The following is a 115,343-nucleotide window of genomic DNA, read 5'->3' as shown; positions in this document are numbered from 1 at the left end:
AGGCTCAGGAACTGCGTGACCACCGGCACCGCCGAATAGAGCAGGATCACGCCGAGCACCGCGTGCTGGCGCTGCTGCACCACGCCGTGCGTGGATGACACGAAGCCGAAGCCGCTCATGATGATGCCTGCCACAAGCGGGCCGAGCGCGAAGGCCAGCTTCTCCGCCGCGCTGAAGATGCCCGAGAATACGCCTTCGTTGGCCGATCCGTGACGGCGACGATGGAGGTCCACGGTGTCCGTCAGCATCGAGAACGAGAGCAGCAGGAAGCCGGTGTTGACCACGCCGATGAACACGCCGCGCGCCAGCACCAGCAGACCTTCGCGCGTAAGATCGCCGATCAGCGGCAGCGATACCACGACCGGGCTTTCCGGCTCGACGAAGAACCACGTCACGGTGACCAGCATCCACAGCACCGAGCCCACGACGTAGACCTTCTCCTTGCCGAAGCGGCGCGAGAGATAGAGGAACGTCGGCTGGCTCAACAGGCTGCCGCAGGCCATCGCGATCACGAAGGTCGGGATGATGTGCACCAGGTTCAGCGCATAGACGTAGTAGAACCCGATGACGGTATAGCTGGACGCCATGCCGATGCCCTGGATGAACGTCGTCGCCAGCAGCACCATGAACGGCTTGTTCGACGCCACCGAGCCAAGCTGGTCAAGCAGCTTGCCGGGCGCCTGCGCGCTCTTGAGCAGCGGAACTCCGCGCAGCCCGATCGCGGGCACCAGCATCGACACGATGCAGACCACGGCGAACGAGTAGGCCATGACGTGCCAGCCGTGCGCGCCGCCGCCGAGTGCGAAGACCAGCGGCTGCGCCACGCCGACGCCGATCACCACGCCGCCGATCGTCGCGGCCATGCGGAAGGTCAGGATGCGCGTGCGCTCGTGCGCGTCGTTCGACAGTTCGGAGGCGACCGCGAGGTACGGCACGGAGAAGATGCTGAACGCGGTCGAGGCAACCAGGAACAGCACGCAGACCGCTCCGGCCGCGACATAAGGGCTGGGATACTCGACGATCGTGAAGAGACTGGCGAAGCCGATGCTCGTCAGGATCGCGCCGACGGTCAGGAACCGGGTTCGTCCCCAGGTCTCCTTCTTGCGATCGGAAAAGACGCCCACCAGCGGGTCGCAGACGATCACCCACAGCTTCGGGATCAGGATGACGAAGCCCGACAGCCAGGGCGGGATGCCCAGGATGGTGGTCATGAAGATCGGCAGCAGGACGGCCGGCGTGTCGCGGAAGATCTGCGCGCCGAGCTGACCGGCGCCGTAGGCGATGGCCGTGCGGGTCGGAACCCGGTTCGAGTCATGTGTCATGACGATGTCGCTAGCGTCCTTGAGGGAGAGAGGAGGACCAAGAACAGGACGCTAGCTTACACGTGGGTATCGATGGAAGGGCGAGATCGCCTTGTCCGCACAGCGAGAACCATGCGGCGGCTTTCGAACCTTACGCGGCCTCCCGCTGCGTGGCCGGGGTGAAGCCCAAGGGCAGGCCCGCATCGGTGACGAAGCCATAGAGCGGCTCGCCCGGCAGTGCGTCGGCTACGATCGAACGGACCTTGAAGAGACTGTCGAGGTCGATGCCGGTGTCGATGCCCATCGCCTCGAGCATGAAGGCCAGATCCTCGGTAACGATATTGCCGCTCGCGCCCGGCGCGAAGGGACAGCCGCCCAGGCCGCCAAGCGAAGCATCGATCGTGTCGAGCCCGCATTCCAGTGCCGCCAGCACGTTGGCAAGGCCGAGGCCGCGGGTGTTGTGAAGGTGGATGCCGGTCAGCGCCTTGTCACCGACAACGCCGCGCACCAGCTTGACGAGATGGCGCACGGCCGAAGGATCGGCATAGCCGGTGGTGTCGGAGAGGCCGACTTCGTCGCAGCCGGCTTCCATCAGCCGCTCCGCCAGCCGCGCGATCTGCGCGTCGGGAACGGTGCCCTCCAGCGTACAGCCGAACACGGTGGACAGGCTGCCCTCGAAGTGCGGGCGGTCGCCCTCGGGCAGTTCGCGGATCATCGCGGCGATGCGGGCGGCTTCCTCGATCACCTGGTCGTGCGTGCGGCGCAGGTTCTTGAGCGAGTGCGTTTCCGAGACCGACAGCGGCAGGGTCAGCTTGTGCGCCCCGGCGGCGATCGCATCGGCCGCGCCGCGCGCATTAGGCACCAGAACCGCCACGGTCAGGCCGGGCAGCGTGCGCGCAAATGCGACGATCTCGGCAGTGTCCGCCAGTTGCGGCAGGAGCTTGGCGGGAACGAAGCTGCCCACCTCGATTTCGCGCATGCCGGTGGCGGCCTCTGCGGCGATCCACGCCTTCTTGGCCTCGGTCGGCATCACTGCCTTGACGTTCTGGAGGCCGTCGCGGGGGCCAACTTCGCTGATCAGAACCGACACGTCGCGCACGCTCTTTCATTGCCTATATTGTTATATCTATATACCATTTGTTCACAGCCTGTCCACCGGCGTTTTCATCGCCCGGGCTGATCACTCGGGAGACGCGAAATGACCAGGACCGCCGTGTGCATCTATGCCGAAGCCGATGGCGGATCGCGCCTCGTCAATCTCGCGATTCCGCTGACCCGCAAGGTCATCGCCGAGGATGGAACCGCGCATTGGGAAGGCATCGCCCCGGCCTCGATCTGGGGTATCGCAAGCGGCGATCCCAATCACGCCACTGACTGGCACCCCTGCGGCATGGCCGGTCTTTCGATCACACTGGAGGGCGAGTGGGAGATCGAGGCGACCGACGGGACGCGGCGCCGCCTTGGCCCCGGCGACGTGCTGGTGATGCTCGACACCACCGGCACCGGCCACCGTTCATGGCCCGGCGGGGAAAGCCGCTGCCTGACGATGGGCGTCGGTTTCGGCGAGGGCGTGGAGGACCAGATGCGCGCACTGCTGGCCGAGACCCTCGCCGCCCGCTGAGACCTGCGAACCGCTCAGTTTTCTACCAAGTCCCGCACCCGCGCGGCCAGTGTCTCGACGACGAAGGGCTTCGTGAGCACCTGCATTCCCGGCTCGAGGTGCCCGTTGCCGATCACCGAGTTCTCGGCGTATCCGGTGATGAACAGCACTTTCAGGTCCGGCCGCACCTGCCGTCCCGCATCGGCCATCTGGCGTCCGTTCATCCCACCCGGCAAGCCGACATCGCTGACCAGCAGGTCGATCCGCACGTCGGACTGCAGGACCCGCAGCCCCGAGGCGCTGTCTGCCGCCTCGATCACCGTGTAGCCGAGGTCCTCAAGAATGTCGGTGATCAGCATGCGCACGCTCGGCTCGTCATCGACAACGAGCACGGTCTCGCCCGAACCGGCGCCCGAAACCTTCACCTCTACGCCCTGCGAAGCATCCTCGCCGGCGTCTCCATAGTGGCGCGGCAGGTAGATGCAAACCGTGGTGCCCTGCCCCACCTCCGAGTAGATCCGCACTTGCCCGCCGGACTGCTTGGCAAAGCCGTAGATCATCGACAGGCCGAGTCCGGTTCCCTGCCCGATCGGCTTGGTGGTGAAGAACGGGTCGAAGGCCTTGACGATGACGTCGGGCGTCATGCCGGTGCCCGTATCGGTGACGCACAGCGACAGATACTGCCCTTCCGGAACGTCATGGGTCCGCGCGCCGGCACGGTCGAGCCACTTGTTCGCAGTCTCGATCGTGATCCGCCCACCTTCCGGCATGGCGTCGCGCGCATTGATGCACAAATTGAGCAGCGCGTTTTCCAGCTGGCTCGCATCCACCAGCGTCGGCCAGAGCCCGGCCGCGCCCACGGTCTCCACCCGGATCGCCGGGCCGACGGTGCGCTGGATGAGATCGGTCATGCCGTTCACCAGCATGTTGACGTTGGTGGGGCGCGGATCGAGCGTCTGCCGCCGCGAGAACGCCAGCAGGCGATGGGTGAGCGCGGCCGCCCGCCGCGTCGCGCCCTGTGCGGCGACGAGGTATTTGTCGACGTCGGCTATGCGCCCTTGCTTGAGCCGCGTGCCGACCATCTCGATGGCGCCGGAGATGCCCGCCAGCAGGTTGTTGAAGTCGTGAGCAAGGCCGCCGGTCAACTGGCCGACCGCCTCCATCTTCTGCGCCTGGCGCAGTTGCTCCTCGGCCTTCATCAGTTCCTCGGTGCGCTCGGCCACGCGCTGTTCCAGCGTCTCGTTGAGGGCCCGCAAGGCGGCAGCGGCGCGGTCGCGCTCCTGCTCGATCGCGCGGCGCTGTTCGATGTCGAGCAGCACGCCGGGGAAGCTCAGGGGTGTGCCATCAGGCCCATGCTCGACGCTGCCATTGGCCTCGATCCAGTAGTAGCGCCCGTCCGCGCGCATGACGCGGTACTGATGCGCATAGGACCCTCCGCGCCGGATCGCTTCCTGCATAGCGGCCGCCAGTCCGGCCTGGTCGTCAGGGTGTACGGTCGCGACGATCTGGTTGAGCGACAGTCCTTCCCGTCCCAGGCTGGGGTCGAGGCCGAAGGATTGCGCGAAAGCCTCGTCCACCGTGAAGCGATCCTGCGGAATGTCCCAGAACCAGGTTCCGATTATCGCGCCCGCAGACAGCGCCAGTTGCACCCGCTTGATGTTCTCGCGCGCCAGCGCCTCGCTGGCGCGCAAGGCATCCTGCGCCCGGCGGCGCGCTTCGATGTCGCGGAACAGCACGGAAACCTGCCTGCGGCTCGCAGGCTCGACGCGGGCCGCGGAAACCTCGATATGTCGCCCCGCGGCGAGGAAGTAGCGCTCGAACCGGATCGGCTCACCGGTCCGCAGCACAATGCCGTAGAGGTCCGCCCAGCCCTCGGCGTCGTCGGGTTCGAGTTCGCGCAGCGTCATGCCCACGACGTTGGAGATGCCCGACTGCCGCTCGTATCCCGAGTTCGCCTCGACATGGACATAGTCGCTGAGCGGGCCGTGCGGACCATCGAAGAATTCGATGATGCAAAACCCGTCCTCGAGCGCTTCGAACAGGGCGCGCAGTCGCTCCTCGCTGCGTTTCAGCGCAGTGATATGCTCGGCATCGAAATCGGCGGGCTGTGTCATGCGGGCGGTTGATCATCCTATTGGCAGCCCGTCCCTTGGCATGGCAGGGCTGCGACAAAAGCGCATCGCACACCTTCACGTTCCCGGCAATTTTGCGATTGCGCCAAAATCTGCCGGGACCGGCGACGCAGTTGCATTTGCGGGATTTGCGATTGACGAAACCCCCGGCCTCACCCCAGACGACAGGAAAAAGCCGCAACGCTAAGGACATCCATGACCAAGCCCGAAGCCCCCAGTCCGGGTTCGCTCACCCCCGATCGCCGCCAGTTCCTGGAAGGACTGGCCGCCCTCGGCGCCGCTGCCACTGCGGGTGCGCCGGCCGTCGAGGCTCGCACTGCGAAGGCCGCTGCGCGCTCCCCGGTCAGCGATGCGCGGCTGCGTGAGGCGATCGATACGGTCGTGGTGATCTATGCGGAGAACCGCAGCTTCAACAACCTCTTCGCAGACTTCCCCGGCCTGCAGCAACCGCTGTCGAAAGTCCCGGCCGACCGCTCCATCCAGCGCGACCGCGACGGCAAGCCGTTCGAGACCCTGCCGAAGATCTGGGAGGGCCTTGTCCCCGACCGGCAGGTGGTCGAGCATACCGAGTACCTGATCGGCCCCGATGACCTTGCGCCCCTGCCCAACGCGCCTTTCGCGCTGAAGACCAAGGAAGGCGATCCGCTGCCTCACGGCGTCGTGACCCGCGACCTTGTCCATGCCTTCTACCAGAACCAGTGGCAGATCAACGGCGGGCGCAACGACGGCTTCGTCGCCTGGGGAGACAGCGGCGCGCTCGTCATGGGCCACTACGCCGACACCCGCGCCCAGCTTCGCCTGTGGCAGGTCGCGCGTGAATTCACCTTGTGCGACAACTTCTTCATGGGTGCATTCGGCGGCTCGTTCCTGAACCACCAGTACCTGATCGCCGCGCAGCCCCCGTTTTACCCCGATGCGGACAAGAGCCCCGCCGCGCGGCGTATCGCAAAGGTCGAGGGCGACGATCCCAAAGGCACCCGCCTCAAGCTGGAGCCGAAGACCGCGCCAAGCGCGATGGACGGCCCCGCCAGCTTCGTGACCAGCACCCTCTCGCCTGACTTCTGGGCGGTGAACACGATGCTGCCGCCTTATACGCCCACGTACCTGCCCGATCCCGACAAGCCCGGTTACGCGGACTGGACGAACGGGCAGACGCTGGTGCCTCAGGATCACCGGACCATCGGCGACATGCTCTCCGCGCGCGACATCGGCTGGGCCTGGTATGCTGGTGGGTGGAATTCAGCGCTCGGCAAGGACGCTTCGTTCCCCGCCCGGCCCAACCTGCAGCCGCATCACCAGCCGTTCAACTATTATTCCCGCTTCGCCCCCGGCACGAAAGACCGCGAGGAGCACCTGCGCGACGCGGGCGAAGGCAGCACCGCACGCACCAACCGCTTCCTCGCCGATGCGGAGGCGGGGCGCCTTCCTCCCGTCAGCTTCTACAAGCCGCAGGGCAACCTCAACATGCACGCGGGCTATTCCGACATCGATGCGGGCGACCGTCATATCGCCGCAGTCATCGACGCCCTGCGCGCCAGCCCGCAGTGGGAGCGTATGATGATCGTCGTCACTTTCGACGAGAACGGCGGCTGGTGGGACCACGTCGCCCCGCCCAAGGGCGACCGCTGGGGACCGGGCACCCGTATCCCGGCCATCGTCATCTCGCCGCGTGCCCGCAAGGACTTTGTGGATCACACGATCTACGACACCGGATCGATCGCCCGCTTCCTCACCCGTCGCTTCGGGCTCGCCAAGCTGCCGGGTCTGGCGATGCGCGAAGAGGCGATGCGCGCGGCAGGCGGCGTCGCTCCGGGAGACCTGACCGGAGCGCTCGATCTCTGATCGGAGCGCCGGTCAGGCCCCGGTTCAGGCCCTGCTTCAGGCCACTCCGGAAGCGACGAACCACGAACGGAACACGCCTTCGCTCTCCGGCCCGTACCGGAACGGACCGCTGCGCGCCGCCGGGCTGGTCGCCTGATAGCCGGTCTCTACCGAGGAGAACCCGGCCGCCTCGAACAGCGAGCGATAGTCCGCGCTGAGCGCACCGCGCCAGTTCGGCTCGTTGTTGTACTGCGCTTCCAGTTCGCCTGACAGTTCGACCCAGGCATCGGAATTGTCGTGCAGCAGCGGCACCTCGAGGTGGACCGCGACGCCGCCCGGACGCAGCAGGCGGCGACTTTCGGCGATGATCGCCATCGTCGCGGCCTGCGAGGTCTCGTGGAACATCACACAGCTGAACACGAGGTCGAAGCTGCCGTCGGCAAAGTCGGTCTTCTCCGCGCTTTGCTGCGAGAAGTGCACGCCTGCGCCCAGGTGCTCGGCGCGGGCATGGGCGTAGCGCAGCATCGATGCGCCGACATCGATGCCGTGGACTTCCGCATCCGGGAAGCAGGTCGCGGCAGGCACGGTGCTGGTGCCGATGCCGCAGCCCATGTCGAGGATGCGCGCCGGATTCAGGTCCGGGAAGCGGGTGAGGACGTGCGCCATCGCGGTCTGCCCGCGCAGGTCGTTGAGCATGCCGCCGTTGCGGCCGAGCATGTAGACCGCACCACCGCGATCCATCATCGCGCCCTGCAGGATCGAGCCGTCGTCATGGGCATTGCCGCCCGGCATCAGGTGGATGTCGCCCCGCCGGATATAGTCGGGCACGGCGAAATCCGGATCGGTGCGCACCGAACCCAGCGGTGCCTCGATCGCGGCGAGGTCTTCGAGGTCGCCCGCCTGCCGCTCGACGCTGGCGGCAACGCTGGACCACAGCTGGCGCTGCGATTCCCGCTTGAGCGAGAGCCAGGTCGAGAAGCTCTCGTGCTGCCCCATGCGTTCGCGCAAGGCGGCGGCGGTGTTGTTGGCACCGGCGCTGGCCTTCTGCTCGGCGGCGGCGATGCGGGCCTGCACCGGCTCGATCCGGGTCATGACGTAGAGCTTGAGATCGCGCACGAACAGCTGCTCGGCCAGTTCGTCATGGCTCGGCACCGCGATCAGCGGGTGGTCGAGCTGGGCACGGCGTTCGGACATCTGTTCGCTCACGGCAGGGTCTCCTCGGCAGGGGCGTTCATTGCGGTCAGTTCCGCCTCGGCGGCTTCGCGCAAGGGGCGGAAGACCTTGTCGAGCGTGGCCTTGCGCAGACCTTCACGCTGCGCGGCGGCCTCCGCATCGGGCTCGAAGGCATCGACAGCGCCCGCGGGCAACGTGCCCGAGACGGCCAGAAGCCGCTCGGCGGCGTCGAGGCGGGCGCGCAGCACGGTCACTTCCGAAGTCAGGCCGACGATCATCGCCAGCAGTTGCTCGTCCATCGGTCGGCTGCCGTCGATGGCGTCGAGCCGGTTGGGCGTGCGGGGCAGGGATTTACGCGTCATGACTCGGGGAAGCTCTTGTTGCGTCAGTTGGACTGTACTCCGACTGGCTGCAACGTCGAGGCGGGCGGCTCAACCGCATCCTCGGCTGTCTCCGGCAGGCGATAACGCAGCATGATGATGCTGGCGATCACGGCGGCGAGCGCGGGCACCAGCGAGACGGTGACCATGATGCCGGTTTTGACGCTCGCGGGCTGCTCCTCCGCCCCGGCGCTGGTGGAGGAGACGAAGCCGGTCCAGCTCATGATCGTGCTGAACAGGAAGATGCCGAAGGCCGACGTGCCCTTCTCCACCATGACGAAAACGCCCGCGAGCATGCCTGCGCGGTTCTCGCCCTGGATGCGGCGGGAATAGTCCATGGTGTCGGTCAGCACGGTGTAGAGGCCGAGGAACACCCCGCCGCTCGCCGTGCCGGACAAGGCGCAGGCGATGTAGATGAGTGGAAAGGGCGAACCCGCCGGGATCAGTGCCCAGACGGTGTAGGCCACCGCGCACAGGCTGCCTGCGCTCACCAGCGCGTTGCGGCGCCCGAAACGGCTGGCCATGCGGACCCACAGCATCTGCGAGATCACCATCATCGCCGTCTGCACCGCGAAGATCGTGCCAAGCGCGGTGTCGGTGACGTGCAGGACGTGGCGGGTGTAGTAGGGGATCGCGGTGATGTGGACGGCAAGGCCGGAGAACAGCACCAGCTTGAAGCCCATCAGGCACAGGAACGGCTTGTTGGACCACAGCGCCGCCCATGTCGCCGCGAACGATCCGGTGGGCTTCTTCTCCGCCTCTACCGGGTGGCGCTCCTTGAGCAGCAGGAACGCGGCGATCCCGCCGAGCGCGATGGCAATGCCCAGCACCAGCGCGACATGGCCGTGCCCCGCGCGGTCGCTCCCCAGCCGCGCCAGCAGGAACGGCGCCGCCGAGGTCGCCGCGAAGCTACCGAGCGACGAGCCATAGACGCTGAAGGTCATCAGCCGCGAACGGGCGTGGAAATCGTCCGTGATCGCGCGCCCGATCGCAAGGTAGGGGATGCGGAACATGGTGTAGGCGGTCGAGTAGAGCAGCAGCGTGAAGCCCACGTAGAGCCACATGTTGTCACCCTGCAGCCCGCCCGGCACATTGAAGAGCAGGATCATCGACAGGCCTGCCAGCAACCCACCGCCTAGCAGGTAGGGCCGGAACTGGCCGAAGCGCGTGCGGGTACGGTCGCCGATGTAGCCCATCAGCGGATCGGTCATCGCATCGTAGATCTTCGCCGCGACGGTCAGCATCCCGGCCAGCGCGATGGCGAGGCCGAGCGAGTCCGTCATGAACCGCAGGTGCAGCAGCCCTACGGCGCTCACCAGCGCGGCGGAAGTGAACGAGCCGATCGCCCATCCGATGTACGCGCTTTTCTTCATTCCGGCACCTCCGTGGATGGTCTTGACCTGCATGATGCCGTCACTGGTCGGTCCACACGCTGGTCATGTCCGAGCTGCCGACCTTGGGGCAGCCTTCCCTGGGCAGCTGGACCGCGACCATGAACGAGCCTTCCGGGCCGGACTTCGAGATGTGCCCCTCCCCCGTGCAATCCTCTGCATAAGCGAGGTCGCCGTGCTTCAGTTCGTACTCGGTTCCGTCGTGCAGACCGATGATCATGGAGCCGAACAGCGGGATCAGCAGGGTCGGGTTGTTGGCGACATGGAAGCCGAAGCCCGCATTGGGCTGCGAACCGCCAAGGGTCACGCGAAAGGCCGTGCGGCGCAGCAGCGTGGCGATTTCCTGCCCGCGCGGCTCCACCACGTCGAGCTGTTCGGCGCGGGTGAGGCCGTCCGGGCCGGAGTAGAGGTGGAACACCCGCTTGATCCACGGCATCGGATCGCCGGTGCCCTTGAATTCCATCGGGAAGCCCTGTCCCGGCAGCGGCTTGACCGCTGCGGGAGCCTCGGCCGCATCGGCGTAATGGGACAAGCCCATCATCGCCATCAACATGCCGCCACCGGCGAGGAAATCGCGCTTGCTGTGCGTCGTCATCGCGGGCGATCTCCTCAGGCGGCTTCGCGGCGAGCGGGGGCGAAAGCGCGCGGCTCGCTGTCGGGACGCTGCCAGATCAGCGGCAGGTTCTCGCTGGGGGCGGGGTGGACGCCCTCGGGCTGGGCGAGGACGTCGACGCCCGGCACCGGGGTCAGACCCTCGCGCGGGCACCAGTAGCTGTCGTCGCCGATCATGCGCATGGCAAGGCCGGTGCGCGCGAGGGTGTCGGAATCGTTGCCCTTGGAATAGTGCGGGATGTCGACGTGGAACAGCACCGCGTCGCCCGGCTCCAGATCCCAGGTGACGAAGCGGAACGGGAAGTCCGGATTGTCCCGCTCGGCCTGGAAGTCGGGGAAGCGGAAGGTGCCGTCACCCGCCGGGCCGAAGCGCGATCCGGTTTCGATGCAGAACTTGTGATAGCCCGCGACGAACTCGATCTGGCCGTTCTCCCTGTTCACCGGCGAAAGCGCGACCCACAGGTTCGGGATCATCGTGCCGGTGAAGGGCCAGAGGTGGTCGGCGTGCCACTGCATGATCGAGGGCGAGAGCGGCGGCTTGCGGAACAGGTGATCGTGGAACATCTGCACGTTGTCCGCGCCGATCACCCGGCCGACGATCTCGCCTGCGGGCGAGTTGAAGACGAAGTCGCGGAACGGGCCGGGCTTGCGCCACAAGTGCGCGACCGAGATCATCGCCCCGTGCGAGGGGCCGGTCTGGCCGTAAGCCTCGGGATCGCTCTCAACCGCGCGCGCCGCGTCCTGCATCTTCGCGATCCATTCGGCGTCGAACATCTGGCGCAGGCAGACCACGCCGTCACGGGCGTAATCGTCGATGTCCTGCTGCGTGACGGGATTGAGAGGTTCCTTGTTCATCGTCTTTCTCTTCTCAATTTGCGGAGGGCCGGGGTGTTGACGGCCGGGGATGGGCCGCAAGCCATGCGCGGGCGCGCAGGATCGCGTTCTGACGCACGTCCTCGTAGAAAAGGCCGAGGTCGTGATAATGCATGCTGTCTCCCGGCAGCGGCTTGAGGCCAAGCGCGGGATCGGGATCGACCACTAGCAGCCCGCGCTCGCACTTCGCGGAGACGGCGTGGGGAACGATGGCCTTGATGGCGCTCTCGTCAGGCGCGCCGGGAACGGCACCCTTCGCGGCATCGCGCAGGGCGGCGGGCTGCGAGCGATCGAAGGTCAGCGGATTGATGCACAGGATCGTCGGATCGGCGCCCTGCGGCAGCACCGTGCGGTTGTAGGCTTCCGCGAAGGACGCCGTTTTCGCAAGGTCGGCGCTCGGCAGGATCGAGCTCCAGTGCACCACGCAGCCGATGCTGTCGGGCTTGTCGCACATCTTCAGCTTCGAGCTCGGTCGATCATACTTCGACGCCGGGAAGGTGATGCCAACGTCATAGGCCGCCACCATGCGCGCGGCGAGCGGCTTGCCGTCGATCTCCTCGTCCAGCAGCCGCTCGAGATGCGCGGCGCCCTGGCTGTGGCCCACGAGGATGAAGGGGTGGCCCTTGTTGTAGTGGTCGAGGTAGTAGCGGAACGCGCGCTTCACGTCGCCATAAGCGAGCGCGAAGGCATCCTCGCGGATCTTGCCGCCTTCCTTCTGCGCGCCGCTGGTCGCCTGGCGATAGCGCGGGGCGAAGACACGGCAGCAGCCGTTGAACACCCCGCCCTGCCGCGCGATCACGCTGCCGTCGGTCCAAGCGTTGGTCGCCTTGTCCGGCACCGGCTGGTTGTAGCGATCCATCGAGCGATCGGTGGTCGGGTGGATGTAGAACACGTCGACCGGCAGGTTCTGCCGCGCCGTCGATCCGGGCGCGACCGCCGCGGCGGCGCCCTCGTTCCTGCCGTCAGCCGCCCAGCTGGATGCGCGGGCGTAGTCGGGGGCGGATGGTACTTGCGCCATGAGAGGCGCGGCTGAGGCAAGGCCGGTAATGGCCGTCAGGATTCGGAATAGAGGCTTCACGTCCGCTCGTTCTCTTGTCTGAAGAGGAGATGGAGCCGGGATTCGGAAGGCCTCGCCGATCCGTCACGACCCCTTCAACCTGATCGGACGAAAGCGGGTTGAAAAGCTTACAAATCTCGGCAGGCGATAGAGTTTCCTTATACTGTCGCGGTCAGGGCGCGATCGCTCCGGTACGACTGGCGCAGTTGCGACGCGAACCGCCGCACCGATGCGCTCTTGTAGCTGCCATGCACGCTGAGCAGGCCCAGGGCGGGCGCCTCTACCCGCGTGTCGGGTACGCGGCAAAGCGTCCCGGCCTCCAGCTCGGCCGCGACGAGGTCGTCCGGCAGCATGCCCAGCAACCCGCCGTCGAGCACGAGCGAGCGGATCAGGCTGATCGAACTGGAGCGAACCGCCGCCTTGGCAGGCGTCATGCCCAGATGCTGGAGCATGGCGAGCAGGCCCTTGGCCTCGTCCTGATCGGGCGCAAGATTGGGCACCGCGACTTGCGCCCAGTCATGCGGGGCGAGCGGCTGACCGGAAGCGATCTCGTCGAAAATGCGGTGATCGGGTCGCGCGAAGACCGAGTAGAACTGGCGGACCAAAAGATCGAAGTCGAACTCCTCGTCCTCCGGATCGACGTTTGCGTTGGCGCAAAAGGCGAGGTCGATCTCGCCCTGCCGCAGCCGCTCATGCAGTTCGGAACTGTAGCCCTCGACGATGCGCAGGGCGACGTCGGGGTCGGTCTCGCGGAACTTCGCGACGATGCGGGAGAACTGCGCATTCACCATCACCGGGTGCACACCCAGCTCGATGATCTGGGCGCGGCTGCTGCGCTCGACTTCGGCCAGCAGGCGGTTCTGCTCGCTGACGATCAGGCGGGCGCGCACGATCAGGCGTTCGCACGCCTCGGTCGGCTTGATGCCGCGCGGGCCGCGAATGAACAGCGAAAGGTTGAGGCTTTCCTCGAGCTGGCGGATGCTCCAGGTCAAGGCGGGCTGCGACATTCCGAACAATTTCGCGGCCTTGCGAAAGCTGCCGGACTCGTAGACCGCGATCATACGCTCGAGTTTGGCGATGTTCATTGCTGCCTCCTTCGTGGCGTGGAGGCGGACGATCGATCAAGCCTATAAAGAAGAGTAATAGATAATTTGGATTATCCGCCCTGCGAGGGGATGGCACGGCATGGGTTCACCCACCTTGCGGCCGCGCCCAGTGTGACCGGTGCCGAAACAGGGCGCCGCTGCCGCGCACCGCCCTTACGGAGCCGTCCCATGTCGCTAGAAATCCTTGGAGTCCTGCTCCACCGCAACGCATCGGAGATCAGCCGCGGCGGCGGTCCCGCGTTCGACGTCGACATGATCGAGAAGATGGCCCGCGCCTTCGACGAGAACGACTTCGACCGCGTCCTGATCCTGCAGAACTCCTTCGCGCCCGATCCTTTCGCGATCGCCAACTATGCGGCGGCAGTGACGGAAAAGCTGGCCTTCATGGTCGCCCACCGCCCCGGATTCATCGCGCCGACCATGGCCGCGCGGATGTTCGCGACGCTCGACAACCTCAGCGGCGGCCGCGCCGGGGTCCACGTCATCACCGGCGCCAACGACACCGAACTGGAGTGCGACGGAGACTTCCACACCAAGGAAGAACGCTACCACCGCAGCGCCGAATACGTCGAAATCATGCGCAAGGTGTGGTCCAGCGGCACCCCGGTGGACCATAACGGCACCTACTACCGGTTCAACAAAGCCTTGTCGGAACTCAAGCCAGTGGGCGGCGGCGCGATCCCGGTGTACTGGGGCGGGTCCTCCCCGCTCGCGCTGGAGAAGGGCGCCGAGGTCGCCGACGTCTATGCCATCGGTGGCCTCAAGCCGCTCGACCAGATGGCGAGCACCGTCGCGCAGATCCGCGATGCCTGGGCGCGTACCGGCCGCCCTGTCCGCATCCAGACTTCGGTGCGCGTGATCGTCGGCGAGACTGAGGACGCCGCGTGGAGGGCCGCCGCCGACGTCGTCGAGGCGCTGCGCGAAACCGCGCTCGAACAGCAGCGCAAGATCGCCGGCAGCGACGAGGCGCTGAGCACCGGCATGCGGCTCGATCCCAAGCTGGCCACCACTAAGGGCGGTTCGGGCCGCGAGGAACTTGAGGCGATCGCGGGCGGCAAGGACCTGCTCGACAAGCGGCTGTGGACCGGGATCACCAAGGCGTCAGTCAGCTTCTCGACGCCGATGCTGCCGCCCGCGCTGGTGGGCACCGCCGAGCAGGTCGCCGATGCGATGATGGACTATTACGCGATGGGCATCACCGGCTTCCTGATGCGCGGCTTCGATCTCTACGGCGACATCGCCCTGCATGGCCGGGACCTGATCCCCACGCTGCGCCGCCTAGCCGCCGAGCACGACGCCCGCGTCGGCCTCTCCGAAACCCAGCCCGTCTGAGGACCGTCATGAAGCGCTTCATCCCCATCCTTGCAGCAGCGTTCCTCTCGGGCGCCTGTTCCGCCGCCGACCGCCCCGCCCCCACACCGTCGCCGGTCTCGCCGCTATCGCCGGGGGCCGAGGCGTTCCGCGTGCTTCACATGTACGGCGGCGACGACGGCGAATCTCACCTCGAGATCAAGGACCTGCCGCGCACCGGCGGCGTCCCCGGCAAGAGCGTCCAGACCCGCCTCTACGCCACCGACGTGGAGATCGGCGACGCGCTGCCCGGAGACTTCATCGATTATCACGGCGTATCGACGCCGCGCTTCCTGATCGTCCTGTCGGGCCAGCTGGAAGTCGGCTTCGGCGACGGATCGAAGCACGTACTGTCCAAAGGCGACATCGTGCTCGCCGACGACGTGACCGGGCGCGGCCACACCTCGCGCACAATCGGCACCGAGCCGGTGCGCATCCTCACGGTGCGGTTGCCCAAAGAAAACAGCTTCCAGCCCAAGCTCAATCCGTGCCCTGAAGGCGTACCTGCCGAGCAGTGCGTCAGCGCCCGCCTCACCGGCCGGCAAACGGGCGCGCCGCCCTCCGACAAGAAGTAACCCACACCAAAGCTAAGGAATCGACGTGGCAGCATATATCGTAGCAACCGTGGTCATCACCGACGCCGAGAAGTTCGGCGCCTACGTCAAGGCCATCGCCGGTCTCAGCGAAAAGCACGGCGGCGAATACCTCGTGCGCGGCAAGGTGAGCGAAGTGCTCGAAGGCGACGTCAATCCCGACGAGCGCGTGGTCGTCTCGCGCTTCGAGACCGAGGAAGCCGCCCTCGCCTATGCCAAGAGCCCGGAATACAAGGCCGGTGCCGAGAAATTCGCCTGCAGCGAATTTTCAAACGGAAACCGCGAAGGCCGTCCGCATCGCGGGCGGCCTTCGCATTTGGTTCATCGGCAGGCGGATAGAATATCGGCGAACCATCCGACCCACACAGTGATCAGCTATATGGATCATGCGCGGGTAGTGATTTTATGAGGTACACGAGAGATGAAAGCGCTTCGCGGCCTGGCCGCAACTCTTCCGCTTACAGGTCTGGCCATGACCATGAGCCTGTTCGTGGCCGTAGCCCCCGCCTCGGCCCAGACGGCGAATGCACAGGCGGGCAAGCGCCTGTTCATGCGCTGCCAGGCCTGCCACTCGACGGCAGCGGGCCAGCCCAACAAGGTCGGCCCCAACCTTAACGGTTTCATCGGCAAGAAGGCTGCGAGCCGCCCCGGCTTCCGCTATTCGCCTGCTCTGACCAAGAGCAGCGTCAAGTGGGACGACAAGTCGCTCAACGCCTGGCTTGAACGGCCGAGCAAGCTGGTTCCCGGCACCACCATGGCTTTCCCCGGCATCGCCAAGCCGGAAGATCGCGCCGCCCTGATCGCCTGGCTCAAGACCGCGACGAAGTGAGCGAGGCGGTGAGGCCGGCGGCCGACGCCCGCGACGGCGAATTCGCCCGGGGATGGAAGATCGTGCTGGCCGCCACCCTTGGTGTCGGCCTCGGCCTTTCCCCCATGCCGGTCTACACCCTGGGGATGCTGGCCCCCCAGCTTTCAGCCGCCTTCGGGTGGTCGATCGCGGAGGTCATGGGCGTCATGTCCGTCACGACCCTCACCGTCGTGCTTTCCGCGCCGCTGACCGGGGCGCTCACCAACCGGTTCGGCGCGCGAGGCGTCGCGCTGTGCTCTGTGGTATTGTTCGGCCTCGGCGTGCTGTCGCTGGCGTTGTCCTCCGGGTCGATCCTCGGCTTCTACCTCACCTGGGGCTTCATCGCGCTGGGCGGCGCGGGAACGCTGCCGATCACCTGGACCCGCCTCGTCAACGAGCACTTCCAGCGCAACAAGGGCCTTGCCCTCGGCCTTGCCATGATGGGCTCGGGGCTGTTCGGCATCTTCGCCAAGCCCTATGTGCGCTGGCTGATCGAACAGTGGGGCTGGCGCGGCGCCTTCGTCGGGCTCGGCCTGCTGCCGCTGGTGCTGGCCCTGCCCGCCGCCTTCATCTGGTTCCGCGCGCCCAAATCCCGCGTGGATGAACCCGCCGCCGCCCCCGTCCCGATGGGCGGCATGACGACCGCGCAGGCGGTGCGCGACTGGCGCTTCTGGCTGCTGGCCGTGGCGCTGGTGCCGATCTCCTTCGCGCTCGGCGGTGCGGTCCCCAACATGGAAGGCATCCTGCGCGCCGGGAAGCTGGATAGCGGCACGATCGCCTCGCTCACGCCGCTCATCGGCCTGTCCGCGATCATCGGACGGCTCGTCGGCGGCTGGCTGCTCGACCGCTTCTGGGCGCCGATGATCGGCACCATCCTGCTCGCGCTGCCCGGCCTGTCCTACTGGAGCCTCATGGGCGGGACCATCGACCCGCAGGCGGCAGGCATCTCGATCTTCCTGATCGGCTTCGCGCTGGGCATCGAGTACGATTTCATCGCCTTCATCGTCGCCCGCTATTTCGGGATGAAGCACTACGGCACGATCTATGGCTGGCTCTACATCCCCTTCGCGATCGGCGCCGGGTTCGCCGCGCCGGTGTTCGGGCACGATTTCGACGTCAACGGCAGCTATGTCCTGTCACTGAGCTGTTCGGCGATAGCCTTGCTGACCTGCGCCGGTGCGCTACTCCTGCTCGGCCCCTACCGCACGTTCGAGGCGTCAGAACGCCCCTGAAGGAACGAGCCCTGATGGTGCAGCCTGCAGGAAGCCTGCCTGCTGCACCGTCTGGCGAAACGACCGGCTGACCGGCACTTCCAGCCCGTCCCGCAGCACCAGCCGGGGTGCGCCTGCACTGCCTGCCACCCGGACCACCGCGCCCGAGGCTACCCAGAAGCTGCGGTGGACCTGCAGGCCCCTCCCGCCCAGTTCGCTGACCGCCTGCGACAGGCGATAGAGGATCAGCGCATTGCCCGCGCTGGTGTGGACGCGCAGGTAATGCTGCTCGGCCGAGAGCGCGAGCACTTCGCCGCGCAGGGTCACCGGCACTTTCGTCATGAACGGCAGCACGCTCTCGACGCTGCTGGGTGCGTGGCCTGTCTCGATGCTCGGCCGGTAGCCGTAGCAGGGCATCTTCCAGAAGTGGAAGAGCATCAGGTTGATCAGCGGCCACTCGATATAGCCGTAGATGTGCGTCTTGAAGAACAGCACCGCATCCAGCCGGATCTGCGGCATCGGACGCGTCATCGGCAAGTCCGGGAACATGCCGAGATAGGCGTGAACCCATAGCTTGAGCGCCATGTCGGACGGCAGCGAAGCCACCACCACCCCGACCATCAGCGTCGCCCAGAGCGGCATCCCCGCGCCGCGCAGCGGCCTCGCCAGCGCGCGGGTAACGATGTCGTTCGCCCACCAGCCGCACATCGACAGGCCGATCCAGAACGCGATCGCATGTTCCTTGGGCCAGGCGACCGTGCGCCCCGCTTGAGGCCATCCGGCGACGAAGCCGAGGAACACCGGCACCCCGATGAAGTGGACGCAGAGCTGGCGCGGATTGAGGCCGAGCAGCAGCGGCTCGTCCGAAAGCCAGAAACCCCTCGTGAACATGCGGTGACCTGCCATGCCGAATCCCCGTATCGCTGCCTCACTGCAGAAACGGCCGATCCCGTGGATTTGCGGGCCTCGACTCCGTTCGTGCAACACGAATGACGTTCGTGAAGGCCCGTCCGCGCATCAATGGCGTTCAGGAATTTTGATCGCCTGCCGGGAACGCTTGATTGCACGGCGCCCGCCCGGCCGATCACCCTGCCTGCCAGAACACCGTCCCATGACACTGGCCAGGGAGGCCCCCTTTGACACGCGAACTTTCCCGTCGGACCCTGCTCGCCACCGGCATGGTGGCTGCGGCCGCCGCCTACTTGCCCCGCATGGCCTTCGCCGCCGAGAAGACCGACGTGGTGGTCATCGGCGCCGGTCTCGCCGGGCTCAATGCGGCGCTGCTACTCGCCGAAAATGGCTGCCGTGTGACGGTGCTCGAAGCCGGGAGGCGCATCGGCGGCCGCGTCTTCACCTCGACCGAGATCGAAGGCCATCCCGAGCACGGCGCATCACAGATCGGCCGTTCCTACGCCCGCGTCCTCGACCGCTGCGAGGCGCTGGGGGTGAAGCTGGCACAAGGCTCCAACATCTACGACAACTATGCGATCTCCCTCGACGGGCAGTTGATCCGACCGGGACAGTGGGAGAACCACCCGCTGAACAGGACGATCGGCGCGGAGCGCGGCGTCGTGCCTTTCGCGCTCGGCAGCTACTACCTCGCCAAGACCTACCCGTGGAACACGATGGACGGCTGGGCCTCACCCGAGGCTCTGGCGAACTACGACGTTTCCGAGGCCGACTACCTGCGCCGCGTGGGCGCATCGCCCGCCGCGCTCGACCTCGTCGCGCGCGGCTATGGCGACGGCGATCTCGATGCGATTTCCGCGCTGACGCTCATGCAGGAAATGGGCCGCGCCAAGTTCGAGGGGAACGGCGTGCCGACCTCGGCCAAGCAGGACCGGTTCCAGCAGGCCTCGTTCCTGTCCTACCGCATCCTCGGCGGGTCCTCGCGCCTGGCCGACGCCATGGCCGATGCCCTCAAGGGCGCGGTGCTGACCGGCAAGCAGGTCACCGCCATCGACATGACGGACACCGGCGCGACGGTCACGTGCGGCGACGGCTCCAGCTACAAGGCGGACTACGTGGTCTCTGCCCTGCCCTTCACCGCACTGCGCAAGGTCGCGGTCACGCCTGCGCTCACCGGCGGGCAGGCGGACGCAGTCAAGCTCATGCCCTACAGCGGCCAGAACCAGGTCTGGCTGCGCGTCAAGGCGCCTTACTGGGAGCAGGACGGCATCGAGGGCTCGATGTGGACCGACGGCCCGGTCAGCCTGCTGCGCCAGTCGATCGCGCCCGACGGCTCGCGCGACAGCGCCGTCGCCATCACCAGCGGCGTCAAGGGCGACGCGCTCGACCGCATCCCGGCCAAGGAGCGCGGCGAATATGTCCTCTCCGAACTGGCGCGGATGCGGCCCTCGACCAAGGGCAAGCTGGAAGTGCTCGGCGTCTTCTCGTGGAAGCTCGACCCGCTGATCCACGGCTGCCGCCACGGCTATCATCCGGGCCAGATGAAGGCCTTCCGCCCGACAATGGCCCAGCAGCACGCCCGGATGCACTTCGCGGGCGAGCATACGCGCCTGATGGAAGTGGGCATGGAATCGGCGATGGAAACCGGAGAGCGCGCCGCGCTCGAAATCCTCGACCGCATCTGAAGCCGACCGACAGACCGAATTTCCGACCGTCCGCAAGGGCGGCGGAAAGACACACGCGCCGGGCGCCAGAACCCGGCCAGAAAACGACGCAGACGGAACAAGGTTCAGCACCAAGGGGGAAGTACCATGATGAATGCCAGGATCCTGCTAGCCGCAGGAGTATCGCTCGCCGCGCTCGTCCCAGGCGCGGCCCATGCGCAAGTCGAGGACATCGTCGTCACCGCGCGCAAGGAAAAGGAAACGCTGCAGGAGGTGCCGATCTCGGTCGCCGCCTTCGACCAGGACATGATCGCACGCTACGATATCTCCGACCTCGAGGACATCGCCAAGCGCACGCCGAACTTTACCTTCTCCAACAACCTCGGCATGTTCGGCGGTGTCCCGGTGATCCGCGGCATCGGCGCGCCGCGCACCGGCAGCAACGCCTCGGTCGGCCTGTTCATCGACGGCGTCGACACCGGCAACGCGGGCGGCATCAGCCTGCAGTCCTTCGACGTCGAGCGCATCGAAGTCGTTCGCGGCCCGCAGAGCACCCAGTTCGGGCGCGGCGTGCTGGCGGGCGCGATCAACTACGTCTCGCGCCGCCCCAACCTCGACAAGATCGAGGCCGAGTTCGGCGGCGAGATCGCGGAATACGGCCTATACCGCGTGGAAAGCCGCGTCAGCGGCCCGGTCGCGGATGGCCTGGCGTTCTCGCTCGCCGCGCAGCGCCGCAGCTTCGACGGCTTCTATGACGATGCCAATACCGGCGACGACATGGGCAATTCGGACAGCACCGCCGTGATCGGCGGCATCCGCGCCCAGTTCGGTGCCGAGAAGCAGGCCGAACTCTACGTCCGCCTCGCCTACAGCGACGAACACATCGGCCAGCCCGCCTGGCATCAGGTGGCGACCAACACCCAGACCGGCACGCTCGCCAGCCAGCGCTGGTATGTCGGCACGCTGAAGGGCGATCCCGACAAGCTGGGCAGCAACGCCGCCGATTACGGCAACATCGACCTCAAGTATTACCGCGCCGCCGCGCACTTCAACTACGACTTCGGCGGCGCCGCATTCTCGTCGATCTCCGCCTACAACCGCAGCCATCAGCTTCAGGACGTGGACTCCGACTTCACCGCCAATCCCGACCTGATTTCGGGCTCGACTCTGCTCGGCAACTTCCGCAGCGCGCTGGACGTCCATGTCGAGGATTTCAGCCAGGAACTGCGCCTGCAGTCATCGGGCACCGGTCCGTTCAAGTGGCTGATCGGCGGCTACTTCCGCAAAGAAAACTACTCCAGCGACGACTACTCCCCGACCGCCGCGCAAGGCTCGTCCAGTGTGCTGGCCCCGACGCCCAACGTGCTCACGCGCGATACGAAGACCTACGGCGTGTTCGGCTCGCTCAGCTACGAGATCACGCCCGGGCTGACGGTGTCGCAGGAGCTGCGCTATTCGCAGGACAAGATCTTCGAAACCTCTCAGCCGCGCGCGGCGACGACCGCAGGTTCCTTCGGCGCGACGTTCAGGAACTGGCTGCCGCGCACCATCGTCGAATGGCAGGCGACGCCCGACCACATGCTCTACGCCAGCGTCGCCAAGGGCAACAAGCCGGGTGGCTTCAACAACGCGGCGGGCACCGGCTTCAGCGCCGTGCCGGACGAATACATCGCCTATGATGAAGAGCAGATGTGGAGCTACGAAGCGGGCTTCAAGACCGCCTGGTTCGATCGCAAGCTGACCTTCAACGCCTCGGTCTTCCACCTCGAATGGTCGGACATCCAGGTCAACTCGCAAGTCACCGTCAACGGCTATCCGGTGGGCATCACGCTCAACGGCGGCAAGGCGCGCGGCACCGGCGCCGAGATGGACTTCCACTTCCAGCCGAACCCCGGCTGGGAAGTCTACGGCGGCCTCGGCTACGCGCCGATCCGCATCCTCGACTACGTGGATACCCGCGTGCGCAATGCCGGGATCACGACCGACGGCAAGGACCAGCTCGCGGGCAGTCCCGACTGGACCGGCAATGCGGGCGTGATCCACAACATCGAACTGGAGGACGTGGGCACCCTGTTCCTGCAGGGCGACGTCAGCTACCGCAGCACCACGTACGCCACCGAGGCGAACCTGGCGGAGACCGGCTCGAAGACCACGGTGGACGTACAGGTCGGCCTGCGCCGCCCCGGCATCCGCGCCTCGCTCTATGTGAACAACCTGCTGGACGACAAGGCGGTGCAATCCGCCCGCGCATACGTGAACCCGACCAATTACGCGCGCAGCTTCATCGTGCAGCTGCCCAACCGCCGACAGGTCGGCCTGCGGCTATCGCTGAAGTACTGAGAAGGATCACCCGGATCGGCCGAGCGCCGGTCCGGGAAAGCCGGGTCGATCGGCCCTCTAGGAGAGATACCCGCGTCTCGCGAGGAAAGGTCGGCCCGGCCCCTGCTCGTCATTGCGAGCGTAGCGAAGCAATCCAGAGCGATTTGATACTGCCCTGGATTGCTTCGCTACGCTCGCAATGACGAAGTGCTATCGCAAGTCCACGATGACCTTGCCCATCGAGCGGCCCGAAAGCAGGCGCTCCACGGCATCGAACACGCCGGGGAGGCCGAGGAAGCGCTCCTCGTCGAAGCACACCTTCAGCTTGCCCTCGTTGTAAAGCGCGAACACGTCTTCGCGCGCGGGCGGCCAGAACTCGGCCAGCAGTCCGTTCATGAAGCCGCGCACCGAAGCCCCCTTGTAGTAGAGCTTGTGCGCGATGCGCGGGGCGGTGACGATCTCCGGCCTCCCTTCGAGGTCAGAGGCCGCGCCGCCGACGACCACGCGCCCATGCGGCGCCACGTTGTCGAGGAAGGCGTCGAAGATTTCGCCCGAAACCGTGTCGATCGCCACGTCCAGCCGATTGGGATATTCGCGCGCCAGCACTTCCGGCACCGACTCCGAACGATAGTCGATCACCCGCGCCGCGCCGAGGCTGCGCGCGAAGTCCGACTTCACCGGCCCGCCGCAGACCGCGACCACCTCGCAGCCCTTGAGCGCCGCAAGCTGGACGATCAGGTGGCCGAGACCGCCCGCAGCGGCGGAAATCGCGACGACTTCGCCCGGCTTCGCCTGCCCCACATGGAACAGCGCCATCCACGCCGACACGCCGGTGGAGGCGAGCGCCAGCCATTCGGGGCTGTCATCCGCCACTTTCACGAAGTGGCCCTGCGGCGCGATGTTGTACTGGCGATAACCGCCGGGAAAGCGCGTGGTCACTACAGCGTCGCCGGGGGCGAAGTCGGTCACGCCCTCGCCCACTGCCTCGACCACGCCCAGCGCCTCCACGCCGGTCAGAGTCGGCAGGCCGATCTTCACGTAGTCCACCGCGTTGCGGGCAATTTGCGTATCGAAGATACCGTTCACGCCCGCGTACCGATTGCGCACACGCAATTCGCCCGGCGCCGGATCGCGCAAGTCGAGGTCGACGATGCGCGCCGCCTCGCGGAAACTCTCGCCGAACTGCGCGAGCTGGACCGCCTGATAGGTCGCCATCAGGCCCGGCCTTCCGGGAAGCCCAGCACGCCGGGGTTGAACAGGCCCTTGGGGTCAAGGTGCGCCTTGAGATTGTCGAGCAGCGCGGTGAACGCCGGATCGCGGCTCTCGCGGTAGGGGTAGGTGCGGCCGATCTGGAAGTGCCCGGTGCCGTAGCGCGCGCAGATTTCGACCACCCCCTTGCGCAGGAACTTCACCGCCTCGGTCGCCGCAGGATTCTCCGGCCGCTGTGTCAGGCGCGCGACGTGCGAGGCTTCCATCGACTGTTCGTGAATCGGGCGCCAGCCGGTCGGCCAGAAGAACACCGGCTCGATGATCAGCGCGTTGCTGGCCATCGCCGTGAACAGGAAGCCGGTGTGGATCTCGTGCTCGGTGAAGAGCGCGGCGTTCTCGGCGTAGAACTTCTGGATTTCGGTGAAGATCTGCGGCGCGGTGGACAGTGGGCAGACGCCGTGCACCGGAATCCACGCCTCTCCCGTCGGGCCGACCATCGAGTTCAGCGGCGGGAACGGGTTGGCGCGGATGATCTTCGCGATCGAGTTCTCGATCTCCGTGCCCTCGAACTGGCGGGCGATGCGGCGCGCCTCGGCCATGTCGAACGCCACCGCGTCCTTCGAGCGCCCCTCGGCGATGACGTGGAGCGGATAGTCGCCCTTGGGAATGAAATTGCGCCCGCCGAGCGCCACCTTGGCGGCCGAGAGCAGGCCCTTGCCCAGCGACTTCTCCTTGCCGATCACCGCGCCCAGCGTCTTCACGTCCGACAGCAGCGACATGCGCTTCATGCGCACTTCGGTAAGGCCGGGGTCGAAGGCGCACATCTCGCAAGCGATGCCCGCCCGCGTCATCTCGCCCATAGCTTCCAGCAGCTTCTCGCCGCTGGGGAAGGAGAACGAGGCGTAATCCTCATGCGCGGGCGCGGTGATAAGGCGGAAGGTGACTTCGGCCTTGATGCCCAGCGTGCCGCAATCGCCGCAGAAGATACCCGCCAGATCGGGGCCGAAGTGGCGGTAGAACGGGTGCTCGCCGCCTTGGCCGCGCGCACCGGTGCGGATCACCTCGCCGGTGCCGGTGACGACGGTGAGCGCGACGACGCTCTCGCTGCTGGTGCCGTACTGGCTGGCGCCGAACATCGCGTTGAGCTGCGAAAGCCCGCCGCCGATGGTCGAGATCAGGCCCGACATCGGCCCCCAGAACGGCGTGCGCAGCCCTTCCTTCGCCAGCGCCTCGTTCAGCTGAATCCAGCTGACGCCCGCCTGCACCGTCACCGTCATGTCGCCGCGATTGACCTCGATCACGCGGTTCATCCGCAGCGTGTCGATCGATACGGTGCGGTCGTTGGCGGGGATATAGGACGAAGTGTAGCTCATCCCTGCACCGCGCGGCGCGGCCGAGCAGCCCGCATCGCCGATGACCTTGACGACCTCGGCCAGTTCCTCGGTGGTGGCCGGAGCGACGATCAGCGCGACGACGTCGTCCGCGCGCGACCAGACGTCCTCGCTGTGCAGCTTGCGCTTCGCCTCGTCGATAGTGACGTTGTCGGCCCCGACGATGGCGGCGAGGCGTTCGGCCAGTGCCGAGGTTGCGGTCGGTTCGGAAAGCGTTGCGCTCAGCGGGTCCATCATCGTGCTCCGGTGACTAATCGTGATTTACTGCTGTCAGGTTGGATTGATCACGCAAAGTGCCGCAGGACGACCCTCCGCTCTGCGATCATCGGCCCGCTGCGATCGCTGCTGCGCCCTCCCCGGACAGCCTGCCGAGGGTCACCGCGGTGCACAGGCCCATCGCCGGGAGGTAGCCCCAGGACGACGGCCCCGAGACGCTTCGCGCCGCGCCGCCGCCCGCGAAAAGGTTGGGCAAAGCCGAGCCGTCCTCGCGCAGAACCCGCGCATTACGGTCGATCTGCAAGCCCCCCTGCGTATGATAGATCGCGCCGACGACCTTGAACGCACCCAGCGCGCCCGAGGGCGGAAGCTCGTCCCCCCACACGCGGCCCTGTGCGTCCGGACGCCCTTCGACCTGCGCCTGACGGGCCTCTTCGAGCGAGGCGGCCAGCGCCTGCGGATCGACGCCGATGCGCTGCGCCAGAGCCTCTACACTCTCCCCGCGCCGGGCGGCGTTGAGTTCGGTCAGCGCCTTGGTGTCAGGCTGGTAGGCGTTGCGGCGCTCGATCTCTTCGTCGAAAATCACCCAGACGTGGCCGCCGGGCTGCGCCATGACGGGGTGGACCATCCCGGCGATGTCCTCCTTCTCGTCCACGAAGCGCAAGCCGTTGATATTGACCAGGATCGCGCCGTCGATGACAAATCCGGGAGGCACGCTGATACCTTGCGGCTCGGTCAGCATGGCGTAACCTTGGAAGGCACCCAAGTCGCCCATAGCGGCACCTAGCGATTCCCCAAAGCGGATACCGTCCCCCCGGCTGCCCTCGTGACCGTTGTTCCGCGCATCAGCCATCTCGGGTATGTACTGGCGCAGCATTGCGTGGTTTCCGGCGAAGCCGCCGCTGGCGATGACGAGCGCCTTGCACCCCACCCGCTCGCGCTCACCGCCGGGCCGTTCGATCTCGACGCCGAGGACGCGGCCCTCGTCGTCGGCGATCACGTCGACCACTTTGGCCGGGTTGAGCACCATCACCCCGGCGTCGGCGACCTTCTGGTGCAGCAGTTCCAGCAGGTCCTGCCCGGCATGGCCCGGCCAGCCGTGGACGCGCATCCGGGTGTTGCCGTAGGCCGGACGGAAGCCGGTATCGAGTTCGAGCGGAACGCCGTGGCTCCCGACCAGCCAGTCCAGCGTCGGGCCGGAGCCATAGGCCAATGCATGCGCGATCTCGGGGTCGGTCTGGCCTTTCGTCTTGGCGAGAATGTCGGCGAAGAAAGTGTCGCCGTCATCCTGCTCGCCCGCTGCGGCCTGCTGCTTCGTGCCGGCCGCGCAGAACACGCCCATCGACATGCCGGTGGTGCCCATCGGCCGCGCATCGGCTTCGACGAGGAGCACTTCAGCGCCCGCATCGCTGGCCGCCAGCGCAGCGGTGACCCCGCAGGCGCCGCCGCCCATCACGAGGACGTCGACGGTGAATTCGAACTCCCTGTCGCTCACGATAGCCGTCACGATGCTGCGCCAACCTCTACCGCCACGTCTTCCGAGGCGATGTCGTCCGGGCGGCCGACCGCCTCGTTCTCCTGCTGCACGATGCGCAGGATGCGGGCGATGTATTCCTGGTTCCACAGCGCACGCTCGGTGGCGGCGGCGCGGTCGGGCACGAAGGCGTCGATCTCGCCTTGCGAGAGCACGCCCTTCTCCAGCAGCAGCCGTTCGAGCGTGTCGGTGCGCTGGCGGCTTACCGCCAGTTCCTGAGCGATGGACATAGTGATGGCGAGGACACGCTCGACTTTGGCGTCGAGGAAATAGGGGCGCTTGCCGGCAGGCTTGGCGCCCGCGCCGCGCAGGGCATCGGCGATGGACATCAGACGGTTGCTCCGATCACGTGCCAGGCCGCCTTGCGGCCGTAATCTTCCTTGTCGTCGTCGGCGGCGTCGGGGAACAGGTCGCGGTCGACCACTGCCGTCACCCCGCCGTGGATCAACTGGTCACGCGCGAACCCGGCCGCGATCATCTCGGCGTCGAGGTCCATTTCGTGCATCCGGCTCCAGAACGGCTCGTTGTTGTAGTAGGCGTCCCAGTCGCGCATGGCCTGCTCGAACAGGGGCATCTCGGGCGCGTACTGCGGCTGCTCGACGTGCAGGACGATGCCGCCCGGCTTCAGCAGGCGGCGCGTCTCGGCCATGATCCGGCGCAGCGATCCGGTGGACAGTTCGTGCAGGAACATCGTCGTCTGGATCCAGTCGAAGCTGGCGTCGGGGAAGATCGAAAGGTCCTCGCCACTCGCCTGCACGAAGCGCACGTTGTCGACGCCGAGCGACTTGGCGCGGCCCAGACCATAACGCAGCACCGGCGCGCCGAGGTCCACGATGGTCATCTCCGCCTCGGGGAAAGCCTGCGCCAGCGGCAGGCTGGAATGGCCCACGGTGCCGCCGATCTCCAGAATCTGCCTGGGCTGGAAGTCCGGCAGGTTGCGCTTCACCCAGCGCGCGACGGCATGGCCGCCGCCGTCCGAATACTTGCCGAGCAACCCGCTGGTGGTGACGAACCCGGCGTGATCGTAGTTCGCGCCATTGGTCACGTCGCCGGGGAAGTATTCGGTGTGATAACTGCCCGGCATGCAGTGATGATCCACCGCCGAGACATAACGCGGCTGCTGCAAGGCCGGATCGAGCTTGAGCCGATCGTCGCCCTCGGTCAGTTCGCGGGCCTTCTCGGCCAGTTGCTCGGACTGGCGCAGCGCGGTCCAGCGACCGGCCTGCTGGCGCTGCTCCATCGTCATGCGGCGCATCGCCGACCAGGTCTGGAACGCGGGGTCCGCCAGCAGTGCCTTGCGCGCTTCGTGGCGGTTGGCGATCGGGCGGCCTTCGGCGGCTTCGAACGCAGGCACGACCCGCTTCTCGTAAGCCTGCTTGACGCCGGGCACGACATTGGCCGCCAGGTGGCGATTCATCTGCGCGAGGAAGTTGATCCGCTCGATCTCGTCATGACTGGTCTGCGGAAACAGCGCGTGACGGCCGATGACACGGTAGTCGGGCGGGCCATCGTAATCGGCAGCCGGGTCATTTCTGGACATGGTCAACCCTCGCGTTATATGTCATGCTTCTATATCAAATAACAGGTAGCTTGGCTCACCTCAAGGAGGAGATTACCCGTGACTCGCATCATCGTGCTGCTGAACCTCAAGGCCGGAAAGAGCGTCGCCGATTATGAACGCTGGGCGGAGACTACCGATCTGCCGACCGTGAACGGCCTGAAGTCCGTCTCCAATTTCGAGGTGCTGCGCACGGCGGGCCTGCTGGGCGGCGGCACCGCGCCCTACCAGTACGTCGAGATCATCGACGTGTCCGACATGGACCTGTTCGGCGAGGAAACCTCGACCGAGGCCATGGGCAAGGTCGCCGCCGAGTTCCAGGACTGGGCCGACCCGATCTTCATCATGACCGAGAAGCTGGGCTCATGAGCGGTCGCTTCGACGGCAAGGTCGCGGTCGTAACCGGCTCCGGCCGTGCGGGCGGGCTGGGCGAAGGCATCGCCCGCCGCCTCGCAGCCGAGGGCGCGACCGTGGTGATCTCCGACATCGGCGCCCCGGCCGACGCGGCTACGCCCGGTTCGATGACCGGCTCCAGCGCCGAGATGGACGCCATCGCCGCATCGCTGCCGAAGGCTTCGACCTTCCCCTGCGACGTGCGCAATCCCGAACAGGTCCGCGCGCTGGCCCGCCATGCGGTGGACACCCACGGCTCGCTCGACATCTGGGTGAACAACGCAGGGATCGGCTATATCATGAAGCCGATGATGGAGGTCTCTGCCGACGAATGGCGCGCGGTGATCGACGTCAACCTGACCGGTGCATGGTACGGCCTGCAGGCAGCGGCGGAGATCATGATCGCGCAAGGAAAAGGCGGCCGCGTCGTCAACATCGCCAGCCAGGCGGCGAAGTCCGGGTTCATGCATGCGCAGGCTTACACCGCCTCGAAGCACGGCCTCGTCGGGCTGGTGCGCTCGGCCTCGATCGAGCTAGGCGCGCACGGCATCACCGTCAACAACGTGTGCCCGAACCACGTCACCACCGGGCTCGGCAAGTGGCAGAACGAGCATTTCGCTGAGGTGCAGGGCATCTCGGTGGAGAAATACCTCGCCAACATGGCCGCGCGCATCCCGATGGGCCGTCCCGGCATGCCTGAGGACACCGCCGCCGCCGTGGCGTTCCTGTGCTCAGACGAGGCGATCTACATCACCGGCGAGAGCATGAACGTCTCGGGCGGTGAGGAGCCGCATTGATGATATGAGGCCCTCTTCGCCCGGCGGAGAGGGCTTCCCCCTTGCTCATCTTCCGTTCGTCATTGCGAGCGTAGCGAAGCAATCCAGGGCAGTTCAGCGCCGCCTTGGATTGCTTCGCTACGCTCGCAAAGACGACAGTAGTGGTCAGTCGAGAACTTCGGATAGTGTGGCAATCACATCCCCAGCCGCATCCAGCCGCCCGACCAGCGCGTGCAGCTGTGGCACCAGCGCCGCATCCAGCCCGCCGAACGCGAAGCACTTGCCCGCCTTCTCCAGCTGCTGCTCCAGCGTCAAAGGCCACTCCGGCGCGCCGAGCTGCCGGGCGACATCGACGCGGAAAGACCGCCCGTCCACCAGCCGCACATGCGCAAAAGCCGGTACGAAAGCCGCAAGATCGGGGTTGTCGTCCGCAACGACGGTGATTTTCTCCGCAATCGCCGTCAAAACCGGATCGCCCAGCCGCGCGGGCGTAAAGGCATCGAGGCCCACGCCACCCTCGGTCAGAACCACCGCGCCGAGCCACGCGAAGCACAGCCGCGCATAGGCCACCGTCATGTCCGCCTGCGGACGGCGGCCGACCAATCGATGAATCAAAGGCGGCGCATGGTATTCCAGCGCTTCCAGATTGTCCGCCGTCACACCATGCCCGACCATCAGCGTTTTGAGGGCGACGATCGCCCCTTGCGCTGCGCGGCCGGTGGGGAACGGTTTCCAGCTGACTTCCTCGACGCGCCAGACTTTGCCCAGCTTGTCGAGTTCGGGCTCCAGCACCGGGTCGTGCTCGAACAGCGCCATGTAGCCGAACGGCCCCCCGATCGCGCCTGCGGGCGAGGGTATTCCGGCGCGCGCAAGGTCGAACGCCTCGACCGCCGAGCGCGCCGCGCCCGCCACCTGCAGCGCCAGCGTGGGCTTGCCCTCGATGTGCGACTGCATCGTCCCGCTCGCCAGTGCGAGGGCGTGGCCGAAGGCACGATAGGCGACTTCCGGCTCTACCCGGCGCAGGCGCGAAAGCGCGGCGACGCAGCCGAAGACGCCTGCCGTCGCCGGGCGGAAGAACTTAAGCGGCCCCTTCACCGCCACGCCCAGCGTCGCCACCACGTCGATCCCGGCGACCACGGCGGCGAGAAAATCCTCGCCCGAGGCCGGAGCACGCCCGGCCTCGGCCAGCAGCGCCGCGCAGACGGTCGCCATCGGGTGGGCGACCGCCGGCTCATGCACGCAGTCGTATTCCTGCGAGTGGATCTGGTAGGCGTTGACGTAAGCCGCGTAAGGCGCGGGCAGGCGCAGATCCGGTGCGCCCAGCACCATGCCCTCGCCCGCAGCCCCGCCGGTCCAGATCTGCGCGGCCTTGCGGATTTCTTCGGCGTAGATGGCGGAATACCCCGCCACGCCGACCGCAAGGCTGTCGAACAGGAAAGCACGGGCCGCCGCCTGCGCCGAGGGAGGCAGCGCCGCCCACTCGACGGACAGCGCGTGATCGGCGAGGCGGGCGGCGGGGTCAGCCATGGTCGCTGGAGTCATCAGGCGACATGGATCATCACCTTGCCGAAGTGATCGCCCGAGTGGAGGTAGGCGTAGGCATCGGCGGCCTCGTCGAAGCCGAACACCTTGTTGACCACCGGCTCCATGCCGTTGATCGCGATCGCGTTGACCAGTCGCTGCAGCATCGCGCGGCCGCCCGCAGCGATGCCGTGAATGGCGAGGTTCTTGCCGATGATCGTGCCGAAGTTGGGCAGCGGATCGCTGACGGTGCCGCCCAGCGCGCCGATGATGGCGATGCGGCCGTTCGGCGCCGCCGCCGCGATCGACTGCCGCAGGGTGGCGAGGCCGCCGGTCTCGACGACAATGTCGGCGCCGTTGCCGAGCGCGGCGAAGATCGTCTTCTCCCACTCCGCATCGCTGCGGTAGTTCACCGTCACGTCGGCGCCGAGCGCGCGGGCCTGTTCCAGCTTCTCGTCGCTGGACGAAGTGATGGCGACGCGCGCGCCGCACATGCGGGCGATCTGCAGCGCCATGATCGAAACGCCGCCGGTGCCGAGCGCGAGCACGCTGTCGCCCGCCTTGACCTTGCCGACCTCGACGATCGCGTTCCACGCGGTCAGCGCCGCGCCGGACAGCGCCGCGACCTGGCGGTCGGTCAGCGAATCCGGCACCTTCACCAGCGCGTGCGCCGGGACCAGCACGTACTCGGCCAGCCAGCCGTCATGGGTCACACCAAGGTCGTGGCCGAAGTAAGCGGGCGAGAACGGACCGTCGGTCCAGCTGACGAAATGCGGCGCGGTGACGCGCTGGCCGACGTCGATACCCGACACACCCTCGCCAAGAACCGCCACTTCGCCGACACCGTCCGACACCGGCACGCGGTCTTCGGGACGCGGGGCGCCGTACTTGCTGGAGACGATGAGCAGGTCGCGATGGTTGAGCGACACCGCGCGCACCTTGACGAGAACCTGACCGGGGCCAGGCTGCGGCACGTCCCTGGTTACTGCGGTCAGCGAGGCGATGCCCTGCTGCGAACCGATCGTATAGGCCTTCACGATACCCCCAAGCGTTGAATGATGCTTTTTGTATCGTAACTATAACAATATCGGTGCGCAAGCGCGCTATGACCGAATTGGGTCGCTCAATTGACCGCGTAGCGGGTTCCGTGAAGATCGAGCCGGATCGTGAACTTGTCCGAGCGGTAATGCGCGAAAGTCAGCAGGAAGGGCCGCTCGTTCGCATCGTAGCTGGTGCGGCTGATCCGCAGCAGCGCGGCGAGCGGGGCGATCTCCAGCGCCTGTGCCAGCTTGGGATCGGCCTGAAGCGCGCCGATGGTCTGGTCCGCATGGACCGCCTTGTAGCCGGCATCAGCCAGCAGCTGCAGGATCGGCCCCTTGCCAAGATTGCCCGGCGTGATCAGCCCGGCCAGATCGCCCGGCACATAACTGACGACATAGCCGATCGGCGTCCCGTCCAGATAGCGGATACGCACGGCGCGGATCACGTCCTCCCCCGCATCGACCTGCAGCGCGGCGGCGACGGTGGGGTTGGGTTTCTCGCGGTTGACCTCGATCACATTGACGGTGGTGCCGCTACCCAGCGCCATCAGCGAGTCCATCGCCTGGTCGATGTCCGCCTCGATCGGCTTGGCGGGGGACTTGAAGATGACCGTGGTGCCCAGCCGCCGCTTGCGCTCGACATAGCGCTGCTCGGCCAGTTCGTTCAGCACCCTGCGCGCGGTGATGCGCGACACGCCGAAGAGTTCGGCCAGTTCGTGCTCGGTGGGCATAGCGCTGCCGAAAGGGCGCTGACCGCTCAGGATCTCGTCACGCAGTTGCAGGTAGATCTGATAATAGAGCGGCACTGCAGCGTCGCGATCGACCACCCCGATACTCCCGAACATTCAAGACTGCACCCGCGCGGGACTGCGCGAGCCTGATCGTCAAACCTCGCGTAGTTAAGTCAATTGCCCGCGCAACGGCAAATTCGGCAGGCGAAAAAGTCGGGCAAGAAAAAGGGGCACCGAAGCGCCCCTTGCTGATCACCTAGTTTGGAAATCCGCCAAGGGCGGATTTCGCGGCACCGGCCGCGAGGAAAATGCCCCGCAGGGCATTTTCCCAAAGGACTCTCCTCAGAACTTGAACCAGACGCTGCCGGTGAAGCGGCGCGGATCGCCCGGGAACAGCGAGAGGAAGTTCGCGGTGATCGTCTCCTGCTTGGTCAGGTTGGTCACGCCGAACGACGCGCCGAAACTGCCGTCGGTCTTCTCGTACGAGACCTTGAGGTCCACGAAGTCCTCGCGCGGGGCCGCCGCCGTGTTCAGCACGGCGATATAGTACGAGGAATTGTGCCGGTACGAGCCGATCAGCTTGATGTCGCCGTCCAGCGCGTCGACCGGGATCGTGTACGTCGCGCCGCCGGTGAACTGGAAGGTCGGCGTACGCACCGGCCGGGTATCGGTGGAAATCTGCAGCGCCTGCGACACGCCCGGCAGGATCACGACCGACGAATACTCGCCATGCGACAGCGAACCGTTGGCGAAGAATTCGAAATTGCGCACCGGCGCGAAGACGGTCTCGAACTCCAGGCCGTAGTCGACCAGCGTACCGGCATTGCGCGCGAGGCTGACGATCACCGTCTCACCCGGCGGGACGATGCCCGAGGTGATCTGCAGGTTCTTGGTGCGGGCGTAGTAGCCGTTGAGGTTGATGCGTACCTTGCGGTCGAACAGTTCCGACTTCACGCCGCCTTCGTAGGACCACGTGACTTCCGGCTCGAACGCCAGCACGCGGGTCGCGACGGCGGCGTTGCCGTTCCAGCCGCCCGACTTGAAGCCGTTCGTCGCCGAAGCATAGAGCATGACCGAGGGCGAGAGCTTGTAGTTGATCGCGAAGCGCGGGGTCACGCGGTTCTGCGTCAGCTTGAGCGGAATGCCTGCCGCGCGCACGTCGGCGCTGTTGAAGCCGAAGCCGGGAAAACGCTCGGAATCGAAGTACTCGATGCTCTTCTTCTCGTAGGTGTAGCGCGCACCCACGGTCACGGTCAGGTCGGGCACGACCTCGTAGTCGCCCTGGAGGTAACCAGCGACGGTCTCCACCTGCTGGCGGAAATGGCGATCCTGCAGGAGATTGAACGCGGTAGCCGTCGCCGAACCCTGGAAGTCGGCCGAAGCGAGATGGTTCACTTCGCGCAGGTAGAACACGCCGGCAACGTACTTCAACTTGTCGTCGAATGCTTCGCCGGTCCACTTCAGTTCGGTCGAAACCTGATGGTTCCTGATCTTGTCGGCCAGGATGTAGGCGGCGTAGACGTTGGTGGTCGTGCCGTTGTAATTGTTGATGTAGCCCTGCTCCTGCTCGCGATAGCCCGCGATCAGTTCGAGGTTGCCGGCATCGGTGTTCCAATTGACGTCAGCGGTCGTCGCGTAGCTGTCGGTCAGCGAGCAGTTGCCGGTCACCGTGGTCAGCAGGATGTTGACCGGGTCGCCCTTGCAGTTGCCTTCGGGCAAGGCATTGCGGGTGTTGTAGAAATCCGGCGTGGTCGTCGTCTTGTAGCGATCCGACGCGCCCGGCGCGGCGTAGACGCCAAGGTAGGTGCCGGTGTTGCGGGTGTACTCGCCCGACAGATCGATGGTCAGGTCGTCGGTCGGCAGGAAGCGCACGTCGCCGCGGAAGCCGTAGTTGCGCTCGCCGTTGAGGCGGTCGCCGGTGGTGACGTTCTTGAGGTAGCCCTTGTCGTAGACGTAGTAGGCGGACCACTTCGTCAGCACGCGCTCGCTCACCGGCAGGTCCACGGTGGTCTTGGCGGTGACGCGGTCATAGGAGCCGTAGGTCGCCTCGAACTTGGCGCCCATCCGGTCCGACGGCTTCTTCATGATCACCGAGACGGCGCCGCCGGTGGTGTTGCGGCCGAACAGCGTGCCCTGCGGTCCGCGGAGCACTTCCACGCGGTCGACGTCGAAGAACTGGTAGTTGTTGGCGTTCTGGCGCGCGACGTAGACGTTGTCGACATACGTGCCGACCGGCGGATCGAAAGTCGCGACCGACTGGCTGTTGCCGAGGCCGCGCAGGTAGTAGGCGTTGGCGGTGCCCAGCCCTGCGTTGTGCGTGGCGATCATGCCCGGCACCATCTGCGCGGTCTTGATTGCGTCGTTCAGGTTGAGGTTACGGATCATCTCTTCGCTGAAGGCGGTGACGGCGACCGGGACGTCCTGCAGACGCTCGGGACGGCGCTGCGCGGTGACAATGATGTCGCTGCCGAGATTTCCACTTGCCTGCGGCGCATCAGTGGCCTGCGCGTCCTGTGCATGGGCCGTGGTGGCGGTGATGGCCAGCAGTGCGGCGGCGCCCAGAGCGCGCGCACGAATACACCTCGTCGAATCAAGCATGACGACTCCTCATTTTCTGTCCTGAAACCTTGGAACGCGGGCGCATCCTGCCGCCGCCGCTGCGATCTTTATTTGTTATGCATTGATGACATAATAGATTGCGCTTTGTGTCAACCCGCCAAATCGATCTCGTGTCGATTTACCTCTGCGCTGGGGCACGGAAGTCACAGGAGCCGATAATATCGTTATTTTTCTGACAGTTTTGGATAAGCGCCCATGGCGAGGAGCAGTACGGCGCCGACAACCAGACAGGCCGAGCCCGACCTCAGGGCAATCGTGTAATCGCCAATCCTGTCGAAGACATATCCAAAGACGACCGGCCCCAGACCGCCCGCGAAAGCGATGACGGCATAGAAGCATCCATAGATCGCCCCGTAGTGACGCTGCCCGAAGAAGCGGCTGATCAGGTAGGCGAGCAGGTCGAATTCGAACCCCGCACCGAACCCGAGCGAGATCACGGCCAGCGTCGCGATGAGCGGCGACAGCGCCAAACTCGTCAGCAGCCAGCAGCCGATTGCCGGGAACGCGAGGATGACGAGGGCGATCAGCGGCGCCCAGAAACGGTCGAGCAGCCAGCCGCCGATCAGTCTCCCGGCGATGACCGAAAGCCCGAAGGCGGCGGTGATCTCGCCGATTTGCGGGAGCGTGAAAGCGCGGGTCTTGAGGATGTTCTCAAGGTTGGGCGTCGGCGCGGTGAGGGCGAAGGCGATGAACAGGAAGGCCCCCGCCATGATCCACAGCCGCCGGTCGCGCGCCGTCTCGGCCAGCGTCAGGCCGGACTGGACGACCTCCTCCGCGACTTCGACCGGCTTGTCCGAAGCCGCCGCGCCCCGCGCCATCTCGCGGAACAGCAACGCCACCACGGGCACGCCGACGACGATGGGCAAGCAGCCGACCACCACCACGGCCGTGCGCCAGCCATGCGTCTCGATCAGGTGGGCGCAGAGCGGCTTGATGATGAATCCGGTGATGCCGGTGCCGCAACTCGCAAGGCCCAGCGCCATGCCGCGCCACTTGTCGAACCATTGCGTCACCACCCGCGTCCACGTCGCGGACAGGGTGCCGACGCCGAGCACCGCCATGATTACCCATTGCGCATAGTACAAAGTCAGCGACCCGTTGCTGAGTGCGAGGCTCATGAAAGAGAGCCCGAACAGCGGCAGCGAGACGAGCGCCACGGGCCGCGCGCCGAACCGGTCGATGGCGATCCCGGCGAGCGGGCTGGCGACCATGACGACGCCCGACTGCACCGTGATGCTGGCCATCAGCGCCGCGAAACTCCAGCCGAATTCGGCGGAAAGCTGCGGGGCGAGCATGCCGATCGTGTAGAACGGGATCGGGCTCAGCCCCAGCGCCACCCCGACCATCGCGGCGACCACCACCGCCCACCCTCGCGGGTCGTCGGGTCGGGGGGCAGGCCGCGAAAAGTCACTCTGGCGCATCTTCACTCGGTTCGATCTCCGGGCTGGACAACCCGATTTTTATCGATCACGAATAGATATATGTCTATATCAAAATGAGGGTCGCAGCGTCATGTCCTCCCGGCAACCTATCGCCGCCGCCCCATCCTTGAGGATCGCCCGGCGCTACGTCGACGTCCGGGGACGGCGCGTTCATCTGCGCGAGGCGGGGCAAGGCAAGCCTGTCGTCCTGCTGCACGATTCGCCGCGATCCTCGCGCCTGCATCTGGGTACGATGCGGCTGCTGGCGCCGCATTTCCGAGTCTTCGCGCTCGACACGCCGGGCTATGGCAATTCCGACCCGCTCGGCGTCGAAACCCCCACGATCGACGATTTCGCGGCGGCGCTGGGCGATGCGCTGAAGGTCCTTGGCCTTGCCGATGCGCCGATCTACGCGACCCATACCAGCGCCAAGATCGCGCTGGAATATGCGGCCTCTTCGGGGCGTCCGCCCGCATTGATCCTCGACGGACTGTCGTTCCCGGAAACGCTGGCCCCGGCTGCCTTCGTCGATGCCTACATGCGCCCCTTCACCATCGACGCGCATGGCGCCTACATCGCCGCGGAGTGGACCCGCACGCGCGACATGCTACGCTGGTTCCCGTGGTTCGCCACGACCGCCGCCAGCCGCATGGCGATGGAAACGCCCTCGCCCGAATGGATCGAGCAATACACCATCGACCTGTTCAGCGCGGGGCCGAATTACTTCGGCGCCTATGCCGCCGCGATGCGCTACGACTGCGGCCCGGCCCTCCGGGCGATCACGGTGCCGACCTTGGTTGCCGCGCGCCGCGACGACGTGCTCTACGGCTACCTCGACCGCATTCCGGTGGCGGAGAACCCGGCCCTCAGCATCGAACGCCTCGAAAGCGACCGGACGGCATGGGGAGAATGGCTGCTGGCCCGCCTTACCGATGCGTCGGCATCGGATGTGCCTGTCACCGCGCCTTCCTCCACCGGCTATGTCGCGTACGAAGAGGGGCAGATTCATGTCCGGCACCGTGGACCGGAGGGTGGCCGTCCTGTGCTCATCCTTGAAGCATCCTCCACGCTGTCCGCGATGCAGTGGCAGGACGCGCTTTGCGCCACGCACGATACCGTAGTCCCCGACCTGCCCGGTTTCGGCGAATCTGAGGCGCTGGATGATCCCTCGGCCGCCGGCTACCTCGCGACGCTGACGACGCTTGCCGCCCAACTCGGCGGCAAGGTGGACGTGCTGGCGGTCGGCCCCGCCTCCTACCTCGCGCTCGCCTTTGCCGAGGCGCGGCCGGACATGGTCGGGCAGCTGATCCTCGACGGTGCGCCCGAAAGGCCCGCCGATCCCGCAGCCCTGTGCCCGCCGCTGGCCTTCGACATGGCCGGAGGACACCTCCACCGCGCCTGGCACATGCTGCGCGACGGGCAAGTGCAGTGGCCCTGGCATTCAGGCACGATCGCAGCGCAACGCAAGACCGAGCCCACGCTCGACGGCGAGGCGCTGCATCGCGCGTTGCTGGGCGTGATCAAGCAGCCCGCGCACTACGGCGACGCCATGAACGCCGCGCTGTCGATTGCCGACACCCCGCCCGTCACCCGATGCCCGATGCTGGTGTTCACGCGCGAGCACGACCCGTTCTACGCCGCCGCACCGCGCCTCGGCCATGCGACGACCGACCGCCCCGATACCATCACCGAAGCCGCCGTAGTGGTCGCCCAGTTCCTCACCTCGGCGATCGCCGAAACGGAGAGCGCGGCGTGACGCCCGGCGCGCCGCAGGACGTCTGGCCGGCACGAAGATACGCCTGGTACGTGATCGCACTGCTGACGCTGGCCTATGCGCTGGCGATCCTCGACCGCGTCTCCATCGCCCTGCTGATAGAGCCGCTGGAGCGCAGCCTCCACCTCAGCGACACGCAGTTCGGTCTGCTGCAGGGCATGGCCTTCAGCATGGTCTACAGCCTGCTCGGTCTGCCGCTGGGCATGCTCTGCGACCGTTCACGCCGCGTGCCGGTGCTGGTCGGGGGCCTCGCGGTGTGGAGCCTCGCGACGATCTGCTGCTCCTTCGCCTCCAACTTCGAGCAACTGTTCCTTGCCCGCATGATGGTGGGCGTGGGAGAGGCGGCGCTGGTGCCGGTCGCGACCTCGCTCATCGCCGACTACTTCGCGCCGACCGAGCGCCCGCGCGCTTACGGCGTGTTCGTGGTGGGCAGCTCGATCGGGACGGCAGCGGCGATGGCGCTGAGCGGGTTGTTCATCCGCTGGGCCGACGCGCTCATCGCGGGGCTGCCTTCGCTGTTCGGGTCACATATGCCCTGGCAGATCGTCTTCATCCTTTGTGGACTGCCCGGTCTCGTCCTCGCCCTCATCATCCTGGCGAGCGTGCGCGAACCTTCGCGCAAGGGCCTCGATACGCAAGTCACCAGCATCAGCCTGCGGCCGATCCTGAGCCTGTTTGCGCAGCGCCCGGTAGCCTACGGCTGCTTCCTGATCGGCACGGTCATGAACCTTGTCTGCGTCTATGCCATCGTCGGGTGGTTCCCCGCACTGTTCATCCGCGCGCACGGCTGGGACGCGGCGCATACCGGCTATGCACTGGGCGCCGTGGGCTTTCCGGTAAGCGCCTTTGCAGCCGTGAACAGCGGCTGGGTGATCGCGTGGCTGCTGAAGCGCGGCCACCGCGACGCGCCGGTACTGGCGGCGATGGGCTGCGCGGCCTCGATGGTGCTGTTCGGCACCGCCGCCTGCCTCGTGCCGTCAGGCTGGATGGCGCTGGTGTTCTACGCGCTCAATGCGCTGTTCCTGAACTGGAACATCTCGGGCGTCTATTCGGGCATCTCCGCGATGACGCCCAACCGGCTGCGCGGGCAGGTCATGGCGATCCACACGATCTGCTCGGGCCTGATCGCGCTGACGGCGGGCAACTTCATCGTCGGGTTCCTGTCCGACACCGTCTTTACCGGCCCGGGCGGCATAGCCTGGGCGCTGGGCATCGTCTTCTTCGGCTGCGGCACGGCCGCCGCGCTCACGCTGGCCGTGGGACGCGGCGCGTTCCGCGAGGCCGTGATCGCGAATGAGAGGGAATAGTATGGCTTTCGCAAACACGATCGACGACGCGCTGGAGCGCGACCTTTCCGCGATCCTCGGCCCCGAGGGTCTGCTGAGCGACGAGGCATCGATCGAGCTGCACTCCTCCGACCTGCTCGGCCGCGCCGGGCGTTGCCGTCTGGTGATCCGGCCGGAGAATCAGGCGCAGCTGGTCGAGGCCGTGCGCCGCATCGCACCCACCGGAATGCCGCTGATGCCGCGCGGCGGCGGCCTTACTTATGTCGGCGGCTACGTCGGCAGCGGGGCCGACTGGGTCGCGGTGGACCTGCGGCGGATGAACCGCATCCTCTCCATCGACGAAAAAGACATGGTCGTCACCGTCGAGCCGGGCGTGACATGGCTTCAGCTTTATGAAGCGCTGCAGGAGAAGGGCCTGCGCCTGCCGTTCTTCGGCACGTTCTCCGGCCGGGGCGCGACAGTGGGCGGTGGGCTCTCCAACGGCGCGCTGTTCCTCGGCACCGCGCGCTATGGCACTTCGGCGGACATCGTGCTCGGGCTGGAGGTCGTCACAGCGGACGGCGCGGTCGTCCACACCGGGCAGAAGGCAGTGGCGAATGCGCCCAAGCCCTTCCTGCGCAGTTTCGGCCCGGACACCACGGGGCTGTTCATCCACGACGCGGGCGCGCTGGGCATCAAGTGCAAGGCCAGCCTGCGCATGATCCGCAAGCCCGCGCACACCGACTTCCTCTCGTTCGGCTTCCCCGACCGTGACGCCGCCATCGCCGCGATCTGCGAGATCGGGCGCGCTGAACTGGCCGAGGACGCCTATGTCATGGACCCGGACAAGACGCGGCAAGCACTCGCCGCCCCGTCCGACCTGATCCGCGACGTAAAGACGCTGGGCAAGGTCGTGGCGCAGGAACAGGGCCTGCTGCGCGGCCTCAAAGCGGGCGCCAAGCTGGCGCTGGCAGGGCGCGACTTCATCGAGGAGGGCTGCTTCTCGCTGCACCTCGTCCTTGCCGGTCGCAGCCGCGCGAGCGTGGACGAGGATATGGGCGCCGCTCGCCAGATCGCGGCGAAGCTGGGCGGCAGGGAACTGCCCAACTCCATCCCCAAGGCCGGGCGGGCGGAGATGTTCTCGCCCCTCGACGCGGTGCTGGGGGCGACGGGAGACCGCTGGGTCGCGCTCAACGGCAAGGTGCCGCACAGCCAGGCCAAGGCTCTGGTGGACGATCTGGAGCAGTTGCTGGCAGATAATGCCGATGCGCTGCGCGAGAGCGGCGTGGTCGTCTCACGCCTGATCACGATCATGGGCAACCATGCCTTCAGCTACGAGCCGGTATTCAACTGGCACGACGAATGGCTGCCGATGCACGAGGCGACCCTGAGCGCCAAGGCCCTGCGCGATCTGCCCCGCCCTCCTGCCAACGAAGCGGCGCGGGCGCTGGTCATGCGGCTGCGGCAGGAGATCGTCGCGGTGTTCGCGCGCCATGGTGCAGCCTCGAACCAGATCGGGCGGACATATCCTTATGCCTCGATCCTGCGGCCGGAATCGCGGGCGTTGCTGGAAGGGGTGAAACGCACGCTCGACCCGGACATGCGCATGAACCCCGGCGCGCTGGAACTGGGGTGAAGCAACGATGGCCCGGCCGCACATCGAGTTCATCCAGACCCAGAACGTCGACTGGCGCGAACGGCCGGACGGCGTTCTGGAAAAGCTGCTCAGCTACGATCCGCTGAGCACCGACGCCACGCTGATCGTGCGGCTGCCGCCCGGTTTCGTGTCGGGGCCACGCACGGCCGGGGAGCCTGCCTTCGAGTACTTCGTGCTGGACGGCTCCGTGACGGTGGACGAACTGCCCTGCGCGCGACATGCCTACGGCTTCATCCCGCAAGGCAACGGCCTCGGTGCTGTTTCGTCGCAGGACGGCGCGACGCTTCTGGTCTTCAGGCACGCACTCGATGATCCGAACGCCCATGCAGAATGCGCCGATGCCATCGCCATCGATACCGCGCGGATGCCTTGGGATACCTCGACCTACGATCCGAAACTCGGGCACCTGCGGCTTGCCCGCAAGGTGCTGCGGCTCGGCCCGAACGACAGCGGGCGCACCTTCCTGCTCACCGGCCTGCCGCACGGCGTGCCCGATGAAACCCATCTCCCCACCGAGACGCACCACCACTGCGAGGAAGCCTTCATGCTGCAGGGCGAGATGTGGGCGCCCGAAGGCCGCATGCGGCAGGGGGCCTACTTCTTCCGTCCGCCGAATATCGTCCACGGACCGCATGTCTCGGAAACCGGGTTCCTGCAGATCATGCGCTCGCCGGGCTCGAACCGGGTGGTGAACCAGTGGTCGGACGATCTCAAGCCGCTGCCGATCGGGGCGGCATATGCGCCGGTGGCGCCGGAGGGGACGCCTGCCGAATGGCTGCGTCCGCTGGATAACGCTCCGGTGTATTAAGGCCGATGGGGCTTCGACAAGCTCAGCCTGAGCGGAGTTGAGAGGTTTGATCCCCGCTCAGGCTGAGCTTGTCGAAGCCCCCGGCGGCGTGGCGCGGCGACATCAGCCGCCGCGCCCCACACCCAATCAGCTGCGCTCGAACTCGACCAGTTCGTACCAGGTCTGCATGTAGCCGCCGACGCCACCCTGCACGAAGACCGCATCGTCGTCCGCCGTCACCCACACGTCGTAGTCGGGGTGGCCGCCGTTGGTCGTGGCCATGCCGCCGTCCGGATCGGTGAACTTGTAGTGGAAGCAGTCGAAGGTGCCCGCCTTCACCGTCACCGTCTCCTCGCCCACGTAAGCGAGGTGGATATTGACCTCCGAGACCATCGGCGGCGTCGCGCCGCGGTGGTCGGGTGAGGGCAGGAATGTACGGAACGAACGGGTGTGCGGCCCGCGCGAGCGGTCCATCTTCTTGGTGATGTAGGCATCGCCCGCGATCGGGTGAGTGCCGAAGCCGTCGAACGCGCCTTCGATCTTCACCTTCTGCGACAGGCGGCCGATCGAGGGGCCGTAGCTCTCGCACTCGACATAGCCGTCGCGGATCATGAACAGGCCCGAGCCCATGAACGCGTCGCCGATGGTCAGGCGCACGAAGCAGTCCATCGGCATGTCGTTTTCGTCGAGAGAATACGTGATGTCGCGAAGCACGGTGGGTGCCGGCTCGTCGATCTCGCAGATCGCGCGCATGGAGCGCTTGCCATCGCTATGGACGGTGAACACGAAGTCCTCGCGCCCGCGCTCCTGACCTTCGCGGCCGGGTTTGCGCGAGGTGTAGAGGATCTTGCCGGTGATTCTCCGGTGCTGCTGCATGAGTCTCTCTCCTTGAAGGGGGCCTTTAGACGGGCGTTGCGATGCCGAGGAAGCTGGCGGTCAGGACCAGCACCCAGATGGTGATGACGCTGATCCGCGCGCGGCCGTTGACTTGCGCGATCACGCGGTCGCTTTCGGGCGTCGGGCCGTGGTCACGCATCTGCACGATGGCTCCAAACAGCGGCACCAGTTGGCGACGCACCAGCAGCCCGAGCGCGACGCAGGAGCCGAGCACGAGGCACTTGAGCGCGATGAACAGCGGCAACTCGATCTCCTTGGAAAGCGCCAGCATCGCCGCGGCCCAGAGCGCGAAGACGACGACGTAACGGATCGCAAGATCGAGCTTCTTGTACGTCGCACCGGCCGGGCCGTGCTTGAGATGGACGATCCACGCCAGCGCCAGCCAGGCGAGGCCCACGACCCAGGCCGCGATCACCCATGCGTCGGCGATCTCCACCCAGCCGCGCTGCCAGACCAGCGTGAAGCCGGTGGGGAAGGCCATGATCAGCGCGGTGCGCGGCGCCATGTCGATGTTGTTGAGGATTTTGAGCGCCATCATCCGCTCGGCTACGGAGCGCTTGGGATCGACCATGAAAGTCGAACCGTAGAAGGCGCCAAGGTCACCCCCGAGCCAGTAGACCGGAATGAGGACGTGCAGCAGGACAAGAAGCGATGCGCCGATCACGGTGTTGTTCTCTCTCTTATTGGGCGGATGCGAAGAAGGCCTGCATCGCGCTGAGGCGACCGGAGGCGAAGGCGGGATCGTCGAAGCGCGCCAGTTCGACATAGCTGCCGGTGGGCACCACGGCGGACAAGTCGCGGGTCTGGTCGATCAGCGGGTCGTTCTCACCCGCCAGCAACAGCGCCGGGCGCGTCAGCAGGGGCAGGCGGTCGAAGCCGTTCCAGCGGAATGCGGCGCGGTAGTTGAAGTGGTAGGTATCGTGCGCCTTCATCACCTCGGTCGCCCAGGCGTGGAGGTCGCCGGGCGCACCCATGCCGTTGTCGCGGCGACCGGCACGGGTGCGGTTGTACCACGGGAAGAACATGTACTGGTCGCGGCAGAACTGGAACAGGTTGACCAGATAGGCGCCGTTGATGTCCGGCTCGAACGGGAAGGCGTAGTTGGCGAGGATGTCTTCCAGTTCCTCGGCCGTGAAGGTGCTGACCCCGTCGAGCACTACGCCGCGTACACGGTCGGGTGCGAGGATCGCCAGTTCGGCCGCGATGCAGGCGCCGGTATGCGAACCGTAAAGGTCCACCCGCTCCAGCCCCATCGCGTCGAGGAAGCCGAGCATAGCCTCGGCCAGCCGGACCACGGTGGTTTCCTCGCGGGCCAGGGCGGGGCTGTCGCCATTGCCGGGCGTATCGGGTGCGATGACGTGGCGCTTGACGCCGAGGTCCTCGATCAGCCGCACCAGCTGGCGCGAGCTGCCCGGCGAGGCGTGGAGCATGACGAGCGGCAGGTCTTCGCTTGCGCCCGCATGGCGGTAGTGGATCTGGCCGTGCGCAACATCGGCGAACCCGCGCTTCACGATCGTCATGGCATTCCCCTCAGGATTTGGGCGTCAGAGGACGCGGCCGCCTTCGATCACCTCCAGCAACGCGCCGTCGGGCATGCGCAGCAGGCCGACTTTCGCGCCGTTGTAGAGCGCCCCTTCGCGGACCTCGGGACGCACGGCCCAGTGGCCTTCGAGACGGGCGAAGTCGGGCACGTTGATGGTGCAGATCGATACGCCCGGCGGCAGCGCGCCTTCCACTTGCGGACGCGGCGTCGCGGCCTGCGGATACTGGTCGAGTTCGAGGAACGTCTCGCCCTCGTACTTCGCGGTGACCAGCGCCACCTTCTCGCCTTCCGGCAGGTCGAAGGCGAGCGAGATCATCGAATAGTGGATCGAGACGGGATCAATCATGTCGAAGCCCAGCACGTCGCGTACCCAGTCGATCGAGGCCTGCAGGTCCGAGCAGGCAAGCACGAGGATGAACGGCCGATCGACCAGCGAGCGCGGCGTCGGCAACCCGTGTTCCGCACCATTGACGCGGATTTCGGTAAGGTAGACCGTCTCGAGGTCCGGTCCGCGCACCTGCATCGGCTTGACCGTGGGGAAGCCGTCGAGCGGCCTGGGCGGGCCGATCACCTCGAAGTCGGGCGAGGCCAGCATGCGCTCGTTGACGGCCTCGACGTCGGTGACGCAGATCTCGATCGCGGCCCAGCCGTAAGTGCGGATCGGCGCATAGTCCGGCACCGCGTCGCCTTCGACGAAGCGCAGGAACACGTCCGAACCCGAAGCCGGGCGCATCAGCACGTAGGCTTTGCCCGCGCTGGAAGGTGCCTGCCACAGCGCGGCGAGGTCTTCGCTGACGACGCCCTGCTCGACCACCGCGTAGTCGAGCCAGCGTGCATAGCGCTCCGCCACTTCGGCGACGTTGCTGACGGTATGGGTGGCGCAGCGCAGGAGTGTCATGAGCCCTCGATCCTGATAGGCCCCGGAGGGCTCTTTTGCCGATATTGATATAGTATTATATCAATTAGCAAGCGGAAATCGTGGCTGGCCGTCAGTCGGCCAGATATATCCACGGGCGCACGGCGGCGTCGCGGGCGAAGAAGCCCTCGATCTCGGCGCGGTGGCGCAGGGTGAGTTCGATGGCGTCCGCGCCCTCGATCAGCATCGTGCGCGCCTCGTCCTCCATGGAGAACGGGAACACCGCAAGGCCCATGCGAACTTCGCATGACGGCATGTCGATCGTGACCGGGGTGCCGTCCGCGAAGCCTGCCGCGATCTGCTCCACCGCCTCGCGCGGGAGGACGATGGGGGCGATGCCGTTGCGGATGCAGTTGCCCTGGAAGATCGGGCTGAACGACGGCGCGATGACGACGCGGAAGCCGTACTCGGCCAGCGCCCATACCGCATGTTCGCGGCTTGAACCGCAGCCGAAGTTGGAGCCGCCGAGCAGGATTTGCGCGCCCTTGCTCTCCGGCTGGTTGAGCACGAACGTCGGATCGATCTCGCGCCCGCCGATGGCGGTGTAACGCCAGCCCGCAAAGAGTCCATCGGCAAGGCCGTCCTTCGACACCGAACGCATCTCGCGCGAGGGGATGATCGCGTCGGTGTCGATGTTGTCGCGCAGCAGCGGCACCGCCCTGGATTCAAGCGTGACGAGCGGGGTCATGCCGCGATCTCCGAAACCAGAGCGATGCGCCCGGCGATGGCCGAGGCCGCCACCGTCTCGGGTGAGGCCAGATGGGTGCGCGTGTTCGGCCCCTGTCGGCTCTCGAAATTGCGGTTCGTGGAACTGATCACGCGCGCTTCCGGGGCAAAGCTCTCGCCGCCTGCGAAGAAGCACATCGAGCAACCCGCCTCGCGCCATTCGAACCCGGCTTCGAGGAAGACCTCGTGCAGCCCCTCGGCCTCGGCGGCAGCCTTGACCTGGGTGGAGCCCGGCACGCAGATCGCCTTGACGCCCTCGGCGACCTTGCGCCCCTTGAGGATCGCGGCGGCGCGGCGCAAGTCGGAGATGCGGCTGTTGGTACACGATCCGATGAACGCCGCATCGATCGGCAGGCCCGCGACCGGCTCACCCGGCGTCACCGCCATGTACTCGACTGCGCGCTGCTGGTCTGCCTTGCTCAAGGCATCGGCCGGGACTGGCGCGCCCAGCGGTGCGGCGTGCTGCGGGCTGTTGCCCCATGTCACCATCGGGCGGACTTCGGCGGCATCGAAGCGATGCTCGGTCGCGAAGACCACACCCTCGTCGCTGTAGAGCGCGCGCCATGCGGCGATCGCCTGCTCGCGAACCTCGCCCTTGGGCGCATAAGGGCGGCCTTCGAGCCAGTCGAACGTCTTGTCATCCGGCGCGATCACCGCGCCCGCGCAGGCCATCTCGGTCGCCATGTTGCACAGCGTCATGCGCGCTTCCATGTCCAGCGCACGCACCGCGCTCCCTGCGAACTCGATGATATGGCCCTTGGCCCCGTTCGAGCCGAGCGCGGCAATCAGGTGCAGCGCGAGATCCTTGGCGGTGACGCCCTCCCCCAGCACACCGTCGATGGTCACGCGCATGTCCGGCGGGCGGTTCATGCGCAGCGTCATCGTCGCCAGCACATGCTCCGCCTCCGACGAACCGATGCCCCATGCGAGGCCACCGAAGGCCCCTTGCGTGCAGGTATGGCTGTCCGGACAGACAAGGATCGCGCCGGGCAGGATGATCCCTTGCTCGGGCGAGACGACGTGGACGATGCCCTGCCGCGGGTCGTCGATGTCGAACAGGGTGATGCCGTGGCGCTTCGCGCTCTCGCGCGTGGAGACGATGAACGCGGTGCCGGTCGGCATCAGCGTCTTGTCGGTGCGGCCGGGGAAAGTATCGACGATGTGGTCCATCGTCGCGAACACGCGCGAGGGGTGCATGACCGTGCGGCCCGCTTCCTCCAGCGATTTCAGCGCGACACCGCCGGTCCGCTCGTGCAGCAACAGGCGGTCGATGGCGATCACTTCCGCGCCGCTTTCCAGCGTCATGACGCGGTGCGCGCTCCAGATCTTCTCGGCGAGCGTGAGCGGCCCTTCAGTCATTTCGCCGCGCTATCCGCCGGTTCGCGAAGCCCCTCGATCGCACCCGAGGCGAGCAGCGCTTCGATCTCGTCCGCGCCGAAGCCCCAGCCGCCGAGCACGTCCTCACTGTCTTCACCGGGCGAGCGCAGGTCATGGCGCACGCCGGGGAGCACACCGTCGATCTCGACCGGCAGCGCGGGCAGGCGCACCGAGCGGCCGTCGGTCAGCGTCAGGTCCACCAGCGCGCCGTTGGCGTTGAGGTGCGCGTCTTCCAGCAGATCCTGCGGACGGGCGATCGGCGCGAAGGCGACGCCACTTTCCTCCAGCTTCGCCAGCAGGGCTTCGCGCGTGAAGCCCTTCGCCAGTTCGCGCACGCGCGGCAGCAGGGCTTCGCGGGCGAGCACGCGGGCATTGTTCTCCGCCAGCGCCGGGTCTGCGGCGAGGTCGTCCAGCCCGAACGTCTTCGTGAAAGCCTGCCACTGGCCGTCGCTGACGACGCCGATGAAGACCTGCTCCTCGGGCCGCGCCGTCTCGAACACGTCGTAGATCGCCCAGGCCGAGATACGCTCCGGCATCGGGCGCGCCGCGTTGCCGGTGACGGCAAGCTGCGCAATGTGCTGGCCGACGAGGAACGCGGTGGTCTCGTAAAGCGAGGAGCGCACGACCGCGCCCTTGCCGGTACGGTGGCGCTGCTCCAGCGCGGCGAGGATGCCGATCACGCCGAACATGCCGCCGGTCACGTCGATCACCGAGGCGCCCGCGCGCAAGGGACGGCCGCTGGGGCCGGTCATGTAGGCGAGGCCGCCCATCATCTGCGCCACTTCGTCCAGCGCGGCGCGGTTCTCGTAAGGGCCGGTCAGGAAGCCCTTGGCGGAGTAGTAGATGAGGCCGGGATTGCTTTGCGCGAAGTGGTCCGGACCGAGGCCCAGCTTGGCGAGCGCGCCGGGGCGGAAGTTCTCGATCAGCACGTCGGCCTGATCGACCAGCCGCTTTGCCGCCGCGACGCCCTCGGGCGACTTGAGGTCGATGGCGATGCTCTGCTTGTTCCGGTTGTACATCGGGAAGTAGCCCGCGCCCGAGCCGAGCAACTTGCGGGTACGGTCGCCGCCGATGGGCTCGACCTTGACCACAACGGCACCCAGGTCGGCCATAACGACACCTGTGGAGGGTCCCATCACCATGTGGGAGAACTCAACCACCTTGATGCCCGAGAGAGGAAGGCCGCCTTCCTGAATCATGTCGCGTTCCGTCTTGACTGTCATTTTGGTATACCTACAGTACAAATCAGCAATCGCAAGGTCCGCTGGGGGCGAGAGCGCGGCAGTGTTCGCGTCGCGAACAATCGGCCCGCCCCTCCTATGGCCGCGCCCCGATCGGGCGCACCTCTCCCCCCGTGGGGCCATGTAGCCAGGTAATGGAGCACGAGAATGAGTGAGATCGTCGGCACGCGCATGATCCGCGAGGACAAGACCGCGCGCGAACTCTTCGAGCAGGTGATGGCCAACCCCGCCCGCACGAAGTTCGGCTTCGGCGAGAAGCTGGCGATCGTCAACGTCGACTTCCAGAACGCCTATACCCGGATCGACGAGTTCAAGACCGCCTACGAAACCGACCCGCGCCAGATCGAGTACACCAACACGATCTCCGCCCTCGCCCGCTCCAAGGGCATGCCGGTGATCTGGACCCACGTGGCCTATGCCGAGGATGCCGCCGACGCCGGCGTCTGGGGCACCCGCACCAACACGCCGGACTCGCTCCAGAACATCAAGTACGAGAGCCGCCGTCACGCCTTCGACGACCGCTGCGCCATCGACCCGGCAGACATGATCTATACGAAGCGCATGCCTTCGGCCTTTTTCGAGACGCCGCTGCAGAGCCTGCTGATCTGGCACAAGGTCGATACCGTGGTGATCACCGGCGGCTCCACCTCGGGCTGCATCCGCGCGACGGCGGTGGATTCGCTCAGCCGCGGCTACCGCACCATCGTCCCGATCGAGACTTGCGCGGACAAGCACGAGAGCTACCACTTCGCCAACCTGACCGACCTGCAGCTCAAGTACGCCGATGTCGAGCCAGTGCAGACCGTGATCGACTGGCTGGAGGCCCGCTGATGCGCGAGGGCGAATCCGATCCCGGCCTTTACGACTACGTTCCCTATCGCGGGCGCACACCCTTCGCCTGGCCGGGCGGCAAGAAGGTGGCGGTCTGGGTCTCTCCCAACCTCGAGTTCTACGAACTTGATCCGCCGGCCAACCCGCACCGCAAATCGTGGGCCAAGCCGCACCCGGACGTCGTCGGCTATTCCCACCGCGACCACGCGAACCGCGTCAGCCACTGGCGCATGGCCGACGTGATGACCAAGCACGGCTTCCCGGGCTCGGTCTCGCTGTCGGTAGCGCTGTGCCAGCACCACCCGCGCGTGGTCGAGGATGCCAGCCAGCGCGGCTGGGAGTTCTTCAGCCACGGTATCTACAACACCCGCTATTCCTACGGCATGGACGAGGCGCAGGAGCGCGCGATCATCGAGGATTCGATCCGCACCGTGCGCGACGCCACGGGGCAGACGATCAAGGGCTGGCTCGCTCCCGCCCTCACTCACACGCCGCGCACGCTGGACCTGATCGCCGAATATGGCCTGACCTATACTTGCGATCTCTACCACGACGACCAGCCGATGCCGGTGAACACCACCAGCGGGCGGCTGATCTCGATGCCCTACAGCCTCGAGGTCAACGACCACTACGGCTTCTTCGTCTACAACATGAGCCCGCGCGAATACGCCGACACGCTGATCCGCCAGTACGAGCGCCTTGCCGCCGAGCCTTCAGGCACGGTCATGTGCATTCCGCTGCATTCGTACCTGATCGGCCAGCCCCACCGCATCGGCCCCTTCGAGGAAGTCCTGCGCCACATCGCCGCAGACGACCGGGCATGGATCACCCGCTCGGGCGACATTGCAGATCACTGGATCGCCAATGTGGGAGACGCCGCATGAGCCTCGACCCCGCCTACCTCGAATATCCGCGCCGCCGCGAAGGCTACGACCACGATCTCTACACTTGGTCGCCGATGCGCGAGCGTCCGCCCGTGGCATGGCCCGAGGGCAAGACGCTGGCGGTGTGGCCCGTCGTCAGCCTCGAATGGTTCCCGATCACGCCGAATGACAAGCCGTTCCGCGCGCCCGGCCACATGCAGACGGCCTACCCGGACTACCGCCACTACACCTCGCGCGAGTACGGTTCGCGCGTGGGCGTCTACCGCCTGCTAGACGCCTTCGCGAAGGCGGGCGTGAATGCGTCCTTCGCCACCAACGCCGCCATTGCCGAGCGCTACCCCTCGCTGGTGGCGGACGTGGTTGCGGCCGGGCACGAGATCATCGCGCACTCGACCGACATGAACGGCACCATCGCCTCGGGCCTGCCTGAGGACGAGGAGCGCGCGCTGATCGCGAAGTCGCTCGATGCGCTGGAGAAGGCGACCGGCACCCGCCCGCGCGGCTGGCACTCGATTGCCCGTTCGCAGAGCTTCGCCACTCCGCGCCTGCTCGCCGAGGCGGGCGTCGCCTACTGCTGCGACTGGGTGAACGACGAACTGCCCTACGTCATGACGACCGAGGCAGGCGAACTGGTCAACATTCCGCTCAACCACGAGTTGTCGGATCGCCAGATCATCACGGTGCAGCAGCACTCGGCCGACAGCTACGTGGAGCAGATGCTCGATGCTGCCGACTGGCTGACGGCCGAAGCGGCGCGTGAAGGTGGCGGGCGCATGTTGCCACTGCAGGTGACGCCTTACATCATGGCCCTGCCCTATCGCATCGGTTCGCTGGAGACGTTGCTGGAAACGCTGGCGGCGCGTGCCGACGTGTGGTTCGCGACGGGTGGTGAGATTCTGGATAGCTGGAAGGCGTAAGCAAAATCCTCCCCGAGCTTGTCTCGGGGAGGGGGACCGCCGCCGCAGGCGGTGGTGGAGGGGGATAAGCAGGCCCCCTCCGTCAGCCCTAACGGGCTGCCACCTCCCCATCGCTTCGCGACAGGGAGGATTTTTTGCGGCTACCTCGCGCCCCAACACCTCGTCACCCTGAACTTGTTTCAGGGTCCATTGCGCCGCAAACGCTGCGTCGGGACCAATAAACCGCCGGTGCCATTTGCTGTTCTGCACTCCGGCACCAACTGCCCGATGGACCCTGAAACAAGTTCAGGGTGACGGCGTGGCACTACTGCAAACCCGGTGCTGCAAACCCCTCGGCCACGAAAAAGGCCGGGCGATTTCTCGCCCAGCCTTTCCCTCCCCTCCAGGGTCAGATCAGAAGCGCAGCGTCGCTTCCATGCCGAATTCCGGCGGACGCGGCGCCGAGGCGTAGAGGCACTGCTGGTTCGTGCCATACGTCGCGGTGTCGCGCTCGATGAACATGCAGCTCGCGGTCGCACCCGCAAGACCCGAACCGGTCGCGCGCTGGTTGTTGAGGATGTTGCGGCCGAACAGCGCAAGGTCGATCAAATCGCTGGTCAGGTTGAGCCGCGCATCGACCGTCCAGGCCGAACGCACCTTCACCGTGTTCGACAACGTGGCGAAGTAGCTGCCGCGATAGCTGCCATCGACACGCAGCGAGGGCAGGAAGCCGCCGACTTCGGGAAGCTGGTACTCGCCGCCGATGAAGCCGTTCCAGTAAGGCACGTTGGCCTGGGTCAGCCCGTCGAGCACCACCGAACCGTTCGTCGTCACCGGGAAGCCCGCCGTCGAGCCCGAGCTGATCAGGATCGGGTTCGGATTGGTGAACTCCTGCTTGGCATAGCCGACCGAGCCGCGCAGCGTCAGCTGCGGGGTCACGCGCCAGTTGCTCTCCGCCTCGAAGCCGACGATGCGCGAGGAACCGACGTTGCCTACCGCCGAAACGGTTACGGTCTGGCCGGATACGGTGCGCTCCAGCGTGCTGACCAGCTGCTGGTCCTTCACCTCGTCATAGAAAGCCGCAAGGTTCAGCGTCAGCGCGCCGCCGAAGAAGCTGTTCTTGCTGCCGATCTCGTAGTTGTAGAGCTTTTCCGGGTCGGCATAGACCGGCTGGGTGACACCGCCCACCGTCACGTAACCGGCGCGCGCGCTCTTCACGCCCTTGGAGAACAGCGCATAGAGCATGTTCTGCGGCGTCGCCTTGTAGCTGACGGTCACGCGGGGCGAGAAGTCCTTCGACACCTGCGAGTAATCGCTCGTCGTCGGATAGAAGGCGCAGCTCGGGCAGCTCGGCGCGAAGATCCTCTCGCGCGCATAGCGGCCTTCGAGGCTGAGCGTCAGCTGCTGGGTGAAGTCCCAGTCGAGACCGCCGAAGATCGCGCGGTTCTCCAGCCGGTCGTCGCGGGTGCGGCCCGCCGGGTTGGCCGTGGTGGCGAAGGACGTGAAGCCGGTGTCGTCGCGCTCCCAGAAGTAGTAGGCGCCCACGCGCCAGCGCAGCGGCTTGTCGCCGGGCGAAAGCAGCATCAGCTGGTGGCTGGTATTGGTGAACTTCTCGTAGGACGGGAAGGTGCCGAGCGAGGCGCCGCGCAGGGTCACTTCGTTGTTGGCAAGCGCCTCGCCGAAGACCTTGTCCTGGCCCACGCCGCTGGCGCGCGGGGCATTCGGCGCGTCGGCGGTGCGCGATTCATTCACGTAGCCGCCGCGATAGCTCAGTTCGTAGTCGCCGAACATCTTGGTGACGACGGCGCTGGCGAAGTAGCGGTCGCGCGCATAGCCGTCCGCGCCGCTGGTGCCGATGTTGTCGATGTCGGGATCGGGCAGGTACTTGGGGAAGATCGACCCGTTGCCGCGTGCGAAGGGCGCGGTGGCGATGCCCGACTGCACCCATTCGCGCGGCTGCTCGACGACTTGTGCGGCCACCGAGTCCCGGTCATGCTGGTACATGCCGCGCAGCTTGATCGAGAACGTGTCGTCGGGCTTGAAGTAGAGCGTGCCGGACACCGCCTGCGTGCGCTCGCGTCCGATCGGCGCGCCGCCGTCGCGCGACTTGGCGATGGCGCCGTTCTGGAACACCGAACCTGCGACCGAGGCCCAGAGCGCGTCCTTCACCAGCGGCGCGGTGATCGTGCCGCCGAAGTAGTAGCTGGCTTCCGGCGCGGAATTCATCAGGCTGCCGCGTGCCTTGACGAAGCCGGTGACCTCGTCGCCCGAAGGATCGACGGTGACGTAGTTGATCGCGCCGCTGTACGTGGCGCGGCCGAAGTTGGCGCTCTGCGGCCCTTTGATGACTTCGACGCGCTGCAGGTTCTCAAGGTCGAGCGAGGCGAGCTGGCCCGACAGCGCGACGCCGTCGATGAACACCGAGATGCCCTGATAGCGTTCGTCCGAAGTATTGGGCGCAAGACCACGCAGCGAATAGGCGGAAGGATCGTTGCGCCCCGAGCCCGCAAACAGGCTGAGGTTGGGCGTCACCTTCTGAAGATCGCGCACGTCGCGGATCTGCGCGCTGGCAAGATCGTCGCTGGTGAGGGCGGTAATGGCGAGCGGAACTTCCTGCAGCGTTTCCTTGCGGCTCTTGGCCGTCACGATGATCGCATTGGAAGAGACGTCTTCATCGGCGGCGACTTGCGCCAGTGCCGACGTACTGCAGAACATCATGGCGATTACTGCAATACCAACAGAAGATGAAACAGTCCTCATCATTACCAACTTCCCCTTGATGTGTTTGATTTTATCGATATGCGCTTGAGAGAACTCCAAGCTAAGTCATGTCGATTTCTCGACAACAATTTGTGATTTAATGTTCGCCAGGCGAGTATTATTCAAATCTTATCAGGTATAAATAAAACTTTATCTTGACGAATAGTGATGGGCATGGGCCGGCAGCGCAGCACCGACCCACACCTCAACCCGCTGCGGCAATGCGCTTGCGCAGGACCGGAACCAGCCCCTCGCCGAATAAGCGCACGTCCTCGATCGTGTAGAAGCCGTTGAGCAGGAACCGGTTGACGCCGATGGCGTGATACTGCTCCAGCGCCGCCGCGACCTGGTCCGGCGTGCCGACCAGCGCGGTTGCATGGAGCCGTCCCTCGGTGGCGCGGGTCATGCCGGTCCACAGGCGTTCGTCCAGCCGATCACCCATCGCCGCCTGCCGCTTGAGCGCCAGAGTGCCGGGATCGCTTTCGCCCTTGTCGCGGCCGATCTGCTTGCCGCTGGCGAGATGGTCCATCACGGTGCCGAGCAGGCGCTCCGCCTTCTCCCACGCCGCATCCTCGGTATCGGCGACGATGACCCGCATCGACATCGACACGTCGGGATCGCGCCCGTGCAGCGCCGCTTCCTGCTTGAAGCGTGCGATCGTCGCCCGGGTATCGGCAAGCGTCGCGGGGCCGATCGCATAGACGTCGCAGACTTGCGCGCCCATCTGCACCGCCGCGTCGGAGTTCCCTGCCCAGAACACCGGGATCTGCTCCTGCACCGGCTTCACCAGCGCGAAGGCGCCGTTGAAGCGATACCACTCGCCCGCGTGATCGAAGGGAACCTCGCTCGACCACATGCGGCGCAGGATCTCCACGTATTCGCGGCTGCGGTGGTAGCGTTGCTCCTTGGTCAGGTAGTCGCCGTCCGCCTGAGTCTCGACGTCGCTGGCGCCGGTGATGATGTGGACGCCCGCCCGACCCCCACTCGCCCGGTCGAGCGTCGCGAACATGCGCGCGGCCATGGTCGGCGCGATGAAGCCGGGGCGATGCGCGACCATGAATTTCAGCGTCTTCGTCACCGCCGCGATGTGCGCGGCGGTCGAGAGCGGATCGGGCCACGTGGCCGTCTGCCCGACGAGGACACGGTCGAAACCTGCCTCCTCGTGCGCGACGGCATAATCGCGCAGAAACTGCGGGTCATAGACCCCGCGCACCGGATGGGCCTCGGACGAATCCGCGAAGAAGTGGAGGCCGACGACTTCGAAGGCCATCACCGCACCTCCATTGCGGCTTCCCGCTCGGTGACCTTGCGGCGCAGGGCGGGAATGATGTCGCGACCGATGATCTCGGCGTCGCCGATCGGATCGTAGCCGCGCAGGATGAACTTGTGCACGCCCGCGTCCCAGTAATCCATGATCGCGTCGACGAGCTGGTCAGGATCGCCGACAAGGGTGCCGCTGTTGCTGTGCGCGCCGCGGATCTCGTTGATGCCGTTCCAGAAGCACTTCTCCAGCCGCTCGCCCTTGCCGGCGAGTTCGGCCGTGCGCGCGAAACCGGCGGCGCTGGTGGCGACCTTGTTCTTCTCCGCCTTGCTTTCGAGCGCGGCGATGCGGCTCTTGAGGTCCGCCGCCTGCGCCCACCCCTTGTCTTCACTTTCCCCCACGACGAGGCGCAGCGAGACGAGGAAGTCGGGCTTGCGGCCCAGCGGCTGCGCGGCGGCGGTGACTTTCTGCACCACCTCGGTCATGCCCGCCACGGTATCGCTGAGCGTCGCGAAGACGTCGGCGCAGGCCGCGCCGGTGGCGATCGCCATCGGCGACATGCCACCGAAGAACACCGGAATCGTGCCGTTCAGCGGCTTGATCTCGGCATAGCCGCCGTTGAAGCGATACCACTTGCCGTCGTGGTCCACCGGGGTCTCGCTCGCCCAGATGCGGCGCAGGATGTCGATGTATTCGAGGCTGCGGTCGTAGCGTTCCTCCTTGGTGTGGAAGTCCCCGTCGCACTGCATCTCGATGTCGCTGGCACCGGTGATGACGTGGACGCCCAGCCGCCCGCCGAGCAGCCGGTCGAGCGTCGCCAGCATCCGCGCCGCCATGGTCGGCGCGATGAAGCCGGGGCGATGGGCCAGCATGACGCCCAGACGTTCGGTGACGGCGCCGACATAGGCGGCGGTGGTGAAGTTGTCCGGCATCGTCGCGGCATTGGCGATCAGCACGCGGTCGTAGCCCGCCGCCTCCTGCACTTTGGCCAGCTTCACGATGGCGTCGATGTCGTAGTGCGACACCGGCACCGGCGACAGTTCGGAGGCCATGTTGTGATTGATGAGACCGTTGATTTCTATCGGCATGCGCGTTCCCCTGGAATCTGCGCAAAGCCTATGTGCGCCTCCATGCATGGCCTCAGCAGCCGGGCGCATATCTCCGCATGACGGTTAGAATCCCCGCAATCAGCGCGTTTGCGGCGCAGAACGCATAGGGTGATGCGGCGGACTCATGCCCCCTGCAGAAGCAATCTTGCAGCGATCAACTCCACAGAGCGGACATGCCTTCCTCGGACGGTTGTGTCCTGCACGCCAAGCGCATTGCATGCCCGCATGATCGAGGTCATTCCGATCTCTGACCTACCGGAACGATGCGCATGTCGACCTCCCTTTCCCGCCGTACCCTTCTTGCAAGCGCCCTGCTCGGCGCCACCGCCGCCTGTGCGGGCGGTGCATCGCGCAGCGTCGTCGCGGCACCAATGCCGGAACGCCGCACTTTCGACCTTGCCGGTCCGGGCGGACGCACCATCTCGATCAGCGAGTGGGCGGGCATCAGCGGCAAGCGCGGGACGATCCTGTTCTCGCACGGCGCCCTGTCCGCGCCGTGGTTCTACGACCGCATCCTCCAGCCGCTGCTGGCATCGGGTTACCGGGTGCTCGCGCCGCTCCACGTCGACTCCGCGCAGCACCCGCACACGGCCGAGTACAAGGGCCTTGCCAGCTGGCGCTGCCGCATCGAGGACATGCGCACCCTCATCGCGCATATCGGCGACACGCCGTTCATCGCCATGGGCCACAGCTACGGCGGCCTGATCGCCACCGTTCTCGGCAGCGCGGCGGGCGTCATACCCGAAGGGATGGAAGGCCCGCTCATGCCGCGGCTCGCGACGAGCGTGGTGGCGTTCTCGCCTCCGCCGACGATCCCGGTGATGATGACGGCGGAAGGGTACGGCGCCCTCGCCGTGCCCGCGCTGATCCAGACCGGCACCATCGACCTGCTCCCCGGCATGACGCCGAGCGATGCGGAAGGATGGCGCGCACACCTCGCCGCGTTCGACGCCGCCAAGCCGGGCGGGCACCGCTACGGCCTCGTGCTGGAGGGCGTGAACCACTACTTCGGCGGCGCGATCTGCGATTTCAGCCAGCCCGGTCCGATGCAGCTTGACGGGCTCAGCCACGCGAATGCGGTGGCGAGCTTGTTCCTCGACGCCTTCGCGAACGGCAAGGCGAACGCCAAAGCCCTCGCGAGGCTCGACGCCGGGGTGACGGACGCCCTCCCCATCCGCCTGATGCGGCGCTGAGGCCAGCGCTCGTGACCGACGTTCTGGGCTGGCGCAAGCTGCTGGGGGTGATCGCTCCCTCGACCAATACGGTCGTGCAACCCGACATGGAGCGTATGCGCCCGCCCGGCGTCACCAACCATCTCTCACGCATACACGTCGAGGACCCGGTGGCGCTCTCGAACGAGGACTTCATCGCCGGCACCACCGCCATTGCCGAGAACACGCTGGACGCCGTGCGCTCGGTGATGACCTGCCGCCCGGACTATCTGGTGCTCGGCATGTCGGCGGTGACCTTCTACGGAGGCGTGGACGGCTCTCGCCGCTTCAAGGCCCGGATCGAGGCGGAAGCCGGGGTGGGCGCGACCACCGGGTCGGAGGCCGTCGCCGCCGCCCTGACCGCCGTGGGCGCGAAGGCGGTCAGCTTCGTCTCGCCCTACTACCCGGTGGCGAACGCCGAGGTCCGCCGTTTCCTTGAAGAATCCGGCTTTGCCGTCAGGCGAGACCGGGCGCTGCAATGCCGCCGCTGGACCGACATCGCCAAAGTCACGCCCGAAACGCTGCGCGAAGTCATCGCGCAGCTCGACGGAGACGACGTCGATGCCATCGTGCAGGTGGGCACCAACCTCTCCATGGTCGATCTCGCCGCCGAGTACGAAGGCACTCTCGGCAAGCCGGTCATCGCCATCAATACCGCGACCTACTGGCACGCCCTGCGCGCTTGTGGGGTTTCGGACAGGCTGCGGGGACTGGGTCGCCTGTTAAGCGAATTCTAGAACGAGAACACGTTGTCATCCCCGCGCAGGCGGGGACCCATCTGGTGCGCTTCCCCGTTGAGCAATGGGATGGGTCGGGAGATGGGTTCCCGCCTGCGCGGGAATGACAACGAGAGGGGCAGGTGATCAAGCCCATCGCGGCAAATCCACCCTGCGGCCATATCACCAAACGGCATTAGGCCATCGCCCCGGGCCCCCGTGTTCTGCGTCTCAAGCACGAGTACGGAGAACCGCGTGGCAACAGGATCAGGTAGGGCGGCCCATGCAGGCGCCGCAAGTTCCAGGGCATGGTCGATCAGGATAGGGTCGCTGCTGATCCCCCTCGCCCATGCGGCGGGACAGAACGTCGTGACCGTCCTCGGCCTGCGGTTCATGACGGACAGTCTGGCGATCTCCGCCGGGACCGCGGGGCTCATCTTCGCGCTGGTGAAAATCTACGACGGCTTCCTCGACCCCACCGTCGGCGCGTGGAGCGATCGCTTCCAGTCGAAGTGGGGCCGCCGCCTGCCATTCCTTTTCGCGGGCGGACTGGCGATGCCGCTGGGCGTCGTCATGCTGTTCGGCGCACCCGACGTGGGATCGGTGCTGCTGACCGAGGCTTTCGTGACGCTGGCGCTAATCATCCATGCATCCGGCTATACGCTGATGACGATCCCCGGCTTCGCCATGGTCGTCGAAAGCTCCACCGACCCCGACGAGCGCGCCCGGCTCATGGCATGGCGCACTTACGGCAACGCGGTCGGCACCCTGCTCGGATCGACGCTGCCGACGTGGCTGCTGGGCATGATCGGGCCGGGCCGCCAGAGCCACCTCATCCTCGCGGTCCTGGTCGGCGCGATCGTCTTCGTCGCGACCACCGCCGCCGTGCGCCTGCTGCGCAACGCCCCCCGCACGGCGCCGAGTGCCGAGGCCGCCCGCAAGCCGCGCGGCCGCTTCGAACTGTGGCGGCAACTGGTGGTGGTCTGGGCCAACAAGCCGTTCCAGATCCTCGCCATCGCGCATGTCTTCCTGCTGTTCGGCACCGTGATCGGATCGGCCACGCTCGCCTACTTCACCCGCGTCGTGCTGAAAGTCGGCGATGCCACGCTGGGCACCTATTTCATGCTTTCGACGGTCGCGATGGTGCTGTCGATGCCGGCCTGGGTGTTCGGGTCGCGCCATCTCGGGCGCAAGGCGTGCTACATGATCGCCCTCGCCGTCTATGGCGCCAACCATCTGACCTGGCTGCTTGCCGGGCCGGGCGAGAGCACCCTCGGCATCGGCGCCCGTGCCCTCGTCGGCGGCTTCGCGGGCGGCGGCATGATCCTGTGCGCCTATGCCCTGCTCTCCGATGCCGTGCGCTACGATTTCGTCCGCAGCGGCGAGCGTCGGGAGGGCGCCTTCGCGGGCATCACCACGCTGCTGGACAAGCTGTCGTCCGCCGCCTCGCTGGCTGCGCTGGGCGCATTCCTCTCGGCGATGGGCTACGTGTCCTCGGCCAGCGGTGCCTCGGGCACGCAGGGTGCCGACGCGGAATGGGCGATCATGATGTGCGAATCCGTGATCCCGGCGCTGGCGATGGCCGGTGCCTTCATCACGATGTGCTTCTACCGCCTCGACGCCGGGGAACTGGCGCTGGCGGAAACGACGGCAGCACCCGCGCTTGACCCTGCGGTCGATCCCACGGGCGAGCCGACCTGAAGGAAACGGCAGCCCCGGCGGTTAAAGCCGGGGCTTTTCCCTACTCCAACCTCGTCATTGCGAGCGAAGCGAAGCAACCCAGGGCGGCGTAGTGCTGCCCTGGGTTGCTTCGCTTCGCTCGCAATGACGAAGTGCCTTCGATCAATTCGCGTGAGGACGCTTTTCCACCAGAACCGCAACCGGAACATGCGGGATCGCCCGGCTTTCCTCCACGTCCGGCCGCCCGACATGGGCGCGCAGTTTCTCCGCGAAGAGTTCCGCCGAACGCTTGATCTCGGCATCCGCCCGGAACAGCAGTCCCGCGCGCAGAGGGCGCGGCATCCGCTCGACATTCAGCGCGACCGCGCCGGTGCCCTCCATCAGCGCATCGGGCAACATGCCCAGCATGCCTTCCTCCAGCACCAGCGACTTCATGAACGAAACCGAGCTGGTCCTGACCCCGGCGGCCGGCATCCCGGCGTTGCCGACCGCGAAGTAGTTGCGGGTGGCTGCCAGCCAGTGCTTCTGGTCCAGCATCGCCCATGCCCAGCGCGTCAGCTCGGCGGGCGTGATACCGCTACGATGCGCAAGCGGGTGCCCGGGCGCGGCGTAGATCGAGCAGGACGAACTGCGGATCCGCTCATAGGCCAGCTTCTCCTGCATCGTCGTGGCCGGGACGGTGGTGAAGACGAGATCGACCTTGCGGTCCATCAGAGCGGGAACGGTCTCGTCAACATGCCCCTCGACGATCCGCAGCGATACGTCGGGATGCTCGCGCGTGAATTCCGCCACGACGGCGCGCAGACCCATCTGTGCCTGCAAGGGGCAGATCGCGGCCACCAGTTCCTCGCCCAGCCCGCGCTTGGCAAGGGCGATGCGCTGCTGCGCCCGCTCCTGCTCGTTGACCATGAGCCGGGCATGCTCGAGCAGAGCCGTGCCCGCCGCCGTCAGCTCGACCCCGCTGGAACGGCGGTCGAACAGCCGCGCATCGATCTCGTCCTCAAGGGTCTTGATGCTGCGGGTAAGCGCGGGCTGCGTCAGGAAGACGCGCTCTGCCGCCCGGGAAAAATTGCCCAGCTCCGCAACCGCAATGAAGTGCCGCAACTGACGAAGATCCATGATCCCACCTCAAGCCCTATGACGGAAAGAGGAAGGGGAACCCGGAGCCGCCCCCGGGTCCAGAATTTAACGCTTCCTCCCCGCTCTGCGGACAATCCCCCGCCCTTATTTCCCTGCGGCGGGTGCCGCCGGAAGTGCGTCGATCCATGCCTTGAGGTCGCGCCCGGTCTGCTCGGGCAGTTCGATCATCGGGTAATGGCCGACGTCGGGATAGTGGATGATCTTCATCGGCGCATTGGCGAACATGACCCGCGCATCGTCGGCCCGGTCCTTGGGGATGACGATGTCTCGGTCGCCCCACTGCAGCAGCACCGGCACCTTCACCGCCACCGCCGCATCGCCCGCACCGGACTTCCACACCGCCTTGGTGTTCGCCTCGTAATAGGTCTTCACCCGCGCGAAACCGCCGGGGATGTTGTTGGTCATGTAGTACCAATGGACCGTCTCGGGCTTCAGCCGCTCCGGACGCCCGTAGAGTTCGGCCAGCGAATGGCGGTAGAAGAACTCCGGCATGTAGTTGGGCACGAGGTTCGTGTGCACCCACAGGACCGATGAAACGAGAGCCGAAGTCTCGGTCGGAGGCGGCGCCTTGAGCGGCAGGGTGGATACCGCCAGCGCGCGGACCTGCTCGGGATGGCGCGCGGTGTACATCGTCGCGATCGTCGCCCCGCTGGAACTGGCGACGATGACGAACTTGCCAAGGCCCTTCTGCTTCACGAAACGCTCGATCAGTTCCACGACGCTCGGCATCCCCTGCGAGGGACGCGGATCGACGGAGAGACCATAGGGCGGCCAGTCGAAGCGGATGACGCGGTAGGAGCCCTTGAGCTGGTCGGCCCAGCCGTCCCATATCCGCAGGTTCGACATGGAACTGTGCAGCATCAGGATGACCGGCCCCTGCCCTTCGTCGCGGACATGCAGCTTGACGTCGCCGACCATCTCGAACTTCGACGGCCCGGTCGCCTGCTCGGCCGCGACAGCCTCATAGCTGGGGTTCCACCAGCCAAGCCGCATAGTGCCCAGCGTACCCGCCGCGACGAGCGCCACTGCCGCCACCACGCCGCCGACGATCCTGCCCACCCTGGGGCTGCCCTTTGCGGAACTGCTTTCGGCCCGATCCCTGACGCTCATCCATGATCCCCTGTGCTGAAACGCCGATGATGACGGGGAGCGCGGCGCGGCTCCAATCAGTAGATTGCAATGAGCCATACCCGCACCGCATGGCGCCACACTTCGCGAGCCAATGTCTCCGGCAGGTGGGCAAACGGCGCCTGACCCAAGAATGAGCGGCGAAAAATCGCGCTATCGAACGCTCCAAACCGACAGAGGGAGACCAAGATGCGCCACGCCCCGCCCCCGCCTTATGTCCTCGCCACGTGCGCCTCGGCGCCGCAGTGCGTGTTCGCGAATGGCGCCGTGGACCGCGCCGCGATCGACCACAACATCGCGCAGACCATCGCCTTGGCCGAGCGGGCGGTCGGTGATCACGGGGCACGGCTGGTCGTGTTCCCGCAGTTCGGCCTGACCGGCTATGCCATGGTTTCCCCCGAGGCCTGGCACGACGCCGCCTTCGCGCTCCCCGGCCCGGAGATCGAGCGCATCGCCGAAGCCTCCCGCCGCACCGGCGCATGGATCGCCGTCCAGGTGCCCGAGCGCCACGACGCCTTTCCGGGTCGCCACTTCCTTTCCTGCGTCATCGTCGGTCCTGACGACGGCATCGCCCTCGTCCACCGCAAGGGCTATTCGCTCTCGCTGCGCACCAGCCCGATCGATGTGTACGAGCGGTTCGTGGAAGTCTTCGGCAAGGAGGCGTTCCACCCCGTGATCGACACGCCGATCGGCCGTCTCGGCGCGGTGATCGGTGCCGAACTCCATTGGCCGGAAGTGTGCCGCTCACTGGCACTCAACGGCACCCAAGTGGTACTTAACCCCATAGCAGCCGCCCCGCACCTCGACTATCTGCAGCGAGCAGGCGCGCTTCAGGTCCGGCCTGTGCGGGCCTTCGAGAACATGGTGTACCTCGCCGCCGCCAACATCGCCGGACCGGAAGGCGCACCGCGCTCGACGATCTTCGACTACAAGGGCGCCTCGATCGCAAATCCCGCGCCCGATGCGCCGGACATCACGCTCGCAACGATCGACATCCCGGCGCTTGAAGCATGGCGGCGTGAGCCATCCGCCAATTTCCTCGCCCAGATCCAGGCCGACACCACGGTTCAGCCTGATCCGAGCCATCACTGGCCTCGTAACGCATGGCCGGCGCATGCCCCCTCCGGCTTCGAAGATCTGATCGCGACGGAGGCGGCGGCATGGGACAAATTCAACGCCCAATGGGGATAGGCAACGGCTTGTTCGACCGATTGCATAGTCAACACGATTTAGATATACATATGACTGTGAAACATCCGATAAACAGCGAAGTATCGGCCAACTGATCATGAGTTTGAGGCCAGACAACGACCGGTTCAAGGCCCGCGATGCCGACGCCGTCATGACGTTTGGGCAACTGTGCGGGGCCCTGTCCTACTGCTCCGAGGCCACCCTTCGCGTCTTTGCGGGACAGGCCTTGCGCCATGCCCTGATCTCGGCGCTTCGCCAGGAAGGACACGCCTTCACCGACATGCGCTTTCATGCCTGGTTCGCGGGCTTGACCACCTTGTCCGACGAAAGCCCCAGACATGCCCGCGACCCGCGATCTGTGTGCAGCGCGATCCTGACCGAACTTGCCAACTGGGACGATGCCATAGTCAGCCAGCTGGCAGAGCAGCTCAAGACCGCCCTACTGGCCCCGCTGGACAGTTCCGGGCACAACGCGAACGCCGAAGCCCACCGGATCGTCGAGGCCGCGCGCATGCTGGTTCGCGGATTGCCCTCGGCGGATTCCCCGGCCCCGCTTTCCGATCTCGCCGCATTGCACGACGCCCTTGCCTCCAGCATCGACTTTGCACCGTCTGAGCGAACGACCACGCGCCTCGCATTCGCCAATCGCCAGTTCGACGTCGCCATACCCGCTCCTCAAGCCCCCCTCTGGGCCATCGACATGCTCGCCGGGCGGCACTTGTGCGATGGACAGGGCTTGCGCATCGCCTTCCCCATGCCCGGCCTTGCGAGGCTGGAGGCCTTTGGCATGACCGATGGCCTTCGGCGACGGCAATCGGGCGCGCCGGGCCTGCTCGAAGCCGCTGGAAAGATGCTTTCGCAGTTGCGCTCAGCACACGCCCTTGCGAGCTTCGTGCATGCTCCGGTGCCCGGGCGGCGCGGCAGTTCACGGGCGCCGATGCTGATGGAACTGCTCGCCGGATTTGGCCCCTTGCGCTCAAGACAGATAGAAACGATGCTCGGCGCCTCACGCCTTGGCGTTACCGGTATGATCGAAAGTTGGGAGGCCCAAGGCGCGATCGGCCGAACGACGATCTCAGGTTCTCACCTGCTGGAACTGCGCGCGACGCCAAGGGACTTGCAAAGGCCCACCGCACCCGAGCCATCGGCATTCTCGGCCGGTGCTCTCGACGATTATGAGGCATCGCTCGAAGCGATCGATCGACTGCTGGCACGTCGCAACAATCTACCTCCCGTTGACGACGAAGACTGAAACGCCGCAAAATCGGCCTGCTCGGAGCGTATCCACTCCCAATTCAGCCCTGTGACCCGCTTTTGCGACCCTGCCGGAAAGCGCCCTTACAGCCCCGACAGGATCGCCCGACGACCACGGATATATAATTCGCCTCCCTGCGCTCAGAGACGCCCTCAGAGGAAATTCGAGTTTTTCGAGGCCAACACCTTATGATGTTGCCTCGATCGCGCTTCATCCCTCGATCAGCCCTCGGATCGCGCCAAGCAGTTCGTCCGTGGATGCGCCCGAGCGCGGAACGATCTTCAAGGTCAGTCCGCTTCGCGCCGAGCGGGCGTAGCGAAGCATCGGCTTCCCGTTCCCGGCCTTGACCACCAGCTCACCACCGCCGCTTTTCGTCTTGGCCACCGTCGCAGCGATCAGGCGCTTGGCGACTTCGGGGCCGGACAGCTTCACGCCAAGGTCGGTGCGCTCAGCGCACACCCCCCTGCCCTCTTCGACCATAAGCGCCAGCGCGCGCGGATCGCCGGTAAGCGGTTTGATGTCCCTCGCCACGCGCACGGTGATGTCATGGGTATCGGCAAAGACCGCCACGATCTCTTCGGGCAGACGCGCGACGTCGAGAAGACGGCTGAGCCAGGAACGCGAGATCTTCAGGTGCTCGGCCATCTCGCTTTGCGAGCCGTCGTAGAACTCATCCAGTGCCCGCATATACTCGTTGGCGCGCTCCCAGTCGGAAATGTCCTTGCGCGAGCGGTTCTCGATGTCCGAGACGCGGAACGCCTCCTCGTCCGACACGTGCTGGATGGTGACGAGGTATTCGTATTCGGGGTGATGATGCGTGCGCAGCCACTGCACGGTCCACCACCGGCGGACACCCGCGATGATCTCGTAGTCGTAATCAGGGTCGTTCGTCAGCCTGCGGACGATCGCCGGGATGCGCTGCTTCTTCGCCGAGAGGAAGGCGTCGATCAGGTCCCGGCAACTCTCTTCATCGAGATGATCGATGTCGCGATTGTGCAACCGCCAGGGGCGGCACCGAGCCGGGTCCACCCATTCGGTGCGGTCGGTCACGACCTTGCCCGAAGCGAGCCGCGCAAGGGTCTGGCTCCGGCTGGCCATGATGCTTTCGGACGGCGCCGAGGTGTCCAGCTCCGCATCCTCGAGCCCCTCGGTGAGGCTGCTCCCAAACCCGCGATTACCCTTTGCCATAGTCATTTCCCGTCCGCCGCAGCGTATAATCCTACCGCCGGTTGCCACGTGGCAACACCGGTATTCGTGTACATTGTCGCCTTCGATCCAATTGCAGGCAATCACCGGATCGAATTTTACATCACTTTGAATTTATAGTGTTTTGTCGTTCGTTGCCACGTGGCAACAGATCAATCCACCTTCCCGGCGCGGCTTTCCCAGGTGCGCAAAACGTCCTGTTCAATGTCATGGCAGACGTCGTTGAGAAAGCGTACGCACCGATTATGGACCTCATGGGAGGTGACCGGGCGGTCGAGTTCGAAGACCGTCTTCATGCGCGAACTGGCATTGTCGATCTCGGCGCTGACCTTGAGCACCGAGCCGATCATCGAGCCGCCGAACACCTGCCGCATCATCGCCAGGATCTCGCGGTGCATGGACTTGCTGTCGTCCACACGGCTGGCGACGAGGCGGATGAAATTGTAGGCAGGCCTCACCCTGCCCCCCAGCTGCTCCAGCTGCTTCATGGTGGTACGGGCCATGTCGATGAAAGACACGGTCGATGCGAAATCGATCACGCTGGGCGGCGCGGGGATGACCATGGCGTTGGCAGCCTGAAGCACGGCCATCGACACCATGCCCAGTGCCGGCGGCGGATCCATGACCACGATGTCGTAGTCGTCCACGACCTCATCGATCGCCTGGGCAATGATGTCGATGATATCGAAGCTCTGGTTCTGGGCCAGGTAGCCGGCGATCTCGTACTCCAGGTTATAGAGCTTGAGATTGGCGGGGATCAGATCGAGCCCGAAGAAGTGCGTCTTGCGGATGATCGAACGCACGCCGAGCAGTTCGGGATTATGGAAGTGCCCATAGAGCGTGTCGTCCTCTCCGAGATCGACGTCCGGACGATAGCCGAACATCATCGTCGAACTGGCCTGGCTGTCGCAGTCGATGAACAGCACACGGTAGCCGCGGATCGCGAAGTGCTGCGCCATATGCAGGGCGAGGGTGGACTTGCCGACGCCGCCCTTGAAGTTCGACACCGAAAGGATCGCCGGAGTATCGCCCGGCGCGCGCCACGGCCGCGTGCCGAAGACGGCGCGCATGTGATCGAGTTCCTCCAGCGTATATTGTACCCGGTGCCCGGACGCGGTGCGGTCTCGCTCGGGCAGGCGGCCGTCGCGCTCGGCCTCGCGGATCGCCGAGGCCGTCCGCCCGACCAGGGACGCGGCCTTGGAGATCGGGTAGGAGGGACCGACCTTGTGGCCGGTCTCCGGATCGAGCGCGCCGTCGCGGATACGCTTGAGGATGGTGAGAGCCTTGCGGTGAAGCAGGCCAAGGCTATCTTCCAGCAGTTCGTCGCCGCTGATGTCAGAAGGAGCAGGGGTCGTCGCCATAGATACCCGTCTTGTGAGTTTGAAGCCCGACCCTACCCGGGTTGGAAGTTTCGAGCAACGACCGTCCACCAGTGTTACAAAACCACCGATGATCTCCGTGCTTTTTGCCCCGAAAAGAACAAAGGCGGCTATTGCCTCGATTCGCGCGACCGATGATCTCGGTGCCGTTGGCGACCTGCAGACGCAGAATCGCCCTTCAGGGGCAACGCATCCCGGTCGTTTGCGAACGCAGGGGCGAGGTTTTCCCCAAAGACCGATGATGACGGTGCGCAGCGATGATGACGGTGCGTTTGAACGATGATCTCGGAGCGGTTGGGACCGATGATCTCGGAGCGCATACCTATTACAAGAATCCCTAATCAATATCCGATTCGCGAATCGGCTTGATTGAAAAACAGGGAAATTTGGCAGTGGCGCGAGAAAGGCACCGAGATCATCGGTGAGCTTGTAGGTTTCAACCGCCAATTCCTGCCGAAACTGCCAACCTCCTTGCCAATCAGGCCGAAACCTGTTGTCTAAGCGGGACATTACAGGTCCCTGAGTCGGGGCAGAGCAGGGCGACATGAACGGAGATAGCAGCAAGCCGATCGGACACCAGTACGCGCTCGCCATGCTCGATGGCGGCGAGGCGCGGGTGCGTTCACTTGCCCAGGCTGCCGGATCGCAATTGACGATGGATGCGTTTCTGCGCGTCCACGACGAGGAACCGGTTCCGGCGTTCCTCCATTCGGCGCTATGCGCCATGTCGCTGCCGACCAAGCGGCCCAAGGACGAGACCCAGCCCATCCTGCGCGAGGATGGCAAGTATGCGCTGGCCATCAATCCGCGTCCCGTACTGCAGACGGTGGACGGCAAGCCGGTGCTGCGCAGTCTCGGTGTGCCGTATGGCGCCTATCCGCGCGTCGCGCTCATCTATCTGCTATCGCAGGCCGTCTCGAAGCGGTCGCGGGACGTCTATCTCGGGCGCAACTTCACCGAATGGATGCGCAGGCTCGGCTACCAGACCGTGTCCTATGGACCGCGCGGCACGGCGAACCGCATGCGCGAGCAGGTCGATCGCCTGCTCGCCTGCGAATGGCAGATCCGCTGGGACGGCACAGAGGCTGGCGATAATGCTTTCGCGGTGCGCGACGTCAAGATTTCCAACGAATATGCCGGATCGCTCGAGAAGAACGGGGCCTTCGCGCGCGAAATCCGCATGTCGGAAGGGTTCTATTCGCACCTGATCGAGCATGCGGTGCCGCTCAACGAAGTCGCCATCCGCGAACTCAAGGGCACGCCCACGGCGCTCGACCTCTATACGTATCTGGCCTATCGGCTACCGCGTATCGGCGTGGACAAGGGGCAGACAATCTCCTGGGACCAGCTGGCGCGCCACCTCGGCAACGACGCGGACAGCAAGCGTTTCCGCCAGACCGTGCGCGAGACCATGCAACTCGTCTCGGCAGTCTACCCGAACGCCAATATCGACATGTCCGGGCGAAAGGTCGTGCTTTATCCCTCGCCGGCGCCGCTGGAGCGCAAGCTGGTCGGACCGCATCTGCGGCTGCTGGGCGCTCCCGCGGCAAAAGAGGCACCGAGATCATCGGTCCCGGCGAAGGGCAGCGGCAAGCTTCGGCCGGATTCCGGAAACGCCGCGTCCGACGAACCCCTGCTCGACTTCCCGAACGGCAGCATGAGCTTCGGCGCGCGAGAAGCCGCGTTTCGCAAGATCGGCCTCGACAAGGGCCATCCCTGGGCGGTGGACCAGATGGCCGACGCATTCCGCGCCGGCTTCCCCGGGATTTCGCGCAAGCGCAGCGAAACCGAGTGGTTGCGGGTGTGGGACGCCTTCGTCGTCAGCTATGCCAGACGGCGTAGCGCAACCGAGGCCGAATGACCGATGATGTCCGAGCCGTTTGACGGCTGCGGGCACGCCATGTCACTCGCCTGACAGTTCGATCAGGCTGCGGAAGTTGCGCGTCGTCGGAGAGGCGTCGCGCAAATGCAGCATCAAGAGCTGGCTGGAGAACGGCATCTCGATCGACCGGAAGGTCAGCGTATCGACATTGAAGCGGGCAAGCGAACGCGACAGGATCGTGATCCCGAGCCCTGCGGCGGTAAGTCCCACGAGTGTACCGAAGCTGTCGGCCTCCAGCGACACGGTCGGACGGAAACCGAGTTCCTCGCAATGGAGGCCGAGCATCTCGTTGAAGCCGGCGCCGTTCATCGAACTGAAGAGGATCAGCTGTTCGCCTTCGATGTCGGCCAGCGTAAGCGGGCGATCGTACCGGGTGAACGGGTGATCGCGGCGCATCGCCAGCATCATTCCCTCGCACTGGAGCGGAAGCATCTGCATCTGCGGCAGCAGCGTCAGCGGTGAGAAGGCGCGCAGGATACCGATGTCCAGCGTTCTGCGCTCGACGCCGCTGATCTGGTCCTCGCGCGGGAGTTCGTGCAGTTCGACGCTCACTTCCGGAAACTTCGCCCGGAACCGGGCGAGTGCGTCCACCACATAAGGGGTGAACGGCACCGAAGGCGAGAAGCCGAGGCTGAGACGGCCGACCTCTCCGGAATCCGCCAGCCGGGCAATGCGGGCGGCGCGATCGGCCTGCGCCAGCGTCTCGCGCGCGTGCGGCAGGAAATGCAAGCCGGCCCGGGTCAGCTTGACGCTCCTGCTGGTGCGTTCGAACAGGCGCACGCCCAGTTCGTCCTCCAGCGCGCGGACCTGCTGGCTAAGGGGAGGCTGGGAGATTCCCAGGCGCCGGGCTGCGGCGCCGAAGTGCAGTTCCTCGGCCACGCAGATGAAGTAGCGCAGGTGCCTGAGCTCCAAGGGTCATGCTCCGATTGATAGGTTTTGGATATTGATCATGCGTCCATATATATTGGACAGAAAAGATCCAAGCGCGCATCGGCGATCCCGTGAGGGGTTCCTCTCACGATGCGGCCGGCCAACACCGCTCCCGAACAACAAGGCGGGTGACCGATCCGTTTCCTGACCCGGCATCGCCGGCCGGGCTTTCGTCTTGCGCCTCGGGCGCGGCGGGGCAGGGCGGTGCGGCCGGTCTACGACGAGGATGGCGTTGAAGGGGTCGCGAGGCACGGATCGACCGTGTCTTCGCGGCGCATGGAGAAGTCGATGATCGGTATCGTCAAAGTCGCCCTGAACCGCCCGCTGACGTTCATCGTCATGGCCATCCTAATTGCCGTCGGCGGTATCCTCGCGGCGTTCAGAACGCCGGTCGACATCTTTCCAGAGATCAAGGTTCCGGTGATCGCGGTCGCCTGGCAATATGCGGGCCTGCCGCCGCAGGACGTCGGCGATCGCATGATCACCCCTTACGAACGCGTGCTGACCACCACCGTCAACGACATCGAACACGTCGAGAGCCAGTCCTACCAGGGCATCGGCATCGTCAAGATCTACTTCCAGCCGGGCGTCGATATCCGCACCGCGACGGCGCAGGTCACCTCGATCTCGCAGACGATCCTCAAGCAGCTTCCGCCGGGTGCGACGCCGCCGCTGATCCTCAACTATTCCGCTTCCACCGTGCCGATCCTGCAGCTTGCGCTATCGGGCAAGGGGCTGACCGAGCAGCAGCTTTTCGATCTGGGCCAGAACCAGATTCGTCCGCGCCTCGTCACCGTGCCCGGCCTTGCCATGCCGTTCCCGTCCGGCGGCAAGCAGCGTCAGGTCCAGATCGACCTCGATCCGCAAGCGCTGCAGGCGCGCGGGCTTTCAGCGCAGGACGTCGGCAACGCCATTGCCGCACAGAACCAGATCAACCCGGCTGGTTTCGTGAAGATCGGTGCGACCCAGTACAGCGTGCGCCTCAACAACTCGCCGAGCACGATCGACGCGCTCAACGACATCCCGGTCAAGGTCGTCAACGGCGCCACCATCTATATGCGTGACGTCGCCTACGTGCGCGATGGCAGCGCGCAGCAGCAGAACATCGTGCATGTCGATGGCAGCCGCTCGGCGCTGCTGACCGTGCTCAAGAACGGCGCAGCCTCGACGCTGGCCATCGTTAACGGGGTGAAGGAGGCCATGCCTTCCATCCAGCAGACGCTGCCCGACACGCTCAAGGTCCTGATCGTGGGCGACCAGTCGCTGTTCGTGAAGGCGGCGGTCAGTGGCGTCATCCACGAAGGTGCGATCGCCGCCGCGCTGACCTCGCTGATGATCCTCCTGTTCCTCGGCTCCTGGCGCTCGACGGTGATCATCGCACTGTCGATCCCGCTGGCGGTGCTGGCCGCCGTCATGGCGCTGGCGATCTTCGGGCAGACGCTCAACGTGATGACGCTGGGCGGCCTTGCGCTCGCGGTCGGCATCCTCGTCGATGACGCGACGGTGACGATCGAGAACATCAACTGGCACCTCGAGCAGGGCAAGGGCGTCGTGGAATCCATCCTCGACGGCGCGGCGCAGATCGTGACGCCGGCGTTCGTCTCGCTGCTGTGCATCTGCATCGTCTTCGTGCCGATGTTCTTCCTGCCGGGCGTCGCGGGCTATCTTTTCGTGCCGATGGCGCTGTCGGTGGTCTTCGCGATGATCGCCTCGTTCATCCTGTCGCGCACGCTGGTGCCGACCATGGCGATGTACCTGCTCAAGCCGCATGCCCCGCACGGCGAGAACCATCACAACGCCGGAGAGCCAGGCTCGCGCAACGTGTTCGTCCGCTTCCAGCGCGGCTTCGAGGCGCGGTTCGAAAAGGTGAGGGCGGTCTACATCAGCCTGCTGCGCCGGGCGTTGGGATCGAGCAAGGGCTTCATGATCGGCTTCCTTGCGATCGTGCTCGTCTCGTTCGGACTGATGCCATTCCTGGGCAGCAACTTCTTCCCGGCGGTCGATTCCGGGCAGATCGCCATGCACGTGCGGTTGCCCGCAGGCACCCGCATCGAGACTTCGGCCTCGCGGTTCGAGGCGATTACCAGCGAGATCCGCCGGATCATTCCGGCAGAACAGCTTGGCACCGTCACCGACAACATCGGCCTGCCGGTCAGCCCGCTCAACACCATCTATTCGAACAGCGGAACGATCGGTCCGCAGGATGGCGACGTTCTGGTCACTCTCAAGGAAGGCCACCAGCCGACCGAGCAATTCGTCGATCGTCTGCGTGTGGAAATGCCGCGCCGCTTCCCCGGCGCCACGTTCGCCTTCCTGCCCGCCGACATAACCAGCCAGATCCTCAACTTCGGTTCGCCTTCGCCGATCGACATCCAGATCGCGGGCAAGGACCAGGACGCCGCGCGTATCTACGCGCACAAGCTGATGACCAGACTTTCGCGCATTCCCGGGATCGCCGACATGCGGCTACAGCAGCCCGCGCGCTCGCCGCAGCTTGACGTGGAGGTCGATCGGGCACGCATCGGTCAGTACGGACTGAGCGAAAGGGACGTGACGACCAGCCTTGCCAGTTCGCTGGCCGGCACGGCGCAGACCGCCCCTCTGTTCTTCGTGAATCCGGAAAACGGCGTGTCCTATCCGGTCGTGGCGCAGGCGCCGGAGTATCAGGTCGGTTCGATGAACGCGCTGTCGGACATCCCGGTCTCGGGCACTGCCGGAACGCCCACGCAGCCGCTCGGCGCGCTGGCCTCGCTTACCCGGTCGAGCACGACCTCGGTGGTCTCGCACTATAACATCCAGCCCGTGATCGACATCTATGCGACCACGCAGGGCCGTGATCTCGGCAATGTCGCGGCCGCCGTACAGTCGGCCATAGATTCGCTCGAGAAGGAACAGCCCAAGGGTTCCAGCGTCACGATCCGCGGCCAGTACCAGACCATGAACACCGCTTTCTCCGGCCTCGGCTTCGGCTTGCTGGGGGCGATCTTCCTGATCTACCTGCTGATCGTCGTGAACTTCCAGAGCTGGGTCGATCCCTTCGTGATCATCACCGCGCTGCCCGCCGCGCTTGCCGGGATCGTATGGATGCTCTTCGCCACCGGGACCACGCTTTCGGTGCCTGCCCTTACCGGCGCGATCATGTGCATGGGCGTGGCGACCGCGAACTCGATCCTCGTCGTCAGCTTCGCGCGCGAAAAACTCGCCGAACTGGGCGATGCCACCAAGGCGGCGATCGAGGCGGGCCTCGTGCGCTTCCGCCCGGTGCTGATGACCGCGCTTGCGATGATCATCGGCATGGCGCCGATGGCGCTCGGGCTGGGCGAGGGCGGTGAGCAGAACGCCCCGCTCGGCCGCGCGGTGATCGGCGGCCTGATCTGCGCTACGATCGCAACCCTATTCTTCGTCCCTACCGTGTTCAGCTTCGTCCACCGCCGCCGCACCCATGGCGACGAGCAGACCCGTTCGATGGAAATGCAGCCCAGCCATGCTTGAACCCGAGATCACTGAAAACACCGCTTCCGTCCCCGGCCCGTCCAGCGGAACGCTGAAGAAGGTCGGCATCGGCGCCGCCGTCGTCGCGCTGGCCGTCGTCGCCTTCGGCGTCGCGAGCCGGATCAGCGCCACCAACGACCTCGAGGCGGTGGCCGCAGACGCTGCGGTTCCGACCGTCACCGTCGTTTCGCCCGCCACGGCCGAGGGCGGCGACGGGCTCGTCCTGCCGGGCACGATCCAGGCCTACAACAGCGCCGCGATCAACGCGCGGACCAACGGCTACGTCCGCCGCTGGCTGGCCGACATCGGCGATCACGTGAATGCCGGGCAAACGCTCGCCATCCTTGACGCGCCCGAGATCGACCAGCAGCTGGCACAGGCCAAGGCGGACTACCAGACGGCGCTCGCCAACCAGCGCCTTGCCGCGACGACATCGAAGCGCTGGCAGTCGATGCTGGCGCAGGATGCCGTCTCACAGCAGGAAGCGGACGAGAAGGCGGGCGACCTCGCGGCCAAGACCGCGCTGGCGAATGCCGCGCTGGCCAGCGTGCGCGAACTCAATGCCAAGCGCGGTTTCACCCAGCTTTCCGCGCCGTTCAGCGGTGTCGTCACCAGTCGCTCGGCCCAGATCGGCGCGCTGGTGGTGTCGGGCAATGCTGCCTCGCAGCCGCTCTTCACCGTCTCCGACGTACACCGCATGCGCATCTACGTGCGTGTGCCGCAGGTCTACTCTTCGCAGATCCATGCGGGGATGAAGGCCAGCCTCGATCTGCCCGAATTCGCAGGCCGCGATTTCGAGGCGTCGCTGACCCGCTCGGCCAATTCGGTCGATGCCCAGTCGGGCGCCATGCTGGTCGAACTGCAGGCGGACAATTCCGACGGCGCGCTCAAGCCCGGTGCCTTCGCCCATGTGCGCTTCGCCATCGACGGAGTTGGCGGTGGTTTGCGCCTTCCCGGCAGCGCGATCATGGCGGCGGAGGACGGCCCGAGCGTCGCGATCGTCGGCAAGGACGGGACGGTCACGCTGCGCCGCGTCACCATCGCCCGGGACGAGGGCAAGACCGTGCTGGTCTCGGTAGGCCTGAAGCCCGGCGACAAGGTTATCGATTCCCCGCCGGACTCCATCCGCACCGGTGACCGCGTCCGCGTCGCCGCGCCGGACGGGAAGGGCGCCAAGGAGGCCGGCGGCAATGGCTGACCCCATGGTTGACAGGGGCAGGGGCATGCTCGCCCGGACGCTGGGCCTGTCGGTCGCTCTCGCGCTGGGCGCCTGCTCGATGGCACCGGACTACCAACCGCCGCAGACCGCGGCGCCCGCGCAGTTCAAGGAAATGCCCGGCTGGGCCGCCGCGACTCCGCGCGATGCAGAGGGCAGGGGGCCTTGGTGGGACGTTTACGCCGATCCCACGCTGGCCGATCTCGAGGCACGCGCGGCCAAGGCCAGTCCGACCCTTGCGGCAGCCCTTGCGCGGTACGACGCCGCGCGCGCTGCGGCGCGGGTGGAGCAGTCCGATCTGTTCCCGCAAGCGGGCGTGAGCGGGCAGGCTTCGCGCGAGCGGCTGTCGGCGAACCGGCCGCTCAGCACCGGAAGCTCCCGCAAGTATAATGACTATACCGTGGGCGGGTCGATCGATTACGAGCTGGACCTGTGGGGCCGCATTCGCAACCAGGTGAAGGCGGCCACGGCGGAATCGGATGCGAGCGCCGCCGATCTCGCTTCCGCGCGCCTCAGTCTGCAGGCTGCGGTTGCGGACGCCTATTTCCGGCTGCGCGGGCTCGATGCGCAGGCGCAAGTGCTCGACCGTTCGGTCGAGGCTTTCGCCCGGGCTTATGACCTGACCGACAAGCGGCACACCGGCGGCGTCGCCTCCGGGATCGACGTCAATCGCGCCCGCACCGTCCTCGGCAATGCGCGCGCGCAAGTGGCGACGATCGCCAACCAGCGCGCCGCCACCGAGCACGAGATCGCCGCGCTCGTCGGCGAAGTGGCGTCCGGCTTCGATCTGCCGGTGGCGGTCGGCGATTTCACGCCGCCCGCGCCTCCGGCGGCGACGCCGTCCGATCTGCTGCAGCGCCGCCCGGACATCGCAGCTGCGGAGCGGCGGGTCTTCGCCGCCAATGCCCGCATCGGCGTGGCCAAGGCGGCGTTCTTCCCCTCACTGACGCTGGGCGCGGCGGGGGGATGGGAAACCACCAATGGCCAGTTGCTGACGACGCCGAACACGTTCTGGTCGCTCGGTCCGCTCACCAGCCTGCTGACGATCTTCGACGGCGGCCGCCGCTCGGCGCAGGTCAAGATCTCGCGCGCGGACTACGAGGAGACGGCAGCGGACTACCGCGAAACGGTGCTGACCGCCTTCCGCCAGGTCGAGGATGCGATCGCGGCGATGCATCACCTTTCCTCCGCCGCCGTCGCGCAGAAGGAGGCGGCCGACGCCGCGCAGCGCACGCGGGACATTGCCATGTCCCGCTACCGCGACGGTGCGGCCGGTTACCTCGACGTGGTGACGGCACAGACCGACGCTCTCGATGCTCAGCGCGCCTACATCTCAGTTCAGACGCAGCGGATGCAGGCGAGTGTAGCCTTCGTGAAGGCGCTTGGCGGCGGCTTGACGGAGTTTGGCGGCGCCATGTCGGGCGATTGAGCCAATATTAGGTCAGTTGAGCCGGAGTTCGCCCTGACGCGTTTCGCTTCGGCCCGGCGGGGCGGGCTGGTGCATGGCGGCCGATCGCCCCATCAGGCACCGGGCTCCGCCGACCAGCGTATAGACCGCATGCCGCCCGGCTCCGCGGTTCTGGTGATCGACGCGGAAGCCCTGGTAATGGCGCCGGACCAGTCCGGCCTGCACCAGTTCCGATACCGCGCGGCTCAAATTGGTCTTGCCCGATTTGCGGATACGCTCGTGCACTTCGGCGGCGATCACCGCTTGCGCTGCGGCCGGTTCAGCCGGGGCTCTGCCGGATGAGAGCAGATCAAGGCGCACTTTTTCAGCCAGCATCAGTCGCTTAGGATCGCGCGCACCCATCGGAGCGAGGGCGTCGCAAAGCCAGTCGCGCAGCAGGGTAGTGCGGCCCTCGCGCAGGATGAACGGCCCGGCGCTGCCATCGGGCCGCGCGATTTCCGCGATAAGGCTCAGCACCATGAAGGCATAGCGCGGCCGCGAACTTGTCTGTGCCACGCGGTCCAGCAGGTCCGCCATGTCGCTGGCCTGCCCGCGATGCGGGGAGAGGGGCGTGTGAAAGAACATAGCGAGGCAAAATAGAGCACATAAACGGAATCGTGAGAATCCCCTTTCCGGGCCGCGCTTCGCTTTGTCAGCAATGACACTTTGCCGCCGGTAAAGTGTCACGGGTGAAGGTTTCCCATGAGCCGCTGATTCGACCATCACTGCGGACCTCTCAAGCCAATCCGCGCAGCGCCGTCATTTTGCGACATTTGATAGAATTGGTAAGACCGAATGCAATATTGCGCTCGGTCTTGGGCGCCTCAGCCAAGTGCATGTGCCGCGAACTTCGGCTGATTCCTGAGGAAAAGTGTCATTTCCGGCACTTACCTCATGTCTGATGGCGCGCGCTTCGACAAATCGCCACGGCGAATGGCAACAGGAGCATCATCGCCGGGAAGATGTTGGCTACCACTGCTTCATTCCAGGCCGCCCCCCTCGTATGGTCCGCAAGCCGATCACGGGACGAAAGTCTTGCAATTGGCCGGACAGGTTTCGCTTCGAGGAGACCTGGGGAACAATGGCCCCGCCACAAGAACGGGGTGATCGCCGGTCATTTCCCGAACCGCGCGGCTCGCAGGCCGCGTGGGGGAACGGCCGGAACGGTAAGACCAATGATGGGGATGATGTGATGAGGCTGCTTTCGTCTGTACTTTTGTGTTCCGCCAGCCTGGCCGGTCTCTCGACCCCCGCCCTTGCGCAAAATGCGGATACTTCCGCTGACGAAGCGGTCGCCGGCAACGTCATCATCGTCCAGGCTCGCCGCCGCGACGAGGCGGTGCAGGATGTTCCGGCAGTCATCGACACGGTTACGGCGGACGACGTGGCCAAGCTCAACATCCGTGACTTCAAGGAAGTCTCCACCCTCGTCCCCGGCCTCCAGCTCACCACCGAGGCGAACGGCGTCGGCGGCGGCGGCCGCCTGCGCGGCGTCAACTTCGACGTCTCGGCCAGCGGCACCAACCCGACGGTCGAATTCTACTTCAACGACGCGCCGATCACGGCGGGCGTGATCCTGCAACAGATGTACGACATCGGGCAGATCGAAGTGCAGCGCGGGCCGCAGGGCACGCTGCGCGGCCGCGCCGCGCCTTCGGGCTCGATCACCATCGGCGCCAAGAAGCCCGACCTCTACTCGGTGGGCGGCTTCACCGATATGACTGCCAACGATATCGGCACGCTCAACTTCAAGGGTGGCTTCAACCTGCCCATTATCGAAGGCATCGCCGCGATCCGCGTCGCCGGTGTCTGGGACGAGAACGAGGCCGACCGCGTCCGCCCGATCACTTCCGCGCGCGATCCCTTCCAGCGCACCAAGAGCGGCCGCATTTCCGCTATCGTGCAGCCCACCGACTGGCTCAAGTTCGAGGGCATGTACCAGAAGATGGACCGCAAGGCCCGTCTCTACGACCAGGTCGCGTCCTTCAGCGAAGTGAACCCCGACGCAGCTGCGAGCCCGGTCTATATCGACAGTTCGGACCGCCGCTCGATCATGGAATCGCCGCGTCCGATCCACCAGATCTACGACATCTACAACTGGCGCGCGGAGGCATCGGGCTTCGGGCAAGTGCTGATCTATCAGGGCCAGCACTATACCCAGAAGATCACCGGCATCGAAAATTCGGACGAGGCCAACTTCTTTTCCGCCGGCACCGTTCAGGATACGTATTCGTCGCCCAAGGCGACCTCGCATGAAGTGCGCCTGCAGAACGACGCGCGCATCGCCGACATCTTCGATTACGTCGTCGGCTTCTTCGACTACAAGAACGACAACCCGACGACCCTCAACCGTCCGACCATCCTGGGCTATCCGACGAGCGCGACGACCGGTGCCATCTTCGGCATCGTCAACACCGCGATCCAGCGTACCAATACCAGCCACGAGCAGTCGTTCTTCGGCAACCTGACCGCGCATCTGGGCGAGGGGACCGAAGTTTCCGGCGGCGTGCGCCACATCTCCTACACTTCGCAGAACGGCTTGTTCATCAATGGCGCCTCGACCGCCACGACCGGTCAGGACGCGAAGAAGTGGATCTACTCGGCTTCGGTGAAGCACAATTTCTCGCCAGACTTCATGGTCTATGCGAGCACGGGAAGCTCCTGGCGGCCCGGTATCAACGTGGTTGGCGATTTCAGCCAGCGCATGTCGGAACTGGAGGAGAGCTTCGTCAACCTGCCGCCGGAAAGCTCCAAGTCCTATGAGCTGGGCTTCAAGAGCACGCTTCTGGGCGGCCGCATGCGCCTGAACGCGACGGCCTACCACCAGAAGTTCAAGAACTATCCGTACCGCACCGGCGGACGCGGGGTCTACTTCGTGGACTACACCAATCCGGCCAACCCGGTGGTGACCCAGTTCAACTTCGTCGGCGCCGTCCCGGTCGAGGTCAACGGCATCGAGGGCGACGTCTCGATCGACGTGATGGACGGCTGGAACCTGGGTCTCGTCGCCAGCTACTCGATCGGCAAGATCAAGAGCGGTACGGTTCCATGTAACGACCTCAACGGGGACGGCGTGCCGGATGTGATCACGTCCGCGCCTTCGCTGCCGGTTCTGCAGGCTGCGGTTGGCAGTGACAACATTTCGGCTTGCCAGGTCAACCAGCGCTCCGGCTTCCAGGCGCCGTTCAGCGCAACGCTGACCAGCGAATACAGCTTCGCGGTGAGCGATCACGTCAATGCGTACGTGCGCGGCCTGTTCAACTTCTTCGGCAGTTCGCGCGTCGACCCGGTGAACATCTACGACAACCTCGGCTCTTACGGTCTGGTCAATATCTTTACCGGCATCCGCGACGCCAAGGGGGCGTGGGAAGTCTCGCTCTTCGCCAAGAACCTGCTGGACACCACCAAGACGCTGACCCGGACCGACCCGCTGTTTACGTCCTATCGCAACATTCTGGCGGGTGGCGCGGCGACCACGTTCACCAGCACTTACAACGGCGTGACCACCACCGCCCCGCGCGAGTTCGGTATCAACGTCCGCTACGCCTTCGGCAGCCGCTGAGACGCCAAGGACTTCGTCATTGCGAGCCGCGAAGCGGAGAAGCAATCCAGGGCAGCTTTACGTTGCTCTGGATTGCTTCGCTCCGCTCGCAATGACGAAGTGAGGCGGACTTTCGCTAATTCGCCGTTTCCCCTGCCAGTAGAGCGGGCAATCGGCGGCGCAGCAGCGCCACGAACAGGCTGACCTTGGGCGACAGGTGCTTGAGGCGCGGATAGACGGCCCAGATCGGCTCGTCGTTCGGGCATTCTCCGGCCAGCACTTCCTCCAGCCGGCCCTCCGCGATCGCCGAGGCCGTGTAGAACGCGGGCAACTGGCATACCCCCATGCCTTCCAGCGCCGCTTCCAGCACCATCGTTCCGTTGTTGCAGCGCCAGCGCCCTTCCGGACGAAAGGTTTCGCCGCGCTGGAAGTGCCAGAGCGCGGCCGAGCCGACGAGACAGTCGTGCTCCTTCAACTCGGCGATGCGTTGTGGGCGCCCCTTCGCGGCGAGATAGGCGGGGGCGGCGACGGTGACCATCGCCCGCGAAGCCACCCGCGTCGCGACGAGGCGCGAGTCCTCCAGATGCCCCGTGCGGATGGCGATGTCGTAGCCGTCGCGGATCAGATCGACGACGTCGTTGTCGAGGTCGCAGGCGATTGCGAGCCTGGGATGCTCACGCGCATACTCGCGCAAAACCGGGCCGATGAACCGTTCTCCCAATGTGTACGAGCAGGTGATGCGCAAGTTGCCGCGCGGGCTACCCTGCGCGGTGACGGCGGCGATGGCGTCCTCGCGCTCGGAGATCAGGCGGCTGCCGGTCTCGTAGAAGATGCGGCCCGCTTCGGTCAGCCCCAGCGAGCGAGTGGTGCGATGGAACAACTGGCTGCCCAGCTTCGCCTCCAGCCGGGAAACGGCGCGGCTCATGTGCGTGACCGAAGCGCCGAAGCTGCGTGCGGCGGCGGTGAAGCTGCCGGTCCGCGCCACCGTCACGAATTCCTCGATGCCGTCCCATGCTCCAATCACGATTTTTTCCACTCGGTTATAATGCTTTTCCCAAGAACCCCATTAACGACAATCCGGCAAGGCGCTAGAACCCGCGGCGAAAAGGAGACACCCCGCATGAAGACCCGCGCCGCCGTTGCCTTCGAGGCGAAGAAGCCGCTCGAAATCGTCGAAGTGGACCTGGAAGGGCCGAAGGAAGGCGAAGTCCTAGTCGAGATCATGGCGACCGGCATCTGCCACACCGACGCCTACACGCTCGACGGCTTCGACAGCGAGGGCATCTTCCCCTCGATCCTCGGCCATGAAGGCGCCGGGATCGTGCGCGCGGTGGGACCGGGCGTCACCAGCGTGAAGCAGGACGACCACGTGATCCCGCTCTACACGCCAGAATGCCGCCAGTGTAAGTCGTGCCTCTCGGGCAAGACCAACCTGTGCACCGCGATCCGCGCCACGCAGGGCAAGGGCCTGATGCCCGACGGCACCAGCCGGTTCAGCTACAAGGGCCAGCAGATCTTTCACTACATGGGCTGCTCGACCTTCTCGAACTTCACCGTTCTGCCCGAGATCGCGGTCGCCAGGATACGTGAGGACGCGCCGTTCCAGTCGTCGTGCTACATCGGCTGCGGCGTCACCACCGGCGTGGGCGCGGTGATCAACACCGCCAAGGTGCAGGTGGGCGACAACGTCGTTATCTTCGGCCTCGGCGGCATCGGCCTCAACGTGATCCAGGGCGCGCGGCTTGCCGGGGCGAACAGGATCATCGGCGTCGACATCAATCCCGATCGCGAGGAATGGGGCCGCCGCTTCGGCATGACCGACTTCCTCAACACCAAGGGCATGAGCCGTGAGGACATCGTCGCCAAGATCGTGCTGATGACCGACGGCGGCGCCGACTACACCTTCGACGCCACCGGCAACACCGAAGTGATGCGCACCGCGCTCGAAGCCTGCCATCGCGGCTGGGGCACCTCGATCATCATCGGCGTGGCCGAGGCGGGCAAGGAGATCGCGACGCGCCCATTCCAGTTGGTCACCGGCCGCAATTGGCGCGGCACCGCGTTCGGCGGCGCCAAGGGCCGTACCGACGTGCCCAAGATCGTCGACATGTACATGACCGGCAAGATCGAGATCGACCCGATGATAACCCACGTCATGGGCCTTGAAGAAATCAACAAGGGCTTTGACTTGATGCACGCGGGCGAATCCATTCGCTCGGTCGTGGTCTTCTGAAGAGGGAAATTTCGATGTTCACGCATATCATGGTCGGCGCCAATGACGTTCCGGCCGCCAAGACCTTCTACGATGCCGTTCTCGGCGCGCTCGGTCATGGCGAGGGCAACTTGATCGGCGAAGGGCACGGCGTCGGATACGCGACGTCCGGCGGCTTCTTCGCGGCGGTGACCCCGCGCGACGGCAATGCGCCGAGCTTCGCCAACGGCGGCACGATCGGCTTTGCCGCACCCGGCCCCGAGGCGGTCGATGCCGCCCATGCTGCAGGTCTCGCTGCAGGCGGCACCTGTGAAGGTGCGCCCGGTCCGCGCGAGATGTTCCCTGGTGCCTACGGCGCGTACTTGCGCGATCCGACCGGCAACAAGCTCTGCATCTGGCAGGCACCGAAGGCCTGATGCGATGAGCCTGGAGACGATTTCCACCAACCGCGGCCACGGCGGCACGCAGGGCGTCTATCGCCACGACAGCGCCGAGACCGGAACGCCGATGACGTTCTCCGTCTTCGTGCCGGACCATGAGCCGGGCACGAAGCTGCCGGTACTATGGTATCTCTCCGGGCTCACGTGCACGCATGCGAACGTCACCGAGAAGGGTGAGTTTCGTGCAGCATGCGCGCAGCATGGCGTGATCTTCGTCGCGCCGGATACCAGTCCGCGCGGCGACGACGTGCCCGACGATGAGAGCTACGACTTCGGCAAGGGCGCCGGCTTCTACGTCGATGCGACGCGTGATCCCTGGGCGCAGCATTTCCGCATGCGCTCCTACATCGAGGCCGAATTACCCGCGCTCGTCGCGCAGCATTTCGCGGTGGACACTGCGCGTCAGGGGATCACCGGCCACTCGATGGGCGGCCATGGTGCGCTGACGATCGCGCTGCGCAACCCGGATCGTTTCCGCTCGGTCAGCGCCTTCTCGCCGATCGTCTCGCCGCTGAACTGCCCCTGGGGCGACAAGGCGCTGACGGGCTATCTCGGCGATGACCGTGTCGGCTGGCGTGCCTATGACGCCTGCGCGCTGATCGAGGATGGCGCGCGCGTTCCCGCGCTGCTGGTCGATCAGGGGACGGCGGACGGCTTCCTCAACGAACAACTGCGCACGCCGCTGCTCGTCGCGGCATGCGAGAAGGCGGGGCAGCCTGCGACGATCCGCATGCAGGAGGGGTACGACCACTCGTACTACTTCATCTCCACGTTCATGCCCGAGCACGTCGCCTGGCACGCGGAGCGCCTTCGCGCCTGACTTTATCTCTTTCGTCATTACGAGCGAAGCAACCTGCCGCGGCAAGGCACTGCACTGGATTGCTTCGCTTCGCTCACAATGACGGAGGGTGTTTCCCTCTGATGCCTTACCGCGGCATGGCGACGCGCAGGGCCATCAACGCCCTGCTAGAATGACCGGGGCGATCTGGCGGCTGGCCACTTCGCGCAGGACGAAGCTGCTGCGGATGCGCCGCACGTGCGGGAGCACCGACAGTTCCTTGCGGTAGATCATGTCGTAGTCCTCCAGCGACTGCACGTTGAGGATCATGAGGAAGTCGGTGTCGCCCGTGACGAAGGCGCAGAACTGCATCGACGGGCTCTGCAGCACGGCGTTCTCGAAGTCCTGCAGCACCGATTCCGTTTGCGCGACAAGTTCGATCGAGACCATAACCAGCGTCCCGTAGCCCAGCGACCGGACGTTGAGGTTCGCGGAGTAATGGGTGATGTAGCCCGCTTCCTCCAGGATCTTGCGGCGACGGGCGACCGCCGTGCTCGACAGATGGACCTTCTCGCCCAGCCACACGTCCGATGCGCGCCCGTCGGAAACGAGGGCACGCATCAGCTTGAGGTCGGTATCATCGAGTTCATGCTGCGCGGGCTTGCCGCGCGCAGCATCCAGCCAGTGCAGTTTACCGGACTGCATATCCATCTTGTTGAGCGCCCCTTTTTTCAACTTCGAAACCATAGTGCCGAATGTCCTTTGGATTTCAAACAAAAGGGCGTGGGAGGGTGCGTTATTCCGACAGAATGTTGTCGAACCATCCGGTATCGCCACCGATCGGCATCCCGGCGGGGATCGGCGGGCGGGGGCGGCTCTGCTTGCCGATCTCCAGTGCGAGGCGTCCAGGGTCGCGCAGCAGCGCGGCCATCGAAATCTGCCACAGCGCATCCTCGGAACTGCCCTTCGCCTTCGCGAAGCCGCTGGCGGTTTCCTTGAGGTAGCCGTCGAGCAGGGCAGCGACGTCGGCGGGGGTATCGGCATCGGCCCGCGCCGCGGCGATCGCCAGCAAGGTCGCCTGCGAAATCCGGCGCGACACCGCATCGCCGTGCGCGGCCACGACCGGGGAGAGCTTACCCAGCAGCGTGCCAACGCCGGGCTGGCCTGCGTCGTAGCCGTGCTGGATGTGCAGGCGCGTCAGGCGCGCCGGTGCGAGCAGGCTGTCGAGCGTGACTTGCGCGGCGACTTGTGCGGCGACGAGCGGATCGAACACCGCCGCGCCCGCGCCGCGCATGACTTCGGGCATAGCCTCGGCGTCGGGGCGGGCGCTGCTGCCGCTCGACAGCATCATCGCGAGTGATGCGGGCACCGTCAGGACGCTGGGCGAAAGCGTGCCGACAAGCGCGTCGATCGCCTCCAGTTGCTGCGCGGCGGGGACCGGAGAGGGCGCGCTGCGCCCGTCGCCGACGACGGCGTATTCATAGTTCACCCCGCCCACCAGCTTGCCGGTGGCGTCGATCGAATAGCGGTGGAACAGCCAGATCGGCACGAACTTGCGCCGCAGGTTGGACAGCGGCTCGCCCGACAGAAGCACGCCGGGGCCGAAGTTCGCCAGCGCGATGCGGCGGACCTCCATCGTGTGGGCAAGGTCGGCTGGGGTGTCGTCGCCCTCGGTCCACATGTTGACGCCGGGCACCGCGAGGTCGGGCGCGCGGCCATCGACGTCGGTGCCGAAGATCAGGCCTGCCTTGTGGATCGCATCGGCCTTGGCGGCGGCTTCCACGTCGCCGTTCACGCCGGGGGCGGGCTGGCCGTAGAGCCAATCGACGGTGAACTTGTCCCACTTACCGATGCCTGCGGCGTAAGCGTCGCCGAGGTCCAGCTTGCCACCGGCGATGGCGACCTTGGGTGCGGGGTAGTCCATCACCGAGGCGCGGTCCTGCAGGCTGGCCTTGAAGTTGTGGACGAAGCCGATCGCATGGCCGACCTCGTGCGCGCCGAGCTGACTGATGCGGGCGAGCGCGGCGCGGACCGGGTCGTTGGGGCCGCCGGTGTTGTTCTGTGCGGTGCCGACGAGACCCTCGAAGATGGTGATGTCCTGCCGTACGCGCAGGGCGCCAAGCACGACCACGCCCTTGACGATCTCTCCGGTGCGCGGGTCGATCACGCCGCCGCCGTAGGACCAGCTGCGGTTCTGGCGGTCGGTCCAGTTGACCACGTTGTAGCGCACGTCCTGCGGATCGACGCCGGGGGGCAGGATCTCCACCTTGAAGGCATCGACGAAGCCCGCCGCGTCGAAGGCGTCGGCCCACCAGCGCACGCCGTCGGCCAGCGCGGTGCGGATCGGATCGGGCGCGGCGCTGTCGATGTAGAAGACGATCGGCTTCTTGACCGGAGAGCGCGCGGCGGACGGGTCGGTCTTCTCCAGCCGGAAGCGGTTGGAATATTCGACCAGCATCGGCGTGCCCAGCGGCGTGCCGAAGTCATAGGCTTGCGTGGCGTGGCTGCCCGACCGGATGTCGAACTTGCGCGGCACGAAGCCGGGTTCGGGCAGCGCGATCAGCGAGGAATGGACGGTGACGCTGACCGCGCGGCCATCGGGGGCGAGCGTATCGAGTTCGCGGCCCGCACTGTCGGCGGTGAAGGTCTGGACCGTTTCGAGTTCGACGTTCTTCGGGAAGACCTTCACCGAGGCGGGATCGAGCGCGCTGAGCTTTTCCGACAGCTTGTAGCCCTTGGCGCTTTCGCCGATCGCGCCTGCCAGGTCCATCGCGTCGGTCATCAGCAGCGGGGTGAGGTCGACGGTGACGCCGCCTCCAGCTTCGCTCACCACGTCGAGCATGGCAACGGTGCTGAACGGGAAGCTGGCCTTTGCGCCCATCTGCACGCCCGCATCGCCGCTGGCGCGGAAGCGCGGGTTCTCGAACAAGACCGCCACCTTGCCGCCCATGCGGCGGAAGGCGAGCACCTTGGTATCGCCCTGCATGCCCCGGTCGATGCGGATCGCGGCGGAGCCGAGGCCGGTCTTGATCGCCTGCGTGAACAGGTAGCGGCCCGAGGTGCCGTCGGCGGCGGGGGCGGGCAGGGTGAACAGCACCTTGCCCTTGGCGGCATCAACCTGCACCGGCAGCAGCGAACCATCGGGCGAGGAGGAGACTGGGGCGGGCGCGGCCCATGCCGGAACAGCGGTCATGCAAGCTGCAAACGCGCAACTCGCGGCGAGGACGGGCTTCATGCGGGCGACGAATGACATCGTGAGTATTCCCCCTGTGGAGCTGGTGGCGAGCGCGTGAACCCCTCATCTCGCCGTTGCAGCAAAGCCTAGCGCAAACCTCGCGCAGCTTCCCCGAACTTATCGGGGTGGAATGGCGCGTCGTTGATGGAATCCTGCGCAGAGGATGAAAAAGCCGCGAAAATCATGCGCGAGTGCTCGGTCGCCTGCACAAGTCGCCTACCGCATCGGCGATGCTGCGCTGCATTTCGCGAATCACGGCGCGATCGGGTTCGGGAAAATGCGCGGGTTCCCGAGCACCCGCACCAATCTTGCGTAGATCACGATATTAACGCTGAAATCCATCAAGCGATCGGCAAAATAGCCGCAACTTTATTGGGATCATTCGCCCCCTTCCGGATAGTATCGACGGCATCAGGCAGCGATCCGGATCGGGGGCAAACCGAAATCCAAGACGGACACTGCCGGATGATGGGGTTCCCGCAAGGGTAGGCGGGAACGGGGAATACGGGTCTTTCATCAAGCGCTTTGCCGGCGGCACCGCGAGGGCGGTGAGCACATCCGTGTGCCTGGAGGAACCACGTCCATTCCCCGTCCATCGGGATGAGGGCGCCTGTGGCGAGAGATTCGGTCACAGGGAGTTTTTCGCGATGCGCAATGTAGTCCAGGCCTCGGGCCGATCCTCGCAGCGCCGAGGCATGATGGAAAGCTTTTCAGCGCGTTCGGTCCGTGCCCTGCTGCTGGCAGGCGCGGCAGTGCCGCTGCTGCTCGCCGCTCCGGCCATGGCGCAAGGCGCGCCGACGCCTGCGGATGAGGAGCCGGTCAACGACATCGTCGTCACCGGTTCGCGCATCGTCGGCGACGGCTACAGCGCGCCGACTCCGGTCGCGGTGCTGGGCGAAGCGGACATCGCCGCGCAGGCCCCCGCGAACATCTCCGACTTCGTGAACCAGATGCCCGCCATCGCCGGTTCGGGCACTTCTGGCACGGCATCAGGCGGGCTTTCGAACGCGGGTGCGGGCATCAACTCGATCGGCCTGCGCGGGCTGGGCGTCGGCCGCACGCTGGTGCTGGTGGACGGGCAGCGCTCGGTCGCCTCGACCGTGGGCGGCACGGTGGACATCAACACCATCCCGCAGGATCTGGTGAAGCGGGTGGAAGTCATCACCGGCGGCGCTTCGGCGGCCTATGGTTCTGACGCGGTGGGCGGCGTCGTCAACTTCATCCTCGACACCGGCTACAAGGGCTTCAAGATCGGCGCCGACACCGGCATCTCGACCTATGGCGACGCCTTCAACTACCGCTTCACCGGCACCGCGGGCTTCTCGCTGCTGGACGACCGGCTGCACCTGCTCACCAACGTCTCCTACTTCAAGCAGAACCGCGAGGAGGGGATCGACCGCGACTGGAACAATTCCGGCTACTTCCAGATCAACAACCCCGCCTATACCGCCACCAACGGCGAGCCGCAGCGCCTCGTCGGCAGCGGCATCGGTCCGGCGGGCTACACCTCGGGCGGCCTCATCACCAGCGGCCCGCTGCGCGGCACCTATTTCCTTGGCGAGGGGCAGACCGGGCAGCTCAACTATGGCACCGTCTCCAGCCCGTGGATGATCGGCGGCGACTGGCAGACCACACTCGCCGGCCATGTCGGCACCAACACCCTCGTTCCGCTCGATGAACGCCTGAGCGCATTCCAGCGCGTCGGCTTCGAGATCACGCCCGACATCGAGATCTTCGGGCAGTTCTCCTACAACCGCTCGGTCAGCGCGTCCTCGTACCAGCAGACTCCCAGCACCGGGGTGACCATTGCGGCGGACAATGCCTACCTGCTCAGCCAGTACCCCACCGTCGCGGCGCAGATGGCGACGCAAGGGCTGTCCTCGATCACGGTGGGCACCTCCAACGCGGGCTTCCCGATCCCGGGGAGCAACATCAGGCGTCAGGTCTATCGCGGCGTAATCGGCGCCAAGGGCAAGTTCGACCTGTTCGACAAGCCCATGAACTGGGACGTCTACTACCAGAAGGGCGTCACTAAGGCGCGCGAGGAGCTGACCAACACCTGGATGAACTCGCGCATGGCTCTGGCGCAGGATGCAGTGTTCGACGGTTCGGGCAACATCGTGTGCCGCTCTACCCTGACTAATCCGGGCAACGGCTGCGTGCCGATCGACCGGCTGGGCACCAATGGCCCTTCGCAGGCGGCGCTCGACTACATCTACAACGACGGCAACCAGCCGCTGCGCCACCAGACGATCAAGCAGGACGTCGCCGCCGCCACCATTTCGGGCAAGGCCTTCGCGCTTCCCGCCGGCGATATCGCCTTCGCTACCGGCGTCGAGTGGCGGCGCGAGCAGATCAACGGTTCGGTCGATCCGGTCTTCAACTCGGGCTGGCTCTACGGCAACTTCCGGGTCAACCAGGGCAAGTACGACGTGGCCGAGGGTTTCCTCGAACTCGACGTGCCGATCTTCGACGGGATGAACGTCAACGCCGCCGCGCGTGGGACGCATTATTCCACGTCGGGCTGGGTCGGCACCTGGAAGGTCGGCGCCAACTGGCAGGCGCTGGACTCGCTGCGCTTCCGCGGCACGCTGAGCCATGACATCCGCGCGCCCAACCTCGATGAACTGTTTGCTGCGGGCACTGCGCGTACCAATTCGGTGATCATCCCGACGGGCGCGAATGCCCCTCAGACCGGATCGCTGCAGTTCGTGCAGAATGCCTTCGGAAACCGTGCGCTCAAGCCCGAAGTGGCGGACAGCTGGACGCTGGGCGCGGTGTTCGAGCCCAGCTTCCTGCCGGGCGTCTCGCTTTCGTTCGACTACTACGAGATCAAGATCAAGGACGCGATCGGATCGATCACCGCGCAGCAGACGGTGGATCTGTGCTATGAACAGAACATCACCTCCTACTGCCCGAACATTCACTTCGTGAACGGGCAGCTGAGCACGATCGACCTCACCCCGATCAACTTCGCCCGCCAGCAGACCAAGGGCTTCGACATCGAGGCCAGCTATACCGCGCAGGTGGGCCCCGGCACCCTGCGCCTGCACGGGCAGGCCACGCACTATATCGAGAACGTGGTCGACGACGGCATCAGCTTCCCGATCGACTACGCGGGCGTGCTGGCGGGCGGCACGTATGCCTCGCCCGACTGGGTCTACCGCGTCAGCGCGTTCTACGATATCGATCCGGTCAGCCTGAACCTGGTGGCGCGGGGCTTCACCGACGGCGTCTACGGCAACGACTGGATCGAGTGCGATGGCGACTGCCCGGCCAGCACCGCACAGTACCGCACGATCAACGACAACTCGATCAAGGGCGCGGTCTACTTCGACGCCTCGGTGGACTTCAAGTTCCCGACGATGGGCGACGGCATCGGCCACCTGACCTTCATCGTGAACAACCTGCTGAACAAGGACCCGGTGCTCGTCGGCAACGGTCCGGACGGCAACAACGTACCCGCTTATGCCCAGACCAACCGCAGCCGCTACGACGTGATCGGCCGCACCTTCCGCGTCTCCGCCAAGGTCGAGTTCTAAGAGAGGATTTCGGATCATGAAGACCGTCAAACGCGCCGCGCTCGCCGCCGCCCTTGCCACCACCGCGATGATGGGCGCCCCTGCCCATGCCGCCGCGCCGCAGCCGCTCAAGGACGAGGTCGCCAAGGAAGTCGAGGCGCAGCGCAAGCAGATCCAGGTCATGGTCGACCAGATCTTCAGCTTCGCCGAACCCGGCTTTCAGGAAGTGAAGACCAGCGAATACCTCACCGGCATCCTCGAAAAGAACGGCTTCACGGTGACGCGCGGGGTGGCGGGCATTCCCACCGCCTTCACCGCCACCTGGGGCAAGGGCGGGCCGAAGATCGCGCTGGGCAGCGACATCGACGACGTGCTCGGCGTGTCGCAGACCCCCGGCCTGCCGTATCTCAAGCCCATCGTCGAAGGCGCGCCGGGGCATGGCGAGGGCCATAACTCGGGCATGCCGCTGATGGTCGCCGCGGCCATCGCGGTGAAGAAGGTGATGACCAAGCACGGCCTCGAAGGCCGCCTGATGCTCTGGCCCGGCGTCGCCGAGGAGCTGCTGGCGACCAAGGCCTATTACGTGCGGGCTGGGCTGTTCAAGGACGTGGACGCCTCGATCTTCACCCACGTCAGTTCCGATTTCTCGACCGGCTACGGCGAGATGGGGAACAACGGCATGGTCTCGGTCGAATACAGCTTCAAGGGCAAGACCGCGCACTCGGCGGGCATGCCGTGGGAGGGGCGCAGCGCGCTCGACGCGGTGGAGATCATGGACGTCGCGTGGAACTTCCGGCGTGAGCACCTGCCGCTGACGCAGCGCTCGCACATGATCATCACCAACGGCGGCGGCCAGCCCAACGTGGTCCCGGACAAGGCCAGCATCTGGTACTTCTTCCGCGAGCGGACCTTCGCCGATATCCGCAAGCTCTACGAGACCGGCAACGACATCGCCAAGGCCGCCGCGCTCGCCACCGGCACTACGGTGAGCCAGCAGACGCTGGGCTATGCCGCGCCCAACTTCGGCAACAAGCCGCTGGCCGAAGCTGCCTATGCCAACATCAAGGCGGTCGGCATGCCGCAGTGGAGCCCCGACGACCAGGCTTTCGCCAAGGCCGCGCAGACCTTCAACGACCGCAAGATCGAGCCGCTGAAGTCGGAAGTCGCCGAACTCTCGACGCCGGAGAACCGCAAGCCCTCCACCGGTGGCGGCTCGGACGATATCGGCGACATCATGTGGGCGGTGCCGACGATCACCATCCGCTTCCCCTCGAACATCCCCAACATGATCGGCCACAATTCCACTTCGGCTTTCGCCATGGCCACCCCGATCGCGCACAAGGGCGTCGAGGCGGGCGCCAAGGCGGTAGCGATGACCGTGCTCGACATCCTGACGACGCCGCAGCTGGTCACCGACGCCAAGACCTATTTCACCGACGTCCAGCTGAAGACCGACACCTACGCGCCGGTGCTGACCGACAAGGACGTGCCCGCGATCTGGCTGAACGAGCGCAACATGCAACTCTACCGGCCGATGATGGAGAAATACTACTACAACCCGGCGAAGTACCCGACCTACCTCGACCAGCTGGGCGTCAAGTACCCCACCCTGACGAAGCCGGCGGAGTAATCGGGATGCGCAGCAACACACATTCCTCTGCCTCCCCCACCCCCGTCATTGCGAGCGGCGAAGCCGCGCGGCAATCCAGGGCAGAGCCGCGCCGCTCTGGATTGCTTCGCTACGCTCGCAATGACGAGCGAGGGGGGGACGACCGGCGCCCTGGCGGGTACGGGTTGCGTACCTTGATCGCCGCCGCCCTTGCTGCGGCCTCGCTCATTCCCGGAGCGGCGCAGGCGGCTGCCGACCCGGCGCTCAAGCAGGAAGTCGCCGCCGCCGTCGAGGCGCAGCGCAAGCAGATCCAAGTCATGGTGGACGAGATCTACTCGTTCGCCGAACCCGGCTTTCAGGAGGTGAAGACCAGCGAGTACCTCGCCGGTATCCTCGAGAAGAACGGCTTCACCATCGTGCGCGGCGTGGCCGGTGTCCCCACCGCGTTCACCGCGACATGGGGCACCGGCGGGCCGAAGATCGCGCTGGGCAGCGATATCGACGGGCTGCTTGGCGTCTCGCAGGTGCCCGGCGTGGCGGAGGTCAAGCCGCTAACCGAGGGCGCGCCGGGGCATGGCGAGGGGCATAACTCGGGCATGCCGCTGATGGTCGCCGCCGCGCTTGCCGCCAAGCAGGTGATGACGAAGCACGGGTTGCAGGGCCGCTTGATGCTGTGGCCCGGCGTCGCCGAGGAACTGCTGGCGACCAAGGCGTACTATGTGCGCGCGGGAATGTTCAAGGACGTCGACGCCTCGATCTTCGCGCACGTCAACACCGGGTTCGGCACCGGCTGGGGTGATCTTGGCCTGACGGGCATGATCTCCGTCGAGTACGAGTGGAAGGGCAAGACCGCCCACTCGGCGGGCATGCCGTGGGAGGGCCGCAGCGCGCTCGACGGCGTGGAGCTGATGGACGTCATGTGGAACTTCCGGCGCGAGCATCTGCCGCTGACGCAGCGTTCGCACGACGTCATCACCAACGGCGGCGGCCAGCCCAACGTGGTGCCCGACAAGGCGAGCAGCTGGTACTACTTCCGCGACAAGGACTTCGCCTCGCTGCGCAACCTCTACGAAGTCGGCAACCAGATTTCCGAGGCTTCGGCGCTGGCCACGGGCACCACGGTCAGCCGCAAGGTGCTGGGCTTCGCCGCGCCGAACTACGGCAACAAGCCGCTGGCCGAGGCGCTCTACGCCAATATCGAGACGGTGGGCGTACCGCAGTGGTCCGCCGCCGATCAGGCCTTTGCCAAGGCGGTGCAGGTGAAGAACCACCTCAAGGTCGCGCCGCTGCCCGACAAGGTGGCGCCGCTCTCCACCCCGGACTTGCGCGGCGATGCCAGCTTCGGCGGCTCGGACGACATCGGCGACGTGATGTGGACGGTGCCGACGGTCACCATCGGCTATCCGGCGAACATTCCCAACGTGATCTTCCACCACGCCACCGCCGCGATGGCGATGGCCACGCCGATCGCGCACAAGGGCACCGTCGTCGGCGCCAAGGCGGTGGCGATGACGATCCTCGATCTCGTCACCACGCCGCAGATCATCACGGAGGCCAAGACCTGGATGAAGGACGTCCAGCTCAAGGACCAGAAGTACGATCCGCTGATCGCCGCCACCGACATGCCCGCGATCGACCGCAACGCGCGCACGATGGCGCAGATCCGCCCCGCGATGCAGCCCAGCTACTACGATCCGAAGAAGTACGATTCCTACCTCCAGCAACTGGGCATCGATTACGAGGCTTCGGGTCGCGAAACCTCCGGCGCGGGCAGCTAGCCCCCCAGCGCGCCAACCGGCCGGGGTCACGAACACCCTGACAAGAGCCAACTGCCCCGGCCGGTTCTTTTCCTTACGATATCCTCCTTCCCACGAAGGGACCTGCAGATGGCACGCATCATCGTCATCGGCGCCGGCATCACCGGCGTCACGGCCGCCTACGCCCTGCTTTCGCGCGGGCACGAGGTCACCCTGGTCGAACGGCACCGCTACCCGGCGATGGAGACGTCCTTCGCCAATGGCGGGCAGCTTTCCGCCAGCAATGCCGAAGTGTGGAACTCCATGGCGACGATCACCAAGGGCCTGCGCTGGCTGCTGCGCCCCGACGCGCCGCTGCTGTTCAACCCGCGCCCCTCGCTGCACAAGTATTCGTGGATGGCGCAGTTCGTCGGCGCCATCGGCAGGCACCACGCCAACACCGTGGAAACCACCCGCCTTGCCATCGCCGCGCGCCGTCACCTGTTCGACATTGCGGAGCGCGAGGGCATAGATTTCGACCTCTCGCGCTGCGGCATCCTCCATTTCTATCGTAACGCCGAGACGTTCGAGGCGGCCCGGCGTGGCAACGTGCTGCTGCGCGAAGGCGGGCTGGAGCGCGAGGAAGTCTCGCCCGCCGATATCGCCCGCATCGAACCGATGCTCAGGGGCGATTTCTGCGGCGGCTTCTTCACCCCGTCCGATTCCACGGGGGACATTCACAAGTTCACCACCGGCCTCGCCCGCGCCTGCGCCCGCCTCGGCGCGCGGTTCGTGCTGGGCGGCGAGGTGGACGGCATAGCGCTTCGGCCCGACGGCGTGTCGGTCCGGCTGCAGGCGGCGGGCGGCCTTGGGGAAGGATCCGATACCGGCCGCCTGCAGGACTTTTCGACCGATGATCTCGGTGCCGAAACGGTCGTAGAGGGGGACATGGTGATGGTCTGCGCCGGGGTCGCCAGCCGCGCGCTGGCGGCAAAGCTGGGGGACCGAGTCAACATCTACCCGGTCAAGGGCTACTCGATCACCGTCATGCTGAACGACGACGAGAGCCGCGCCGCCGCGCCCGAGGTCAGCCTGCTCGACGAGGACGCCAAGATCGTCACCAGCCGCCTCGGCGCGGACCGTTTCCGGGTGGCGGGCACGGCGGAGTTCAACGGCTTCAACCGCGACATCCGCGCCGACCGCATCCGCCCGCTGGTCGACTGGAGCGAGCGGCACTTCCCCGGCATGAGCACGCGCCAGGTGGTGCCGTGGGCGGGCCTCAGGCCGATGACGCCGACGATGATGCCCTTCGTCGGCCGGGGACGGCATCCGCGCGTGTTCTACAACACCGGGCATGGGCATCTGGGCTGGACGCTTTCGGCGATCACGGCGGAACTGGTCGCGCAGATGATCCCGCCGGATGAGGCCGAACAGCGCCGCAGCGCCTGAGGCGTCAGGCCGTCAGCGTTTCCGAACGCGCGTCCACGAGGACCCGGTTGCGCCCTTCGCGCTTGGCACGATAGAGCGCGGCGTCGGCGGCCTTTATAAGCGTGGAGCCGTCGCGCTCCATGCTGTCCTCCCACGATGCGATGCCGAAGGACATCGTCAGCGATCCCAGCGCGCGGCCGCCCTGATGGACGATCAGTTCACTGATCGACTGGCGCACGGCGTCCACCCGTGCGGCGAGGGTGACTGCCGAAGTGCCGGGTGCGATGATCGTGAATTCCTCGCCGCCGAAGCGGCAGACGACGTCGCCGTCGCGGAAGCGGCTGCGCATTTCTGTCGCCACCGCCTGCAGCACGGCGTCGCCGGCATCGTGGCCGAACTCGTCGTTGAAGCGCTTGAAGTGATCGACGTCGCACATGACGAGGCTGAGCGGGCTGCCTGAACGCGAGGCTCGGGCGATTTCCAGCGCCAGCGTCTCTTCCATGTAGCGCCGATTGAACAGGCTGGTGAGCGGATCGCGGATGGTCTGCTCGCGCAGACCGCGCTGGAGGCGGTGGTTGACGAGGGCGGAGGCGATGTTCTCGGTCAGCACCGTCAGGCGGAAACGGTTCTCGGTTCCGACCACGCCCTTGAGGTAGAGCACGCCGATAACCTCGCCTCCCGCCAACAGCGGTTCGCAATGGTAATGGTCGGTCTGGTTGCCGACATGGGCGCAGACGATGTCGGAATCGGGCTCGACGACGAAGTGGCTCTGGCCTCGGCGCAGAGCCCAGCACTGATCGGGCGCGAAGCCTGATGAGGCAACATCCAGCCCACCCCAGGCCGCGATCGGCACCAGCAGGTTGCGCGAATTGTTGTGGGCGTAGAGCGCGCCCGGGATTTCGGGTAGCACGCGCGGGACGAAGACGCGGATGATCGATGCCAGTTCGTCGTCGGTGCGGGCGGCCTGCATGCGATGGGCCATGCCGCCGAGCAGTTCGATCACCTCGCCACGTTCGCGCAGGACTTCGGTGTTGCGGCTGAGTTCCGCATTGGCGACGTGGAGGCGATCCTGGCTTTCGTGCTGGTCGGCGACGGCGCCCTCCAGTTCCTCGGCCATGGCGTTGTAGCCGTTTGCCAGCCGTTCGAACTCGCTCGATTCCATGTGGGCATCAATGCGCGCGGCGCGGTCGCCCGCGCCAAGCTGGCCCATGACCGTCATCATCGCATCGACCGGGCGGCGGATGCGCCGGATCAGCGTGGCCGCGGTGTAGCCGACGAAGATCATCGTCAGCGGCACGCCGCCCAGCACCAGCCAGGTGATGTAGCTCAGGCGTTTGTCCACAACGTCGGTTCGCGTCGTCGACAGGGCGCGTTCCTCGTTGAGCAGGTCGCTCACGCGCGCCTCGACGAGTTGCATGAGATAGCGCCCGCGTCCCGATGCGACGGCGGCCTGTGCGCCGGTGAAATCACCCGCGCGGGTCTGCTTGGCGATCTGCTCCAGCAGGTCCGCGCGCTGGCCGATGAGGGTGCGGATCTGGACGGCGCGGTCGTTCTGGGCGGGATTGTCCTTGGTGAGGATGACAAGCTCGCCTGCCGCCGCTCGCGCCGCGCCGACTTCGGCCTCTACCGTCTCGCCGAATTCGGGGTTGTGCGTAAGGGCAAAGCCACGCTCGCCGGATTCCGCTTGTTGCAGATGCCCCATCGCGCGGTTTGCGGTCTTGAGCACCTGCGAAGAATGGATGACCCACGCGAGGCTGGCGCGCGTCTGCGCGGACCCTTCGAGCAGCAACCCTGCGAGCAGTGCCAGCAACAGGCACAGCACGCTGCACAGGATGACGATGCGACGCGACAACGACCCGACCAAGGGAATCTCCGTATAAGCGGGAGATAGAGCCCTCGGTCATCTGCCGCCGCGTTGCAATCGAAATTACAAAACTGAAATGTGACTTGAACGCGGCGGCAGGCGGTCTATCGGCACGTCAGGCGATGGTCGGCACGATCCCGCCTTCGACGCGGATCGCCGCGCCGTTGGTGATGGCGCCGAGCGGGCTGGCGAGCAGCGCGACCTGCGCCGCGATCTCGTCAGCTTCGATCAGACGGCGGATGAGCGACAAGGGGCGCAGCTTGGCGAAGAATTCCGCCTCGCGCTCGGCTTCCGGCGCATCCTTGTTGTCGACGACCGAACGGATGAACTCGACGATGCCTTCCGAGCGCGTCGGCCCGGGCATGACCGAATTCACCGTCACGCCGGTTCCGCGCGTCTGCTCTGCAAGGCCGCGCGCGATCGCTAGTTGGGCGGTCTTGGTCATGCCGTAATGGATCATCTCGCCGGGGATCACGAGCGCGCTTTCGCTGGCGATGAAGATCACGCGGCCCCAATCCTGTTTCAGCATCTTCGGGAAGTAGTGGCGGGCAAGGCGCGCGCCGCTGACGACGTTGACTTCGAAGAAGTGGTGCCAGTCCGCGTCGGTGATCTCGGTGAAGGGCTTGGCTTCGTAGATGCCGAGGTTGTTGACGAGGATATCGGCCTGCGGGACCGCGGCGATCAGGGTTTCGGCACCCTCGGCGGTTGCAGGGTCGGCGAGCACGGCGCGTACCTTGCCGCCGTTCGCCGCCGCCGCGCCGACTTTGGCTGCGGCTTCGTCGAGTTTCGCCTGATTGCGGCCGGAGATGACGACGTCCACGCCCTCGGCAGCGAGGCGCTCGGCGATGGCGAGGCCGATGCCGGCGGTCGAGCCGGTGACGAGTGCGGACTTGCCGGTGAGCTTGAGATCCATGACGTGATGTTCCTTCTGGTGTGGCCGGAACCTAGGTGCTCGCAGGATTGATGACTAGTGAGAGGTGGGGCATATCAGAAGTGAATCAGAATCACGGATCACGCGATGGACAACCGCTTCGGCGAAATGCAGATTTTCCTCGCCGTGGCACAGGGCGGCAGTTTTGCCAGTGCCGCCAAGGCGCTGCGCCTGACGCCCTCGGCGGTGAGCCGCGCCACGGCGCGGCTCGAGGGGCGGCTGGGCGTGCAACTTGTCTCGCGCACCACCCGGGCTCTGGCCCTGACTGCGGAAGGGGAAGTTTATCGCGGCCGGGTTGCGGGCCTCGTCGCGGAAATCGACGAGGTCGAGCGTGGCTTCGGTTCGGCGGAAGAAGCGCCTCGGGGGCCGCTGCGGATCAATGCCTCGGTGCCGTTCGGCATGCAGTGTCTGCTGCCGATCCTTCCGCGCTTTCGCAGGGCCTGTCCCGGGGTCACGGTCAATCTGGCGTTGTCCGATACCCTGGTCGATCTGGTGGAGGAGCGGGCCGACCTTGCCATCCGCATCGGCCCCTTGCGCGATACCGGCCTCAAGGCCAAGAAACTGGGGCGCAGCATGATGGCCGTTGTCGCAAGCCCCGAATATCTGCGCGAGCATGGCGAACCGGCGCATCCGCGCGACCTGGCGGACCACGCCTGTCTCCAGTTCAGCTTCCGCCGCTCGATCGATACATGGCCGTTCCGGGTCGATGGAGCGCTGGTGCAAAGGCCGATCGAGGCCGCCTTTCTGGGAAATTCCGGCGAAGTCGTGCGGATGATGGCGGTTGCGGGCGGCGGGATTGCCCGGCTGGGCCGGTTTCATGTCGCCGCTGATCTTGCGGCGGGAAGGCTGGTCGAAATCCTGACGCCATTCAATCCGGGCGACCATGAGGACATCCACGCCCTCTACGTCGGCCATCGGCGGCTGGCCTCGCGCATCCGGGCATTCCTCGATTTCCTTGATCGGGAACTGGTGCTGCCGGGAACGGGCTAGCGGGCGCGGCGGCCGGTCCTCCAGTTGAGCGTGGCGACGGTCAGCGCGGCGCCCAAGCTCAGTTCGCCGAGCCAGGCGATCGTGCCCATGGCAAGACCGAGCAATGCCGCGCTTACGGTCCAGCCTGCACCGAGCAGCAGCCATCCTGCCATTCGTACCGGCTGCATTTGCGCCTCCGTCAGCGATTTGCCGAGGAGATCGCGCTGGTGCCGCTTCATGGCGGCGGCCAGTGCAAGGAACCCGGCGAAGGCGATGAGGGCGGGAAGAAGATGCATCATGCGCTCGTCGCCTGGCGGGATGTTGCGCGCGGTTTCCGGCCGAGCGTCGCCTTGGCCCGCGCCCGGGCACTTTTCACGGCGGCGAGAAGGAAGCCGGCGGCAAGCAGCAGCATGACCAGATCGAAGGCAGCGAAAGTCCAGTCGCCTGCCAGCAGGCTGGGGAGCAGTCCGCGCGAAGTCGTCAGTGCATTGACGAGGGGTATGGCCACGAAGCAGGCACCGGCCATCGCCAGCGTCTCGGTCCACGCGCGGCCGGCGGACCGTAGCATTCCCCATAGTCCGACGCCGAACCACGCGAGGAACAGGCTGTCGATTTCATGCTCGGCGCGGTCGGCCATTTCGAGGGGCAGCAGGCGGTTGGCGAGGAAGTAGGCCGCGATACCCGTCGCCAGTCCTGCGATGGCGGCAATATTGAGCCGCTCGACGATACGGAAACCCATGTGCGGGCGCGAGGGATCGGGCAGCCGTGCGCGCCGTTTCACGGTCCACAACACAAGGCCGCTGCCGACCATCACCGTCCCGCCGAGACCGCTCAGGAAATAGAGCCAGCGCAGGCCCCACTTGGCGAACCGGCCGGTGTGCAGGCCGATCATCACGCTCTCCGTTGCCAGTGCGGCTCCGGCGGCGCGGTGGGAGCCGATCGGGCGACCCGTGGCGCCTTCAAACGACGCCGTCTGCCCGCGCGCGCCGAATGGCGCTTCGGCGGCGCGGTTCATATCGATCCGGGCGGCGGCATCGTTGGGGTTGGCGATGCTGATATAGCCGACCCGCTCTCCGTGCCATTGGGCGGATGCTCGGCGGACCAGCGGCGCAAGATCGACCAGCGCGGCGTGTCTGCCGCTGGCCTCCACTTCGGCTGTACGCCCGAAGACCGCTTCGGAGAAGGCGGCGGGCGCTGCATAGTTGGCCGCGATGCCCCAGGGCATATACATCGACGCAAGCGTCACCAGCCCGGTGAAGGTGATCATGAGATGGAAGGGCAGCGCCAGCACGGCGGTGACGTTATGTGCGTCCAGCCAGCTTCTTTGCCCCTTGCCGAAGCGCAGCATGAAGAAATCGGCGAAGATCTTCTTGTGCGTGATCACGCCCGAGAGGATCGCCACCAGCATGAACATCGCCGCGACGCCGACAAGGTAGCGTGCCCACAGCACCGGCATGTAGTGCAGGTCGAAATGGAAGCGGTAGAGGAAGAAGCCGCCGCGCGTTTCTCGCGTGGTGATGGCACGGCCGTCACGGTCGAGCAGGGCGCTGGTCTCGCTCCGTTTCGCCGGGCGTTCGCCGGAAGGCTGCCAGTAGACTTGCGTGGTGGCGCTGCGGCTGTTGGGAAGGGAAATGTACCAGCTCTTCGCATCCGGGGCGACGGTGTTCAGATAGCGCATCGCACCTTGCGCGGCGATTGCCGGGTCGGCGTCGCCTGTCACTTCGGGCTGCATCCAGCGGGTGATCTCGTCCTGGAAGTAGGCTGCGGTCCCGGTGGCGAACATTGCGAAGAGCAGCCATCCGAGGAGCAACCCGCTCCAGGTATGAAACAATGCCATCGATTGGCGAAGGCTGTCCTTCATATCCGCCCTCCCATCGAGAGGGAGAACCACAATGCAGCGCCGAGCAACAGTCCGGAGCCTGCCAGCCACAGCCAGAGCCTGACCACCGAACGCGCTCCGAAGGCCACGAGCGCGAGCACGGCGAACAGGGCGAAGGAGGCTAGGGTCGCGGCCACGCTTGCATTGGCCGGATCGACGCCCAGCCCCTGCCAGAGCAGCCGCGCAAGACAGGCTGTCGCAACGGACGTCAAAAGGTAGTTGGCGGGTATCGCCGCAATCAGCCGCGCGGCGATCTCGCAGCGACCGATGGTGCCGTTGCGTACGGTCATCGGCGAATTGCCGCCATGCGAATTTTCACGGAACCCCCTAATCGTTGACGTAACGATGTTATTGCGACGCACTCGCAATATTCGCTAGTCGCGGTACGGGGCGTTGTCAACGGATGGGCGCGCGGCCCTAGCCGGTGGCTGGGACTTCCTTCAGGCAGTGCATCGAACGAAGGCGCGGCATCGGAATGCGCAGGGAAAAGGCTTCACCCTGCCATGCGCGCTCGACGATCCAGCTGTCTTCGTCAGCGCGCAGTGCATAAGTTCCGCGTGCGAACAGATCGGGCCGTTCACGCCGCCGGTCTAGCAGGACGCGGGTAAGCTCCAGCTTGCGCGCGGACAGGGGAGGCACCTTGCCCGATGCCATTGCGTTCCAGTCGATCGGACGGCGATTGTCCGGGTCGGTCAGCCCGATCGCCAATATCTCGCTGCCCTGGTAGACGTCGGGAATGCCGGGCGCGGTCAGTTGCAAGGCGGTCTGTGCCAGCACGACGGTTTCGATCGCGGCTTCGAACTCGCCGCGCAAATGGGCTGGCAGCAAGGCGCCGGCCGCCAGTTCGCGATGGAGCGTGCGGCACAGCTCTGCGACGGCAGCCTCCGCCGCCTCGTCGGGTGCCTCGTGCCGCGACATGTCCTTGCCTTCCCGCATCGCCTTCGCGATGTGCGCGTCGATACGTTCCGCCGCATCAGGTTCGGCGCGCAGCATCAGGGCCGTCTGCAGGGCATAGAGCGCCCATTGTTCCGGAACCCCCGCTTCCTGCGCGCGGCGCCGTGCATCGGCATAGAGCCCTCGCACAAGGTCCGGGAAATAGCCCAGCGCGATGAGGACGGCGCGCGCATCTGCCGAGCGCTTGGTGTCGTGGGTGGACACCGCATCCAGCGCGAGGGGTGTCAGGTCGGCACGCCTGGCCATGGCGGCGGCGAAGCCGGCAGCGTCGATGGTATCGAGTTCGGGTTCGGCACCCACTTCGCATAGCGGCAGAAAGGCCACGCTGCGGAAGAACACGGTGTCTTCCTCGGACTTCGCGGTCAACGCACCGGTCAACTGTTCGAAGCGGGCGGCAAATTTGCGTGCCAGCATATCGTCGGGCGCGCGCAGCAGATCGATCAGGCTCGCGGCCATGGGGTCCTCCGCCGCTGGGCCGATGGCCTCCGCGATCTGGGGGGTAAACGAGGCCAGATCGGCCGCGTAGGAGCGGTATACCGGCCAGATCGTCGCCAGCCGGCAGATCGCTTCCGTTATCTGTGGCCGAGTCTGCTCGCCGAGTGCGAGTGCTGCCAGCGCGGCACCCGTCACGCGGCTAAGTTCGGGCGTGAAGACCTCCTCCAGCAATTCCTGGCGGACCTTGCGGACTTCCTGTCCGTAGTCACGCGGGACGGCATCGGTCGACGTTTCGCGCACCGCCGCCAGGCCTTCGGGAGACGTCAGAAGGCGGGTAAGCGGGGTGATGAATTCGTAGCCGCTCATGCCTTCAACCGGCCAGGCAGTAGGCAGTTCTTCACCGGCCTTGACGATCTTTTCGACCCATATCGGGGTGTCGCCCACTGCATCGCGCAGGCGCTGAAGGTAGCCGCCGGGCCGTGCCAGTCCGTCGATGTGATCGACGCGCAGGCCCTGGATATGGCCTGCATCGACCTGATCGATGATCCAGCGGTGAGTCAGCGCGAAGACCTCGGGGTCTTCCTGAAGGACGCCGATGAGGTCGGTGATGTTGAAGAAGCGGCGGTGGACGATACTGTCCGCGCTTGTCCGCCAGTCTCCCAGCGACCAGTGCTGCTCAGCCAGCAGGGCGCGGAGAGTCGGCGCGTCCAGCGAGCGCGCTGCGCCGCAGAGATGGCGGGAAAGGTCGGTCGGGCGCAGTGGATATTCGCGTTCGTAGACACGCAGGCGTGGGTCATCGCCATCTCCCGCCAGAGCGACCTGATCGGCTGGCAGCAGGTCTTCGATGGTTCCGTCGAGGACCGGAAAGTGCAGCGGCCCGGCTTCCCAGTCGATGTCGAAGATGCCGGCGTGCGCGCTGTCGCGGCCATGGCGCAGCACGTCCGCCAGCCACGGGTTTTCGGGAGTGAAGCCCATGTGGTTCGGCACGATGTCGATCACGATGCCGATCCCGGCGAGCGTCGCCGCCTGGCTCAGACGCTCGAAGGCTTCCTCCCCGCCCAGCGCCGGGTCGATGCGGGTGGGATCGATCACGTCGTAGCCGTGGGTCGAGCCTGCAGCGGCGTGGAAGGGCGGGGACAGGTAGAGGTGGCTGATGCCCAGCGTCCCCAGCCACGGCAGCAGTTCGCGCGCCTTGTCGAGGTCCACGCAGTTCCGTAGCTGGAGCCGGTAGGTGGCGACGAAGGGTATCGCTTGCGGCATCGGCATCACTCCGGTGAAACGGTCATCGACAGCGCGAAAGGGCTCGACGCATCGGCAAGCAGCAGGATCGGGCCGGAGAGGGACTCGAATGGGGTGGTGGAGCCGCCCAGTTCGGCCCGCAGCCGCAGCGTTCCCGGCGCGAAGGACCATTGCGCCCCGATGCCGGAGCCCTCCTGCCGAACGGCGGCGATCGGCTGCGGGTTCCGGGCGAGCAGGGGCGTCACATGCGTCCGGCGCAGGTCGAGCAATTCGCGCACGAAGGCTTCATGCTCCTGCTGGTCGGCCCGGACGGGACGGCCGATGCTGGACGCCATGAACGTCTCGGGCGCCACCGGGTCGGGAACCTCGCCGCCGAAGCTGCTGAAGCGGGCGAATTCCTGCGCCCGGCCCTTGCGGACGGCGTCGGCGAGGTCGCCCTTGAAATCGACGAAAAACTGGAAAGGCGCATCGGTGAGGAACTCGTCGCCCATGAACAGCATCGGCGTGAAGGGCGTCAGCAGGGTGAGCGCGGTCATCACGCGGTAGGCATGGCGGTCGGTGGCGAGGTGGTGCAGCCGCTCGCCGCGTGCGCGGTTGCCGACCTGATCGTGATTGCCGAGGAAATTGACGAAGGCGGTGCGCGGCAGGTGCGTCGAGGGTTCGCCGCGCGGGGTGTCCTCGCCATTCTCGCGAGGCTGGCCCTGTTCGACGTAGCCATCGGCGAGTGCTGTGGCGATGTCGGCGACCGGGTCCACCGCGAAGGGGGCGTAGTAGCTTTCTTCCTCCCCGGTCAGCAGGCAGTGGACGGCATGGTGCCAGTCGTCGTTCCAAGTGCCGTCGTAGGGCGCATCGACGGTGAAGTAGCGGGCGAGGTTGCGTTCGTCCTCGGTGACGAGGTGGATCGGGCGGCCGAAATCGCGGGAGCGGATGCGCGCGGCCAGTTCGTCGAGGAAATGGGTTTCGGAATGGTCCTCGATGGCGTGCACCGCGTCGAGGCGCAGGCCGTCGAGGCGGTATTCGTCCAGCCAGTGCAGGGCGTTGGCGATGAAGTATTCGCGCACGGCCGGGGCCTCGAAGGCGATTCCTGCACCCCACGGTGAGGCACGCTCAGGGTGGAAGAATGAGGGGCACCACGCGCCGAGGTAGTTACCGGAAGGCCCGAAGTGGTTGTAGACCACGTCCAGCATCACGGCGATGCCGTGGCTGTGAGCCGCATCGACCAGCGCGCGCATCTCGTCCGGCGTGCCGTAGGCGGGGTGCGGGGCGAAGGGGAGGACGCCGTCGTAGCCCCAGCCCCGGTCGCCCTCGAACTGGGCGACGGGCATGATCTCGATCATCGTCACGCCGAGGTCGGCGAGGCGCGGCAGTTCGGTGATTGCGGCGGCGAAGGTGCCTTCCTCGGTGAAGGTGCCGAGGTGGAGTTCGTAGACTATCGCCTCATGCCAAGGGCGTCCCGGCCATTCGTGTCGCCAGTGGTAGGTCGCCGGATCGACCAGCATCGAGGGGCCGTGCACGTCGCCGATCTGCGCCCGCGCGGCGGGGTCGGGGTAGGGCGTGCCCTCGATGACCCAGCGATAGGCGTCTCCGGCGGCGGCCTCGCCCTCGAACAGCCACCAGCCCTGCCCGGCAGACTGCGCGGGCATTGCCATGCCGCCCACTTCCAGCCGGGCCTCCTCCGCGTCCGGCGCCCAGAGGCCGAAGCGCCAGCGACCGTCGCCCAGAGGCTGGGCGCCCCAGTGCGTTGCCATCACGCGGGGCGGAATAGGCAGAGGCTGCCGGGCGAGATCGCGGCGGCCTCGCGGTCGACCGGCTCCTCGGTGAAGGGATCGTCGCGCGCGGTGTCGAGCAGGCGCACCCACTCGCCCTCTGGCAGCGTGAAGTCGAGGCCATCGCCCGCGTTGACTACGGTGAACAGCGGGCGCCCGCCGTCGAGGAAGACCTCGCGGGTCGAGTAGTCGAGCAGCATGCCGAGCACGCGCAGGCCTTGCTGGCCCCACAGTTCGCCGTCCATCGCGCGGCCGTCCGGCTGGAACCAGGCGATTTCCAGACGCTCGTTGTCGCCGGTCTCGCCCATCAGGAAGTTCTCCTGGCAGAGCACCGGGTACTGGCGGCGCAGGGCGATCATACGGCTGCAGAAGTCGAGGAATGCGTCGTCCCGGCTCTCCCAGTCGAGCCAGCCGAGTTCGTTGTCCTGGCAGTAGACGTTGTTGTTGCCGTGCTGGCTGTTGCCGATCTCGTCGCCCGAAAGCAGCATCGGCACGCCCTGGCTGACCATCAGCGTCGCCACCATGGCGCGGCGGCGGCGGGCGCGGGCGGCGGTGATGGCCTCGTCGTCGGTGGCCCCTTCGGCGCCCATGTTGTCGGAGAGGTTGTTGTCGTGCCCGTCCGCGCCGCCTTCGCCGTTGGCCTCGTTGTGGCGGTCGTTGAACGAGACGGTGTCCATCAGCGTGAAGCCGTCATGCGCAGCGAGGAAGTTGATCGAACTGGTGGCGCCGCGATCCGAGTGGTTGAACTGGACCGGCGAGCCGATCAGGCGCTGAGCGATGTCGCCCACCAGCCCCTCGTCGCCGCGCCAGAACGCGCGGGTGTCGTCGCGGAACTTGTCGTTCCATTCGCGGAACGGGTGCGGGAAGCCGCCGACCTGATAGCCGCCCATGCCGATGTCCCACGGCTCGGCGATCAGCTTGACGCCGGCAAGGATCGGGTCCTGCCGGATCGCGTCAAAGAAGCCGCCTTCGCGGTCGAAGCCCGCTTCCTCGCGGCCCAATGTGGAGGCGAGGTCGAAGCGGAAGCCGTCGACGTGCATCACCTGCACCCAGTAGCGCAGCGAATCGAGCACCATGCGCATGACCATCGGATGCGCCACCGCCAGTGTGTTGCCGGTGCCGGTGTTGTCGAAGCTGAAGCGCGGGTTCTCGGGGCTCAGCATGTAGTAGGCGGCGTTGTCGAGGCCGCGGAAGCTGAGCGTCGGGCCTTTCTCCGAACCTTCGGCGGTGTGGTTGTAGACCACGTCCATGATGACCTCGATCCCCGCCTTGTGGAACCGCTTCACCATGTCCTTGAACTGGCGGATGGCGCGCGGGGCGACGTCGCCGCCGCGCAGGAAACGCGGTTCCGGCGCGAAGAAGCCGAGCGTCTGGTAACCCCAGTAGTTCGACAGGCCCTTGTCCAGTAGCATGCGGTCGTCGAGAAAGAACTGGCTGGGCAGCAGCTCGATGGCGCTGACGCCCAGCTTGCGGAGGTGGTCGAGGATCGGTTCGCTGGCCATGCCCTCGTATGTGCCGCGCAGGGCTTCGGGGACGTCGGGGTGGGTCATCGTCAGGCCGCGCACGTGGGCCTCGTAGATCACCGTCTCGGTCCAGGGGCGGGAGAGGGACTTGTCGCCTTCCCAGTCGAAGTCCGGGTCCTGCACCACGCTCTTGACCATGAACGGGGCGGAATCGCGGGCGTCGAACGTGGTGTCGTCGCCCGTCGTCAGGTCGTAGCCCCAGAGCGCGTCGTCCCATTGCATCGCGCCGGAAACCTCGCGGGCATAAGGGTCGAGCAGCAGCTTGTTGGGGTTGAAGCGGTGGCCGCTCGCGGGATCGTAAGGGCCGTGGGCGCGCAGGCCGTAGAGCTGGCCGGGCTTCACGCCGGGGAGGTAGCCCGAGAAGATCGAACCTTCCCGCGATGGCAGTTCGAGGCGGGCGGTTTCCTCGGTGCCGTCCTCGGAAAACAGGCACAGTTCGATCGCTTCGGCATTTTCGGAGAAGACGCCGAAATGGGTGCCCTCGCCGGTATATTCGGCGCCGAGTTCATGGATCATCCGCTCGGGGCGGGAAAACGCGATGTCGGCGGGATGGTCGGTAGCTGGGCCCTGCGTCACGTGCTGCCTCCTGCATGATGCTGCATCCGCTAACACGCATGGGGGGCGGGAGGTTCCGGGCAGGTTTACACGGTTGACACGGTCCAGAGGGAAAAGGTGTCACCTTGGGCCGGAAAGTGTCACCTTAGGTGCACAAGGTGACACATTTTGCGGACAATGTGTCACCTTGTGAGGAGAAAGTGTCGCCTTGCGGTGTAACCTTGTGCAGCTGGAAGCGATCGGGCGGGGTATGGGCGCATCGTACCGCGCCGCCCGTCCTGTAGGAAAGCGCCGCTCCTTTATGTGAACAAGGCCCAGCCCGCGAAGGCCCCTCCCGCGACCAGCGCGGGCGTCACCCAGGCCCCCTTGATCCGCCACACGACCGCCAGGGCCACCGCGAAGATCGCGAGCGCACCGAGCGGGGCGGTCACGCGCAGTCCGGTCGCATAGGCAAGCTGCACGAAGGTGGCGGCGATGATCCCCACCACGGCGGCGGCTATGCCTTCGAGCAGGCGGTGCAGCGCCGGATTCTCGACGATGGCCTCCAACCGCTCGAACAGCACCAGCGAGAAGGCGAAGGCGGGCAGGAACATCCCCGCAGTGATGGCCAGCGCGCCGCTCACCCCGCCGGTGACATAGCCCACGAAAGTCACGAAGATCACCAGCGGCGCAGGCAGCACTCCGGCGAGCGCGATCCCGTCGAGGAAGGCGCCGTCGCCGATCCAGCCCCGCCCGACCGTATCCGAGCGGACATAGGGAATGGCCGTATAGGCCCCGCCGAAAGTCAGCAGCCCGCCTTTGAGCCCGGCGACGAACAGCGCGAAGGTCGTGACGGGAATGCCCTGCACGGCATGCAGGCTGTCACCAGAGCCGGAAAGCAGGTGGATCGCGGTCGCCAGCGCGAGGGCGACCGCAAGGATCGCGCAAGCCACCAGCGGCCGATGCGACACGGCATAGGTCAGTCCGCCCGCCGCCAGCAGGATCCAGAACGGCACCCCCAGCAGGGTCAGGACGAGACTTGCGGCCGCGATCACGCCGAGCAGCGCGTTCTCGACGATATGGTGTCCGATGCGGACCACCGCGCGCAGGATGATCGCGAGCACCGCGACCTGCACGCCGAGAAGCGCGCCCGCCAAAGTCAGGTTTCCGGCGACCCAGGTGACGTAGGCCCATCCCGCGACCAGCATCAGCACCAGCCCCGGCAGCATGAAACCCAGCCCGGCCAGCAATCCGCCGATCCGCCCGCGCGCGATCATGCCGAGATGGACGCACAGTTCATGCGCCTCCGGCCCCGGCAGCACCTGCAGGACCGCGAGCAGGCGATTGAAGCGGCCCTTGTCGATCCAGCGCTCGTCCTCGACCAGCGCCTGACGCAGCATGGCGATCTGCGCCACCGGCCCGCCGAAGGCCAGCGCGCCGAACCGCAGGAACTTGAGGAACAGCGCAGGCAGCGAAAGGGTGGGCGGCGCGATAGTGATGGAGGCGGTGTTGGTCGTCATGCAAGTGCTCCGCAGGCCGCAGGTACGGCTGATGGAGCGGACTTGGACGTTGCCGTCTGACCGGGCGTCCGCGCGTGCCCGTTGGTGGGATTTCAGCGCAATGGCGGGGGGAAGTCAAGGCGTGAGGGCGCGCACGTTGCGCTTTGCCCACCCCGCTGCGACTAACTTCGCCTTCGGCTCAGCAAGTCTCGCTGCCCCTCCCGCAAGCGGGCGGGGTAAACCGCTTTCGCCCTCCCGCTCGCGGGAGGGCCGGGAGGCTTGGCCCGAAGGGCTTAGCCGGACGGGGTGGGCCAGCTCGCAGGCGGTTTACCACCCGAAAGCCAGAATAGGGGCATTCCGGTGCCGCCCCATTACGGACATGAGGCCGCGTCGTACGACTTCTCGATGTTGTCAAAATTTCGCAAAGAGTGGTTAGTATCGGCGCTTGGATGGCTCGCGAACGAAGAAGGAATGCCAAATAACCATCCTCTGCGAGGATTCGCGAAATAGGAAATCCATAAGTATGGCTAAACACTGTTGCGAAATGATGCGATCTAATATCGAGAATAATTGCGACGATCATGAAGACCGTTTTGATTGCCCGGACTCCTTGATCCACTATTCCTATCAAGCAGATAGTTACGGGCTAATTATCCATGACGGTGGAAGTTCGATCATCGGGATTTCGTATTGCCCTTGGTGTGGAGCCAAGCTGCCGAACGGATTAGATTGAGTCCACTTCCCACTCGAAGTCGTCATTCAAACACCATCTTCATCCCAGCCTCGCCGAGACGCCGCGACGTGACGAGAGCGGTCCCAGCCTTCGCTGGGATGACGGACTGTATCGGCACCATCAGCGCGCACCCGAACAAAAACGGCCCGCCCTTTCGGGCAGGCCGCTCTCGCATCACAGCAGTCGTCGCTTAGCCGACGAACGCGCGCTCGATCACGAAGTCGGCGGGCTTGTTGTTCGATCCTTCGACGAAGCCCAGACCTTCCAGCATCGCGGCGATGTCCTTGTTCATCGCCATCGAGCCGCACAGCATCACGCGGTCGGTCGCCGGGTCCATGCGGGCCTCGCCCTTCAGACCCTCGAACAGGCGGCCGTTCTCGATCAGCACGTTGATGCGGCCGGTGGTGTGGAATTCTTCCCGCGTGACGGTCGGCACGTAGGTCAGCTGTACCAGCGCCTGGTCCTCGACCAGCGGGTCGCCGGCCAGCTGGCTCTCCAGCTCCTGGCGGAAGGCGAGGTCGGCGACGCGGCGGACCGAGTGGACGATCACGACCTGCTCGAACATCTCGTAGACGTCCGGATCGCGGATCAGCGAGAGGAACGGCGCGAGGCCGGTGCCCGAGCCGAACAGGAACAGGCGCTTGCCCGGCGTCAGCGCGTCGGTGACGAGCGTGCCCACCGGCTTGCGGCCGAGGTAGATCTGGTCGCCCGGCTGGATCAGCTGCAGCTTCGAGGTCAGCGGGCCGTCCTCGACCTTGATCGAGAGGAACTCGATCTCCTCGGCCCACGAGGGGCTGGCGATCGAATAGGCGCGCAGCAGCGGCTTGCCGTTGTCGCCCTGCAGGCCGATCATGATGAACTCACCCGAGCGGAAGCGGAACGAGGCCGGGCGCGTGATCTTGAAGCTGAAGAGGTGCTCGTTCCAGTGATGGACCGAAAGCACCGTTTCCACGGTCAGCGCACCAGTGGGTTCCAGAACGGTCGCAGGAGCCGCCGAATTGTCCAGGGTGGCGGCTTCTGCCTTGCTATCGTTCATCAACGTCAGTCCTTGGTTCATCAAATGGGTCACGCGGGCGGGTTTATCAGTGCAATGCCGAAGCCGGCGATGGTCATCGCGGCGCTTGCGCGGCTCATGGCCTGGGCGACCGCGGCGACCGTGTCGCATGGCACGACATGCGCGAGAGTCGCGCGCACGTTTTCGCGGCGGCCTATACCGACATCGCGCCAAAGTGCAAGGAGCAACGCCTCATGTTCGCAGATGCGGTGGCAGCCCATCGGCGCGACCATGATCCTTTCGGATGCCCGGCGGCTGACGAGCGCCATCGCCATGTGAAAGTCCGGCAGGACGGCGGCGGCGTTGTATCCGGCAAAGGCGCGCGCCAACGACTGCGCCGGGCAATTGCCCTTGGATGCCGAATGCGCCCATCCGCGCATGGCCCAGAGCAGGAACCGGCCGTCGTTGTCGAGTTCGGTGACCGGCCGGTCGAGGAAGTCGTACATGCGCGTGCCTCAAGATATGCTATTGCGAATTATTCGCATATCTTGTGCATCGTGCGGCGCGATGCGTCAACCCGGTGTCGCCGTACGACGAGGTGGCGCGGGGGCAGGGTGATCCGAAGCCATGGCGCGCGCCCGGGCCTTGCCGCAATGCAACAAAATGCCCTACCGCGGTTTGACGGGGGCAAGCCGACGCACCAACAGCCAAGAGTTCATGAACCCAGACCGCCGCACCGTTCTTTCCGGTATCATCGCCAGCGCCATCGCATCGGGCTTCTCGTTCAGGGCTCTCGCCGCCGAAGAGGTGACGCGGGTAGACGATCTCATCAAGAAGATGACGATCGAGGAGAAGGCCGGGCAGATGACCTGCCTTGCCGACGCCTTCCGCCCCTTCAACCCGCCCAACCCGGCGGCCGGCATCCAGGACGTGAAGAAGCTCTCGGAGGAAATCCGCAAGGGCCGCGTCGGCTGCCTGTTCAACGGTATCGGCGTGGCGGGCGCGCGCAAGGCGCAGGAGATCGCGGTCAACGACAGTCGCCTAGGTATCCCGCTGCTGCTGGCGGGGGACGTGATCCACGGGCTCAAGACGATCTTCCCGGTGCCGCTGGCCGAGGCGTCCAGCTTCGATCCGGTGCTGGCGCAGCGCACCGCGCGCGCCATGGCGCTGGAGGCGACGGCGGCGGGCCTGCACCTGACTTTCGCGCCGATGGCCGATGTCGCGCGTGACCAGCGCTGGGGCCGCGTGGTCGAGGGCTCCGGAGAAGACGTGACGCTGACCGCGCTGCTCTCCGCCGCGCGGGTGCGCGGATTCCAGGGGCGCGACTTGCGGCGCGACGACTCGTTGCTCGCCTGCCCCAAGCACTTCGCTGCCTATGGCGCGGTGGCGGGCGGGCTGGAATACGGCAGTGTCGACATCAGCGACGAGACCCTGCGCGAGACGCACCTGCCGCCCTTCGGCTCCGCCTTCGCTGCGGGCGCGCTCACCACGATGGCGGCGTTCAGCGAGATCAACGGCGTGCCCGCGACCGCCGACCGCACCCTGCTCACCGATATCCTGCGCGGCGAGATGGGTTTCACCGGCTTCGTCTTCTCGGACTACACCGCCGACGAGGAACTGGTCGCCCACGGCTATGCCGAGGATGACCGCGACGCCGCGCGGCTGGCAGTGCTGGCGGGGGTCGATATGTCGATGCAGAGCGGCCTCTACATCCGCTATCTGCCTGACCTCGTGAAGAGTGGTGCGGTGCCGATGGGCACGGTGGACGTGGCGGTGCGGCGCATCCTCTACGTCAAGATGGCGATGGGCCTGTTCGACAACCCCTGGCGCTCGCTGGACGAGGCGGCGGAGAAATCGCGCATCGGCGCGCCCGTTCACCGCGAACTCGCGCGCGAGGCGGGCGCGCGCTCCATCGTGCTGCTGCAGAACGACGGGGTGCTGCCGCTCGACAAGGGAAAGAAGCAGAAGATCGCGCTGATCGGTCCGTTCGGCGATGACAAGGCGAACCTCTACGGCCCTTGGGCTTTCTACGGCGATGCCGACAAGGGCGTGGACGTGGCCAGCGGGCTGCGCGGCGCGATGGTCGATCCGGACCAGCTGACCGTCGTGGCCGGCTGCGCCATTCACGGCCCCACCGACGGCGGGATCGAGGAGGCGGTCAAGGCGGCGAAGGCGGCCGACGTGGTGATCCTCGCCCTCGGGGAATCGCAGGACATGTCGGGCGAGGCGCAGTCGCGCACCGTGATCGAGATCCCGCCCGCGCAGCAGGCGCTCGCCGATGCGGTGGCGGCGGTGAAGAAGCCGACCGTCGTGCTGCTTCGTCACGGCCGTGCGCTGGCGATCCATGACGGGGTGGCGAACGCCAACGCCGTGCTGGCGACGTGGTTCCTCGGTTCCGAAGCGGGCAATGCGATCGCCGACGTGGTGTTCGGCAAGGTCGATCCCTCGGGCAAGCTGCCGGTCAGCTTCCCCTGGGAGTCGGGGCAGGAGCCGTTCTTCTACGATCGCAAATCCACCGGCCGCCCGACCGTCCCCAACGGCAGCACCGAGTACAAGGCCCGCTACGCCACCACCGACAACAGCGCGCGCTACCCTTTCGGTCACGGCCTGAGCTACACCCGCTTCACGCTGGACAAGCTGCAGGTTTCCGACCCCGCCCTGCGCTGGGACGGCACCGTCTCGATCACCGCGCGCCTGACCAACAGTGGCAAGCGGCGCGGCAGCGAGATCGTGCAGCTCTACACCCGCGACCGCGTCGCCTCCCGCACCCGTCCGATCCGCGAGTTCAAGAAGATGGAGCGCGTCACCCTGGAGCCGGGCGAGAGCCGCACCGTGCGCTTCACCCTGTCCCGCACGGACCTCGAATTCGTCGGCGCCGGCAACCGGCGGCTGGCGGAGCCGGGCGCGTTCGACGTCTGGGTGGGCCAGTCTTCCGAGGACGGGCTGCACACGCAGATCACCTTGTACGCGGCGGCCCCGGCGAGCGCTTAGGGCGGCGCGCGCAATCTCACCCTCTCGTTGTCATTCCCGCGAAGGCGGGAACCCATCTGCGGACCTACCCCATTGCGCAACGGGAGAGCACACGAGCAGGGTCCCCGCCTGCGCGGGCATGACGACATATTTGAAGAGCGGTCACGAAAACATATGTTCGCATAATTCGAACATATGATCGCGTTTAATCCCACTATTTCGGAACCCTGATCGAGCGCATCTGGGGGGCGTCAGGACGACACGCCCGTCGTCACCGTATTGCCCCCGATCACCCAGGAGTTCCCGCCATGACCATCACCACCATCGACACCGCCCCCGTCGCTCCCGCCAACACCGCCAGCACCCTCGAAGCCTGGCTGCCGCTCGTCGGCCGCGTTCTCATCGCCGCCATCTTCATCATCAGCGGCTTGTCCAAGATCGCCGACCCCGCCGGTTCGATGGCCTACATCGCCTCGGTCGGCCTCCCGCTCCCCGCCGTGGCGCTGGCTGGCGCCATCCTCGTCGAAGTGGTCGGCGGCGCGCTGCTGATCTCGGGCTACAAGGTCCGTGCGGTCGCCACCGTCATCGCGCTGTTCAGCCTCGCCACCGCCGCGTTCTTCCACAACAACCTGGCCGACCAGAACCAGTTCATCCACTTCTTCAAGAACATCGCGATCGCCGGCGGCCTGCTGCAGATCGTCGCTTTCGGCAAGGCTCGCGCCTGAACGCGAAAGCCCCGCCGCAAACGCTGCCGGAAGGGGCGGGCCGAAAGGCTCGCCCCTTTTCGCATGATTGCACGATAAACGCAGACCAGATTTATCGTCGTTATATGCTTGACGCTTTAACGCAGACAGAGTAACTCCGCGTTCATGGCCCACATCACCACCAGCGTCGAATATGGAATCCACGGTCTGCTCTGGCTGGTGGAAGACGGCCGCGCCCTCAGCAGCCGGGAGATCGCCGAGATCCAGGGCATCTCGCCCAGCTTCGTGGCGAAGATCTTCCCCAAGCTGGAGAAAGCCGGCATCGTCGCCGCCAGCGAAGGCGTGCGCGGGGGCTACCGCCTCGCGCGGCCGGCGGGCGAGATCACCTTCCTCCAGATCATCGACGCGATCGAAGGCGACAAGCCGCTGTTCGATTGTCAGGAGGTGCGCGGCCGCTGCGCCCTGTTCGGCGGCGATGCGCCCGGCTGGGCAACCGCCGGAACTTGCGCCGTCCACGCTGTCATGCTCCAGGCCGAGAAGGCGATGCGCGATGCTCTTGCCGCGCAGACCCTGGGCGACGTGGCGAGCCGCTTCGGCCGCAAGGCGCCCGAGACATTCTTCAACGATTTCCGCGACTGGGCGGGCGATCGCCAGACCACCCGCACCGCACGCATCGGCCGTCCCCGGCGGGACGGTCCTTCATGATCTGAGCCTTTCTCACCCGCATTCCTGAACACCTTTCTCGGCGTCCTGCCGGACGCACCGGGAAAGCGCCGACTTGCGCGCTGCCTTCGCAGACCTCGCGCTTGTCGGGACGATGAGCCGCGTCCGGCGCACAAGAGGAGAAGATCGATGAGCAAGCAGACCATCCTGATCGCCGGCACCGGTTTCGCCGGAGTCTGGGCCGCCCTGTCGGCAACCCGCGCCATTGCGCTTGCAGGGCGGGAGGACGACGTGGAAGTCGTCGTCGTCTCGCCGAGCCCGACCATGGTGATCCGTCCGCGCCTTTATGAAGCCGTGCTGGAGAACATGAACCCCGACGTTTCTGCCCTGCTCGCGGCGGTCGGCGCGCGGTACGTGGCCGGTCTGGTCGAGGCGATCGGCGCGACCACGCAGCAGGCCACCATCCTGCGCGGCGACGGCGGGCGAGAGACGATCGCCTGGGACCGCTTCGTACTGGCCACCGGCAGCCGCCTGTCGACTCCGCCGATCCCGGGCATTGCGGATCACGCCTTCGATGTCGATCAGCTGGACTCGGCGCAGCGGCTGGACGAGCACCTCGGGCTGCTGGCTGCCCGCACCGA

The 115,343-nt window shown here is 66.1% G+C and carries 93 protein-coding genes (2 of these 93 running past the window's edge); 42 read left to right on the top strand and 51 right to left on the bottom strand.

What is annotated here, in order from left to right; genetic code table 11:
* Positions 1-1,322: the 5' portion of an MFS transporter gene (locus tag BES08_RS22185; protein ID WP_069709458.1), read on the bottom strand. It extends 106 nt beyond the left edge of the window; only the first 1,322 of its 1,428 coding nucleotides appear in the window; the start codon lies at positions 1,320-1,322; its stop codon lies beyond the left edge, outside the window.
* A gap of 130 nt (positions 1,323-1,452) precedes the next feature.
* A complete protein-coding gene (locus BES08_RS22180; RefSeq protein ID WP_036527148.1) occupies positions 1,453-2,391 on the bottom strand; it encodes a hydroxymethylglutaryl-CoA lyase in 939 nt (312 codons plus the stop codon).
* Positions 2,392-2,499: 108 nt separating this feature from the next.
* Between BES08_RS22180 and BES08_RS22175 the strand changes: the two genes are divergently transcribed.
* Positions 2,500-2,922 (top strand): AraC family ligand binding domain-containing protein, encoded by a 423-nt coding sequence (locus BES08_RS22175; protein WP_051586936.1) that lies wholly within the window; start codon positions 2,500-2,502, stop codon positions 2,920-2,922.
* A gap of 14 nt (positions 2,923-2,936) precedes the next feature.
* Here the strand turns inward: BES08_RS22175 and BES08_RS22170 are convergent, their stop codons facing one another.
* The gene (locus tag BES08_RS22170; protein WP_051586937.1) at positions 2,937-5,015 is read right to left on the bottom strand and encodes an ATP-binding protein; all 2,079 of its coding nucleotides are present in this window, start codon (positions 5,013-5,015) and stop codon (positions 2,937-2,939) included.
* Between the two features lie 213 nt (positions 5,016-5,228).
* Here BES08_RS22170 and acpA point away from each other — a divergent pair, with 213 nt between their 5' ends.
* Complete coding sequence (gene acpA, locus BES08_RS22165; protein WP_036527003.1) at positions 5,229-6,875, top strand: acid phosphatase; 1,647 nt, start codon at positions 5,229-5,231, stop codon at positions 6,873-6,875.
* Positions 6,876-6,911: 36 nt separating this feature from the next.
* On the opposite strand, the gene BES08_RS22160 is transcribed toward acpA, so the two are convergent.
* From BES08_RS22160 to BES08_RS22130, 7 genes are all read right to left on the bottom strand, one after another.
* The gene (locus tag BES08_RS22160) at positions 6,912-8,060 is read right to left on the bottom strand and encodes a class I SAM-dependent methyltransferase (protein ID WP_051586938.1); all 1,149 of its coding nucleotides are present in this window, start codon (positions 8,058-8,060) and stop codon (positions 6,912-6,914) included.
* A complete protein-coding gene (locus BES08_RS22155; RefSeq protein WP_036527005.1) occupies positions 8,057-8,389 on the bottom strand; it encodes a hypothetical protein in 333 nt (110 codons plus the stop codon). The genes BES08_RS22160 and BES08_RS22155 overlap by 4 nt, the downstream gene beginning before the upstream one ends.
* Positions 8,390-8,412: 23 nt before the next feature.
* Positions 8,413-9,780: an MFS transporter gene (locus tag BES08_RS22150; RefSeq protein WP_162177398.1), complete on the bottom strand. Its 1,368-nt coding sequence runs from the start codon at positions 9,778-9,780 to the stop codon at positions 8,413-8,415.
* A gap of 40 nt (positions 9,781-9,820) precedes the next feature.
* Entirely contained in the window at positions 9,821-10,393 is a 573-nt protein-coding gene (locus tag BES08_RS22145; RefSeq protein WP_036527008.1) for a cupin domain-containing protein, read from the bottom strand.
* Positions 10,394-10,407: 14 nt separating this feature from the next.
* Positions 10,408-11,265 (bottom strand): phytanoyl-CoA dioxygenase family protein, encoded by an 858-nt coding sequence (locus BES08_RS22140; RefSeq protein WP_036527010.1) that lies wholly within the window; start codon positions 11,263-11,265, stop codon positions 10,408-10,410.
* Positions 11,266-11,278: 13 nt separating this feature from the next.
* Positions 11,279-12,361: a DUF3089 domain-containing protein gene (locus BES08_RS22135; RefSeq protein WP_155986307.1), complete on the bottom strand. Its 1,083-nt coding sequence runs from the start codon at positions 12,359-12,361 to the stop codon at positions 11,279-11,281.
* Positions 12,362-12,498: 137 nt separating this feature from the next.
* Entirely contained in the window at positions 12,499-13,425 is a 927-nt protein-coding gene (locus BES08_RS22130; RefSeq protein WP_051586940.1) for a LysR family transcriptional regulator, read from the bottom strand.
* A gap of 189 nt (positions 13,426-13,614) precedes the next feature.
* Here BES08_RS22130 and BES08_RS22125 point away from each other — a divergent pair, with 189 nt between their 5' ends.
* The 5 genes from BES08_RS22125 to BES08_RS22105 are packed head-to-tail and all read left to right on the top strand — an operon-like array spanning position 13,615 to position 17,468.
* On the top strand, positions 13,615-14,778 hold the full coding sequence (locus BES08_RS22125; protein WP_036527011.1) for an LLM class flavin-dependent oxidoreductase: 1,164 nt from the start codon (positions 13,615-13,617) through the stop codon (positions 14,776-14,778).
* An 8-nt stretch (positions 14,779-14,786) separates the two neighbouring features.
* Positions 14,787-15,371, top strand: coding sequence for a cupin domain-containing protein (locus BES08_RS22120; protein WP_036527013.1), 585 nt, complete (start codon positions 14,787-14,789; stop codon positions 15,369-15,371).
* A gap of 25 nt (positions 15,372-15,396) precedes the next feature.
* Complete coding sequence (locus tag BES08_RS22115; protein WP_268957468.1) at positions 15,397-15,798, top strand: DUF1330 domain-containing protein; 402 nt, start codon at positions 15,397-15,399, stop codon at positions 15,796-15,798.
* Positions 15,799-15,810: 12 nt separating this feature from the next.
* Complete coding sequence (locus tag BES08_RS22110; protein WP_155986309.1) at positions 15,811-16,218, top strand: c-type cytochrome; 408 nt, start codon at positions 15,811-15,813, stop codon at positions 16,216-16,218.
* Complete coding sequence (locus BES08_RS22105) at positions 16,215-17,468, top strand: MFS transporter (RefSeq protein ID WP_051586942.1); 1,254 nt, start codon at positions 16,215-16,217, stop codon at positions 17,466-17,468. Before BES08_RS22110 ends, BES08_RS22105 begins: the two co-directional genes overlap by 4 nt.
* Here BES08_RS22105 and BES08_RS22100 read toward each other — a convergent pair.
* Positions 17,454-18,353 (bottom strand): LytTR family DNA-binding domain-containing protein, encoded by a 900-nt coding sequence (locus tag BES08_RS22100; protein ID WP_081799074.1) that lies wholly within the window; start codon positions 18,351-18,353, stop codon positions 17,454-17,456. The two genes, BES08_RS22105 and BES08_RS22100, sit on opposite strands and share 15 nt — an antisense overlap.
* Positions 18,354-18,583: 230 nt before the next feature.
* Between BES08_RS22100 and BES08_RS22095 the strand changes: the two genes are divergently transcribed.
* Positions 18,584-20,041, top strand: a complete 1,458-nt coding sequence (locus BES08_RS22095) for a flavin monoamine oxidase family protein (protein WP_155986311.1) — start codon at positions 18,584-18,586, stop codon at positions 20,039-20,041.
* Positions 20,042-20,167: 126 nt separating this feature from the next.
* Positions 20,168-22,360 (top strand): TonB-dependent receptor, encoded by a 2,193-nt coding sequence (locus BES08_RS22090; RefSeq protein WP_069709456.1) that lies wholly within the window; start codon positions 20,168-20,170, stop codon positions 22,358-22,360.
* A 189-nt stretch (positions 22,361-22,549) separates the two neighbouring features.
* On the opposite strand, the gene BES08_RS22085 is transcribed toward BES08_RS22090, so the two are convergent.
* The 5 genes from BES08_RS22085 to BES08_RS22065 all read right to left on the bottom strand — a co-directional run bounded on the left by BES08_RS22085 (position 22,550) and on the right by BES08_RS22065 (position 28,229).
* Positions 22,550-23,554 carry a zinc-binding dehydrogenase gene (locus BES08_RS22085; protein WP_036527031.1) on the bottom strand — a complete coding sequence of 335 codons (1,005 nt, stop codon included), beginning with the start codon at positions 23,552-23,554 and terminating at the stop codon, positions 22,550-22,552.
* On the bottom strand, positions 23,554-25,173 hold the full coding sequence (locus BES08_RS22080; protein ID WP_051586948.1) for an FAD-binding oxidoreductase: 1,620 nt from the start codon (positions 25,171-25,173) through the stop codon (positions 23,554-23,556). Before BES08_RS22080 ends, BES08_RS22085 begins: the two co-directional genes overlap by 1 nt.
* 88 nt (positions 25,174-25,261) lie before the next feature.
* Positions 25,262-26,662, bottom strand: coding sequence for an FAD-dependent oxidoreductase (locus tag BES08_RS22075; protein WP_231958326.1), 1,401 nt, complete (start codon positions 26,660-26,662; stop codon positions 25,262-25,264).
* The gene (locus BES08_RS22070; RefSeq protein WP_036527036.1) at positions 26,659-27,018 is read right to left on the bottom strand and encodes a hypothetical protein; all 360 of its coding nucleotides are present in this window, start codon (positions 27,016-27,018) and stop codon (positions 26,659-26,661) included. Before BES08_RS22070 ends, BES08_RS22075 begins: the two co-directional genes overlap by 4 nt.
* Entirely contained in the window at positions 27,018-28,229 is a 1,212-nt protein-coding gene (locus BES08_RS22065) for a class I SAM-dependent methyltransferase (protein ID WP_069709455.1), read from the bottom strand. Before BES08_RS22065 ends, BES08_RS22070 begins: the two co-directional genes overlap by 1 nt.
* A 78-nt stretch (positions 28,230-28,307) precedes the next feature.
* Here BES08_RS22065 and BES08_RS22060 point away from each other — a divergent pair, with 78 nt between their 5' ends.
* Together BES08_RS22060 and BES08_RS22055 are read left to right on the top strand one after the other, a co-directional pair.
* Entirely contained in the window at positions 28,308-28,616 is a 309-nt protein-coding gene (locus tag BES08_RS22060; protein ID WP_036527040.1) for a RedY/HapK family protein, read from the top strand.
* Positions 28,613-29,437 carry an SDR family NAD(P)-dependent oxidoreductase gene (locus BES08_RS22055; RefSeq protein WP_036527041.1) on the top strand — a complete coding sequence of 275 codons (825 nt, stop codon included), beginning with the start codon at positions 28,613-28,615 and terminating at the stop codon, positions 29,435-29,437. Before BES08_RS22060 ends, BES08_RS22055 begins: the two co-directional genes overlap by 4 nt.
* Positions 29,438-29,581: 144 nt before the next feature.
* On the opposite strand, the gene BES08_RS22050 is transcribed toward BES08_RS22055, so the two are convergent.
* The 5 genes from BES08_RS22050 to BES08_RS22030 all read right to left on the bottom strand — a co-directional run bounded on the left by BES08_RS22050 (position 29,582) and on the right by BES08_RS22030 (position 36,748).
* Positions 29,582-30,943: an MmgE/PrpD family protein gene (locus BES08_RS22050; protein WP_036527044.1), complete on the bottom strand. Its 1,362-nt coding sequence runs from the start codon at positions 30,941-30,943 to the stop codon at positions 29,582-29,584.
* Between the two features lie 14 nt (positions 30,944-30,957).
* Complete coding sequence (locus tag BES08_RS22045) at positions 30,958-31,974, bottom strand: zinc-dependent alcohol dehydrogenase family protein (RefSeq protein WP_036527046.1); 1,017 nt, start codon at positions 31,972-31,974, stop codon at positions 30,958-30,960.
* An 86-nt stretch (positions 31,975-32,060) separates the two neighbouring features.
* Positions 32,061-32,822: a GntR family transcriptional regulator gene (locus tag BES08_RS22040; protein ID WP_036527047.1), complete on the bottom strand. Its 762-nt coding sequence runs from the start codon at positions 32,820-32,822 to the stop codon at positions 32,061-32,063.
* A 228-nt stretch (positions 32,823-33,050) separates the two neighbouring features.
* Positions 33,051-35,306 (bottom strand): TonB-dependent receptor, encoded by a 2,256-nt coding sequence (locus BES08_RS22035; RefSeq protein WP_036527049.1) that lies wholly within the window; start codon positions 35,304-35,306, stop codon positions 33,051-33,053.
* Positions 35,307-35,491: 185 nt separating this feature from the next.
* Positions 35,492-36,748, bottom strand: a complete 1,257-nt coding sequence (locus BES08_RS22030) for an MFS transporter (RefSeq protein ID WP_036527170.1) — start codon at positions 36,746-36,748, stop codon at positions 35,492-35,494.
* A gap of 91 nt (positions 36,749-36,839) precedes the next feature.
* Between BES08_RS22030 and BES08_RS34140 the strand changes: the two genes are divergently transcribed.
* From BES08_RS34140 to BES08_RS22010, 4 genes are read left to right on the top strand one after another with little or no spacing between them, the layout of a single operon-like run.
* Positions 36,840-38,504, top strand: coding sequence for an alpha/beta fold hydrolase (locus tag BES08_RS34140; RefSeq protein ID WP_231958325.1), 1,665 nt, complete (start codon positions 36,840-36,842; stop codon positions 38,502-38,504).
* Between the two features lie 50 nt (positions 38,505-38,554).
* Positions 38,555-39,829, top strand: a complete 1,275-nt coding sequence (locus tag BES08_RS22020; RefSeq protein ID WP_231958324.1) for an MFS transporter — start codon at positions 38,555-38,557, stop codon at positions 39,827-39,829.
* Between the two features lies 1 nt (position 39,830).
* Positions 39,831-41,423, top strand: coding sequence for an FAD-binding oxidoreductase (locus tag BES08_RS22015; protein ID WP_051586945.1), 1,593 nt, complete (start codon positions 39,831-39,833; stop codon positions 41,421-41,423).
* Between the two features lie 7 nt (positions 41,424-41,430).
* Positions 41,431-42,252: a cupin domain-containing protein gene (locus tag BES08_RS22010; protein WP_036527052.1), complete on the top strand. Its 822-nt coding sequence runs from the start codon at positions 41,431-41,433 to the stop codon at positions 42,250-42,252.
* Between the two features lie 126 nt (positions 42,253-42,378).
* Here the strand turns inward: BES08_RS22010 and BES08_RS22005 are convergent, their stop codons facing one another.
* The 7 genes from BES08_RS22005 to BES08_RS21975 all read right to left on the bottom strand — a co-directional run bounded on the left by BES08_RS22005 (position 42,379) and on the right by BES08_RS21975 (position 48,913).
* Positions 42,379-43,107 carry a DUF3108 domain-containing protein gene (locus tag BES08_RS22005; protein ID WP_036527054.1) on the bottom strand — a complete coding sequence of 243 codons (729 nt, stop codon included), beginning with the start codon at positions 43,105-43,107 and terminating at the stop codon, positions 42,379-42,381.
* Positions 43,108-43,132: 25 nt separating this feature from the next.
* Positions 43,133-43,792 carry a hypothetical protein gene (locus BES08_RS22000; protein WP_081799078.1) on the bottom strand — a complete coding sequence of 220 codons (660 nt, stop codon included), beginning with the start codon at positions 43,790-43,792 and terminating at the stop codon, positions 43,133-43,135.
* A gap of 16 nt (positions 43,793-43,808) precedes the next feature.
* Positions 43,809-44,648, bottom strand: coding sequence for an alpha/beta fold hydrolase (locus tag BES08_RS21995; RefSeq protein WP_036527056.1), 840 nt, complete (start codon positions 44,646-44,648; stop codon positions 43,809-43,811).
* A gap of 24 nt (positions 44,649-44,672) precedes the next feature.
* Positions 44,673-45,569 carry a VOC family protein gene (locus BES08_RS21990; protein WP_036527057.1) on the bottom strand — a complete coding sequence of 299 codons (897 nt, stop codon included), beginning with the start codon at positions 45,567-45,569 and terminating at the stop codon, positions 44,673-44,675.
* 91 nt (positions 45,570-45,660) lie between these two features.
* On the bottom strand, positions 45,661-46,275 hold the full coding sequence (leuD, locus tag BES08_RS21985) for a 3-isopropylmalate dehydratase small subunit (RefSeq protein WP_036527060.1): 615 nt from the start codon (positions 46,273-46,275) through the stop codon (positions 45,661-45,663).
* On the bottom strand, positions 46,272-47,672 hold the full coding sequence (locus BES08_RS21980; protein ID WP_036527062.1) for a 3-isopropylmalate dehydratase large subunit: 1,401 nt from the start codon (positions 47,670-47,672) through the stop codon (positions 46,272-46,274). The genes leuD and BES08_RS21980 overlap by 4 nt, the downstream gene beginning before the upstream one ends.
* On the bottom strand, positions 47,669-48,913 hold the full coding sequence (locus BES08_RS21975; RefSeq protein ID WP_051586946.1) for a CaiB/BaiF CoA transferase family protein: 1,245 nt from the start codon (positions 48,911-48,913) through the stop codon (positions 47,669-47,671). The genes BES08_RS21980 and BES08_RS21975 overlap by 4 nt, the downstream gene beginning before the upstream one ends.
* A gap of 165 nt (positions 48,914-49,078) precedes the next feature.
* On the opposite strand from BES08_RS21975, the gene BES08_RS21970 reads away from it, so the two are divergent.
* The 3 genes from BES08_RS21970 to BES08_RS21960 are packed head-to-tail and all read left to right on the top strand — an operon-like array spanning position 49,079 to position 51,563.
* On the top strand, positions 49,079-49,762 hold the full coding sequence (locus BES08_RS21970; protein WP_036527064.1) for an isochorismatase family protein: 684 nt from the start codon (positions 49,079-49,081) through the stop codon (positions 49,760-49,762).
* Positions 49,762-50,646, top strand: a complete 885-nt coding sequence (locus BES08_RS21965; protein WP_036527066.1) for a polysaccharide deacetylase family protein — start codon at positions 49,762-49,764, stop codon at positions 50,644-50,646. Before BES08_RS21970 ends, BES08_RS21965 begins: the two co-directional genes overlap by 1 nt.
* On the top strand, positions 50,643-51,563 hold the full coding sequence (locus tag BES08_RS21960; protein WP_036527068.1) for a polysaccharide deacetylase family protein: 921 nt from the start codon (positions 50,643-50,645) through the stop codon (positions 51,561-51,563). Before BES08_RS21965 ends, BES08_RS21960 begins: the two co-directional genes overlap by 4 nt.
* 393 nt (positions 51,564-51,956) lie before the next feature.
* On the opposite strand, the gene BES08_RS21955 is transcribed toward BES08_RS21960, so the two are convergent.
* The 3 genes from BES08_RS21955 to BES08_RS21945 all read right to left on the bottom strand — a co-directional run bounded on the left by BES08_RS21955 (position 51,957) and on the right by BES08_RS21945 (position 56,651).
* Positions 51,957-54,260, bottom strand: a complete 2,304-nt coding sequence (locus tag BES08_RS21955; RefSeq protein WP_036527071.1) for a TonB-dependent receptor — start codon at positions 54,258-54,260, stop codon at positions 51,957-51,959.
* Positions 54,261-54,507: 247 nt separating this feature from the next.
* Positions 54,508-55,572: an LLM class flavin-dependent oxidoreductase gene (locus BES08_RS21950; RefSeq protein ID WP_036527072.1), complete on the bottom strand. Its 1,065-nt coding sequence runs from the start codon at positions 55,570-55,572 to the stop codon at positions 54,508-54,510.
* The gene (locus BES08_RS21945; RefSeq protein ID WP_069709454.1) at positions 55,572-56,651 is read right to left on the bottom strand and encodes an LLM class flavin-dependent oxidoreductase; all 1,080 of its coding nucleotides are present in this window, start codon (positions 56,649-56,651) and stop codon (positions 55,572-55,574) included. Before BES08_RS21945 ends, BES08_RS21950 begins: the two co-directional genes overlap by 1 nt.
* A gap of 290 nt (positions 56,652-56,941) precedes the next feature.
* On the opposite strand from BES08_RS21945, the gene BES08_RS21940 reads away from it, so the two are divergent.
* From BES08_RS21940 to BES08_RS21925, 3 genes are all read left to right on the top strand, one after another.
* A complete protein-coding gene (locus tag BES08_RS21940) occupies positions 56,942-57,865 on the top strand; it encodes an alpha/beta fold hydrolase (protein WP_036527181.1) in 924 nt (307 codons plus the stop codon).
* 11 nt (positions 57,866-57,876) lie between these two features.
* Positions 57,877-58,620 (top strand): maleate cis-trans isomerase family protein, encoded by a 744-nt coding sequence (locus BES08_RS21935; RefSeq protein ID WP_036527076.1) that lies wholly within the window; start codon positions 57,877-57,879, stop codon positions 58,618-58,620.
* Between the two features lie 234 nt (positions 58,621-58,854).
* Positions 58,855-60,300, top strand: coding sequence for an MFS transporter (locus BES08_RS21925; RefSeq protein ID WP_231958323.1), 1,446 nt, complete (start codon positions 58,855-58,857; stop codon positions 60,298-60,300).
* A gap of 141 nt (positions 60,301-60,441) precedes the next feature.
* Here the strand turns inward: BES08_RS21925 and BES08_RS21920 are convergent, their stop codons facing one another.
* Both BES08_RS21920 and BES08_RS21915 read right to left on the bottom strand, forming a co-directional pair.
* On the bottom strand, positions 60,442-61,398 hold the full coding sequence (locus BES08_RS21920; RefSeq protein WP_051586947.1) for a LysR family transcriptional regulator: 957 nt from the start codon (positions 61,396-61,398) through the stop codon (positions 60,442-60,444).
* A gap of 105 nt (positions 61,399-61,503) precedes the next feature.
* Positions 61,504-62,529 (bottom strand): alpha/beta fold hydrolase, encoded by a 1,026-nt coding sequence (locus BES08_RS21915; RefSeq protein ID WP_036527081.1) that lies wholly within the window; start codon positions 62,527-62,529, stop codon positions 61,504-61,506.
* Positions 62,530-62,736: 207 nt separating this feature from the next.
* On the opposite strand from BES08_RS21915, the gene BES08_RS21910 reads away from it, so the two are divergent.
* Both BES08_RS21910 and BES08_RS21905 read left to right on the top strand, forming a co-directional pair.
* Positions 62,737-63,738 carry a nitrilase-related carbon-nitrogen hydrolase gene (locus BES08_RS21910; protein ID WP_036527082.1) on the top strand — a complete coding sequence of 334 codons (1,002 nt, stop codon included), beginning with the start codon at positions 62,737-62,739 and terminating at the stop codon, positions 63,736-63,738.
* 97 nt (positions 63,739-63,835) lie between these two features.
* A complete protein-coding gene (locus BES08_RS21905; protein WP_036527084.1) occupies positions 63,836-64,990 on the top strand; it encodes a hypothetical protein in 1,155 nt (384 codons plus the stop codon).
* Positions 64,991-65,203: 213 nt separating this feature from the next.
* Here BES08_RS21905 and BES08_RS21900 read toward each other — a convergent pair whose 3' ends face one another.
* Positions 65,204-66,181 (bottom strand): ParB/RepB/Spo0J family partition protein, encoded by a 978-nt coding sequence (locus tag BES08_RS21900; protein WP_008831479.1) that lies wholly within the window; start codon positions 66,179-66,181, stop codon positions 65,204-65,206.
* A 170-nt stretch (positions 66,182-66,351) separates the two neighbouring features.
* Entirely contained in the window at positions 66,352-67,560 is a 1,209-nt protein-coding gene (locus tag BES08_RS21895; RefSeq protein WP_008831478.1) for an AAA family ATPase, read from the bottom strand.
* 88 nt (positions 67,561-67,648) lie between these two features.
* Here BES08_RS21895 and BES08_RS33745 point away from each other — a divergent pair, with 88 nt between their 5' ends.
* Positions 67,649-67,861: a hypothetical protein gene (locus BES08_RS33745; RefSeq protein ID WP_197524495.1), complete on the top strand. Its 213-nt coding sequence runs from the start codon at positions 67,649-67,651 to the stop codon at positions 67,859-67,861.
* Between the two features lie 261 nt (positions 67,862-68,122).
* Positions 68,123-69,439 carry a replication protein RepA gene (locus BES08_RS21890; RefSeq protein WP_036527087.1) on the top strand — a complete coding sequence of 439 codons (1,317 nt, stop codon included), beginning with the start codon at positions 68,123-68,125 and terminating at the stop codon, positions 69,437-69,439.
* Positions 69,440-69,481: 42 nt separating this feature from the next.
* Here BES08_RS21890 and BES08_RS21885 read toward each other — a convergent pair whose 3' ends face one another.
* Complete coding sequence (locus tag BES08_RS21885) at positions 69,482-70,372, bottom strand: LysR family transcriptional regulator (RefSeq protein WP_036527089.1); 891 nt, start codon at positions 70,370-70,372, stop codon at positions 69,482-69,484.
* 306 nt (positions 70,373-70,678) lie between these two features.
* Here BES08_RS21885 and BES08_RS21880 point away from each other — a divergent pair, with 306 nt between their 5' ends.
* From BES08_RS21880 to BES08_RS21870, 3 genes are read left to right on the top strand one after another with little or no spacing between them, the layout of a single operon-like run.
* Entirely contained in the window at positions 70,679-73,882 is a 3,204-nt protein-coding gene (locus BES08_RS21880; protein ID WP_036527186.1) for an efflux RND transporter permease subunit, read from the top strand.
* A complete protein-coding gene (locus tag BES08_RS21875; protein WP_008831474.1) occupies positions 73,875-75,080 on the top strand; it encodes an efflux RND transporter periplasmic adaptor subunit in 1,206 nt (401 codons plus the stop codon). The genes BES08_RS21880 and BES08_RS21875 overlap by 8 nt, the downstream gene beginning before the upstream one ends.
* Positions 75,081-75,105: 25 nt before the next feature.
* The gene (locus BES08_RS21870) at positions 75,106-76,527 is read left to right on the top strand and encodes an efflux transporter outer membrane subunit (protein WP_036527092.1); all 1,422 of its coding nucleotides are present in this window, start codon (positions 75,106-75,108) and stop codon (positions 76,525-76,527) included.
* 12 nt (positions 76,528-76,539) lie between these two features.
* Here BES08_RS21870 and BES08_RS21865 read toward each other — a convergent pair whose 3' ends face one another.
* Positions 76,540-77,082, bottom strand: a complete 543-nt coding sequence (locus tag BES08_RS21865; protein WP_036527188.1) for a hypothetical protein — start codon at positions 77,080-77,082, stop codon at positions 76,540-76,542.
* A 655-nt stretch (positions 77,083-77,737) separates the two neighbouring features.
* Here BES08_RS21865 and BES08_RS21860 point away from each other — a divergent pair.
* Complete coding sequence (locus BES08_RS21860) at positions 77,738-80,107, top strand: TonB-dependent receptor (RefSeq protein ID WP_036527094.1); 2,370 nt, start codon at positions 77,738-77,740, stop codon at positions 80,105-80,107.
* 115 nt (positions 80,108-80,222) lie between these two features.
* Here the strand turns inward: BES08_RS21860 and BES08_RS21855 are convergent, their stop codons facing one another.
* The gene (locus BES08_RS21855; protein WP_236727383.1) at positions 80,223-81,110 is read right to left on the bottom strand and encodes a LysR family transcriptional regulator; all 888 of its coding nucleotides are present in this window, start codon (positions 81,108-81,110) and stop codon (positions 80,223-80,225) included.
* Between the two features lie 96 nt (positions 81,111-81,206).
* Between BES08_RS21855 and BES08_RS21850 the strand changes: the two genes are divergently transcribed.
* The 3 genes from BES08_RS21850 to fghA are packed head-to-tail and all read left to right on the top strand — an operon-like array spanning position 81,207 to position 83,558.
* A complete protein-coding gene (locus BES08_RS21850) occupies positions 81,207-82,319 on the top strand; it encodes an S-(hydroxymethyl)glutathione dehydrogenase/class III alcohol dehydrogenase (RefSeq protein WP_036527096.1) in 1,113 nt (370 codons plus the stop codon).
* 14 nt (positions 82,320-82,333) lie between these two features.
* Positions 82,334-82,714: a VOC family protein gene (locus BES08_RS21845; RefSeq protein ID WP_036527099.1), complete on the top strand. Its 381-nt coding sequence runs from the start codon at positions 82,334-82,336 to the stop codon at positions 82,712-82,714.
* 4 nt (positions 82,715-82,718) lie between these two features.
* Complete coding sequence (gene fghA / locus BES08_RS21840; RefSeq protein WP_036527101.1) at positions 82,719-83,558, top strand: S-formylglutathione hydrolase; 840 nt, start codon at positions 82,719-82,721, stop codon at positions 83,556-83,558.
* A 135-nt stretch (positions 83,559-83,693) separates the two neighbouring features.
* Here fghA and BES08_RS21835 read toward each other — a convergent pair whose 3' ends face one another.
* Positions 83,694-84,263: an Lrp/AsnC family transcriptional regulator gene (locus BES08_RS21835; protein WP_008831466.1), complete on the bottom strand. Its 570-nt coding sequence runs from the start codon at positions 84,261-84,263 to the stop codon at positions 83,694-83,696.
* 49 nt (positions 84,264-84,312) lie between these two features.
* Positions 84,313-86,709 carry a zinc-dependent metalloprotease gene (locus BES08_RS21830; protein WP_231958320.1) on the bottom strand — a complete coding sequence of 799 codons (2,397 nt, stop codon included), beginning with the start codon at positions 86,707-86,709 and terminating at the stop codon, positions 84,313-84,315.
* A gap of 689 nt (positions 86,710-87,398) precedes the next feature.
* Here BES08_RS21830 and BES08_RS21825 point away from each other — a divergent pair.
* The 4 genes from BES08_RS21825 to BES08_RS21810 all read left to right on the top strand — a co-directional run bounded on the left by BES08_RS21825 (position 87,399) and on the right by BES08_RS21810 (position 95,066).
* Entirely contained in the window at positions 87,399-90,293 is a 2,895-nt protein-coding gene (locus tag BES08_RS21825; protein ID WP_231958319.1) for a TonB-dependent receptor plug domain-containing protein, read from the top strand.
* A 16-nt stretch (positions 90,294-90,309) separates the two neighbouring features.
* The gene (locus tag BES08_RS21820) at positions 90,310-91,902 is read left to right on the top strand and encodes an amidohydrolase (protein WP_036527105.1); all 1,593 of its coding nucleotides are present in this window, start codon (positions 90,310-90,312) and stop codon (positions 91,900-91,902) included.
* Positions 91,903-92,066: 164 nt separating this feature from the next.
* Positions 92,067-93,659, top strand: coding sequence for a peptidase dimerization domain-containing protein (locus BES08_RS21815; RefSeq protein ID WP_036527108.1), 1,593 nt, complete (start codon positions 92,067-92,069; stop codon positions 93,657-93,659).
* 108 nt (positions 93,660-93,767) lie between these two features.
* On the top strand, positions 93,768-95,066 hold the full coding sequence (locus BES08_RS21810; protein WP_036527111.1) for a D-amino acid dehydrogenase: 1,299 nt from the start codon (positions 93,768-93,770) through the stop codon (positions 95,064-95,066).
* Between the two features lie 4 nt (positions 95,067-95,070).
* Here BES08_RS21810 and BES08_RS21805 read toward each other — a convergent pair whose 3' ends face one another.
* Together BES08_RS21805 and BES08_RS21800 are read right to left on the bottom strand one after the other, a co-directional pair.
* Positions 95,071-96,909, bottom strand: coding sequence for a diguanylate cyclase (locus BES08_RS21805; RefSeq protein WP_008831460.1), 1,839 nt, complete (start codon positions 96,907-96,909; stop codon positions 95,071-95,073).
* Between the two features lie 115 nt (positions 96,910-97,024).
* Entirely contained in the window at positions 97,025-97,822 is a 798-nt protein-coding gene (locus BES08_RS21800; protein WP_008831459.1) for an SDR family NAD(P)-dependent oxidoreductase, read from the bottom strand.
* 105 nt (positions 97,823-97,927) lie between these two features.
* On the opposite strand from BES08_RS21800, the gene BES08_RS21795 reads away from it, so the two are divergent.
* The gene (locus BES08_RS21795) at positions 97,928-98,830 is read left to right on the top strand and encodes a LysR family transcriptional regulator (protein WP_036527113.1); all 903 of its coding nucleotides are present in this window, start codon (positions 97,928-97,930) and stop codon (positions 98,828-98,830) included.
* Here the strand turns inward: BES08_RS21795 and BES08_RS21790 are convergent.
* The 7 genes from BES08_RS21790 to chrA form a co-directional block, all read right to left on the bottom strand.
* Entirely contained in the window at positions 98,827-99,108 is a 282-nt protein-coding gene (locus BES08_RS21790) for a DUF3325 domain-containing protein (protein WP_036527116.1), read from the bottom strand. The two genes, BES08_RS21795 and BES08_RS21790, sit on opposite strands and share 4 nt — an antisense overlap.
* Positions 99,105-100,670 (bottom strand): PepSY-associated TM helix domain-containing protein, encoded by a 1,566-nt coding sequence (locus BES08_RS21785; RefSeq protein ID WP_069709453.1) that lies wholly within the window; start codon positions 100,668-100,670, stop codon positions 99,105-99,107. The genes BES08_RS21790 and BES08_RS21785 overlap by 4 nt, the downstream gene beginning before the upstream one ends.
* Positions 100,667-100,978, bottom strand: coding sequence for a hypothetical protein (locus BES08_RS21780; RefSeq protein ID WP_008832197.1), 312 nt, complete (start codon positions 100,976-100,978; stop codon positions 100,667-100,669). The genes BES08_RS21785 and BES08_RS21780 overlap by 4 nt, the downstream gene beginning before the upstream one ends.
* A gap of 127 nt (positions 100,979-101,105) precedes the next feature.
* A complete protein-coding gene (gene treY / locus BES08_RS21775; RefSeq protein ID WP_051586951.1) occupies positions 101,106-103,337 on the bottom strand; it encodes a malto-oligosyltrehalose synthase in 2,232 nt (743 codons plus the stop codon).
* 5 nt (positions 103,338-103,342) lie between these two features.
* The gene (gene treZ, locus BES08_RS21770) at positions 103,343-105,064 is read right to left on the bottom strand and encodes a malto-oligosyltrehalose trehalohydrolase (protein WP_036527122.1); all 1,722 of its coding nucleotides are present in this window, start codon (positions 105,062-105,064) and stop codon (positions 103,343-103,345) included.
* Positions 105,064-107,121: a glycogen debranching protein GlgX gene (gene glgX, locus BES08_RS21765; protein ID WP_036527124.1), complete on the bottom strand. Its 2,058-nt coding sequence runs from the start codon at positions 107,119-107,121 to the stop codon at positions 105,064-105,066. The genes treZ and glgX overlap by 1 nt, the downstream gene beginning before the upstream one ends.
* Positions 107,122-107,459: 338 nt before the next feature.
* The gene (gene chrA / locus BES08_RS21760; protein WP_036527127.1) at positions 107,460-108,659 is read right to left on the bottom strand and encodes a chromate efflux transporter; all 1,200 of its coding nucleotides are present in this window, start codon (positions 108,657-108,659) and stop codon (positions 107,460-107,462) included.
* 502 nt (positions 108,660-109,161) lie between these two features.
* Here chrA and BES08_RS34760 point away from each other — a divergent pair.
* Entirely contained in the window at positions 109,162-109,371 is a 210-nt protein-coding gene (locus BES08_RS34760; protein WP_081799083.1) for a DUF6980 family protein, read from the top strand.
* Positions 109,372-109,561: 190 nt separating this feature from the next.
* Here BES08_RS34760 and BES08_RS21755 read toward each other — a convergent pair whose 3' ends face one another.
* A complete protein-coding gene (locus BES08_RS21755) occupies positions 109,562-110,407 on the bottom strand; it encodes a ferredoxin--NADP reductase (RefSeq protein WP_008829865.1) in 846 nt (281 codons plus the stop codon).
* Between the two features lie 29 nt (positions 110,408-110,436).
* Positions 110,437-110,871, bottom strand: a complete 435-nt coding sequence (locus tag BES08_RS21750) for a hypothetical protein (protein WP_036527129.1) — start codon at positions 110,869-110,871, stop codon at positions 110,437-110,439.
* Positions 110,872-111,082: 211 nt separating this feature from the next.
* Between BES08_RS21750 and BES08_RS21745 the strand changes: the two genes are divergently transcribed.
* From BES08_RS21745 to BES08_RS21730, 4 genes are all read left to right on the top strand, one after another.
* Positions 111,083-113,356, top strand: coding sequence for a glycoside hydrolase family 3 N-terminal domain-containing protein (locus BES08_RS21745; RefSeq protein WP_008829863.1), 2,274 nt, complete (start codon positions 111,083-111,085; stop codon positions 113,354-113,356).
* Between the two features lie 287 nt (positions 113,357-113,643).
* Positions 113,644-114,060: a DoxX family protein gene (locus BES08_RS21740; RefSeq protein WP_008829862.1), complete on the top strand. Its 417-nt coding sequence runs from the start codon at positions 113,644-113,646 to the stop codon at positions 114,058-114,060.
* A 144-nt stretch (positions 114,061-114,204) separates the two neighbouring features.
* Positions 114,205-114,744 carry an RrF2 family transcriptional regulator gene (locus BES08_RS21735; RefSeq protein ID WP_008829861.1) on the top strand — a complete coding sequence of 180 codons (540 nt, stop codon included), beginning with the start codon at positions 114,205-114,207 and terminating at the stop codon, positions 114,742-114,744.
* Between the two features lie 147 nt (positions 114,745-114,891).
* Positions 114,892-115,343, top strand: partial view of an NAD(P)/FAD-dependent oxidoreductase gene (locus BES08_RS21730; protein ID WP_008829860.1) — the start only. Its footprint extends 757 nt past the window's final position; only the first 452 of its 1,209 coding nucleotides appear in the window; the start codon lies at positions 114,892-114,894; its stop codon lies off the right edge, out of view.

Origin of the sequence: Novosphingobium resinovorum, from assembly GCF_001742225.1 — a bacterium.
Lineage (GTDB): Bacteria > Pseudomonadota > Alphaproteobacteria > Sphingomonadales > Sphingomonadaceae > Novosphingobium > Novosphingobium resinovorum_A.
Note: the sequence above shows the minus strand (reverse complement) of the source record. Positions and strands in the feature narration are given on the sequence as shown.

Bases quoted from the DNA above. Each gene is read 5' to 3' on its own strand.
- treY (WP_051586951.1), bottom strand. From the start codon at position 103,337: ATGCCGCAAGCGATACCCTTCGTCGCCACCTACCGGCTCCAGCTACGG.
- BES08_RS22010 (WP_036527052.1), top strand. From the start codon at position 41,431: ATGGCCCGGCCGCACATCGAGTTCATCCAGACCCAGAACGTCGACTGG.
- treZ (WP_036527122.1), bottom strand. From the start codon at position 105,064: ATGGCAACGCACTGGGGCGCCCAGCCTCTGGGCGACGGTCGCTGGCGC.
- BES08_RS22035 (WP_036527049.1), bottom strand. From the start codon at position 35,306: ATGCTTGATTCGACGAGGTGTATTCGTGCGCGCGCTCTGGGCGCCGCC.
- BES08_RS22175 (WP_051586936.1), top strand. From the start codon at position 2,500: ATGACCAGGACCGCCGTGTGCATCTATGCCGAAGCCGATGGCGGATCG.
- BES08_RS22100 (WP_081799074.1), bottom strand. From the start codon at position 18,353: ATGGCAGGTCACCGCATGTTCACGAGGGGTTTCTGGCTTTCGGACGAG.
- BES08_RS22170 (WP_051586937.1), bottom strand. From the start codon at position 5,015: ATGACACAGCCCGCCGATTTCGATGCCGAGCATATCACTGCGCTGAAA.
- BES08_RS21755 (WP_008829865.1), bottom strand. From the start codon at position 110,407: ATGAACGATAGCAAGGCAGAAGCCGCCACCCTGGACAATTCGGCGGCT.
- BES08_RS21860 (WP_036527094.1), top strand. From the start codon at position 77,738: ATGAGGCTGCTTTCGTCTGTACTTTTGTGTTCCGCCAGCCTGGCCGGT.
- BES08_RS22070 (WP_036527036.1), bottom strand. From the start codon at position 27,018: ATGTCCATCGCCGATGCCCTGCGCGGCGCGGGCGCCAAGCCTGCCGGC.
- BES08_RS22130 (WP_051586940.1), bottom strand. From the start codon at position 13,425: ATGAACATCGCCAAACTCGAGCGTATGATCGCGGTCTACGAGTCCGGC.
- BES08_RS21900 (WP_008831479.1), bottom strand. From the start codon at position 66,181: ATGGCAAAGGGTAATCGCGGGTTTGGGAGCAGCCTCACCGAGGGGCTC.
- BES08_RS21965 (WP_036527066.1), top strand. From the start codon at position 49,762: ATGCGCGAGGGCGAATCCGATCCCGGCCTTTACGACTACGTTCCCTAT.
- BES08_RS21890 (WP_036527087.1), top strand. From the start codon at position 68,123: ATGAACGGAGATAGCAGCAAGCCGATCGGACACCAGTACGCGCTCGCC.
- BES08_RS21990 (WP_036527057.1), bottom strand. From the start codon at position 45,569: ATGACACTCCTGCGCTGCGCCACCCATACCGTCAGCAACGTCGCCGAA.
- BES08_RS21980 (WP_036527062.1), bottom strand. From the start codon at position 47,672: ATGACTGAAGGGCCGCTCACGCTCGCCGAGAAGATCTGGAGCGCGCAC.
- BES08_RS21895 (WP_008831478.1), bottom strand. From the start codon at position 67,560: ATGGCGACGACCCCTGCTCCTTCTGACATCAGCGGCGACGAACTGCTG.
- BES08_RS22015 (WP_051586945.1), top strand. From the start codon at position 39,831: ATGGCTTTCGCAAACACGATCGACGACGCGCTGGAGCGCGACCTTTCC.
- BES08_RS21955 (WP_036527071.1), bottom strand. From the start codon at position 54,260: ATGATGTTCTGCAGTACGTCGGCACTGGCGCAAGTCGCCGCCGATGAA.
- BES08_RS21750 (WP_036527129.1), bottom strand. From the start codon at position 110,871: ATGTACGACTTCCTCGACCGGCCGGTCACCGAACTCGACAACGACGGC.
- BES08_RS22040 (WP_036527047.1), bottom strand. From the start codon at position 32,822: ATGTTCGGGAGTATCGGGGTGGTCGATCGCGACGCTGCAGTGCCGCTC.
- BES08_RS21780 (WP_008832197.1), bottom strand. From the start codon at position 100,978: ATGACCGTACGCAACGGCACCATCGGTCGCTGCGAGATCGCCGCGCGG.
- BES08_RS21905 (WP_036527084.1), top strand. From the start codon at position 63,836: ATGAGTTTGAGGCCAGACAACGACCGGTTCAAGGCCCGCGATGCCGAC.
- BES08_RS22005 (WP_036527054.1), bottom strand. From the start codon at position 43,107: ATGCAGCAGCACCGGAGAATCACCGGCAAGATCCTCTACACCTCGCGC.
- BES08_RS21915 (WP_036527081.1), bottom strand. From the start codon at position 62,529: ATGAGCGTCAGGGATCGGGCCGAAAGCAGTTCCGCAAAGGGCAGCCCC.
- BES08_RS21845 (WP_036527099.1), top strand. From the start codon at position 82,334: ATGTTCACGCATATCATGGTCGGCGCCAATGACGTTCCGGCCGCCAAG.
- BES08_RS22055 (WP_036527041.1), top strand. From the start codon at position 28,613: ATGAGCGGTCGCTTCGACGGCAAGGTCGCGGTCGTAACCGGCTCCGGC.
- BES08_RS21735 (WP_008829861.1), top strand. From the start codon at position 114,205: ATGGCCCACATCACCACCAGCGTCGAATATGGAATCCACGGTCTGCTC.
- BES08_RS22150 (WP_162177398.1), bottom strand. From the start codon at position 9,780: ATGAAGAAAAGCGCGTACATCGGATGGGCGATCGGCTCGTTCACTTCC.
- BES08_RS21790 (WP_036527116.1), bottom strand. From the start codon at position 99,108: ATGATGCATCTTCTTCCCGCCCTCATCGCCTTCGCCGGGTTCCTTGCA.
- BES08_RS21940 (WP_036527181.1), top strand. From the start codon at position 56,942: ATGTCGACCTCCCTTTCCCGCCGTACCCTTCTTGCAAGCGCCCTGCTC.
- BES08_RS21795 (WP_036527113.1), top strand. From the start codon at position 97,928: ATGGACAACCGCTTCGGCGAAATGCAGATTTTCCTCGCCGTGGCACAG.
- BES08_RS21745 (WP_008829863.1), top strand. From the start codon at position 111,083: ATGAACCCAGACCGCCGCACCGTTCTTTCCGGTATCATCGCCAGCGCC.
- BES08_RS21995 (WP_036527056.1), bottom strand. From the start codon at position 44,648: ATGACGATCGTGAAGCGCGGGTTCGCCGATGTTGCGCACGGCCAGATC.
- BES08_RS22085 (WP_036527031.1), bottom strand. From the start codon at position 23,554: ATGGCGACCTATCAGGCGGTCCAGCTCGCGCAGTTCGGCGAGAGTTTC.
- BES08_RS21875 (WP_008831474.1), top strand. From the start codon at position 73,875: ATGCTTGAACCCGAGATCACTGAAAACACCGCTTCCGTCCCCGGCCCG.
- BES08_RS21785 (WP_069709453.1), bottom strand. From the start codon at position 100,670: ATGAAGGACAGCCTTCGCCAATCGATGGCATTGTTTCATACCTGGAGC.
- BES08_RS22065 (WP_069709455.1), bottom strand. From the start codon at position 28,229: ATGTCCAGAAATGACCCGGCTGCCGATTACGATGGCCCGCCCGACTAC.
- BES08_RS21800 (WP_008831459.1), bottom strand. From the start codon at position 97,822: ATGGATCTCAAGCTCACCGGCAAGTCCGCACTCGTCACCGGCTCGACC.
- BES08_RS22030 (WP_036527170.1), bottom strand. From the start codon at position 36,748: ATGCGCCAGAGTGACTTTTCGCGGCCTGCCCCCCGACCCGACGACCCG.
- BES08_RS21970 (WP_036527064.1), top strand. From the start codon at position 49,079: ATGAGTGAGATCGTCGGCACGCGCATGATCCGCGAGGACAAGACCGCG.
- BES08_RS21975 (WP_051586946.1), bottom strand. From the start codon at position 48,913: ATGACAGTCAAGACGGAACGCGACATGATTCAGGAAGGCGGCCTTCCT.
- BES08_RS22050 (WP_036527044.1), bottom strand. From the start codon at position 30,943: ATGGCTGACCCCGCCGCCCGCCTCGCCGATCACGCGCTGTCCGTCGAG.
- glgX (WP_036527124.1), bottom strand. From the start codon at position 107,121: ATGATCCATGAACTCGGCGCCGAATATACCGGCGAGGGCACCCATTTC.
- fghA (WP_036527101.1), top strand. From the start codon at position 82,719: ATGAGCCTGGAGACGATTTCCACCAACCGCGGCCACGGCGGCACGCAG.
- BES08_RS21825 (WP_231958319.1), top strand. From the start codon at position 87,399: ATGCGCAATGTAGTCCAGGCCTCGGGCCGATCCTCGCAGCGCCGAGGC.
- BES08_RS21870 (WP_036527092.1), top strand. From the start codon at position 75,106: ATGCTCGCCCGGACGCTGGGCCTGTCGGTCGCTCTCGCGCTGGGCGCC.
- BES08_RS21880 (WP_036527186.1), top strand. From the start codon at position 70,679: ATGATCGGTATCGTCAAAGTCGCCCTGAACCGCCCGCTGACGTTCATC.
- BES08_RS22090 (WP_069709456.1), top strand. From the start codon at position 20,168: ATGATGAATGCCAGGATCCTGCTAGCCGCAGGAGTATCGCTCGCCGCG.
- BES08_RS34140 (WP_231958325.1), top strand. From the start codon at position 36,840: ATGTCCTCCCGGCAACCTATCGCCGCCGCCCCATCCTTGAGGATCGCC.
- leuD (WP_036527060.1), bottom strand. From the start codon at position 46,275: ATGACCCCGCTCGTCACGCTTGAATCCAGGGCGGTGCCGCTGCTGCGC.
- BES08_RS21850 (WP_036527096.1), top strand. From the start codon at position 81,207: ATGAAGACCCGCGCCGCCGTTGCCTTCGAGGCGAAGAAGCCGCTCGAA.
- BES08_RS21820 (WP_036527105.1), top strand. From the start codon at position 90,310: ATGAAGACCGTCAAACGCGCCGCGCTCGCCGCCGCCCTTGCCACCACC.
- BES08_RS21810 (WP_036527111.1), top strand. From the start codon at position 93,768: ATGGCACGCATCATCGTCATCGGCGCCGGCATCACCGGCGTCACGGCC.
- BES08_RS21835 (WP_008831466.1), bottom strand. From the start codon at position 84,263: ATGGTTTCGAAGTTGAAAAAAGGGGCGCTCAACAAGATGGATATGCAG.
- BES08_RS21950 (WP_036527072.1), bottom strand. From the start codon at position 55,572: ATGGCCTTCGAAGTCGTCGGCCTCCACTTCTTCGCGGATTCGTCCGAG.
- chrA (WP_036527127.1), bottom strand. From the start codon at position 108,659: ATGACGACCAACACCGCCTCCATCACTATCGCGCCGCCCACCCTTTCG.
- BES08_RS21865 (WP_036527188.1), bottom strand. From the start codon at position 77,082: ATGGCGGACCTGCTGGACCGCGTGGCACAGACAAGTTCGCGGCCGCGC.
- BES08_RS21945 (WP_069709454.1), bottom strand. From the start codon at position 56,651: ATGCCGATAGAAATCAACGGTCTCATCAATCACAACATGGCCTCCGAA.
- BES08_RS22120 (WP_036527013.1), top strand. From the start codon at position 14,787: ATGAAGCGCTTCATCCCCATCCTTGCAGCAGCGTTCCTCTCGGGCGCC.
- BES08_RS33745 (WP_197524495.1), top strand. From the start codon at position 67,649: ATGATCTCCGTGCTTTTTGCCCCGAAAAGAACAAAGGCGGCTATTGCC.
- BES08_RS22125 (WP_036527011.1), top strand. From the start codon at position 13,615: ATGTCGCTAGAAATCCTTGGAGTCCTGCTCCACCGCAACGCATCGGAG.
- BES08_RS22140 (WP_036527010.1), bottom strand. From the start codon at position 11,265: ATGAACAAGGAACCTCTCAATCCCGTCACGCAGCAGGACATCGACGAT.
- BES08_RS21830 (WP_231958320.1), bottom strand. From the start codon at position 86,709: ATGACCGCTGTTCCGGCATGGGCCGCGCCCGCCCCAGTCTCCTCCTCG.
- BES08_RS22080 (WP_051586948.1), bottom strand. From the start codon at position 25,173: ATGGACCCGCTGAGCGCAACGCTTTCCGAACCGACCGCAACCTCGGCA.
- acpA (WP_036527003.1), top strand. From the start codon at position 5,229: ATGACCAAGCCCGAAGCCCCCAGTCCGGGTTCGCTCACCCCCGATCGC.
- BES08_RS21910 (WP_036527082.1), top strand. From the start codon at position 62,737: ATGCGCCACGCCCCGCCCCCGCCTTATGTCCTCGCCACGTGCGCCTCG.
- BES08_RS22155 (WP_036527005.1), bottom strand. From the start codon at position 8,389: ATGACGCGTAAATCCCTGCCCCGCACGCCCAACCGGCTCGACGCCATC.
- BES08_RS21740 (WP_008829862.1), top strand. From the start codon at position 113,644: ATGACCATCACCACCATCGACACCGCCCCCGTCGCTCCCGCCAACACC.
- BES08_RS22110 (WP_155986309.1), top strand. From the start codon at position 15,811: ATGAAAGCGCTTCGCGGCCTGGCCGCAACTCTTCCGCTTACAGGTCTG.
- BES08_RS22145 (WP_036527008.1), bottom strand. From the start codon at position 10,393: ATGACGACGCACAGCAAGCGCGATTTCCTCGCCGGTGGCGGCATGTTG.
- BES08_RS21960 (WP_036527068.1), top strand. From the start codon at position 50,643: ATGAGCCTCGACCCCGCCTACCTCGAATATCCGCGCCGCCGCGAAGGC.
- BES08_RS21920 (WP_051586947.1), bottom strand. From the start codon at position 61,398: ATGGATCTTCGTCAGTTGCGGCACTTCATTGCGGTTGCGGAGCTGGGC.
- BES08_RS34760 (WP_081799083.1), top strand. From the start codon at position 109,162: ATGGCTAAACACTGTTGCGAAATGATGCGATCTAATATCGAGAATAAT.